The 115,343-nt window shown below is 71.9% G+C and carries 94 protein-coding genes (2 of these 94 only partly in view); 43 read left to right on the forward strand and 51 right to left on the reverse strand.

Translation table 11 applies throughout. The features are described 5' to 3' along the window. The 6 genes in view from gnd to tkt are tightly spaced (at most 19 nt apart) and all read right to left on the reverse strand, a layout consistent with a single transcriptional unit that may run on beyond the window. Window positions 1–92: the start of a phosphogluconate dehydrogenase (NAD(+)-dependent, decarboxylating) gene (gene gnd, locus ACIPSE_RS25385; protein WP_401667228.1), read on the reverse strand. It extends 787 nt beyond the left edge of the window; only the first 92 of its 879 coding nucleotides appear in the window; its start codon is at window positions 90–92; the stop codon falls past the left edge of the window. Window positions 93–103: 11 nt separating this feature from the next. Continuing rightward, window positions 104–1,750, reverse strand: coding sequence for a glucose-6-phosphate isomerase (gene pgi, locus ACIPSE_RS25390; protein ID WP_401666216.1), 1,647 nt, complete (start codon window positions 1,748–1,750; stop codon window positions 104–106). Then, window positions 1,743–2,684 carry a glucose-6-phosphate dehydrogenase assembly protein OpcA gene (gene opcA, locus ACIPSE_RS25395; RefSeq protein WP_401666219.1) on the reverse strand — a complete coding sequence of 314 codons (942 nt, stop codon included), beginning with the start codon at window positions 2,682–2,684 and terminating at the stop codon, window positions 1,743–1,745. Before opcA ends, pgi begins: the two co-directional genes overlap by 8 nt. Beyond that, window positions 2,681–4,240 carry a glucose-6-phosphate dehydrogenase gene (gene zwf, locus ACIPSE_RS25400; RefSeq protein WP_401666221.1) on the reverse strand — a complete coding sequence of 520 codons (1,560 nt, stop codon included), beginning with the start codon at window positions 4,238–4,240 and terminating at the stop codon, window positions 2,681–2,683. Before zwf ends, opcA begins: the two co-directional genes overlap by 4 nt. Next, window positions 4,237–5,382, reverse strand: coding sequence for a transaldolase (tal, locus tag ACIPSE_RS25405; protein ID WP_401666223.1), 1,146 nt, complete (start codon window positions 5,380–5,382; stop codon window positions 4,237–4,239). Before tal ends, zwf begins: the two co-directional genes overlap by 4 nt. A gap of 19 nt (window positions 5,383–5,401) precedes the next feature. Further along, window positions 5,402–7,477 carry a transketolase gene (gene tkt, locus ACIPSE_RS25410; protein ID WP_401666225.1) on the reverse strand — a complete coding sequence of 692 codons (2,076 nt, stop codon included), beginning with the start codon at window positions 7,475–7,477 and terminating at the stop codon, window positions 5,402–5,404. Between the two features lie 144 nt (window positions 7,478–7,621). Between tkt and ACIPSE_RS25415 the strand changes: the two genes are divergently transcribed. After that, window positions 7,622–8,527, forward strand: a complete 906-nt coding sequence (locus ACIPSE_RS25415) for a helix-turn-helix domain-containing protein (RefSeq protein ID WP_401666228.1) — start codon at window positions 7,622–7,624, stop codon at window positions 8,525–8,527. Between the two features lie 361 nt (window positions 8,528–8,888). Here ACIPSE_RS25415 and ACIPSE_RS25420 read toward each other — a convergent pair whose 3' ends face one another. The 5 genes from ACIPSE_RS25420 to ACIPSE_RS25440 all read right to left on the reverse strand — a co-directional run bounded on the left by ACIPSE_RS25420 (window position 8,889) and on the right by ACIPSE_RS25440 (window position 17,126). Then, the gene (locus ACIPSE_RS25420; protein WP_401666231.1) at window positions 8,889–10,274 is read right to left on the reverse strand and encodes a glycoside hydrolase family 16 protein; all 1,386 of its coding nucleotides are present in this window, start codon (window positions 10,272–10,274) and stop codon (window positions 8,889–8,891) included. A 301-nt stretch (window positions 10,275–10,575) separates the two neighbouring features. After that, complete coding sequence (locus tag ACIPSE_RS25425) at window positions 10,576–11,811, reverse strand: Ig-like domain-containing protein (protein WP_401666233.1); 1,236 nt, start codon at window positions 11,809–11,811, stop codon at window positions 10,576–10,578. Window positions 11,812–12,923: 1,112 nt separating this feature from the next. Then, entirely contained in the window at window positions 12,924–15,032 is a 2,109-nt protein-coding gene (locus ACIPSE_RS25430) for an MMPL family transporter (protein ID WP_401667231.1), read from the reverse strand. 172 nt (window positions 15,033–15,204) lie between these two features. After that, window positions 15,205–15,873, reverse strand: coding sequence for a response regulator (locus ACIPSE_RS25435; RefSeq protein ID WP_401666236.1), 669 nt, complete (start codon window positions 15,871–15,873; stop codon window positions 15,205–15,207). Then, window positions 15,870–17,126 (reverse strand): sensor histidine kinase, encoded by a 1,257-nt coding sequence (locus tag ACIPSE_RS25440; protein WP_401666239.1) that lies wholly within the window; start codon window positions 17,124–17,126, stop codon window positions 15,870–15,872. Before ACIPSE_RS25440 ends, ACIPSE_RS25435 begins: the two co-directional genes overlap by 4 nt. 276 nt (window positions 17,127–17,402) lie before the next feature. On the opposite strand from ACIPSE_RS25440, the gene ACIPSE_RS25445 reads away from it, so the two are divergent. Beyond that, window positions 17,403–19,214 carry a sulfatase-like hydrolase/transferase gene (locus tag ACIPSE_RS25445; RefSeq protein ID WP_401666242.1) on the forward strand — a complete coding sequence of 604 codons (1,812 nt, stop codon included), beginning with the start codon at window positions 17,403–17,405 and terminating at the stop codon, window positions 19,212–19,214. Here ACIPSE_RS25445 and ACIPSE_RS25450 read toward each other — a convergent pair. The 3 genes from ACIPSE_RS25450 to ACIPSE_RS25460 form a co-directional block, all read right to left on the reverse strand. Further along, window positions 19,207–19,959, reverse strand: coding sequence for an IclR family transcriptional regulator (locus tag ACIPSE_RS25450; protein WP_401666244.1), 753 nt, complete (start codon window positions 19,957–19,959; stop codon window positions 19,207–19,209). The two genes, ACIPSE_RS25445 and ACIPSE_RS25450, sit on opposite strands and share 8 nt — an antisense overlap. Then, complete coding sequence (locus ACIPSE_RS25455; RefSeq protein WP_401666246.1) at window positions 19,956–21,326, reverse strand: alpha/beta hydrolase family protein; 1,371 nt, start codon at window positions 21,324–21,326, stop codon at window positions 19,956–19,958. Before ACIPSE_RS25455 ends, ACIPSE_RS25450 begins: the two co-directional genes overlap by 4 nt. 88 nt (window positions 21,327–21,414) lie before the next feature. Further along, on the reverse strand, window positions 21,415–21,840 hold the full coding sequence (locus ACIPSE_RS25460; protein WP_401667233.1) for a MarR family winged helix-turn-helix transcriptional regulator: 426 nt from the start codon (window positions 21,838–21,840) through the stop codon (window positions 21,415–21,417). A 251-nt stretch (window positions 21,841–22,091) separates the two neighbouring features. Here ACIPSE_RS25460 and ACIPSE_RS25465 point away from each other — a divergent pair, with 251 nt between their 5' ends. The 6 genes from ACIPSE_RS25465 to fxsT all read left to right on the forward strand — a co-directional run bounded on the left by ACIPSE_RS25465 (window position 22,092) and on the right by fxsT (window position 31,363). Next, a complete protein-coding gene (locus ACIPSE_RS25465; protein WP_401666249.1) occupies window positions 22,092–23,009 on the forward strand; it encodes an SDR family NAD(P)-dependent oxidoreductase in 918 nt (305 codons plus the stop codon). Next, window positions 23,009–23,884: an amidohydrolase family protein gene (locus ACIPSE_RS25470; protein ID WP_401666252.1), complete on the forward strand. Its 876-nt coding sequence runs from the start codon at window positions 23,009–23,011 to the stop codon at window positions 23,882–23,884. Before ACIPSE_RS25465 ends, ACIPSE_RS25470 begins: the two co-directional genes overlap by 1 nt. Window positions 23,885–23,924: 40 nt before the next feature. Beyond that, window positions 23,925–25,451: a long-chain fatty acid--CoA ligase gene (locus tag ACIPSE_RS25475; protein WP_401666254.1), complete on the forward strand. Its 1,527-nt coding sequence runs from the start codon at window positions 23,925–23,927 to the stop codon at window positions 25,449–25,451. Continuing rightward, the gene (locus tag ACIPSE_RS25480; protein WP_401666257.1) at window positions 25,448–25,903 is read left to right on the forward strand and encodes a MaoC family dehydratase; all 456 of its coding nucleotides are present in this window, start codon (window positions 25,448–25,450) and stop codon (window positions 25,901–25,903) included. The genes ACIPSE_RS25475 and ACIPSE_RS25480 overlap by 4 nt, the downstream gene beginning before the upstream one ends. 233 nt (window positions 25,904–26,136) lie before the next feature. Next, the gene (locus tag ACIPSE_RS25485) at window positions 26,137–27,426 is read left to right on the forward strand and encodes a TIR-like protein FxsC (protein ID WP_401666260.1); all 1,290 of its coding nucleotides are present in this window, start codon (window positions 26,137–26,139) and stop codon (window positions 27,424–27,426) included. Beyond that, window positions 27,413–31,363, forward strand: coding sequence for an FxSxx-COOH system tetratricopeptide repeat protein (gene fxsT / locus ACIPSE_RS25490; RefSeq protein ID WP_401666263.1), 3,951 nt, complete (start codon window positions 27,413–27,415; stop codon window positions 31,361–31,363). The genes ACIPSE_RS25485 and fxsT overlap by 14 nt, the downstream gene beginning before the upstream one ends. Window positions 31,364–31,369: 6 nt before the next feature. Here fxsT and ACIPSE_RS25495 read toward each other — a convergent pair whose 3' ends face one another. From ACIPSE_RS25495 to ACIPSE_RS25530, 8 genes are all read right to left on the reverse strand, one after another. Further along, complete coding sequence (locus ACIPSE_RS25495; RefSeq protein ID WP_401666266.1) at window positions 31,370–32,206, reverse strand: PaaX family transcriptional regulator C-terminal domain-containing protein; 837 nt, start codon at window positions 32,204–32,206, stop codon at window positions 31,370–31,372. 42 nt (window positions 32,207–32,248) lie between these two features. Further along, entirely contained in the window at window positions 32,249–33,913 is a 1,665-nt protein-coding gene (locus tag ACIPSE_RS25500; RefSeq protein ID WP_401666269.1) for a histidinol-phosphatase, read from the reverse strand. Between the two features lie 11 nt (window positions 33,914–33,924). Then, complete coding sequence (locus tag ACIPSE_RS25505; RefSeq protein ID WP_401666271.1) at window positions 33,925–35,754, reverse strand: LamG-like jellyroll fold domain-containing protein; 1,830 nt, start codon at window positions 35,752–35,754, stop codon at window positions 33,925–33,927. A 71-nt stretch (window positions 35,755–35,825) separates the two neighbouring features. Further along, on the reverse strand, window positions 35,826–38,783 hold the full coding sequence (locus ACIPSE_RS25510; protein WP_401666274.1) for a glycoside hydrolase family 2 TIM barrel-domain containing protein: 2,958 nt from the start codon (window positions 38,781–38,783) through the stop codon (window positions 35,826–35,828). Continuing rightward, window positions 38,780–39,619, reverse strand: coding sequence for a carbohydrate ABC transporter permease (locus ACIPSE_RS25515; RefSeq protein ID WP_401666277.1), 840 nt, complete (start codon window positions 39,617–39,619; stop codon window positions 38,780–38,782). The genes ACIPSE_RS25510 and ACIPSE_RS25515 overlap by 4 nt, the downstream gene beginning before the upstream one ends. 12 nt (window positions 39,620–39,631) lie before the next feature. Further along, entirely contained in the window at window positions 39,632–40,582 is a 951-nt protein-coding gene (locus ACIPSE_RS25520) for a carbohydrate ABC transporter permease (protein WP_401666280.1), read from the reverse strand. Next, window positions 40,582–41,868: an extracellular solute-binding protein gene (locus tag ACIPSE_RS25525; protein WP_401666282.1), complete on the reverse strand. Its 1,287-nt coding sequence runs from the start codon at window positions 41,866–41,868 to the stop codon at window positions 40,582–40,584. The genes ACIPSE_RS25520 and ACIPSE_RS25525 overlap by 1 nt, the downstream gene beginning before the upstream one ends. 64 nt (window positions 41,869–41,932) lie before the next feature. Then, entirely contained in the window at window positions 41,933–42,952 is a 1,020-nt protein-coding gene (locus tag ACIPSE_RS25530; protein ID WP_401666285.1) for a carbohydrate kinase family protein, read from the reverse strand. A 150-nt stretch (window positions 42,953–43,102) separates the two neighbouring features. On the opposite strand from ACIPSE_RS25530, the gene ACIPSE_RS25535 reads away from it, so the two are divergent. The 5 genes from ACIPSE_RS25535 to ACIPSE_RS25555 all read left to right on the forward strand — a co-directional run bounded on the left by ACIPSE_RS25535 (window position 43,103) and on the right by ACIPSE_RS25555 (window position 50,753). Further along, on the forward strand, window positions 43,103–43,867 hold the full coding sequence (locus tag ACIPSE_RS25535; RefSeq protein ID WP_401666288.1) for a DeoR/GlpR family DNA-binding transcription regulator: 765 nt from the start codon (window positions 43,103–43,105) through the stop codon (window positions 43,865–43,867). After that, window positions 43,864–45,201, forward strand: coding sequence for a 6-phospho-beta-glucosidase (locus tag ACIPSE_RS25540; RefSeq protein ID WP_401666291.1), 1,338 nt, complete (start codon window positions 43,864–43,866; stop codon window positions 45,199–45,201). Before ACIPSE_RS25535 ends, ACIPSE_RS25540 begins: the two co-directional genes overlap by 4 nt. Before the next feature lie 62 nt (window positions 45,202–45,263). Beyond that, window positions 45,264–48,308 (forward strand): alpha-mannosidase, encoded by a 3,045-nt coding sequence (locus ACIPSE_RS25545; RefSeq protein WP_401666294.1) that lies wholly within the window; start codon window positions 45,264–45,266, stop codon window positions 48,306–48,308. Window positions 48,309–48,396: 88 nt separating this feature from the next. Continuing rightward, on the forward strand, window positions 48,397–49,647 hold the full coding sequence (locus tag ACIPSE_RS25550) for an alpha-L-fucosidase (protein ID WP_401666297.1): 1,251 nt from the start codon (window positions 48,397–48,399) through the stop codon (window positions 49,645–49,647). Window positions 49,648–49,886: 239 nt separating this feature from the next. Then, complete coding sequence (locus tag ACIPSE_RS25555) at window positions 49,887–50,753, forward strand: sulfotransferase family protein (protein ID WP_401666299.1); 867 nt, start codon at window positions 49,887–49,889, stop codon at window positions 50,751–50,753. Between the two features lie 15 nt (window positions 50,754–50,768). Here ACIPSE_RS25555 and ACIPSE_RS25560 read toward each other — a convergent pair whose 3' ends face one another. Next, a complete protein-coding gene (locus ACIPSE_RS25560; RefSeq protein ID WP_401666302.1) occupies window positions 50,769–52,445 on the reverse strand; it encodes a carbohydrate binding domain-containing protein in 1,677 nt (558 codons plus the stop codon). 187 nt (window positions 52,446–52,632) lie between these two features. Continuing rightward, window positions 52,633–53,757: an ATP-grasp domain-containing protein gene (locus ACIPSE_RS25565; RefSeq protein ID WP_401666304.1), complete on the reverse strand. Its 1,125-nt coding sequence runs from the start codon at window positions 53,755–53,757 to the stop codon at window positions 52,633–52,635. 249 nt (window positions 53,758–54,006) lie between these two features. Between ACIPSE_RS25565 and ACIPSE_RS25570 the strand changes: the two genes are divergently transcribed. Next, window positions 54,007–54,885: a metallophosphoesterase family protein gene (locus ACIPSE_RS25570; RefSeq protein ID WP_401666307.1), complete on the forward strand. Its 879-nt coding sequence runs from the start codon at window positions 54,007–54,009 to the stop codon at window positions 54,883–54,885. Beyond that, on the forward strand, window positions 54,863–55,537 hold the full coding sequence (locus ACIPSE_RS25575) for a 4'-phosphopantetheinyl transferase (protein WP_401666310.1): 675 nt from the start codon (window positions 54,863–54,865) through the stop codon (window positions 55,535–55,537). Before ACIPSE_RS25570 ends, ACIPSE_RS25575 begins: the two co-directional genes overlap by 23 nt. A 188-nt stretch (window positions 55,538–55,725) precedes the next feature. Here ACIPSE_RS25575 and ACIPSE_RS25580 read toward each other — a convergent pair whose 3' ends face one another. Further along, a complete protein-coding gene (locus ACIPSE_RS25580; RefSeq protein ID WP_401666313.1) occupies window positions 55,726–55,953 on the reverse strand; it encodes a hypothetical protein in 228 nt (75 codons plus the stop codon). Between the two features lie 218 nt (window positions 55,954–56,171). Between ACIPSE_RS25580 and ACIPSE_RS25585 the strand changes: the two genes are divergently transcribed. Then, window positions 56,172–57,194, forward strand: a complete 1,023-nt coding sequence (locus tag ACIPSE_RS25585; protein ID WP_401666316.1) for an alpha/beta fold hydrolase — start codon at window positions 56,172–56,174, stop codon at window positions 57,192–57,194. A 32-nt stretch (window positions 57,195–57,226) separates the two neighbouring features. Here the strand turns inward: ACIPSE_RS25585 and ACIPSE_RS25590 are convergent, their stop codons facing one another. Together ACIPSE_RS25590 and ACIPSE_RS25595 are read right to left on the reverse strand one after the other, a co-directional pair. Then, window positions 57,227–57,760 carry a toxin-antitoxin system, toxin component gene (locus tag ACIPSE_RS25590; RefSeq protein WP_401666319.1) on the reverse strand — a complete coding sequence of 178 codons (534 nt, stop codon included), beginning with the start codon at window positions 57,758–57,760 and terminating at the stop codon, window positions 57,227–57,229. 32 nt (window positions 57,761–57,792) lie between these two features. Further along, a complete protein-coding gene (locus tag ACIPSE_RS25595) occupies window positions 57,793–58,449 on the reverse strand; it encodes a helix-turn-helix domain-containing protein (protein ID WP_401666322.1) in 657 nt (218 codons plus the stop codon). Between the two features lie 237 nt (window positions 58,450–58,686). On the opposite strand from ACIPSE_RS25595, the gene ACIPSE_RS25600 reads away from it, so the two are divergent. Further along, window positions 58,687–59,346: a hypothetical protein gene (locus ACIPSE_RS25600; protein ID WP_401666324.1), complete on the forward strand. Its 660-nt coding sequence runs from the start codon at window positions 58,687–58,689 to the stop codon at window positions 59,344–59,346. A gap of 89 nt (window positions 59,347–59,435) precedes the next feature. Here the strand turns inward: ACIPSE_RS25600 and ACIPSE_RS25605 are convergent, their stop codons facing one another. Beyond that, window positions 59,436–60,188: a cache domain-containing protein gene (locus ACIPSE_RS25605; RefSeq protein ID WP_401666326.1), complete on the reverse strand. Its 753-nt coding sequence runs from the start codon at window positions 60,186–60,188 to the stop codon at window positions 59,436–59,438. A 43-nt stretch (window positions 60,189–60,231) separates the two neighbouring features. Beyond that, on the reverse strand, window positions 60,232–60,972 hold the full coding sequence (locus ACIPSE_RS25610) for a FadR/GntR family transcriptional regulator (RefSeq protein ID WP_401666329.1): 741 nt from the start codon (window positions 60,970–60,972) through the stop codon (window positions 60,232–60,234). Window positions 60,973–61,093: 121 nt separating this feature from the next. Here ACIPSE_RS25610 and ACIPSE_RS25615 point away from each other — a divergent pair, with 121 nt between their 5' ends. The 15 genes from ACIPSE_RS25615 to ACIPSE_RS25685 all read left to right on the forward strand — a co-directional run bounded on the left by ACIPSE_RS25615 (window position 61,094) and on the right by ACIPSE_RS25685 (window position 76,905). After that, window positions 61,094–62,125 (forward strand): ABC transporter ATP-binding protein, encoded by a 1,032-nt coding sequence (locus ACIPSE_RS25615; protein ID WP_401666332.1) that lies wholly within the window; start codon window positions 61,094–61,096, stop codon window positions 62,123–62,125. 51 nt (window positions 62,126–62,176) lie between these two features. Further along, on the forward strand, window positions 62,177–63,385 hold the full coding sequence (locus ACIPSE_RS25620) for an ABC transporter substrate-binding protein (RefSeq protein ID WP_401667236.1): 1,209 nt from the start codon (window positions 62,177–62,179) through the stop codon (window positions 63,383–63,385). Between the two features lie 3 nt (window positions 63,386–63,388). Further along, the gene (locus ACIPSE_RS25625) at window positions 63,389–64,252 is read left to right on the forward strand and encodes an ABC transporter permease (RefSeq protein WP_401666335.1); all 864 of its coding nucleotides are present in this window, start codon (window positions 63,389–63,391) and stop codon (window positions 64,250–64,252) included. Window positions 64,253–64,262: 10 nt separating this feature from the next. Continuing rightward, window positions 64,263–65,078: an ABC transporter permease gene (locus ACIPSE_RS25630; protein ID WP_401666338.1), complete on the forward strand. Its 816-nt coding sequence runs from the start codon at window positions 64,263–64,265 to the stop codon at window positions 65,076–65,078. 102 nt (window positions 65,079–65,180) lie between these two features. Continuing rightward, window positions 65,181–66,377, forward strand: coding sequence for an NAD(P)/FAD-dependent oxidoreductase (locus tag ACIPSE_RS25635; protein WP_401666340.1), 1,197 nt, complete (start codon window positions 65,181–65,183; stop codon window positions 66,375–66,377). Beyond that, complete coding sequence (locus ACIPSE_RS25640) at window positions 66,374–66,679, forward strand: (2Fe-2S)-binding protein (RefSeq protein WP_401666342.1); 306 nt, start codon at window positions 66,374–66,376, stop codon at window positions 66,677–66,679. Before ACIPSE_RS25635 ends, ACIPSE_RS25640 begins: the two co-directional genes overlap by 4 nt. Then, entirely contained in the window at window positions 66,672–68,063 is a 1,392-nt protein-coding gene (locus tag ACIPSE_RS25645; RefSeq protein ID WP_401666344.1) for an FAD-dependent oxidoreductase, read from the forward strand. Before ACIPSE_RS25640 ends, ACIPSE_RS25645 begins: the two co-directional genes overlap by 8 nt. Before the next feature lie 67 nt (window positions 68,064–68,130). Continuing rightward, window positions 68,131–69,021, forward strand: a complete 891-nt coding sequence (locus ACIPSE_RS25650) for a dihydrodipicolinate synthase family protein (protein WP_401666346.1) — start codon at window positions 68,131–68,133, stop codon at window positions 69,019–69,021. A gap of 48 nt (window positions 69,022–69,069) precedes the next feature. Further along, complete coding sequence (locus ACIPSE_RS25655) at window positions 69,070–70,071, forward strand: proline racemase family protein (RefSeq protein WP_401666349.1); 1,002 nt, start codon at window positions 69,070–69,072, stop codon at window positions 70,069–70,071. Window positions 70,072–70,111: 40 nt separating this feature from the next. Beyond that, complete coding sequence (locus tag ACIPSE_RS25660) at window positions 70,112–70,792, forward strand: GntR family transcriptional regulator (protein WP_401666352.1); 681 nt, start codon at window positions 70,112–70,114, stop codon at window positions 70,790–70,792. A gap of 136 nt (window positions 70,793–70,928) precedes the next feature. Beyond that, window positions 70,929–71,924: a LacI family DNA-binding transcriptional regulator gene (locus tag ACIPSE_RS25665; RefSeq protein ID WP_401666354.1), complete on the forward strand. Its 996-nt coding sequence runs from the start codon at window positions 70,929–70,931 to the stop codon at window positions 71,922–71,924. A 148-nt stretch (window positions 71,925–72,072) separates the two neighbouring features. Then, window positions 72,073–73,422 (forward strand): ABC transporter substrate-binding protein, encoded by a 1,350-nt coding sequence (locus ACIPSE_RS25670; RefSeq protein WP_401666356.1) that lies wholly within the window; start codon window positions 72,073–72,075, stop codon window positions 73,420–73,422. 6 nt (window positions 73,423–73,428) lie between these two features. Further along, window positions 73,429–74,382, forward strand: coding sequence for a carbohydrate ABC transporter permease (locus ACIPSE_RS25675; RefSeq protein ID WP_401666358.1), 954 nt, complete (start codon window positions 73,429–73,431; stop codon window positions 74,380–74,382). Then, the gene (locus tag ACIPSE_RS25680; RefSeq protein WP_401666360.1) at window positions 74,379–75,239 is read left to right on the forward strand and encodes a carbohydrate ABC transporter permease; all 861 of its coding nucleotides are present in this window, start codon (window positions 74,379–74,381) and stop codon (window positions 75,237–75,239) included. Before ACIPSE_RS25675 ends, ACIPSE_RS25680 begins: the two co-directional genes overlap by 4 nt. A gap of 73 nt (window positions 75,240–75,312) precedes the next feature. Further along, window positions 75,313–76,905: a glycoside hydrolase family 13 protein gene (locus ACIPSE_RS25685; RefSeq protein WP_401666362.1), complete on the forward strand. Its 1,593-nt coding sequence runs from the start codon at window positions 75,313–75,315 to the stop codon at window positions 76,903–76,905. Between the two features lie 65 nt (window positions 76,906–76,970). Here ACIPSE_RS25685 and ACIPSE_RS25690 read toward each other — a convergent pair whose 3' ends face one another. Genes ACIPSE_RS25690 through ACIPSE_RS25705 form a run of 4 tightly spaced genes read right to left on the reverse strand, consistent with a single transcriptional unit; the run spans window position 76,971 to window position 80,342 of the window. Beyond that, window positions 76,971–77,801, reverse strand: a complete 831-nt coding sequence (locus tag ACIPSE_RS25690) for an ABC transporter ATP-binding protein (RefSeq protein ID WP_401666365.1) — start codon at window positions 77,799–77,801, stop codon at window positions 76,971–76,973. Window positions 77,802–77,821: 20 nt separating this feature from the next. Then, entirely contained in the window at window positions 77,822–78,601 is a 780-nt protein-coding gene (locus ACIPSE_RS25695; RefSeq protein ID WP_401666367.1) for an ABC transporter permease, read from the reverse strand. Next, window positions 78,598–79,371, reverse strand: a complete 774-nt coding sequence (locus ACIPSE_RS25700; protein WP_401666369.1) for an ABC transporter permease — start codon at window positions 79,369–79,371, stop codon at window positions 78,598–78,600. Before ACIPSE_RS25700 ends, ACIPSE_RS25695 begins: the two co-directional genes overlap by 4 nt. After that, complete coding sequence (locus tag ACIPSE_RS25705; RefSeq protein ID WP_401666371.1) at window positions 79,368–80,342, reverse strand: ABC transporter substrate-binding protein; 975 nt, start codon at window positions 80,340–80,342, stop codon at window positions 79,368–79,370. Before ACIPSE_RS25705 ends, ACIPSE_RS25700 begins: the two co-directional genes overlap by 4 nt. A gap of 156 nt (window positions 80,343–80,498) precedes the next feature. On the opposite strand from ACIPSE_RS25705, the gene ACIPSE_RS25710 reads away from it, so the two are divergent. After that, the gene (locus ACIPSE_RS25710; protein WP_401666374.1) at window positions 80,499–81,317 is read left to right on the forward strand and encodes an IclR family transcriptional regulator C-terminal domain-containing protein; all 819 of its coding nucleotides are present in this window, start codon (window positions 80,499–80,501) and stop codon (window positions 81,315–81,317) included. Here the strand turns inward: ACIPSE_RS25710 and ACIPSE_RS25715 are convergent. From ACIPSE_RS25715 to ACIPSE_RS25730, 4 genes are all read right to left on the reverse strand, one after another. Further along, window positions 81,268–82,203 (reverse strand): PDR/VanB family oxidoreductase, encoded by a 936-nt coding sequence (locus tag ACIPSE_RS25715; RefSeq protein ID WP_401666376.1) that lies wholly within the window; start codon window positions 82,201–82,203, stop codon window positions 81,268–81,270. The two genes, ACIPSE_RS25710 and ACIPSE_RS25715, sit on opposite strands and share 50 nt — an antisense overlap. Further along, a complete protein-coding gene (locus tag ACIPSE_RS25720; RefSeq protein WP_401666379.1) occupies window positions 82,200–82,373 on the reverse strand; it encodes a hypothetical protein in 174 nt (57 codons plus the stop codon). The genes ACIPSE_RS25715 and ACIPSE_RS25720 overlap by 4 nt, the downstream gene beginning before the upstream one ends. Continuing rightward, on the reverse strand, window positions 82,370–83,443 hold the full coding sequence (locus ACIPSE_RS25725) for a Rieske 2Fe-2S domain-containing protein (RefSeq protein WP_401666382.1): 1,074 nt from the start codon (window positions 83,441–83,443) through the stop codon (window positions 82,370–82,372). Before ACIPSE_RS25725 ends, ACIPSE_RS25720 begins: the two co-directional genes overlap by 4 nt. Window positions 83,444–83,540: 97 nt before the next feature. Next, window positions 83,541–85,991, reverse strand: coding sequence for an FdhF/YdeP family oxidoreductase (locus ACIPSE_RS25730; protein ID WP_401666384.1), 2,451 nt, complete (start codon window positions 85,989–85,991; stop codon window positions 83,541–83,543). Window positions 85,992–86,133: 142 nt separating this feature from the next. On the opposite strand from ACIPSE_RS25730, the gene ACIPSE_RS25735 reads away from it, so the two are divergent. From ACIPSE_RS25735 to ACIPSE_RS25745, 3 genes are all read left to right on the forward strand, one after another. After that, window positions 86,134–87,048 (forward strand): LysR family transcriptional regulator, encoded by a 915-nt coding sequence (locus ACIPSE_RS25735; protein ID WP_401666386.1) that lies wholly within the window; start codon window positions 86,134–86,136, stop codon window positions 87,046–87,048. 139 nt (window positions 87,049–87,187) lie between these two features. Further along, window positions 87,188–87,697, forward strand: coding sequence for a flavin reductase family protein (locus tag ACIPSE_RS25740; RefSeq protein ID WP_401666389.1), 510 nt, complete (start codon window positions 87,188–87,190; stop codon window positions 87,695–87,697). 484 nt (window positions 87,698–88,181) lie between these two features. Then, window positions 88,182–90,233 (forward strand): phosphocholine-specific phospholipase C, encoded by a 2,052-nt coding sequence (locus ACIPSE_RS25745; protein ID WP_401666391.1) that lies wholly within the window; start codon window positions 88,182–88,184, stop codon window positions 90,231–90,233. A 38-nt stretch (window positions 90,234–90,271) separates the two neighbouring features. On the opposite strand, the gene ACIPSE_RS25750 is transcribed toward ACIPSE_RS25745, so the two are convergent. Both ACIPSE_RS25750 and ACIPSE_RS25755 read right to left on the reverse strand, forming a co-directional pair. Beyond that, window positions 90,272–91,282, reverse strand: coding sequence for a hypothetical protein (locus ACIPSE_RS25750; RefSeq protein WP_401666393.1), 1,011 nt, complete (start codon window positions 91,280–91,282; stop codon window positions 90,272–90,274). Beyond that, window positions 91,279–92,076 carry a phosphatase PAP2 family protein gene (locus ACIPSE_RS25755; RefSeq protein WP_401666395.1) on the reverse strand — a complete coding sequence of 266 codons (798 nt, stop codon included), beginning with the start codon at window positions 92,074–92,076 and terminating at the stop codon, window positions 91,279–91,281. The genes ACIPSE_RS25750 and ACIPSE_RS25755 overlap by 4 nt, the downstream gene beginning before the upstream one ends. Window positions 92,077–92,347: 271 nt before the next feature. Here ACIPSE_RS25755 and ACIPSE_RS25760 point away from each other — a divergent pair, with 271 nt between their 5' ends. Beyond that, window positions 92,348–92,962, forward strand: a complete 615-nt coding sequence (locus tag ACIPSE_RS25760; protein ID WP_401666397.1) for a TetR/AcrR family transcriptional regulator C-terminal ligand-binding domain-containing protein — start codon at window positions 92,348–92,350, stop codon at window positions 92,960–92,962. Between the two features lie 154 nt (window positions 92,963–93,116). Here the strand turns inward: ACIPSE_RS25760 and ACIPSE_RS25765 are convergent, their stop codons facing one another. Beyond that, entirely contained in the window at window positions 93,117–94,223 is a 1,107-nt protein-coding gene (locus ACIPSE_RS25765) for a DUF2510 domain-containing protein (RefSeq protein ID WP_401666400.1), read from the reverse strand. Between the two features lie 240 nt (window positions 94,224–94,463). Here ACIPSE_RS25765 and ACIPSE_RS25770 point away from each other — a divergent pair, with 240 nt between their 5' ends. Further along, window positions 94,464–97,148 carry an ATP-binding protein gene (locus ACIPSE_RS25770; protein WP_401666402.1) on the forward strand — a complete coding sequence of 895 codons (2,685 nt, stop codon included), beginning with the start codon at window positions 94,464–94,466 and terminating at the stop codon, window positions 97,146–97,148. 39 nt (window positions 97,149–97,187) lie between these two features. Here the strand turns inward: ACIPSE_RS25770 and pcaD are convergent, their stop codons facing one another. Genes pcaD through ACIPSE_RS25805 form a run of 7 tightly spaced genes read right to left on the reverse strand, consistent with a single transcriptional unit; the run spans window position 97,188 to window position 103,685 of the window. Then, entirely contained in the window at window positions 97,188–98,303 is a 1,116-nt protein-coding gene (gene pcaD / locus ACIPSE_RS25775) for a 3-oxoadipate enol-lactonase (protein WP_401666404.1), read from the reverse strand. Next, window positions 98,300–99,619, reverse strand: a complete 1,320-nt coding sequence (pcaB, locus tag ACIPSE_RS25780) for a 3-carboxy-cis,cis-muconate cycloisomerase (RefSeq protein WP_401666406.1) — start codon at window positions 99,617–99,619, stop codon at window positions 98,300–98,302. The genes pcaD and pcaB overlap by 4 nt, the downstream gene beginning before the upstream one ends. Then, entirely contained in the window at window positions 99,616–100,221 is a 606-nt protein-coding gene (gene pcaG / locus ACIPSE_RS25785) for a protocatechuate 3,4-dioxygenase subunit alpha (RefSeq protein WP_401666408.1), read from the reverse strand. Before pcaG ends, pcaB begins: the two co-directional genes overlap by 4 nt. A 6-nt stretch (window positions 100,222–100,227) precedes the next feature. Continuing rightward, window positions 100,228–101,001, reverse strand: coding sequence for a protocatechuate 3,4-dioxygenase subunit beta (pcaH, locus tag ACIPSE_RS25790; RefSeq protein ID WP_401666411.1), 774 nt, complete (start codon window positions 100,999–101,001; stop codon window positions 100,228–100,230). A 49-nt stretch (window positions 101,002–101,050) separates the two neighbouring features. Then, entirely contained in the window at window positions 101,051–102,262 is a 1,212-nt protein-coding gene (locus ACIPSE_RS25795; RefSeq protein ID WP_401666414.1) for a thiolase family protein, read from the reverse strand. Continuing rightward, window positions 102,259–102,903, reverse strand: a complete 645-nt coding sequence (locus tag ACIPSE_RS25800) for a CoA transferase subunit B (RefSeq protein ID WP_401666416.1) — start codon at window positions 102,901–102,903, stop codon at window positions 102,259–102,261. Before ACIPSE_RS25800 ends, ACIPSE_RS25795 begins: the two co-directional genes overlap by 4 nt. Continuing rightward, a complete protein-coding gene (locus ACIPSE_RS25805; protein ID WP_401666419.1) occupies window positions 102,903–103,685 on the reverse strand; it encodes a CoA transferase subunit A in 783 nt (260 codons plus the stop codon). The genes ACIPSE_RS25800 and ACIPSE_RS25805 overlap by 1 nt, the downstream gene beginning before the upstream one ends. Window positions 103,686–103,904: 219 nt before the next feature. Between ACIPSE_RS25805 and ACIPSE_RS25810 the strand changes: the two genes are divergently transcribed. Then, window positions 103,905–104,369: a MarR family winged helix-turn-helix transcriptional regulator gene (locus tag ACIPSE_RS25810; protein ID WP_401666422.1), complete on the forward strand. Its 465-nt coding sequence runs from the start codon at window positions 103,905–103,907 to the stop codon at window positions 104,367–104,369. On the opposite strand, the gene ACIPSE_RS25815 is transcribed toward ACIPSE_RS25810, so the two are convergent. Continuing rightward, window positions 104,370–105,377 carry a DUF3048 domain-containing protein gene (locus ACIPSE_RS25815; protein ID WP_401666425.1) on the reverse strand — a complete coding sequence of 336 codons (1,008 nt, stop codon included), beginning with the start codon at window positions 105,375–105,377 and terminating at the stop codon, window positions 104,370–104,372. A gap of 152 nt (window positions 105,378–105,529) precedes the next feature. Beyond that, entirely contained in the window at window positions 105,530–106,600 is a 1,071-nt protein-coding gene (locus tag ACIPSE_RS25820; RefSeq protein WP_401666427.1) for an ATP-dependent DNA ligase, read from the reverse strand. A 75-nt stretch (window positions 106,601–106,675) separates the two neighbouring features. On the opposite strand from ACIPSE_RS25820, the gene ligD reads away from it, so the two are divergent. Further along, the gene (ligD, locus tag ACIPSE_RS25825) at window positions 106,676–107,686 is read left to right on the forward strand and encodes a non-homologous end-joining DNA ligase (protein ID WP_401666430.1); all 1,011 of its coding nucleotides are present in this window, start codon (window positions 106,676–106,678) and stop codon (window positions 107,684–107,686) included. A 31-nt stretch (window positions 107,687–107,717) separates the two neighbouring features. On the opposite strand, the gene ACIPSE_RS25830 is transcribed toward ligD, so the two are convergent. Together ACIPSE_RS25830 and ACIPSE_RS25835 are read right to left on the reverse strand one after the other, a co-directional pair. Beyond that, window positions 107,718–109,871 (reverse strand): OmpL47-type beta-barrel domain-containing protein, encoded by a 2,154-nt coding sequence (locus tag ACIPSE_RS25830; RefSeq protein ID WP_401667238.1) that lies wholly within the window; start codon window positions 109,869–109,871, stop codon window positions 107,718–107,720. 68 nt (window positions 109,872–109,939) lie between these two features. Next, the gene (locus tag ACIPSE_RS25835; protein WP_401666433.1) at window positions 109,940–112,420 is read right to left on the reverse strand and encodes a ThuA domain-containing protein; all 2,481 of its coding nucleotides are present in this window, start codon (window positions 112,418–112,420) and stop codon (window positions 109,940–109,942) included. 272 nt (window positions 112,421–112,692) lie between these two features. Between ACIPSE_RS25835 and ACIPSE_RS25840 the strand changes: the two genes are divergently transcribed. From ACIPSE_RS25840 to ACIPSE_RS25850, 3 genes are all read left to right on the forward strand, one after another. Continuing rightward, the gene (locus ACIPSE_RS25840) at window positions 112,693–113,679 is read left to right on the forward strand and encodes a multicopper oxidase domain-containing protein (protein ID WP_401667241.1); all 987 of its coding nucleotides are present in this window, start codon (window positions 112,693–112,695) and stop codon (window positions 113,677–113,679) included. Window positions 113,680–113,728: 49 nt separating this feature from the next. Continuing rightward, window positions 113,729–114,073, forward strand: a complete 345-nt coding sequence (locus ACIPSE_RS25845) for a hypothetical protein (protein WP_401666435.1) — start codon at window positions 113,729–113,731, stop codon at window positions 114,071–114,073. A 448-nt stretch (window positions 114,074–114,521) separates the two neighbouring features. After that, window positions 114,522–115,343, forward strand: the 5' portion of a protein-coding gene (locus ACIPSE_RS25850) for a LacI family DNA-binding transcriptional regulator (protein WP_401666438.1). The gene runs 195 nt beyond the window's last position; 822 of the gene's 1,017 nt are visible here — the first part of the coding sequence; it begins with the start codon at window positions 114,522–114,524; its stop codon lies beyond the right edge, outside the window.

Here is a 115,343-nt window from a genome sequence, read left to right on the forward strand (position 1 = left end):
CGGTCGTACCCGACGACCGTGTGGCCCGCGCGGCGGATGCGCTCGCGCATGTTGCCGCCCATCTTGCCGAGGCCGATGAGCCCGAGCTGCATCGATGTCATGTTCAGCGCACTTCCTTCAGTTCACGGTAAGCGGCCACCAGGGCGGTGGTGGAGGGATCGAGACCGGGGACGTGCGCCCCTTCGGTCAGCGCGGGTTCGACCCGCTTGGCGAGGACCTTGCCCAGTTCGACGCCCCACTGGTCGAAGGAGTCGATGTTCCAGACCGCGCCCTGGACGAACACCTTGTGCTCGTACAGCGCGATGAGCTGGCCGAGGACCGAGGGGGTCAGTTCCTTCGCCAGGATCGTGGTGGTGGGGTGGTCGCCCTTGAACGTCTTGTGCGCGACCAGGTCCTCCGGGACGCCCTCGGCGCGGACCTCGTCCGGGGTCTTGCCGAAGGCGAGGGCCTGCGTCTGGGCGAAGAAGTTCGCCATCAACAGGTCGTGCTGCGCGGCCAGTTCCCCGCTCAGCTCGCCCACGGGACGGGCGAAGCCGATGAAGTCCGCCGGGATCAGCTTGGTGCCCTGGTGGATCAACTGGTAGTACGCGTGCTGCCCGTTGGTGCCCGGCGTGCCCCACACGACCGGCCCGGTCTGCCACTCCACCGGACGGCCGTCACGCTGCACCGACTTGCCGTTGGACTCCATGTCGAGCTGCTGGAGATACGCGGTGAACTTCGACAGGTAGTGGCTGTAGGGCAGCACCGCGTGCGACTGCGCGCCCAGGAAGTTGCCGTACCAGATGCCCAGCAGGCCCAGCAGGAGCGGGGCGTTGGACTCGGCGGGCGCGGTGCGGAAGTGCTCGTCGACCAGGTGGAAGCCGTCGAGCATCTCGCGGAACGCGTCCGGGCCGATGGCGATCATCAGGGAGAGGCCGATCGCCGAGTCGAAGGAGTAGCGGCCTCCCACCCAGTCCCAGAACTCGAACATGTTGTCCGGGTCGATGCCGAAGTCCGTGACCTTCTCGGCGTTGGTCGACAGGGCGACGAAGTGCTTCGCCACGGCCTTGTCGTCGCCGCCCAGACCGGCCAGCAGCCAGGAGCGCGCGGAGGTCGCGTTGGTGATCGTCTCGATCGTCGTGAACGTCTTCGACGCGACGATGAAGAGGGTCTCCTCCGGGTCCAGGTCACGGACGGCCTCGTGCAGGTCCGCGCCGTCGACGTTGGAGACGAAGCGGAGGGTCAGGGCGCGGTCCGTGTACGCCCGCAGCACCTCGTAGGCCATCGCCGGACCGAGGTCGGAGCCGCCGATGCCGATGTTGACGATGGTGCGGATGCGCTTGCCGGTGTGCCCGGTCCACTCGCCGGAGCGGACCCGGTCGGCGAAGGCGCCCATCTTGTCCAGGACGGCGTGCACGCGCGGGACGACGTTCTCGCCGTCGACCTCGACCACCGCGCCCGCCGGGGCGCGCAGCGCGGTGTGCAGGACCGCACGGTCCTCGGTGAGGTTGATCCTCTCACCGCGGAACATGGCGTCCCGCAGCCCGGACACGTCGGTGGCGGTGGCCAGTTCCTGGAGCAGGGCGAGCGTCTCGTCGTCGACGAGGTGCTTGGAGTAGTCGATGCGCAGGTCGCCCACGCGCACGACGTAGCGCTCCGCGCGCCCGGGGTCGGCGGCGAACAGGGACCGCAGGCCCGCCTGGAAGCCGGCGCGGTGGTCCTCCAGGGCCGTCCACTCGGGGCGGCGGGTCAGGGTCGGGGAGTCAGACATGGGAGGGGGTCTCCTTGGTGCTGCCGCCCTCGCCGCGCAGGGCGACGGCGTACATCTCGTCGGCGTCGAGGCGGCGAAGCTCCTCGGCGATGAGTTCGGAGGTGGTGCGGACCTTCAGCGCGAGGGTGCGGGAGGGCTGGCCCGGCAGGGTCAGCGTGGCCAGCGGGCCCTCGGGGCGGTCGATGACGATCTCGCCGTTCCCGGTGCCCAGGCGCACGGCCGTCACGACCGGTCCCGCGGTGACGACCCGGTCGATCTTCACGCGGAGCCGTGCCTCCAGCCAGCGCGCGAGCAGCTCGGCCGCCGGGTTGTCGGCCTCGGCCTCGACCGCGCCGGACACGATCGGCACCCGCGCCTGGTCCAGCGCCGCGGCGAGCATCGAGCGCCACGGGGTGAGCCGGGTCCAGGCCAGGTCGGTGTCGCCGGGCGCGTAGGAGCGGACCCGGGCGGCCAGCACGTCGAGGGGGTTCTCGACGGCGTACAGGTCGGTGATCCGGCGCTGGGCGAGGGCGCCCAGCGGGTCCTTCGCGGGGTTGTCGGGCGCGTCCACCGGCCACCACACCACCACGGGGGCGTCCGGCAGCAGCAGCGGCAGCACCACGGAGTCGGCGTGGTCGGACACCTCGCCGTAGGTGCGCAGGACGACCGTCTCACCGGTGCCCGCGTCGGCGCCCACCCGGACCTCGGCGTCCAGCTTGGAGGCCTGCCGGTCGCGCGGGGTGCGGGCGTGCCGCTTGATGACGACCAGGGTGCGCGAGGGGTGCTCGTGCGAGGCCTCCTCGGCCGCCTTGATCGCGTCGTAGGCGTTCTCCTCGTCCGTGACGATGACCATCGTCAGGACCATGCCCACCGCCGGGGTGCCGATGGCCCGGCGGCCCTGCACCAGCGCCTTGTTGATCTTGCTTGCAGTGGTGTCGGTCAGGTCGATCTTCATGGCCTGCGCCAGCTCCGTCCGTCTCGTGCGAGCATCTCGTCCGCTTCCTTGGGTCCCCAGCTGCCCGACGGGTACTGCGCCGGCTTGCCGTGCCGGGCCCAGTAGCCCTCGATCGGGTCGAGGATCTTCCAGGACTCTTCCACTTCCTGGTGACGGGGGAACAGATTGGCGTCGCCGAGGAGGACGTCCAGGATCAGCCGCTCGTACGCCTCGGGGGAGGACTCGGTGAAGGACTCGCCGTAGGCGAAGTCCATCGACACGTCCCGGATCTCCATCGAGGTGCCCGGCACCTTCGACCCGAACCGGACCGTCATGCCCTCGTCCGGCTGGACGCGGATGACGATCGCGTTCGAGCCCAGTTCCTCGGTGGCCGTGGAGTCGAACGGCGAGTGCGGCGCCCGCTGGAAGACGACCGCGATCTCGGTGACCCGGCGGCCCAGCCGCTTGCCGGTGCGCAGATAGAACGGGACGCCCGCCCAGCGCCGGTTGTCCACCTCCAGCTTGACCGCCGCGTAGGTGTCGGTCCCGGACGCGGCGTCGATGCCGTCCTCCTGGAGGTAGCCGGCCACCTTCTCGCCGCCCTGCCAGCCGGTCGCGTACTGCCCGCGGACGGTGTGCGCGCCGAGGTCCTCCGGCAGCCGCACCGACTTGAGCACCTTCAGCTTCTCGGTGAGCAGCGACTCGGCGTCGAAGGCGATCGGCTCCTCCATGGCGGTCAGCGCCATCAGCTGGAGGAGATGGTTCTGGATGACGTCACGGGCCGCGCCGATGCCGTCGTAGTAGCCCGCGCGACCGCCGATGCCGATGTCCTCGGCCATGGTGATCTGTACGTGGTCGACGTACGACCGGTTCCAGATCGGCTCGTACATCTGGTTGGCGAAGCGGAGCGCCAGGATGTTCTGGACGGTCTCCTTGCCGAGGTAGTGGTCGATCCGGAAGACCTGGTCCGGCTCGAACACGTCGTGCACGAGCGCGTTCAGCTCACGGGCGCTCGCCAGGTCGCTGCCGAACGGCTTCTCGATGACCGCGCGCCGCCAGGAACCCTCGGGCGCGTCGGCGAGACCGTGCTTCTTGAGCTGCCGGACGACCTTCGGGAAGAACTTCGGCGGCACCGAGAGGTAGAAGGCGTAGTTGCCGCTCGTCCCGCGGGAGGCGTCCAGCTCCTCGACGGCCTGGGCGAGCTGCTTGAACGCCTGGTCGTCGTCGAAGTCGCCCGGGATGAACCGCATGCCCTCGGCGAGCTGCTGCCAGACCTCCTCACGGAACTCGGTCCGCGCGTGCTCGCGCACCGAGTCGTGCACGACCTGCGCGAAGTCCTGGTCCTCCCAGTCCCGGCGGGCGAACCCGACGAGCGAGAAGCCCGGCGGCAGCATGCCGCGGTTGGCCAGGTCGTAGACGGCCGGCATCAGCTTCTTGCGGGACAGGTCACCGGTCACACCGAAGATGACGAGCCCGGACGGACCGGCGATACGGGGCAGCCGCCGGTCGCGCGGGTCGCGCAGCGGGTTCTCCCAGTCGGCATCGTCGACCGCGTCGATGGCAGGAATCCCGGTCATTCCGCGACGACCCCCTTGCTGTCCAGCGACTTCGTGACGGTGGCCAGCAGGTCGTTCCAGGCCACCTCGAACTTGGCGACGCCCTCGTCCTCCAGCTGCTGCACGACCTCGTCGTAGGAGATCCCGAGCGCCTGCACGGCGGCCAGGTCGGCGCGCGCCCCGGCGTAGTCGCCGGTCACGGTGTCGCCGGTGATCTCGCCGTGGTCGGCGGCGGCGTTCAGGGTGGCCTCCGGCATGGTGTTGACCGTGCCGGGCGCGACGAGCTCGTCGACGTACAGGGTGTCCTTGTAGGCCGGGTCCTTCACACCGGTCGAGGCCCACAGCGGGCGCTGCCTGTTGGCCCCCGCGGTCTCCAGCTTCTGCCAGCGGGCCGAGGCGAAGACGTCCTCGTACGCCTCGTAGGCGAGCCGCGCGTTGGCGAGCGCCGCCCTGCCCTTGAGGGCGAGGGCCTCGGCCGTGCCGAGGACGGTGAGCCGCTTGTCGATCTCGGCGTCGACGCGGGAGACGAAGAAGGAGGCCACGGAGTGGATGCCGGCGAGGTCGACACCGTGCGCGGCGGCCTTCTCCAGACCGGCGAGGTAGGCGTCCATGACCTCGCGGTAGCGCTCCAGCGAGAAGATCAGCGTGACGTTGACGCTGATGCCGAGGCCGATCACCTCGGTGATCGCCGGGAGGCCCGCCCGGGTCGCCGGGATCTTGATCATCACGTTGGGGCGGTCGACCAGCCAGGCGAGCTGCCTGGCCTCGGCGACCGTCGCCACGGTGTGGTGCGCCAGGCGCGGGTCGACCTCGATGGAGACCCGGCCGTCCAGACCGCCGGTCGCGTCGTGCACGGGACGCAGGATGTCGGCGGCGGCCCGCACATCGGCGGTCGTCATCATCCGTACGGCCTCGTCGACCGTCACCCCGCGCACGGCGAGGTCGCTGAGCTGCTCCTCGTACCCCTCACCGGAGCCGATGGCGGCCTGGAAGATGGACGGGTTCGTGGTGACGCCCACGACGTTCTTGTTCTCGACGAGCTCGGCGAGGTTGCCCGACTCGATCCGCCGCCGCGACAGGTCGTCCAGCCAGATGGAGACGCCCTCGTCGGACAGGCGCTTGAGTGCTCCCGCGGTCGCGGTTGCTTCGGTCACAGTGATCATCTTCTTTCTGGCGGTCGGATCAACCGCGCGCGGCGGCGAGGGATTCCCGCGCGGACGCGGCGACGTTCTCGGCGGTGAAGCCGAACTCGGCGAAAAGGGTCTTGGCGTCGGCGGAGGCGCCGAAGTGTTCGAGAGAGACGATGCGTCCTGCGTCACCTGTGAACCGGTACCACGTCAGACCGATCCCGGCCTCGATTGCGACGCGGGCTCGCACGGACGGCGGAAGGACGGCGTCGCGGTAGGCGCGCGGCTGCTGGTCGAACCACTCCACGGACGGCATCGACACCACCCGGGTGCCGATCCCCTCCGCCTCCAGCTGCTCCCGCGCGGCCACGGCGAGCTGCACCTCGGAACCGGTGGCGATCAGGACGACGTCCGGGGTCTCCTTCGAGGAGTCCGCCAGGACGTAACCGCCCTTGGCCGCGTCCGGGTTCGGCGCGTACGTCGGCACGCCCTGCCGGGTGAGCGCGAGGCCGTGCGGGGCCGGGTCGGTGGCGTGCCGGCGCAGGATCTCCGCCCACGCGATCGACGTCTCGTTGGCGTCGGCGGGCCGTACGACGTTCAGGCCCGGGATCGCGCGCAGCGAGGCGAGGTGCTCGACGGGCTGGTGGGTGGGGCCGTCCTCGCCGAGGCCGACGGAGTCGTGCGTCCAGACGTAGGTGACGGGCAGCTGCATCAGCGCCGACATCCGGACCGCGTTGCGCATGTAGTCGGAGAACACGAGGAACGTGCCGCCGTAGACGCGGGTGTTGCCGTGCAGGGCGATGCCGTTCATCTCGGCGGCCATCGAGAACTCGCGGATGCCGAAGTGGACCGTACGGCCGTACGGGTCGGCCTCGGGCAGCGGGTTGCCCTCCGGGAGGAAGGAGGACGTCTTGTCGATGGTGGTGTTGTTGGAGCCCGCGAGGTCGGCGGAGCCGCCCCACAGCTCGGGCAGGACACCGCCGAGCGCCTGGAGGACCTTGCCGGAGGCGGCGCGGGTGGCGACGGAGGTGCCCGGCTCGAACACCGGCAGGGCGTCCTCCCAGCCCTCGGGGAGCTGGCCCGCCACGATCCGGTCGAAGAGGGCGGCCCGCTCCTCGTGGTCGGCCCGCCAGGCGGCGACCTGCTTGTCCCAGGCCGCGTGCGCCTCGGCACCCCGGTCCAGCGCGGCGCGGCTGTGGGCGAGGACCTCGGGGGCGACCTCGAAGGTCCGCTCCGGGTCGAAGCCGAGAAGGCGCTTGGTGGCGGCGATCTCGTCCTCGCCGAGCGCGGAGCCGTGGGAGGCCTCGGTGTCGCGGGCGTTGGGGGCGGGCCAGGCGATCACGGTGCGCATCGCGATGATCGAGGGCCGCCCGGTCTCGTCCTGGGCGGCCCTGAGTGCCGCGTACAGGGCGGGGACGTCGATGTCGCCGTCGCCGGTGGGCTCGACGCGCTGGGTGTGCCAGCCGTAGGCCTCGTACCGCTTCAGGACGTCCTCGGAGAACGCGGTGGCGGTGTCGCCCTCGATGGAGATGTGGTTGTCGTCGTAGAGGAAGACCAGGTTGCCGAGCTTCTGGTGGCCGGCCAGCGAGGAGGCCTCGGCGGAGACGCCCTCCTCCAGGTCGCCGTCGGAGACGATCGCCCAGATCGTGTGGTCGAAGGGGGACTCGCCCGCGGGGGCCTCGGGGTCGAACAGGCCGCGCTCGTAGCGGGCGGCCATGGCCATGCCGACCGCGTTCGCGGCGCCCTGGCCGAGGGGCCCGGTGGTGGTCTCGACGCCCGCGGTGTGGCCGTACTCGGGGTGGCCGGGGGTCTTGGAGCCCTGGGTGCGGAACGCCTTGAGGTCGTCGAGCTCGACCTCGTACCCGGCGAGGAAGAGCTGCGTGTAGAGCGTCAGCGAGGTGTGGCCGGGAGAGAGGACGAAGCGGTCACGGCCGACCCACTCGGGGTCCGCGGGGTCGTGACGCATCACCTTCTGAAAGATCGTGTAGGCGGCCGGGGCCAGGGCCATGGCCGTGCCCGGGTGGCCGTTCCCGACCTTCTGCACGGCATCGGCCGCCAGCAGGCGGGCGGTGTCGACGGCACGCCGGTCGAGTTCGGTCCATTCGAAGCGGTCCGGTGTCTGCGTGCTCATCTTCAAGAAGTCCTCGATCGGCGCGGAAATCTGCTCTGACGTGTTCAAACTTAAAAGTCGGACTTTTATGAGGGAAGGTCGGGGTGTGTCAGCCTGTGGTGAAAGTGGGACACGGGCAGTGGGATCGAGCGGCACGAGAAGGACATGGCGGACAGAACCATCCAAGGGGCGACGAGTGACGGCGGCATGGACGGGATCAGAACGTTCCCCTTCCCCGTCGAGCTGAGCGTCGCCGGTGTCGGCATGCAGGTCGGGCCGATGGGTCCCGGCCGCACCTGGCACGTGGACGCCCCGCTGCACCGCGTCCACCGCATCGACTTCCATGTCGTCATGCTGTTCGACAAGGGCCCCGTCCGCCACATGATCGACTTCGCCGAGTGCGAGGCCTACGCGGGCGACGTGCTGTGGATCCGCCCCGGCCAGGTCCACCGCTTCTCGCAGCCCACCGGGTACCGCGGAACGGTCCTGACCATGCAGCCGGGTTTCCTGCCCCGCGCGACGGTCGAGGCGACCGGCCTCTACCGCTACGACCTGCCCCCGCTGCTCCACCCGGACGCGGCCCAGCTGGCCGGGCTCGGGGCGTCGCTCGCGCAGCTGCGCCGCGAGTACAAGGACACGGTGACGCTCCCCCCGAGCCTGCACACCGCCGTGCTCCGCCACTCCCTCACGGCGTTCCTGCTGCGCCTCGCGCATCTCGCGGTCAGTTCCCAGGAGGCGGCGCGGGAACAGTCCGACACCACGTTCACCCTCTTCCGGGACGCCGTGGAACGGGACTTCGCGACCAACCACAGTGTCAGCGCCTACGCCGACGCCCTCGGCTACTCCCGCCGCACCCTCGTGCGCGCGGTCCGCGCCGCCACCGGCGAGACGCCGAAGGGCTTCATCGACAAGCGGGTCGTCCTGGAGGCGAAACGATTGCTCGCCCATACGGAGCTGCCCATCGGACGGGTGGGCGCGGCGGTCGGCTTCCCGGACGCGGCGAACTTCTCGAAGTTCTTCCAGCTCCACACGGGGGTCACGCCGGTGGGGTTCCGGGCCGAGCTGGGCTGACCAGGGCCGGTCCGGCGGATCGGGCCGCCGGGTGTGGCGGCGCGTCGTGTCGCCGGTGCACGGGGGCCCGGTACGCGCGGCGGAGAGGCGGAGCAGGCGTGGCCGGTCGGCCGTTGCCGCGGCGGGCGACGGGACGGGGCGCCTCCCGGCCGAGGGCCCGGGGGTGTCGGCGAGTGACGACGACGCGGCCGGGGCCCCGTGCCGTCAAGCCGGTGGGGGAGCGCGTGCCGGCCCCTCGCGTCCCCGGCACGATCCGCCGGACCGGCCCCGGCCCGCGGCGGTCCCGCCGTGGACACGGGTGAGGGGCCCCGACGCGCGGAGCCCCTCACTGTCGTGCGCTGCCCGATGGCAGGCCGCTGTGTCAGTGGCCGAAGGTGAACCAGTTCACGTTCACGAAGTCCGCCGACTGGCCGCTCGTGAAGGTCAGATACACGTCATGGGTGCCGGTCACCGAGCTGATGTTCGCCGGTGTCGTCTGCCAGGTCTGCCAACCCCCGGTGCTGGAGAGGGAGAAGCTGCCGATCGGGGCGTTGGACCGGCTGTCCAGCCGGACTTCGACCAGGCCGCCCACCCCCGACGCGGCACCGCTCGCGATCCGGGCGCGGAACTGGGTCGCGGCCGTGGAGCCGAAGTTGACGTTCTGGTACAGCGCCCAGTCGCCGTTGGCGATGTAGCCGATGTTCTGGCCGCCGCCCGTGTCGGTCGTCGTCTCGGTGCTGATGCCGCTCTGGCTGTTGTAGGCCTCGGCCTGGATCGTGCCGTAGGCGTCGACGCCGCCCGTCGGCGGGGGCGTGGTACCGCTCCCACTCGCCGACAGCACCTGCACGTAGTCCACGACCATGGGCACGCCGGACCGGGTGTCGCCGTCGAGGCCGCCGCCGAACGCGTCCGGGAAGCCGCCGCCCATCGCCACGTTCAGGATGACGAAGTAGCCGTGGTTGGTGGCGTTGGTCCAGGTCGTCGCGTCCACCTGGTTCGCGTTGACGGAGTGGAACTGGGTGCCGTCGACGTACCAGCGGATGGTCTCGGGGGAGACGGACCGGTCCCACTCCATCGTGTAGGTGTGGAAGGCCGACTGGCAGGTCGAGCCGGGACAGGCCGTGTAATTGCCGATGCCCGACGTCTCGTTGCAGGGTCCGCCGGGGTTGGTGCCGCAGTGCATGGTGGCCCAGACCCGGTTCAGGCCCTGGACGTTCTCCATGATGTCCAGCTCGCCGACGCTCGGCCAGTTCTGGTAGTTGCCCCGGTACGGGCCGCCCAGCGCCCAGAACGCGGGCCAGTAGCCCTCGGCCGCCGTGCCGGTGACGTTGGGCATCTGGATACGGCTCTCGATGCGCAACTTGCCGCCGCTCGGGGGCTGGAAGTCGGTGCGGACCGTCTCGATCCGGCCCGACGTCCAGTTGCCCGCCGCGTCGCGGACCGGGGTGATCTTGAGATTGCCGCTGCCGTCGAGCGCCACGTTCGTCGTGCTCGACGTCATCGTCTCGACCTCGCCCGTCCCCCAGTTGGCGGGGCCGCCGGGGTACGAAGTGCCGGTCGCGTACTGCCAGTTGGAGGTGTTGACGCCGGTGCCGGCGGTGCCGTTGAAGTCGTCGAGGAAGACCTGGGTCCAGCCCGACGGCGGAGTGGGGGCGCTGGCGCTCGCGGGAAGCGTCGCGGCCGACGCGACCGCCGCGGCGAGACCGAGCGTGGAGAGTACGGCGATCAGGGCGCGTCGCCGTCTGGACGGTCCGGAGGGTGCACTCATGGGGTGTGCCTCTCGGGTACGGGGATGAGGTGCGCGGGTGGGTGAGCGGTGCCCCGGGAGGATGCTTGAGAGCGCTCTCAGGGTGGGGTCAATGTGCTCCCCGGCGCTGTCGGCGTCAAGAGTTGAAACACGTAAAGTCCTTGAGGGCGGGGCGAGTTCACCCGATGAAGGCATGTATGGGTGGGGCGAGGGGAGGGCGGTCCGTTCGTACGGCCGCTGCCGCGCCGTCGCACGCGTCGGCCCCGGGACCGAGGCCGGACCCGGGGCTTGCGGGCTCTGGCGCCCGCGCCGGCGCCGTGGGTCAGAGGGCGCTGCCCGACTTCCAGTCCTCCCAGGACAGGTTCCAGCCGTTGAGGCCGTTGGACGCGGTGACCGTCTCCTCGTCGGAGTTCTTCACGACGACGACGTCGCCGAGCATGGAGCTGTCGTAGAACTTGTAGCCCGGCACCGAGGAGTCGTCGGCGCCCTTCGCGTCGTGCAGGCCGATGCAGCCGTGGCTGGTGTTCTGGCTGCCGAACACGGACGTCGAGGCCCAGTAGTTGCCGTGGATGAACGTGCCGGAGGTGGTGAGCCGCTGGGCGTGCGGGACGTCCTTGATGTCGTACTCGTCGCCGAGACCGACGGTCGAGGACTCCATGCGGGTCTCCTTGAACCGCTCGCTGATCACCATGATCCCGGACCAGGTCGTGTGGTCGGAGTCACCGCCGGTCACCGGATAGGTGGCGTAGGTCGCGCCGTCCCGTTTGACCACCATCTCCTTCGCGGACAGGTCGACGGTGCTGATCTGCTCGCGGCCGATGTGGAAGGTGACGTCCTTCGACTGCACCCCGTACACCCCGTCCCCGCCCTCGACGTCCTTCAGCCGCAGCCCGAGCGTGATCGTCGTCCCGGCCGCCCAGTACGTCTCGGGGCGGAAGTCGAGCCGGGTGTCGCTGAACCAGTGGCCGACCACCTCGACGGCCGGGTCCGCCGTGACCGTGATCGCCTTCTCGACGGCGGCCCGGTCGCTCACGGCGTGCGTGAAGTCGATCGACACCGGCATGCCCACACCGGACGTCGAGCCCGCCTCGGGGGTGAAGTACCCCACGAAGGTCTCGCCGGGCGACTTGGTGGTGAAGGTCGCGGTCTCGGCGGCGGCGCCCTGCGGTGTGGTCGTCACCGTGTACTTGGTGCCCGAGTACGGGTTCGCCTCGGACGTCCACGTGGTCTTCGTGTCGTCGAACGCCCCGGTCAGCGTCGAACCGTCGTTGCCGGTGACCGTGACCGTCGACAGCGTGCCGTCCGTCACGGTGACGGTGACGGGGCTGGTGAACGCCGCCTTCTTCGTGCCGTCGGCGGGGGAGACGGTGACCACCGGCGCCTTCGACGGGGACGCCTTGACGGAGGCGGTCGTCCCCGCCTCCTCGGAGGCGTCGGCCGATCCGCTGCACCCGGTCAGCATCGCGGCGGGAACCACACCGAGCACGGTGAGAACCCCACGGCGCGACCACCTCTCCGTCTGCTGTTCGGACCGGTTCGATATATGCGAGACGCCCACGGCACGCCTTCCCCTGAGATATCCAGCTTTGCGCGTGCATCCTGCGCCACGGACATGGGCTGATCCTTTGAATCCCCGGGCCGCCGGCTGAGATTCCTGTGAGGAGACTCTGAGAGCCGGGTACGGAGGCCGTCGGGAGGGGGCCGGCCGCGGCCTGGGGCCCTCTCCGCTGTGGTCAGGTTCACGGCACCGGCACCGGCACCGGCACCGCACCGCTCGGTGGAGTGACGGCTCCGGTTGCGGCGCCGGTCCCCGGGCGGCTCAGACGGGTGTGGCGACTCGCCGTGCCCTGCTCAGGGGCGGGCCGGCCGCGGTGGCGTCGGCTCTTGTGCTGACCGGTCCTGCGCCGGTCCGGTCGCAGGCTGGCCGGTTCCGGCGTGGAGGGGTGCGGGGACGCGCCGTGCCTCGGTCCGGTCGGCGGCTGCCCGGTTCCGGCTCAGGTTCCGTATCGGGCCGTGACGTGCCCCGCTCAGCGGGTGTCCGCCTCTGGCCTCGGCTCCCGTGGGGACTGGGTCCGGCCTGGTGCGGTCGGTGAGGGATCGGCTCGGGCGCTGGGTGGGGCGGTGGCCTGGCCCGCCTGTTGCGGTCGGCGGCCGGCCGGTGTCGGCGGCTTTTTGCCTGTCCTGGTTCGTGCGGTGGCTGGCTCCGGCACCGGCTTCCGTGTGGGCTCGGTCGGCTCGGGTGCGGTGGGTGGCCGATCGGTCTCGGGTCTGTGTCGGGTTGTGACTCGGGCCCGGCCCGGCCCGGCCGAGAGCCGGCTGGCCGGGGCCGGTGTCGGCGTCCGCGATGGCGTGCCCTGGCCCGGTCCGGTACCGGTACCGGACCGGGGCCGCGTGGGCGGGTACGGCGAGCGCGGACGCGCCGAGGGCCGCCGCGGCGAGCGCGACGACGGCCCGGACCAGCGGCGCTCCCGCCCGGCGGACCGGCCCCGGCCCCGCGGCCGGGCTCACCGGCCCTCCCCCGGGAGGCGCCGCGCGGCCGTCGGGGCGCGGAGGCCGTCGCGCGCCTGGGGCGTCACCGCCGCCGCGCCCTCGGTGGCATCCGCTTCCGTGGGGCTCGGCCTGTTCTGGTTCGGTCAGCGGGCGATCGGGCCGTGGTGTGTCCCGTGCTGGTCAGCGGTCGGCCGGCTCACGTTCCGGGGCCGGGTGCCGGGGGGACTCGCTCAGGCCGATTCGGGTGTGGACGCGGCGCAGGGGTTTCGGGGACCACCAGGCGTGGTGGCCGAGCAGGGACATCGTCGCCGGTACGAGCAGCATGCGGACGATCGTCGCGTCGATCAGTACCGCGAGGGTGAGGCCGAGGCCGATCTGGAGGATCGGGGAGAAGCCGCCCGTCATGAACGCGCCGAACACGACGGCCAGCAGCAGCGCCGCGCAGGTCACGACGCGGCCCGAGCGGCGCAGCCCCGTCACCACGGCCTCCCGGTCGTCGTCGCCCTGCTCCCGGGCCTCCCGCATCCGGGCCAGGATGAACAGCTCGTAGTCCATGGCCAGGCCGAACGCGATCGCGACGATCAGCGGCGGCGCGGTCAGACTCAGCGCGCCCAGGCCCTCGGCGCCCAGCAGCCCGGCCAGATGGCCGTCCTGGAAGACCCACACCACCACGCCGAGCGCGGCCCCCAGGCTGAGCAGCGTCGTCGCGATCGTGCGGAGCGGGATGAGGACCGACCCGGTGAACGCGAACAGCAGGACGAGGATCCCGGCGAGCACGGTGAGCGCGGCCCACGGCGCCCGGTCGGCGAGCATCGCCCGGAAGTCGACCAGCCGGGCGGCCGGACCGGTGACCTCGACCGGCTCGGTGCCGCGCAGCTCCCGCACCCGCTCCACCAGCGCGGTCGCGCCGTCACCGTCCACACTGCCCGGCGGCGGCAGCTCCACCACCGTGACGCCGCCCGGCAGCTCCCGCGTCCCGGCGCCCGGTGACAGCGCCCGTACGCGCTCGATCGTCGCCGGGTCGGTGCCGGGCCGGGCCACGACCGTGACCGGGGAGACGCCGGTGCCCGCGGGGAAGTGGGCGCCGACCGTGTCGTACAGCTGCCGTGCCTCCGTGCTGCTCGGCAGTTGCCGGGCGTCGCCCAGGTTGATGCGCATCCCGGCGACCGGCAGGGCCAGTACGAGGAGCGCCGGGACGACGAGCGCGAGGACGGCGATCCGGTTGCGGCCCGCGAAGCGCGCGAGACGGGCGAACGCACGGCCCTGCTCGCCCTCGGGCCGTGTCTTCGCGGGCGGGATCCTGCCGCCGAACCGGGTGAGCAGCGCCGGCAGCAGCGTGACCGCGGCGAGCATGTCGACGACGACCACGGCGGCCACCGCCAGGCCCATGCTGCGCAGGAAGACGCTAGGGAAGACCAGCAGCCCGGTGAGGCTGACCGCCACGGTGAGCCCGGAGAACAGGACCGTGCGCCCGGCCGCCGCGACCGTGCGGTGCACCGCCTCGACGACGTCGTCACCGCGGCGGCGTTCCTCACGGAACCGGACCAGCATCAACAGGGCGTAGTCCACGGCGAGTCCGAGGCCCAGCATCGTCGTCACCTGGATCGCGTACACGGAGATGTCGGTGACGCCGCTGAACAGGAACAGCGTCAGGAACGCGCCCGCGATGCCGCTGACCGCGACGAGCAGCGGCAGCATGGCCGAGCGCAGCCCGCCGAACACCACGAGCAGCAGCGCCAGGACGACCGGCAGGGAGATCAACTCGGCGTTCCTGACGTCCTCCTGGGCCTTCTCGCCGATCTGGATGCCCAGCAGGGGCCCTCCGCTGACATGCACCTCGGGCGCGTCGATCCGCCGCATCCGCTCGACGGCGTCGTCCAGGGTCCGTTCCTCGGCCTCGTCGTCGAGACCGCCCTCCAGGGTGATGGGCACGATCAGCGCCCGCCCGTCCCGCGCGGTCAGTCCGGGGGTCGTGTACGGGTCGGGCACGGCGGCCACCCCGGCGATCTCCCGCAGGTCGGCGACGGCCCGCTCGACCTGGGCGCGCAGTGCGGGGTCGGCGACGGCGACGCCCCCGACGACGGCCGTGACGGACTCGCCGTCCGGGTCGGCGTCGTCCAGGTACCGGGCGGCGGCGTCCGACTCGGTGCCCGGCACCTCGGGCACGTTGTCCGACAGACGTCCGAAGACGCCCGTGCCGAGGCCGAGGCCGAGCAGCAGGAAGACCACCCAGAGGGCGATGACGGTGAGCGGACGGCGGGTGGCCGTCCGGGCGAGTGCGGCAAGCACGGTTCCTCCCCGGGAGTCGTCGTTCGACATGCCCTCAGGCTCCCGGGGGAGAAGGCGGTGCCGGATCGCCGGGGGGAGCGGTTTCCGGACCTCGGCCGTACGGGGGAGGGCGGTGGTCCCCTCACCCGGGAGAGGGAGGAACGGGCGCCACCGGTAAGGCGGTTGCCGCGCCCTAGGACGTACCCGGGGTCACCAGGCCCGTCTCGTAGGCGCAGATCACCGCCTGCACCCGGTCCCTGAGGCCCAACTTGCCCAGCACGTTGCTGACATGGGTCTTCACGGTGTGCTCGCTCACGAACAGCGTCGTCGCGATCTCGGCGTTGGACAGACCGCGGGCGAGCAGCCGCAGCGTCTCCACCTCGCGGGCGGTGAGCACGTCGAGCCGCTGCGGGGTGACGTCCGCGGCGGCCTCCTCGCGGCGGCGGCGCACGATGTCGGCGACCAGCCGCCGGGTGACCGCCGGCGCGATCAGGGAGTCGCCCGCCGCGACGACCCGCACGGCGTGGACGAGGTCGTCACGGCGCACGTCCTTCAGCAGGAACCCGCTGGCGCCCGCGTACAGCGCCTCGTACACGTACTCGTCCAGGTCGAAGGTGGTCAGCATGACGACCTTGCAGGCGGACTGCCCGCACACCCGGCGGGCCGCCTCCAGGCCGTCCATCACGGGCATGCGGATGTCGAGCAGGAGCACGTCCGGCGTGTGCCGCTCGACCGCCGCGACCGCCTGCGAACCGTCGCCCGCCTCGGCCACCACCTCGATGTCGGGCTGCGCCTCCAGGATCATGCTGAAGCCGCTGCGGACCAGTTCCTGGTCGTCGGCGACGACCACCCGGATGCTCACCCCAGCGCCGCCTCGCGATCGTCCACCGGAAGGCGTACGACGACCCGGAACCCGCCGTCGGGCCCGCGCCCGGAACGGGCGTCACCGCCACAGGCCGCCGCCCGCTCCCGGATGCCGATCAGACCGTGTCCGCCGCCGGGCGTCACGGGGCCGCGGCCGTCGTCCGTCACGGTGAGGGTCAACGTCTCCTCCGTCCAGTCGAGTTCGACGGTCGCGGAGGAAGCGTACGCGTGCTTGACCGTGTTGGTGAGGGCTTCCTGGACCACCCGGTAGGCGGCGACGTCGGTGTCCGCGGGCAGCGGCGCGGGCTCGCCCGATGCCGTCAACCTGACGCGCAGTCCGGTCGATTCGGCGACCTGGCGGACCAGCGCGGGCAGCGACCTGACGCCCGGCTGAGGTGAGGTCCCGTTGCGCTCCTCGTCCTTGAGGACGCCGAGGATGCGCCGCAGTTGCGTCATCGCGTCCCGGCCGGTCGCCGCGATCGCGTCGAACGCCGCCTCCGCGCGCGCCGGTTCGCTGCGCACGACGACCGGACCGGCCTCCGCCTGCACCACCATCAGGCTCACCGCGTGCGCCAGGATGTCGTGCATGTCCCGGGCGATCCGGGCGCGTTCCTGCGCCGTCGCCCGGGCCGTGTCCGCGGCCCGCTCCCGCTCCAGCCGCCGGGCCCGGTCCACCAGGGCGGCGGTGTAGGCGCGTTGGACGCGGGCGAGCATCCCGAAGCCGTACGCGCACACCACGGTCATCAACTGGAAGGCGTACTCGAAGGGGAGCGGCTCCTCCTTGTGCTGCATGGTCAGCGTGACCCCGACGATCCAGCCCGCCAGCATGAACCGGCGCTGCCAGCCGGGTCCTTGGGCGGCCATGGTGTACAGGACGATCAGACAGGCGTACACCACGTCCGGCGGCGGCTCGTGGTACACGGCCATCGCCGGGGTCGCGACGGACACCGCGCACGCTGTCACGAAAGGGAACCGGCGCCGCCACACCAGCGGCACCGCCGTGGCCGCCCCGAGCAGCCAGCCGATCGGGGTCAGTCCGTCGTCCCCCTCGTCGGGGAAGATCCACTGCAACGACACGGCGAACAGCACGAGCGCCGCCAGCGCCGCGTCGACGACGTACGGGTTCGCCGTGCGCAGCCGGCCCACGGCGGAAGAGATCCAGGACGGTGGTGACACGGACCGTGGGGACTTGGGCGACGAGGACTTGCGTGACAGGGAGATGGGTGACGGGGAGATGGGTGACAGGGGCATGGGCGGCTCCTCGGGGGCCGTTCCAGTATCGAAGGCCCTCACTGGGCCGGTCCTCACCGGTGAGAGGGATTTCCCGGCTCCGATCGTGATCGTTCCGAGGTCCCTGAGCGGGAACCGTACGAGCGGACTCTCCCTCTCACAGGGCGGATCGCGTGCCGCAACAGAGTGTTCACGCCGTGTGCATGGTCCCGGCCCGGCGGCCGGCTCCACCCTCGTCCGACGGACGATCGCCGCGGGTCCGGGACCCCGCCCCACCGCCCCGCAGGAGAGACATCCATGCCGAGCCGACGCCGCCTCCTCGCCGCGGCCACCGCCGTACCGGTCGCCTCCGTGGCCGCCACGGCGTGCGACGCCGACGACAGGGCGACGCCCGACGAGAGGGCGACGCTCGCCGGCGGGGCGACGTCCGCCGACGGCAGCGGGCGGGCCGCCGGGGTCCCCGCCGTGCGGGCCGCGCGGGACCGGCCGAACTTCGTGGTGATCCTCGCCGACGACCTCGGCCACGGCGAACTCGGCTCCTACGGCCAGCGGCTCGTCCGCACCCCGCGCCTGGACGCCCTCGCCGCCGAGGGCCTGCGCTTCACCGACGCCTACGCCACCGCGCCCGTCTGCGCGCCCTCCCGCTGCTCCCTGCTCACCGGACTGCACGCCGGTCACGCCCGGGTCCGCGAGAACCCCTGGGGCCCCGGCGGCCAAGGGGCGCTCACCGACCGGGACTTCACCTTCGCCGAGGCCCTCAGGGCACGTGGCTACCGCACCGCCCTCATCGGCAAGTGGGGGTTCGGCCCCGACCGGCCCGATCAGCCGAGCCATCCCAACTCCCGCGGTTTCGAGGAGTTCTACGGCTACATCGGCCACGGCGACGCGCACGACCACTACCCCGGCCACCTCTGGCACAACGGCTCCCGCGAGGAGATCCCCGCCAACCGCGACGGCGCCCGCGCGGTCCACGCCCTCGACCTCATGCGGGACCGGGCCCTCGCCTTCCTCGACGCGCACCACGCCGAGCCGTTCCTGCTCCACCTCACCCCCAACGTGCCGCACGCGCCCAGCCAGGTCCCTGACGAGGGTGTGTACGCCGACCGGCCCTGGCCCGGACCCGACCGGCGGCACGCCGCCCAGGTCACCGCCCTGGACACGCTCGTCGGCGACGTCGTCGACAGGCTCGGCGACCTCGGGGTGGCCGACCGCACCCTCGTCCTCGTCACCAGCGACAACGGCCCCCACGAGGAAGGCGGCACCGACCCCGACCTCTTCGACGCGAACGGCCCGCTGCGCGGCTACAAACGCAACCTCTACGAGGGCGGCCTCCGCGTCCCGCTCATCGCCTGGTCCCCGCGCCACGTCCCCGCCGGGACCACGGACCGCCCCACCCCGCTCACCGACCTGCTGCCCACCCTCGCCGACCTCGCGGGCGCGCCCGCCCCGGCGGACGTCGACGGCCTGTCCCTCGCCCCGCTCCTCGGCGGCTCCCGGCACGCCGCCCGCCACGACCACCTGTACTTCTACCGCAACCACGCGGGCGTCACCCCGCGTGCCGACGCCGTCGACCACGGCCGGGGCCGCCGCCTGGCGGAGGCGCTGCGGCACGGCGACCTGAAGGCGGTCCGCTTCGCACCCGGCCAGGACCGTGCCGCCCCCGACGACCAGTGGGACGTGGAACTGTACGACCTGGCCCGCGACCCCGGCGAACAGCACGACCTCGCCGCGCGCCGGCCCGCGCAGGCGGACGCCCTGGTGAAGCTGATGCGCGCGTCATGGACACCCGAGTCCCAGCCGCGCGCCGCCTTCGGCCTCACCCTCCAAGTCGCCGCCCAGGGAGCGGATCTCACGGTCACCGCCACCCTCGCCAACGGCTCCGGCAGACCCTGGACGGCCGCTCGGCTCACCCTGGCCGTCCCCGGTGGCTGGCGGACCCGCGCGCTGGATCCGGCCGGCGCGGAACGTCTCCCCGCGGGCGACCGGCTCACGGTCCGCTGGACGGTGACCCCGGCGCGGGCGTCGTCGGACATGACCGTCGCCTGCCGGGCCGGCCTGCGGCACGCGGACGAGGACGTCACCTACACGGCCCGCGCGTCCCTCAGGTGAGCCCCGGCTGCCACCCCAGCGCCCGTGATATCCCCCGCGCCGCTATCCGCACCGCGGGGGCCAGCACCGGTACCTGCGCGTCGAGGTGCGGCACCACCACCGACACGGCGGCCACCACCGGGCCGCCCGCGCCCCGGACCGGCGCGGCCACCGACAGGGCGTCGTCGGTGACCTGACGGCTGCTCACCGCCACTCCCGTGCGCCGCACTTCGGCGAGCTCCCGGCGCAGCCGCGCGGAATCGGTGAGCGTGTACGGCGTGAACGACGCCAACGGGCCCGCGCAGTAGTCCTCCTGGAACCCGGGGGCCTCGTGCGCGAGCAGCGCGAGCCCCACCCCGGTGGCGTGCAGCGGCCAGCGGGCGCCGACCCGGATGTGCACACCGACCGCCGAACGGCCCGACAGCCACTCGATGTAGACGACCTCCGTGCCGTCCCGCACCGCCAACTGCACGTTCTCGTGCGTCGCTTCGTACAGGTCCTCCAGGAACGGCAGGGCGATCTGGCGCAGCGCCAGCCCGCGCGGGGCGAGCGCCGCGATCTCCCACAGCCGCAGCCCCACGTGGTACACGCCCTCGGGGTCCCGCTCCAGGGCGCCCCACCCGGTGAGCGCGGCCACCAGCCGGTGCGCGGTCGTCAGGGTCAGCCCGGCCCGCCGGCTGATGTCCGTGAGGCTGAGCGCCGGATGCTCGTGGTCGAACGCGGCGAGCACGGACAGCAGCCGGTCGGGCGCGGAGCGGGGGGTCATGGCCGGGCGTCTCCCGGGTGCGCGAGGTCGTAGGGGCGCGGGTAGGGGGCGGGACGGTAGGTCACGTACCGCGCCGCACCCGTCGTATCGGCCTGCTCCGCGCGGGAGTCGAGGTCCGCGGCGGAGGCATGCCAGCGGCCCGTGTCCAGCCGGTCCTCCAGGGTGCCGAGCGCGCCGAGCATCTCACCCGTGGTGAACGCGCAGTGCCCCGGCCCGTCCACGTACCCCTGGGCGAGCAGCCGTCCCGATCCCGCGGCCGTCGCCGCCCGCCGGTAGGCGCTCTCGGCCGGTACGGGGATCAGGGCGTCGCCGGTCGTGTGGATGGTCAACTGGGGTTCGCTGAGGCGGCCGGAGAGGACGCTGGTGTGCCGCATCCAGTCCACCGCTTCGGCGTCGGCGGACAGCCTGGGTGCCCGGCGCAGGGTGTCGAGATCGGTGCGCAAGGAAAGCCCCGCCTCCTTGTAGAGCTCGCTGACCTCTTTGTACAGCGGCGAACGGGCCAGCATCACCGTGTAGTCGACACCGGTGTTCCACGACATGGAGCCGCCCGCCCGGCTCTCCGCCTCCTGCCGCCAGTCGAACGCGGGCAGCGCGATCAGCCCCTGAAGGGCCGTGTACTGGTTGACCTGCCGGGCCTTCCAGTCGGTGGGGCCGGGCTCGGTCTGCGCGGCGTCGTTGTACCCGGGGATGTCGTGCAGGGCCGCGGCCAGCGCGATCCGGGCCCGCCCTCGCTCCGACCCCTGGGCCTCGGCGACCGCCCCGCCCAGCGTCCGCGCGGCGCCCAGTGCCTCGGCCCGGTCCGTGAAACCGGTCAGCCGTACGTCGGTGCCCAGCAGCGTGCGCAGCGCGAACACCGGGTCCAGGGTGCTGTTCCAGTTGGCGATCCCGCCCTGCACCAGACCGCACATCGACAGCGAGCCCGTGAACCGGCCGGGGTGGCGCTCGGCCAGGGCCGTGGTGACGAGACCGCCGTACGAGGTGCCCCAGGCGAGGGTGCGCCGCGCCGCGCCGAACCGCTCCGTGAACAGGTCCAGCGTGGCGAGCTGGTCCGGCACCGCGTCCGTGATGGCCCAGCCGTTCGTCGCGTACGAGGAGCCGATCAGGGCGTACCCCTCGGCCAGGAGCGCGGCCGACGTCGCCGCACCGGGGGAGTTCTGGGCGACGAGCGGGGTGCCGGCCGGGCGGTAGCCGTGGCTGTAGAGCAGGACCGTGCCGTTCCAGTCGTCGGGCATGTCGATCAGATAGCCGGCGCCCGAGGGGAGGCGGCCTTCGAGGTGGGTGTCCGTGGCGGCGACGGCCGTGGCGGGCAGCGCCGTGGCCGTGCACGCGGACAGGGTGAGCAGGGCGATGACGGTGGGGGTTCTCAAGGCTCGGGTCCCTTCCGATGCGGGGGCGGTGCGGGGACCCGAGTGAAGTTAGGCATCTGCCGTGCGGCCGTCAATCACCTGCACAGCATCAGTTCAGGCCGTCCTCCGCGATCCGCAGCAGCAGGGTGTGCAGGGCGGTGCGCTCGGCCGCGTCCAGCGGGCCCAGCAGGTCGTTCGTCACCCGCAGCCCCGCCTCGTCGGTGTCGCGCAGGAACGCGCGGCCCGCCTCGGTGAGGACGACGATCCGGCTGCGGCGGTCGTCGGGGGAGGGGCGCCGTTCGGCGAAGCCCTGCTTCTCCAGGTCGTCGACCAGTCCGACGATCGCGCTCGGGTCGTAGCCGAGCCGTGCGCTCAGTTCGCGCTGGAGGGCGCCCTCGGAGCCCGCGAGGAACCGCAGCACCGCGTAGTGGCGCAGCCGCAGCCCCGACTCCTGGAGGAACGTGTTGAACAACTGCCCGGAGCGAAGGCCCAGTCGGTAGAGCAGGTAGCCGGTGTCGGCGTGCAGGGCGCGCATCCATGGTTCGTCGGCGTCGATCGGCTGCGGGCTCGGATTCGTGGCGTGCTGGCGTGTGATGGCGGGCTCCCCGGGTTCGGTCGGTCGTACGGATTCCAGCATGACGTACCCGTATGACGCGAACAACTATTGACGTCAACAATTATTGCTCTTAGCTTCGATCCCGACGAAGCCGCACCGGGCCGTACCTGGTGCGCTCGTGAACGGACCGCACGACCGTGCCAACCGCACCCCATGCGAAGGGACCCTCCGTGGCCACCATCGATCTGACCGGCAAGGTCGCCGTAGTCACCGGCAGCGGCCGGGGCCTGGGCCTCGCCTACGCGCACGCCCTCGCCGCCCACGGCGCCCGCGTCGTCGTCAACGACATCGACGCGGCGGTCGCCGGGGCGGCCGTGAAGTCCATCGAGGAGTCCGGCGGCACGGCCGTCGCCGAGGTCGTCCCGGTCGGCACGAGCGAGGCCGCCGACCGCCTGGTCGGCCGGGCGGTGGAGGAGTTCGGACGGCTGGACGTCCTCGTCACCAACGCGGGCATCCTGCGGGACAGGGTCCTGTGGAAGATGACCGACGACGACTTCGACGCCGTGATCACCACCCACCTCAAGGGCACCTTCACCTGCGCCCGCGCCGCCGCCGTCCGGATGCGGGAGCAGGGCGAGGGCGGCAGCCTGATCCTCGTCGGCTCCCCGGCCGGGCAGCGCGGCAACTTCGGGCAGACCAACTACGCCGCCGCCAAGGCCGGCATCGCCGCCATGGCCCGCACCTGGTCGATGGAGCTCGGCCGGGCCGGCATCACCGTCAACGCGATCGTGCCGGTCGCCGCGACCGCGATGACCGAGACGATCCCCGCGTTCGCCCTGTACATCGAGGCGCTGCGGGGCGGCGAGCCGGTCCCGGACGCCCTGCGCAAGGGCGAGGGCTTCGGCACCCCCGAGGACTGCGCCGCGCTCGTGCCCTTCCTCGCCTCCGAGGCCGCCCGCGGCATCACCGGGCAGGCCATCGGCATCGGCGGCGACAAGGTGGCACTGTGGTCGCACCCGCAGGAGATCAGGACGGCGTACGCGGACGGCGGCTGGACCCCCGACACGCTCGCCGATGCCTTTCCGGCATCGGTGGGCGCCGAGCTCCAGAGCGTCGGCATTCCGGCCCCGAAGCTCCCGGAGGCGTGATGGACCTCGCCTCGCTCGTCGCCATCGACGTGCACACCCACGCGGAGGTGTCGTCCCAGGGGCACTCCTCCCTCGACGACGACCTGCACGACGCCTCCTCCGCGTACTTCAAGGTCGAGGGCCAGCGGAAGCCGACGATTGAGGAGACCGCCGCCTACTACCGCGAGCGGAACATGGCCGCGGTCATCTTCACGGTGGACGCGGAATCGGCGACCGGCACCGCGCCCGTCCCCAACGAGGAGGTGGCGGAGACGGCGGCCGTCAACTCGGACGTCCTCATCCCCTTCGCCTCCATCGACCCCTTCCGCGGCAAGGCGGGCATCCGGCAGGCGCGGCGCCTGGTCGAGGAGTACGGGGTGAAGGGCTTCAAGTTCCACCCCAGCATCCAGGGTTTCTTCCCCGACGACCGCGCGGTGGCGTACGGCCTGTACGAGGTCATCGAGGAGACGGGCGCCATCGCCCTCTTCCACACGGGCCAGACGGGCATCGGCGCCGGAGTCCCCGGCGGAGGCGGCATCCGCCTCAAGTACTCCAACCCCCTGCACGTGGACGACGTGGCGGCCGACTTCCCCCACCTCAGGATCATCCTGGCGCACCCGTCCTTCCCCTGGCAGGACGAGGCGCTGGCGGTGGCCACGCACAAGCCGGGCGTCCACATCGATCTCTCCGGCTGGTCCCCGAAGTACTTCCCGCCGCAGCTCGTCCAGTACGCGAACACCCTGCTCAAGGACAAGGTCCTCTTCGGCTCCGACTTCCCCGTGCTCACCCCCGACCGCTGGCTCGCCGACTTCGCGAAGCTGCCGATCAAGGACGAGGTCAGGCCGAGGATCCTCAAGGGGAACGCCGCCCGCCTGCTCGGCCTGACCAAGCCGTAAGGGGCTGCACATGCTGCGCGACGAGGGAACGGGGCCGTAGATGCGCAACGAGGGACTGGGGTCATGGCCCGCACGCCGGGCCCGCAAGACCCCGCACCGCACCGCGCTGGTCCACGACGACCGGCCGACCGACTACCGCACGCTGCACACCCGCACCACACGCCTGGCCCACGCCCTGCGCGCCCGGGGCGTCCGGCGCGGCGACCGTGTCGCCTACCTCGGCCCCAACCACCCCTCCTACCTGGAGACGTTGTTCGCCGCCGGCACCCTCGGCGCGGTCTTCGTCCCGCTCAACACCCGCCTCGCCGGACCGGAGATCGCCTACCAGCTCTCCGACTCGGGCGCCAAGGCGCTGATCCACGGCCCCGCGCACACGGGACTCGTCGCCGGGCTGCCGGGCGGCACCGACGTACGGATCTACGTCGAGGCGGGCGGCGCCGAGTACGAACAGGCCCTGGCGGACGCCTCCGTGGAGCCGATCGACGAACCCGTCCTGCCCGGCGACACCTGCATCATCATGTACACCTCGGGGACCACCGGCCGTCCCAAGGGCGCGATGCTCACCCACGGCAACCTCACCTGGAACGCGCTCAACGTCCTCGTCGACACCGACCTGATCGCCGACGAACGAGCCCTGGTCTCCGCCCCGTTGTTCCACACGGCGGGCCTGAACATGCTGACGCTGCCCGTGCTGCTGAAGGGCGGCACCTGTGTCCTGGTGGCGTCCTTCGACCCGTCGGCCACCTTCGACCTGGTCGAACGCCACCGGATCACCTTCATGTTCGGCGTCCCGACGATGTTCGAGCAGATCGCCCGCCACCCGCGCTGGCCCGACGCCGACCTCTCCTCCCTCCGTATCCTCACCTGCGGCGGCTCCCCGGTCCCGACGGCGCTCATCTCCGCGTACCAGGAACGCGGGCTCACCTTCCTCCAGGGCTACGGCATGACGGAGGCGTCCCCCGGGACGCTCTTCCTCGACGCCGAGCACGCCGTGTCCAAGTCCGGCTCGGCGGGCGTCCCGCACTTCTTCAGCGACGTGCGGGTCGTACGGCCCGACATGACGGGCGTCGACGTCGACGAGACCGGCGAGGTGGCGGTCCGCGGCCCCCATGTCATGCCCGGCTACTGGGGGTTGCCCGAGGAGACGGCGGCGACCTTCGCCGACGGCTGGTTCCGCAGCGGGGACGCGGCACGCGTCGACGAGGACGGCTACGTCTTCATCGTCGACCGCATCAAGGACATGATCATCTCGGGTGGGGAGAACATCTACCCCGCCGAGATCGAGGACCTCCTGCTGTCCCACCCCGACATCGACGAGTGCGCCGTCATCGGCGTCCCCGACGACAAGTGGGGCGAGGTGCCGCGCGCGGTCGTCGTCCTCCGCGAGGGCGCGTCCCCCGACCCCGACGAGCTCCTGGCCACCCTCGCCGGCCGCCTCGCCAGGTACAAGATCCCCAAGTCACTGGTCATCGCGGACGAACTCCCGCGCACGGCCTCCGGAAAGCTCCTCAAGTCCCGCGTGCGCAAGCGCTACGGCACCAGCCGAGAGAACGAAGGAACCCCATGAGCATCACCGTCAACGGCCTCGACGAACTCAGGAAGCTGGCCGGCGGCGACCTCGGCACCAGCGAGTGGATCGAGGTCACCCAGGACCGCATCGACACCTTCGCCGACGCCACCGGCGACCACCAGTGGATCCACGTCGACCCCGCCCGGGCCGCCGAGGGCCCCTTCGGAGCCCCGATAGCCCACGGCTACCTCACCCTCTCCCTCTTCATCCCCCTCTTCACCGAACTCCTCGACGTCCAGGGCGTCACCACCAAGGTCAACTACGGCCTCAACAAGGTCCGCTTCCCCTCCCCGGTCACGGCCGGCTCCCGCATCCGCCTCACCGCGAAGCTGACGGCCGTCGAGGACGTGCCCGGCGGCGTCCAGATCACGGTCGACGGGGCGATCGAGATCGAGGGCGGCGCGAAGCCGGCGGCGGTGTTGCAGAGTCTGTCGCGGTTCTACGCGTAGCCGCGTTTTCCGGGGCGTCGGCGGGAGCACCGGCGTCGAGCCGGGCCGGAGAGCGGGGCCTGGGGTCCGGGGCCTCCGAGGCCGTGCCGAACGCATTCGAGACGGTGTCCGGGTGAGGGAAAAAGACTCTGGCACGTTTTTCCCGCCCCCCTCACAGACAGCCGCGAAGTTCCTACACTGAGTGTTCAACCCCGGGGGAGGGCACGGGGGTCGGGGGCAGGATCGGGGGGCGCGTGGAGCTGACGCAGCCGTCGGGGGAGGACGCCGGGGCGCCCTACTTCTTCCTGAGTTACGCCCACATGCCACCAGGGCGAGCCGACGAGCCCGACCCGGATCTGTGGGTGTACCGCCTCTTCCGTGACCTGTGCGACCACATCCACAACCTGACCGCCCATCCCGGTGCGCCCGGGTTCATGGACCGCACGATAGGGCCCGGTCAGATCTGGAACCACGAACTCGCCGACTCGCTCGGCGGCTGCCGGGTCTTCGTGCCGCTCTACTCCCCGCGCTACTTCATCAGCCCATGGTGCGGGAAGGAATGGGCGGCCTTCCTCGACCGGAGCGCAAGTCACCGGGACCCCGAGGCGCGGAGCACGCCCAGCGCGATCGTGCCTGCCCTGTGGGCGCCCGTACCCGACCGCGGACTTCCCCACTGCGTGCGGGAAGTGCAGTACACGCATCCCGAACTGGGTGAGCGTTACCGCACGTACGGGTTGTACGGACTGGCCAAACTCCAGTCGTTCCGTCGCGACTACCAGAAGGCGGTGCTGCACCTCGCCCGTCGCATCGTCGAGGTCGGCGAGAGCATCGTGGTGGAGCGTGGCGCTCCGGACTCCCTGAACGGCGCACGCGACGCCTTCGCCGAGGCAGCCGCCGCCCCCACCAGGCGCAGGCTGCGGATCAGCGTGGCGGCCGGCACGCTGGACCAGCTGCCCGACGGGCGCGACGCGCAGTACTACGGCCCCACGTCCATGCACTGGAATCCCTACCATCCGGTGGCGGAGGCGCCAGTGGCCCAAGTGGCCGCCGACATCGCCGCCGGGCTCGACTTCCGTGCCGACGTGGGCGAGTTCGACCACACGGCCCCTCCCGCCGACGCCCCGGAGGTCCTGCTCCTGGACCGCTGGCTGCTGCGGGACCCCGAACACCGCACCCGGCTGGCCGAGTTCGACGACAGCGACGCGCGTCCCGTCGGCCTCGTCGTCCCATGGAACGACGACGACCCGGACGGCGACGAGATCGAACACGAACTGGCCGCCGAACTGAACGCCACCCTCCCGCGCCGGACACGCCAAGGGCGCGAGGCCTGCCGGACCGCCGTGCGAGGCGTGCCCGACGAGCGATCCTTCCGGGAGGTGCTTCCGCGGGTCGTGCGCTGGGCGGAAGGGCACTACCTCAGAAGGGCCCGGCCCCCGCTGCCGCCCGGACGACCCACCCCGCGTTTCCGCCTCGGCGGCTCCGACGCCTGGTCCCCGGCACCGCACCCGGGGGACGAGAAGGAGAGCCCCGATGACTCTGAATGACGGACAGGGCGGTCCTCCGGGCCGCATCGTGACGTTCTACTCGTACAAAGGCGGCACCGGCCGCACCATGACCCTCGCCAATGTCGCCTGGATCCTCGCCGCCAACGGGCAGCGGGTGCTGGCCGTCGACTGGGACCTGGAGGCCCCCGGCCTGCACCGCTTCTTCCATCCCTTCCTCGACCCGGGCACCGTCCGCGCCACCACCGGCGTCATCGATCTGATCAGGGAGTACGCCTGGGCGGCCGCCGACGACCCCGAAGCCGGGGAGCGGCAGCCCGACTGGCACCGCGCGTACGCCCGCATACGAAGTCACGCCGTCTCCCTCGACTGGCTCTTCCCGAGCCCAGGAACACTCGATCTGGTCCTCGCCGGCCGTCAGGGCCGTGACTACGCGTCGAGCGTCACCTCCTTCGACTGGGACCACTTCTACGACGCGCTCGGCGGGGGCCTGTTCCTCGACGCGCTGCGTGCGGACATGCGGGAGCACTACGACTACGTCCTCATCGACAGCCGCACCGGTCTGTCCGACATCGCCGACATCTGCACCGCCCACCTGCCCGACGTACTCGTCGACTGCTTCACCCTCAGCGACCAGAGCATCGACGGCGCCGCCGCCGTAGCCCACGAGATCCACGAGCGCTTCCGTGGCCGGAGCATCCGCATCCTGCCCGTCCCCATGCGCATCGACGAGGGCGAGAAGGAGAAAGCGGACGCCGGACGGGCCCTCGCCCGGAAACGCTTCGACGGCCTTCCGGCGGACCTGGACGGGGAGGGCCTCACCGCCTACTGGGGAGCGGTGGAGATTCCGTACCGCCCCTACTACGCCTACGAGGAGACCCTGGCCGCCTTCGGTGACGAGCCCGGCAACCCCACGTCCCTGCTGTCGGCGTTCGAGCGCCTCACCGGTGTGATCACGGATCGGGCCGTCTCCCGAATGCCCCCGATGCCGTACGACGTGCGCGACGGTGTCAGGCGGAAGTTCGGCCGTTCCCGCATCGCCCTCACGTCCGAACTACGGCTCAGCTACGTCTCCGAGGACCGCATGTGGGCCGACTGGATCGTCGATCTGCTGGCCCGGGCGGGCTTCAGGGTGTCGGCGAAGTACGTCGGTGGGCCGGACGACGGCGCCGAGGAACCGGCCGGCCGTACGCTTTTCCTGCTCTCCCCGGCCTACCAGCGCTCGTCGCGCGCTCGCCACGTATGGGACACGGCCAACGCGGGGGAGAACGCCCACCGCGGTCAGGTCGTCGCGGTGCGCGTCGGCCCCCTGCCCCCGGCGACCGTGTTCGGCGAGCAGTCATGGCTCGATCTCGTCGGTACCGATGAGCGGAACGCCGCTGCCGCTCTGTTACGGGTGCTCGGCCGCCCCGTCCAGCCCGCGCAGGGGGTCGACGGTGCGGCCGTGACGGACACCCGCTTTCCCGGTACGGTGCCCCGACTCTCGAACCTCCCCTCCCGTAACAGCCACTTCACCGGCCGCAGCGCCCTGTTGGAGCGACTGCGCGACACCCTCGGCCGCGGTACCGACGCCGAGGGCGCTTCGACGATGTACGCCCTGTGCGGGCTGGGCGGGGTCGGCAAGACGCAGATCGCCCTGGAATACGCCCACCGGTTCGCCGCCGACCACGACGTGGTGTGGTGGATCTCCGCCGAGTCACCGGAGAGCGTGATCGACGCCCTCTCGAACCTGGCCCGCCGACTGGGGCTGAGAACGGGCGACGACGCCGCCCTGGGCGCCCGCGAAGCCCTCGACCATCTGTGGCAGACCCCTGGCCTCAGATGGCTCCTCGTGTTCGACAACGCGGACGAGCCGCAGGACGTCAGCCGCTACTTCCCCGGCGGCGCCGGACGGGTGCTCGTCACTTCCCGCAACCGGGCCTGGCAACAGCGCGCCGAGATCATGGAGATCGAACCCTTCCTGCGCGCGGAGAGCATCGAACGGCTCCTCCTCCGCGCCGCGGACCTCCGCCTGGAGGACGCCGAACGGGTCGCGGCGGCGGTCGGTGACCTGCCACTCGCCCTGGACCAGGCGGGTGCCTGGCTCGCCGAGACCGGCACCCCTGTCGATCTGTACCTCGCGGCGCTGGAGGAACAGGCCTTGCAGGTGATGTCGCTCGGACGGCCCGCCAATTATCCGGAGCCGGTCGGCGCCACCTGGAACGTCTCCATCGAGCGGCTCAAGGAGCGCTCCCCGGCCGCGGTACGCCTGCTCCAGCTCTGTGCCTTCTTCGCCGCCGAGCCCATCTCCATGACGTTGCTCTACAGCGACCGGATGGTCAGCTTTCTCGCCGCGGCGGAACCCGCGCTGCAGGAGAGGATGCTCGTGGGGCGGGTGATCAGGGAGATCGGCCGGTTCGCTCTCGCGCGGGTCGACGCGGTCACCCTGTCCATCCAGGTGCACCGCCTGGTGCAGGCGGTGATCCGCTCCGGGCTCACTCCGCACGAGCAGCGGGAGACACAACACATCGTCCACCGCATCCTGGTCTCCGTCCGGCCGTCCGGCGACGAGCCGGTCGACTATCCGGAGAACGGGCCCCTCTTCGAGGCGATCTGGCCTCATCTGAAGGCGTCGGGCGCCGCGGAGTGCGACGAACCGGAAACCCGCGCACTGCTCATGGACCGGGTCCGTCATCTGTGGCGGCGCGGTGATCTGAACGCCGCCTTGTCCCTCGCGGACGACCTGCGCGAGCGCTGGCAGATCCGGCTCGCCGGGAGCGAGGACCTGGATCTGCAAGTGCAGTTGCTGCGCCTGCAGTGCCACACCGGCAATGTGCTGCGCTCCCTCGGCAGGTACGACGAGGCGGCGGAACTGGGTTTCTCCACGCTGTCCGGGCAGCGGGCCCTGCTGACCCCGGGCCACCCGCACACCCTCATGACGGCCAGCGCCCTCGCGGCCGACCTCGGCAGCCTCGGCCGCTTCGACGAAGCACTGGAACTCGCCACCGAGGCCCACACCGGATTCGAGGACATCTTCGGTGCGAACCACCCGCGAACACTCAACGCCCGCAACAACCTGGCCCTGTGCCTGCGGCTCCTGGGCCGTTACGACGAGGCGCGCACCCTCGACGAGGAGGTCTACGCCCTGCGGCGCACCCATCTCGGCGGCGCGCACCCGCACACCCTGTTCACCCTGACCATCCTCGGACGGGACCTGCGCGACACGGGCCACTACGAGAAGTCGGTGGCGGAACTCAGCACAAGTCACGAGCTCTGCAAGGAGAACCTGGGCGAGGACCACCCGGAGACGCTGCGCACCGCCAAGAGCCTCGCGGTGTCCCTGCGCCGGGCCGGCAGGGTCGAGGAAGCCCTGGGCCTCACCGAGCGCACCCTGGAGCACTACCGTCTGCGCGAGACCCCCGTGACCACACCGGACGTCCTCGACTGCACCCTGAACCACGCCTGCGACCTCTACGCCGCCGGCGTCCGCGGGCGAGCCCTGCACCTGGCGCAGGACGTCGTGGGCCAGTACCGCGCCGCTCTTGGTGAACGCCACCCGGCGACCCTGGACGCCGTCAACAACCTCGGCGTCTTCCTCAGCGGTTCGGCGGAACACGCCCGTGCCCGGTTGCTGCTGGAACGCAATCTCGCCGCCCTGCGCACCGTCCTGGGGGAGCGGCACCCCCACACGCTGGCCTGCTCGGTCAACCTCGCCAACGTCCTCGCCGAACTCGGTGAATCGGCCCGGGCCGAGGAACTGGAGAAGGCGGCCGTCGCCGGTTTCTCGTCGGCGGTGGGTGCGTCGCATCCGGACACCGTCGCCGCTCGTGCCAACCTGGCCGTCACACAGCGCGCTCTTGGCCGCGCCCAGGAGTCGCACGCCCTGCGCGCCGGCGCGCTCGCCGACTTCGAGCGCGTTCTCGGTGCGGAACATCCCCACACGGTCACCGTGCGCGAAGGCGGACGCATCCACCTGGATCTGGAGCCGCCCGTCGTGTGACGGGCCCTATGCCGTGTCCGGCTCGGTGCGCGTGGGCACCACGTCGATGTGCTGGGCGGCGGTTTCCCGGGCGAGCGGCGTGAGCCGTTCGTGCACCCCGCGGAACGTCTTCTCCGCCTCCTCCGCCGGCCAGTCGTCCGGGAGGTGTTTCACGGGCAGGCGGGGGTCGGCGCGGATGACGCGGAGCCATTCGGCCTGGAGGAGGAGGCGCCGGCCCAGCGCGGTGCCGGCGTCCGGCGCCCGCGTCTCCCACGGATGCCAGCGGTTCGCGAACGCCTCGTACCGTTCGGCGAGTTCGCGCAGGGACCAGGTCTCCTCGATCATCGCCTCCAGGTCCATCCCGGTGTCGGCGTGGGCGCGGAAGATCTTCACGTGGGCCGCCAGGCCGAGTTCGGTGACCAGAGGGGACACGTCGACCTCGCCCGGGGCGATCCACAGGCCGCTGAACAAGGGGCCGAAGCCGGACCAGGTGAGTTTGGAACGCAGGTCGTGGCGCTGGCGCTGCCAGGACTCGGGGAGGGAGAAGCCGAGGAGGGTCCAGGTGCCGTCCCAGTGGCGGTTCACCGCTCCGGTCTGCCAGATGCGGCGCTCGCCGTCGCGCAGGACGGCCTCCGAGTGCCCGGTCAGTCCGAAGTACATGCGGCGGCCCTCGCGTTGGCGGCGCAGCAGACCCCGGTTCACCATCCGGGTGAGGGTCGAACGGGTCGCCTGTTCGCCGACGCCGACGCGCCCGAACACGTCGATGACACTGCCCGAGTACACGCACACGTCGCGCCCCAGCACCTGATCGCCCAGGAAGGTGAGCATCAGGGACTGGGGCCGCAACGGCTCTTCGGTGGTCACGCGGCCACCGTACCCGCTGGGTTCGGGCCGTGACCTGCTTCGTCAGGCGCCCGCCACGTCGACGAAGACGGGGTTCGAGTAGAACCAGGTGTCCGCCCACGGGTCACCGTCCCCCGGCGTGTGCGGGACCGGCCCGTTCGGGTCGATCGCCGCGCCGAGGTAGCCCGCGCCGTGGCGGTTGCCGTCGCTGCCGCGCAGGCGGACGTAGAAGGACTCGTCCCCGGCGGTCAGCGGGACGCGCAGGGTGTACGTGCCCTTCCGGCCGGAGACGTCCTGCGTCCGGACCACCCTGGTGTCGGGCGCCCGCCAGGTGTCCTGGTCGCTCACCGGGCCGCGCACGGCACCCCGGATGACGTCCACGTGCGCCAGCCCGGGCAGGATTCCCTGCGGGTTGGGCCGCGAGGCGGAGGTGACGGTGACGTACAGCGTGAGCTTCTCGCCCTTGCGGACGCGGAGCCGGCCGCCGAGCGTCACCCCGCGACCGGAGTCGCAGTCCCGCTTGAGGCGGACGTCGAGGCCGTCGAGCAGATGGCCGTGGTCGAGCCAGACGCGGCCCGCGCGCAGACCCGCCATGACCGCGCGGTAGCCGTAGCGGGTGACGCCGACGTGGGTGCGGCTGAACTCGCCGGGCCAGAAGTCGCTGCCGGCCTGCGGGGTGTCGGTGTTCACCGGGTCGGGCAGCTTGCCGGTGGTGTCGAAGCTCTGCCCGGCCGGCCAGTCGCCGTTCTTCCAGGTGTCGAAGACCGTGCGGTGGTTGTCGGAGTTGGTGGTGATCGTGAACAGCCTGCCCTCGGCGAGCATCGAGTCCCACAGACCGCCCACGGTCGCCGTCGCCCAGTCGAAACCGCCGTAGGTGAGGTAGGCGTCCGCCGGGTAGCCCGGCCAGGACTGCGCCGACGGCTTGTTCTCGTACTCGCCCCGGATGGACGTGGTGCCGCGCCAGCCGGGGATCGCCGCGCCCTGGGCGCCGGGCGCGCCCTCCATGCCGATCATGATCTCGGGGGCGGCGTCGCGCCAGGCGCGCATCTCGTGCGGGGAGTCGATGCCGAGCCGCAGGGGGTGGTTGGCGAGGACGAGGACGTCGTCGACGTAGCCCGAACGGCGCTGTTCCGCGAGCCACTTGACCGCCTTGACGGCGTGGGCCTCGTTACGGGCGGTGTCGGTCGCCCCGGCCGCGCCCTCCGTGTAGTTGAGGAGCTTGCCGTCGTAGGCCAGCTCGAACCGGGTGAGCAGGTCCGTCTCGTGGGGGCCGGGCGCGGCGAAGACGGTGCAGTGCTCGGCGGCCGGGATGTACCACTCCAGGCCCTGGAAGATCAGCTGGCGCGGGTTCGCGGAGCGGGCCTTGACGATCTCGGCGTGCTCCAGCCTCGCCCCGTGCTCGGCGTGCCCGAAGTTGGAGTGTTCGTTGAACACCATCCAGTCCAGGCCGTACTTGGCGGCGGCCCGCGCCTGCTGGGTGAACGTGTACTTGGCGTCGTGGCTGTACACGGAGTGCACGTGGTGGTCGCCCACGAGGTACGCGAGCCGCGGGTCGTCGCCGCCGTGGCGCTGCGGGGACGCGGCGGCGGGCACGGCCGACCCCAGGGCGAACGCGGCGCCGAACAGGCCCGCGCGGCGCAGGAGTCCGCGGCGCGAGACGCCCTGCGCGTCGAGGTCGCCGGGGGAGACCGACGGGTCGGCCCAGGCGGGAAGCTGCTGCTCGGACATGGTGGGGCCTCTCAGTGGTTCATGAAGGAGGTGACGGGCAGCGCCCGTTCGGCGATGCGGACGTCACCGAGGCGCCCGTGCAGGATCTGGTCGATCCGCCCGCCGTACGTGTATCCGCCGAGCAGCCACGGCAGGCCGACCGAGGCGATGCCGACGGAGGCCGCCTCGGGGTTGCGGACGACCGGGCAGCCCTCGACGTAGAGGGTGGTGTGCCGTCCGTCGTTGACGACGGCGAGGTGCCACCACGTCTCCAGGGGTGTCTCCTGGCCCCAGTTGGTGGTGATGCCCTCCTGGTTGAGGGGGCGCATCGCCCACTGGGGCTCGCGGTCGTTGGACAGGGAGAGTGTGGCGAGCGGCTCGTCGGGGTCGTCGGCGGTCTTGCCCGCCGCGCCGCCCGTGCCGGTGCGGCCGACGATGCCGGACCAGGCGTGCTGGGAGGGGTCCCAGTCGGCGGGCAGCCGGTAGAACGCCTCGATGGTGTAACCGGCCTTGAACGTCGCGGAGTTGAGCGGCGCTCCGTCGACCGTGCGCAGATAGGCGCCCTGGAGCGGGGACTTGTGGCCCTGGAACTCCAGGCTGCCGTGTCCGGGCTGGTCCGGGTGGTGGTCGGCCGACCAGCCGAGGGTGCCCCCGCCGACCGTGACGAGGGAGAGGTCGTTGCCCCGCCCGGACAGGTCGCGGACCGTGCCACCGCTCACCGCGCCGTCGAACCGCCAGTAGGCGACCGTGCCCGGCACCAGCATCCGCGACACCGGCCGTGCCGCACGGGCGGGCACCGGGGCGAAGCCGGAGAACCGTTCGGCGAAGTCGATCCCGACCGTGAACCGGTCGGCGTCACCGCTGAGTTCGATCTCCTGCCGTTCCAGCGCGTTGAGGCCCTTCGCGGCCCGGCCCAGGATCCACGGCGACACCGTCTCGACGTCGATGACACCGCGGTCCAGGTCGAAGCGGTAGAGGCGGATCATGGCCGCGCCGCCGAAGTAGCGGTTCTGATAGTTCGTCAGATGCAGATGGACGTCGTGTCCGGCCGCGTTCCGGCGGGTCGCGCGCCCGGCGGGCCAGTAGTGGCCGTTGAGGGTGAGGAAGATCTGGTCGTGGTCGGTGATGAGCCGGTCCCACAGTTGCTGCCCGTAGGACGACAACGCGTCGTCCGCGACGACCAGTTCGTGGGTGGTCAGGATCACCGGTGTCGTCGGATGGGCCGCCAGGACGTCCTTCGCCCAGGCGTACCCCTGGTCCGACAGCCGCCAGTCCAGCGCGAGGACCATCCACTCGCGGCCCGCCGCCCTGAAGAGGTGGAAGGTGTTGTAGCCGTCGGCGGACGCGCCCCCGAAGGTCTTCCTGCCCCGGAAGCGGTCCGGTCCGAACGCCTCCAGGTACGGCGTGGAGCCGCGCTGGTCGGTCGTCGACGACCTCACGTCGTGGTTCCCGGCCAGCACGCTGTAGCCGACGCCGCGCCGGTCCAGCAGCCCGAACGCCTCGCTGATCGCGGCCACTTCGGCCTCGGCGCCGTTCTGGGTGAGGTCGCCGAGGTGGGAGAGGAAGACGATGTTCTCGTCCCGGCCGTGCTCCAGCAGATAGCGCAGCGACGCCTCGAAGGGCGCCGCGTCGATGCCGGGCCCGTCGAACAGGTACTGGGTGTCGGGCATCACGGCGAGGGTGAAGCGGTGGCTGTCGGCGTCGGGCCGCCAACGCGCCTCCGCGGCCTCGGCGGTGGCGGCGGGCAGCGCGACGCCCGCCGTGGCCGCCGCGCCGAGCAGGGCGGTGGCACGCAGGAAGCCGCGCCGTCCGGCGCCGGCCTGCTCGGCCTCGCGGGGTTCCAGGTCATGCGAAGTACACACGGGTGCTCCGGTGAGAGGGGTGGGTGAGGCCACCTCCTCCCGGCGGAGGTGGCTGGGCGGAGATGGTGGCCTCAGAGGATGCGCAGGGTCCAGCTCCAGCGGTGGACGCCCGGTGCGACGAGATAGGAGGGGAAGGTGTCGGGGCCGCAGGAGGCTGTGCCGAGCCCCCGGTGGGCGGCGTCGACATGGACCACGCACCCGGCGCGCGGCACCAGTTGGTCATGGTGCGTCGCGGCGGTGAGGTCCTCGGCCCGGAAGCGGGTCACCGAGACCTGCCGGGGCTCGTCCAGGGTGACGGACAGCCCGGTGGCGTCCGGCGCCGAGAGCGTGAAGTGCCGTACGCCGTTGCGGCCACCGCTCTCCTGGGGGCGCAGGTAGGGGGTGAACAGGGCGTCCACGGGCACCGAGTGGTGGTCCACGGGCGCGCTGCGGCGGTCCGGGTAGGACTCCCAGGGGCCGGGGCCGTACCAGTCCATCAGGTCGAGGCCGGCCACCGTCTCGAACACCGTGCCCACCCGCGCCACATCGGCGAGCGCGTCCGGCAGCTCCGCGGTCTCCTCGACGCGCAGACCGCCCTCGACGGGCGTGAACACCTGGGTGTGCCGCACGACGCCGACCTCGGCGGCGTACTCCGACCGCACGGTGACCCGGCCGCCGTCGCGGTGCACGTCGACCGGCTTGCGGACGAGCGCGTCGAGCCCCCAGGCCCGCCAGCGTGGTGCGATGCCGCCCAGCTCGTCGTTGTCGGTGGGCGCCCGCCACAGGGAGAGCACGGGCGCGGCCGTCAGCAGCGGGTGCACGAGGAGCCCTTCGCCGTCGACCTCGACACGGGGGAGCCCCTCGCCGTCCGGCTCGACCGGCGTGCCCAGCCCTTCGTCCACCACCGGCACCGGTTCCGGTGCCCGCAACCGCACCTGCGGCACGCACAGTTCGGTGCCGCGCGGTGCCCACGGCTGGTCCTCGGCGAGCGTGACCCGCAGGGACAGCCAGGCCTCGCCGCCCTCGCGCGGCACGTCGAACGGCAGCGGGACCGCCGCCGTCTCGCCGGGACGCAGGTCGGGCAGGTCGGCCGGGGCCGTGACCGTGGTGCCGTCGGCCAGCGTCAGCCGCCATTCGCCGGCGAGCCAGTCCAGGCCGCGGAAGTGCTGGTGGTTGCCCAGCACGATGCCCTCGTGCCGGTAGGCCTCGATCCGCAGGGGCGCCGCGATCTCCCGGTGCTCGTACATCACCGGCTTGGGCGTGCCGTCGGGGAACACCACGCCGTCCGCGATGAACGCGCCGTCGTGGTGGGTCTCGCCGAAGTCGCCGCCGTACGCCCAGCGGTAGCCGGGTGCGGTGACACCGTTGTCGTACAGTCCGGCGCCCCCACGCCCGACCGGTCTTCCGTCGCTCACGTCCTGGAGGATTCCGTGGTCCCAGAACTCCCAGATGAACCCGCCCTGAAGACCCGGCGTGGACTCGATGGCGGCCCAGTGGTCGGCCAGCGTCCCGTTGCTGTTGCCCATGGCGTGCGAGTACTCGCACTGGATGAGCGGCTTGGTCTGCCGCCCGGACAGCGCGTGCTCGACGCAGTCCTCCAGCGGTGCGTACATCGGGCAGGCGATGTCGGAGGCGAGCGCGGGGTCCGCCCAGTCGAGCTTGGCGGCGCCCTCGTACTGGATCGGCCGGGTCGGGTCGTGGCGGCGTACCCAGCCCGCCGCGGCGTCGTGGTTGGCGCCGTAGTCGGACTCGTTGCCGAGGGACCAGACGACGACGGACGGGTGGTTCTTGTCGCGCAGCACCATGCGGGCGACGCGGTCCACGAACGCGGGCAGGTAGCGCGGGTCGTCGGCGATCTCGTGGGCGTGGTCGTGGGACTCGATGTCCGCCTCGTCGACGACGTAGAAGCCGAGGTCGTCGGCCAGGTCGTACAGCGCGGGGTCGTTCGGGTAGTGGGCGGTGCGGATCGCGTTGAAGCCGAAGCGCTTGAGCAGGACCAGGTCCGCGCGCATGTCGTCGTAGGTCACGGTCCGGCCGGTCAGGGGGTGGAAGTCGTGCCGGTTGACGCCCCGGATGAACACCCGCTCCCCGTTGACGAGGAGGTCCCGGCCGACGATCTCGACGTCCCGGAAGCCGATGCGGTGGTGCGAGGTGTCGGCCACGCTCCCGTCCGCGCGGTGCAGCCGGACGGTGAGGCCGTACAGCTCGGGTGTCTCGGCGTTCCAGGTGCGCACCTCGGGCACCTGGGCGCGCAGCCGGGCCTCGCCGAGGAAGTCGGAGACCCGCCAGTCCTCGACGTTGAGCCGGTCGAACTCCCGGTCCTGGGCGAGGGGGAGGCCGCCCTCCAGCTCCCCGCTGACGTACCAGCCGTCGGGCAGCGCGCCCCCGGCGTCCCGGACCCGGCAGTCGACGCGCAGGTCGCCGCTGAAGGAGGCCCGTACCGTCACGTCCGCGAGGTGCAGCGGATCGGTGGCGTACAGCAGCACCGAGCGGGTGATCCCGCCGTGCCACCACTGGTCCTGGTCCTCGATGTGCGAGGCGTCCGACCACTTGACGACCGTGAGCCGCACCGTCGCGGGTGTTCCGGGGCGCACCACGCCGCTGAGGTCGAACTCCGCGGCCAGATGGGAGTCCTTGGAGAGGCCGACGGGCCTCCCGTCCACGTGCACCAGCAGCACGCTCTCGGCGGCGCCGACCTGGAGGACGATCCGGCGTCCGGCCCAGTCGGCGGGGATGTCGACCTCCCGCTCGTAGACGCCGGTCGGGTTGGCGGCGGGCGTCAGCGGCGGGAACGCGGCGAACGGCATACGGACGTTCAGGTACTGCGGCAGGTCGTCCGTGCCCTGCATCGTCCAGACGCCGGGCACCCGCGCCCGCGTCCAGGGACCGCCGACCGGCGCGTCCGGAACGGGCAGCAACCGAAAACGCCAGTCGCCGTCCTGGGGGAGTGATCCGGAGCGCCGGTCGACGGCGTTCATGGGGAGCCGCCCCCAGGAGGTCACCTCGGGTGACTCCCAGGGGCGGAGGGCGATGAGCGGATCGTGGGTCATCCGCGGACGGCTCCCTTCGCGAGGTCGCCGATGATCTGCTTGGCGCCGACCGCGAACACGATCAGCAGCGGGACGAGGGCGAGCAGGGCGCCCGTCATCACGATGCCGTAGTCGGTGGTGCCGTGGGTGCCGTTGAGCTGGGACAGGGCGACCTGGAGTGTGACGTTGTCGGGGTTGGTGAGGGCGATCAGGGGCCAGGCGAAGTCGTTCCACTGACCCATGAAGGTGAAGATGCCGAGGAAGGCGAGACCGGGGCGGACCACCGGCAGCGCCACGTGCCAGTACTGGCGCAGGAAGTTCGCGCCGTCCAGCCGGGAGGCGTCGAGGAGTTCGTCGTGGATGGCGGTCTTCATGTACTGGCGCATCCAGAAGATGCCGAAGGCGTTGGCGGCGGCCGGCACGATCAGGGCGGTCATGGAGCCGATCCAGCCGATCTTCGCCATGACCACGAACTGCGGGATGACCGACAGCTGCGCGGGCACCATGAAGATCAGCATGAGCAGCCCGAACAGGGCGTTCTTGCCGGGGAAGGCGAACTTGGCGAAGACGAACGCCGCGAGCGAGTCGAAGAGCAGCACCAGGAACGTCACCGACACCGCGACCAGCAGCGAGTTCCCCATCGACCCGAAGAAGTCGACGGCGTCGAACAGGTTGCGGACGTTCTCCAGGAAGTGCGTGCCCGGCAGCAGCTTGGGCGGGTAGGAGAAGATCTCCGTCGAGCTGTGCGTCGACATGATCACGGCCCAGTAGAACGGGAAGGCCGAGACCAGTGTGCCGATCACCAGCGGGAGGTGCAGCGCGATCCCTCTGCGGCGGGACCCCTTGATGGAAGCCATGACGGTCCCTTCCTACTCGCCGCGGCGCTGCACGAGGCGCCAGTTGATGATCGAGAACAGGACGACGACGAGGAAGATGCCCCACGCGACGGCGGCGCCGTACCCGAAGTCGTTGTTGTCGAAGGTCTGCTGGAAGAAGTAGAGGACCATCGTCTGGCCCGAGTGGCCCGGACCGCCCGCGAAGGTCGAGTCGTTGGACGAGGTCTGGAGCAGGACCTGGGGTTCGGAGAAGCTCTGCAGGCCGGTGACCGTCGAGACGACGAGCACGAACAGCAGGGTGGGCCGCAGCAGCGGCAGCGTGATGCGGAAGAAGGTCTGGACGGGTCCGGCGCCGTCCATGCGCGCCGCCTCGTACAGCTCGCCGGGGACGGTCTGGAGGCCGGCGAGGAAGATGATGGCGTTGTAGCCGGTCCACTGCCAGGTCATCAGGGCCGCGATGGTCACCTTGATGCCCCAGGGCGTGTTCAGCCAGGCGATCTGGTCGATGCCGACGGCCTGGAGGACGGCGTTCACCATGCCGGCGTTGGTGGAGAAGATCGAGCCGAAGACGATGGCGATCGCGACGACCGAGGTGACGTTCGGCAGGAAGTAGGCGACGCGGTACAGGCCCTTGAAGCGGACCGCGGAGTTGAGCATCACGGCCGTGACCATCGCCAGGAAGATCATGGGGATGGTGGCCAGGGCCCAGATGACGATGGTGTTGCCGATGGAGTTCCAGAAGTCGCTGTCGCTCAGCAGGTACTGGTACTGCGAGAGTCCGGCCCATTCCATCGGGCCGAGGCCGTCCCAGCGGTGGAAGGACAGGTAGAGGGAGAAGCCGACCGGGAAGAGCCCGAAGCCGAGGAAGATCAGATAGAAGGGGGAGATCGCGGCGTAGAGGTGCCAGTACTTGCGCAGGCCCTTCTTCGGCGCGGTCGGGGCGGGCCTGACGACCGCGGGCGGCGTCTGCTCGATGACGGCCATCAGTAGCTCACCCCCAGGTGCTTCGCGATGCGACGGCACTTGCTCATGGCGTCACTCCAGGCCTTCTTCGGGTCCTTGCCGAGGACGCCGACGTTCTTGATCTCGTCCTTGAGGGGCTGCCCGAGCGCGATGTCGAACGGGCTGTTGTAGGCGACCTCGATCCGCTGTGCGGCGGGACCGAAGACGTCGGTGGTGATCTGGCCGCCGAAGAATTCGTCCGGCTCCCGCATCTGCTTCAGGTCGTAGGAGGCGGGTGTGGAGGGGAAGAGGCCCGCGTCGACGTATCCCTGGGCCTGGTTGGCGGCGTCCAGGATCCAGGCGATGATCGCGAAGGCCCGCTCGGGCTCCCGGCACGCCTTGGTGACCGACAGGAACGAGCCGCCGTTGTTGGCGGGCCGCACCGGCATCTGCGCCACCCGCCAGCGGCCCTTGGTCCTCGGCACGCCGTTCTTGATGTCGAAGGAGGCCCAGGAGGCGTTGAGCTGGCTCGGCAGCTTGCCGTCCTGGATCGCCGACAACTGGTCGGGGGTACCGCTGACGAGGTCCGAGACGATTCCGCGCTTCTTGGCCTCCACGGCCAGCGCCCAGGCCCGGCGCACGTGGTCCTGGTCGCCGATGAAGTGACGGTCCTTGTCGACGTACCGCTGCGCGCCCTGCTGCACGATGTTCTCGAAGACGGAGTTGACGTCCGTGAGCAGCTTGGCGTCCTGCACGCGCTTGCCGAGCCGCTCGCCCGCGTCGAAGAACTTCTCCCAGGTGTCCAGTTCGCTCGTCACGTCGTCGGGCTCGTAGGGCAGTCCCGCGCGGCGGAAGACGTCGTACTGGTAGTAGTGCGCGACCGGCCCGCAGTCGATGGGGAAGCCGACCATCGTGCCGTCGTCGGCGATGCCCTGGTCCCACTTCCAGGACAGGTACCGGTCCTTGTACTTCTCCGCGCCCAGGGTCCTGAGGTCGATGAACTGGTCCGCGTTGGGCAGGTAGGCGGCCATGTCCTCGCCCTTGAGGCCCGCGATGTCGGGGATGTGGGCCTGGCCGGTGATGGTGGTGATCAGCTTGGAGCGGTACTGTCCGCCGATCTGGATGGCCTGGAGGTCCACCGAACTGTCGTACCGGGCCTTGGCGTTCTTCACGACGGTATCGCTCAGGCCGCCGCTCCAGTACCACAGGACCATGTCGCGGCCGGTCGAGCCGGTCGGTACGGCGCAGCCGGACGTCAGGCCGCCGAGCGCCGTGGCGGCCGTACCGGCCAGGCCCGCGCGGAGCAGGCCTCTTCGTGAGAGCCGCACAGCTCCCACCGCCTTTCGGATCTTTGCTGGGACTTCGCGGGAAGGTGCGTGGGGGGAGGGGGAGTCACGGGTGCCGGGCGGGTGGGGTCACCGGCGTGCGGGGGAGCGGCGGTCCGGGGTCGGCGGGGAGCCGGTCCGCGAGGAAGCCGTAGGCGCGTCTGAGGCCCGGGTCGGTCAGCGAGCGCCACCAGTGGTCGACGCCGTACCAGCCGGGGGCGGCGAGCGCCCCGCCGGGCCGCTGGACGGAGAGCCCGGCCGCGAGGACCGCGAACCGGAGCCGTTCCTCCAGCGGCCAGCCGCCGAGGGAGGCCGTGACGAAGCTCGCGCCGAACACGTCTCCGGCGCCCGTCGCGTCCAGGACATCGATGTCGAGGGCCGGGACGTCGGCGTGCTCGCCGGTCGTCTGGTCCACGGCGACCGCCCCGTCCCCGCCGCGGGTCACGACGGCCACCGGCACCAGGTCGGCGAGCGCGCCGAGCGCGGCGGCGGCCGAGTCGGTGCGGGTGTAGGCCATCGCCTCGGTCTCGTTGGGGAGGAAGGCGTGGCACAGGGCGAGCTGGTCGAGGAGTCCGGGCGACCACTGCTGGGTGGGGTCCCAGCCGACGTCGGCGTAGACGTGGGTGCCGTTCGCGGCGGCCTTGGCGATCCACTCGCGCGGCTCGGCCTCGATGTGCACGAGGGCGGTGCGCGCGGCGGGCGGGTCGCCCATGAGCGTGTCCTGCGAGTACGGCGGTTCGGAGCCGTGGGTGACCAGCGCGCGGTCGTCGCCCTGGGCGAGGGAGACGGTGACCGGGGTGGGCCAGCCGGGCGCGGTGCGCGAGAGGGAGACGTCGAGGCCCTCCTGGCCGGCCAGGACGTCCCGGCAGTACTGGCCGTAGAGGTCGTCGCCGAAGACGGTCGCCAGGGAGGTCCTGAGGCCGAACCGGGACGCGGCCACCGCGAGGTTCGCGATGCCGCCGGGGCCGCAGCCCATGCCGTCCGTCCAGATCTCCTCGCCCGGCGTCGGCGGCTTGCCCAGACCCGTGAGCACGAGGTCGTAGAAGAGCAGTCCGGTCAGCAGTACGTCGGGCCTGTCGTCGTCCACGCGCCCCGCCTCTCGTCGGTCCCGGCAAGCGAGCTCGTCAAAACTCGTCAATTTCGATGACCGGAATCGTGCGCCGCTTCGCACGATTGGTCAATACCCGAGCAGAACTGAGCATGGATTTGATTGAGAATGACGAGTAGTGTTCACGTCGTGCTGGCAGAACGACGACATCAACTCATCCTGCGGGCCCTGCGCTCGGGCGGCCCCGCGGCTGTGACCGACCTCTCCGAGCAACTCGGTGTGAGCCCCGCCACCATCCGGCGCGACCTCGTCAAGCTGGAGGAGGACGGGCTGCTCACCCGCGTGCACGGCGGCGCCGTCGCCGACGAGGGCGATCAGCCCTTCGCCGAGGTCGCCGAGATGCGCGTGGCCGAGAAGGACGCCATAGCCGCCCGCGCGGCGGCCATGGTGAGCGACGGCCAGTCCGTCCTCCTCGACATCGGCACCACCGCCTACCGGCTGGCCCGCCAGCTGCACGGCCGCCGCCTCACGGTGATCACCAGCAACCTGGTGGTCTACGAGGAGCTCGCCGACGACGAGGGCATCGAGCTGGTCCTGCTCGGCGGCATGGTCCGCCGCGAGTACCGCTCCCTGGTCGGCTTCCTCACCGAGGACAACCTGCGCCAGCTCCACGCGGACTGGCTCTTCCTCGGCACCAGCGGGGTGCGCCCGGGCGGCCAGGTGATGGACACGACGGTCGTCGAGGTGCCGGTCAAGCGCGCCATGATCAAGGCGAGCGACAAGGTGGTGCTGCTCGCCGACTCGGCGAAGTTCCCGGGTACGGGGATGGCGAAGGTCTGTGGTCCCGAGGACCTGGACGCGGTGGTGACGAACGGACCGGTGGACGCCGCGACGAGAGCCTCCCTGGAGGAGGCCGGCGTCGCGGTGGTGCCGGCGGGAAAGGCTGAGGCGTGAAGCTGACGATTCTGGGCGGCGGCGGGTTCCGGGTGCCGCTCGTGTACGGGGCGCTGCTGGGCGACCGCGGTGAGGGACGGGTGACCGAGGTCGTCCTGCACGATCTCGACGGCGGCCGGCTGGACGCGGTGACCCGGGTCCTGGCCGAACAGGCGGCGGACGTCCCCGGCGCCCCCGCCGTGACCGCCACGACCGACCTTGACGAGGCCCTGACCGGCGCCGACTTCATCTTCTCGGCGATCCGCGTGGGCGGTCTCGAAGGCCGGGCGAACGACGAGCGGGTGGCGCTGGCGGAGGGTGTCCTCGGCCAGGAGACCGTCGGCGCGGGCGGGATCGCCTACGGCCTGCGGACCGTCCCCGTCGCCGTCGACATCGCCCGGCGGGTGGCCCGGCTCGCGCCCGACGCCTGGGTCATCAACTTCACCAACCCGGCGGGCCTGGTCACCGAGGCCATGTCCCGCCACCTGGGCAACCGCGTCATCGGCATCTGCGACTCCCCGGTCGGCCTCGGCCGCCGCATCGCGCGCGTGCTCGGCGCGAACCCGCGCGAGGCGTGGATCGACTACGTCGGCCTCAACCACCTCGGCTGGGTCCGCGGGCTGCGCGTCGCGGGCCGGGACGAACTGCCGAGGCTGCTCGCCGACGCCGACCTGCTCGGCTCCTTCGAGGAGGGCAAGCTCTTCGGCGTCGACTGGCTCCGGTCGCTCGGCGCGATCCCCAACGAGTACCTGCACTACTACTACTTCAACCGCGAGGCCGTCCGCGCCTACCAGCAGGCCGAGCGCACCCGCGGCGCCTTCCTCCACGACCAGCAGGCCCGCTTCTACGAGGAGATGCGACGCCCGGACGCGGCGGCGCTCACCGCCTGGGACCGCACCCGCGCCGAGCGCGAGGCGACCTACATGTCCGAGAACCGGGAGACCGCGGGCGCCGGCGAGCGCGACGCGGACGACCTGTCCGGCGGCTACGAGAAGGTCGCCCTCGCCCTGATGCGGGCCATCGCCCGGGACGAGCGCACCACGCTGATCCTCAACGTGCGCAACGAGAACACGCTCGCGGCCCTGGACCACGACGCCGTGATCGAGGTGCCCTGCCTCGTCGACGCCAACGGCGCGCACCCCGTCGCGGTCGCCCCGCTGCCCGACCACGCCACCGGGCTCGTCTGCTCCGTGAAGGCGGTCGAGCGCGAGGTCCTCGCCGCCGCCGAGTCCGGCTCCCGCACGACGGCGGTGAAGGCCTTCGCGCTGCACCCGCTCGTCGACTCCGTGAACGTGGCCCGACGCCTGGTCGAGGGCTATTCCGAGGTCCATCCGGGACTGGCGTACCTTAAGTGAGCGCAGGACGGTAAGCGCTTACCACTCCTTCTTCCCGACCGCTCCCTCCCTGGAGACCCCTGATGCACGACGAACGCCGCCGGATCGAGGAGCGCGTAGAGCGCCTCCACAACCAGCGCATCAAGCCCGCGATCTACGCGGCCACCGTCCCCTTCGAGGTCGAGGCCTGGCAGGCGCCCGGGGAGCCGGTCCCCTTCGAGGAGGCCGCCGCCGCGCCCTACGCGCCCTTCGCCATGGACACCCCGTGGGGCCCGCCCTGGGGCACCACCTGGTTCCGGATGCGCGGCACCGTGCCCGCCGGGTTCGCCGGACGGCGCGTCGAGGCGGTCATCGACCTCGGCTTCACCGGCGACTGGCCCGGCAACCAGGCCGAGGCCCTGGTCCACCTGCCCGACGGGCGCCCCCTGAAGGCCGTCAACCCGCTCAACCAGTACGTGCCGATCGCCCACCCCGCCACCGGAGGCGAGGAGATCGACTACCTGGTCGAGGCGGCCTCCAACCCCGACATCCTCGCAGGCGACTTCTCCCGCCCGACCCAGCTCGGCGACGTGCTCACGGCGGGCGACAGCCCCCTGTACACCTTCCGCCGCGCCGACATCGCCGTCCTCGACGAGGAGGTCTGGCACCTCGACCTCGACCTCCAGGTGCTGCGCGAGCTCATGGTCCACCTCGGCGAGCACGAGCCCCGCCGCCACGAGATCATGCACGCCCTGGACCGGGCCATGGACGCCCTCGACCTCGACGACGTCTCCGGCAGCGCCGCCGCCGTCCGCGAGGTCCTCGCCCCCGTCCTCGCCAGGCCCGCGCACGCCAGCGCCCACACGATCTCCGGCGTCGGCCACGCCCACATCGACTCCGCCTGGCTGTGGCCCATCCGCGAGACCAAGCGCAAGACGTCCCGCACCTTCTCCAACGTCACCTCGCTGGCCGACGAATACGACGACTTCGTCTTCGCCTGCTCCCAGGCCCAGCAGTACGAGTGGGTCCGCGACAACTACCCGCACGTCTGGGCCCGCATCCAGGACTCCGTGAAGAAGGGCCAGTGGGTCCCGGTCGGCGGCATGTGGGTCGAGTCCGACGGCAACCTGCCCGGCGGCGAGGCCATCGCCCGCCAGCTCATCCACGGCAAGCGGTTCTTCATCGAGCACTTCGGCATCGAGACCAAGGGCGTGTGGCTGCCGGACTCCTTCGGCTACAACGCCTCCTACCCGCAGCTCGCCAAGCTCGCCGGCAACGACTGGTTCCTCACCCAGAAGATCTCCTGGAACCAGACCAACACCTTCCCCCACCACACCTTCTGGTGGGAGGGCATCGACGGCACCCGCATCTTCACCCACTTCCCGCCCGTCGACACCTACAACGCCCGCTTCAGCGGCGAGGAGATGGCCCGCGCGGTCCGCAACTACGCCGAGAAGGGCGCCGGGCAGCGCTCGCTCGCCCCCTTCGGCTGGGGCGACGGCGGCGGCGGCCCCACCCGCGAGATCATGGAGCGCGCCCGGCGCCTCGCCGACCTGGAGGGCTCGCCCAAGGTCGTCGTCGAGCACCCCGACGAGTTCTTCGCCAAGGCCCGCGCCGAGTACCCGGACGCCCCCGTCTGGCAGGGCGAGCTCTACCTGGAGCTGCACCGCGCCACCTACACCTCCCAGGCCCGCACCAAGCAGGGCAACCGGCGCAGCGAGCACAAGCTGCGCGAGGCCGAGCTGTGGGCGACCACCGCCGCGCTGCACGCGCCCGGCTACGCCTACCCCTACGAGCACCTCGACCGGCTCTGGAAGACGGTCCTGCTCCACCAGTTCCACGACATCCTGCCGGGCTCCTCGATCGCCTGGGTGCACCGCGAGGCCGAGGCCGAGTACGCGCGCGTCGCCGAGGAACTGGAGACCCTGACGGCCGAGGCGGTCGCCGCCCTGGGCGCGGGCGACGCCCGGGTCTTCAACACCAGCCCCTACGCCCGCACCGAGGTTGTCCGCACCGCGCAGGGCGCCCCCGCCCTCGTGGAGGTGCCGGCCGGCGGCAGCGCGCCCCTCACCCCCGTCGAGCCCCGGCTCCCCGTCACCGTCGACGGCCGCGTCCTCGACAACGGCCTCGTCCGCGTCGAGGTCGCCGAGGACGGCACCCTGGCCTCCGTGTACGACCTGCGCGCGGGCCGCGAGGTCCTCGCCGAGCCGGGCAACCTGCTGCGCCTGCACACGGACCTCCCGAACTACTGGGACGCCTGGGACATCGACAAGCACTACCGCAACCGCTACACGGACCTGCTGGACACCGACGCGGTCACCGTCGTCGAACAGGACCCGCTGTCCGGCGCGATCCGCGTCGAGCGCTCCTTCGGCAAGGGCTCGAAGATCACCCAGACGATCAGCGTCCGCGCGGGCAGCCCCCGCATCGACATCGAGACCGACATCGACTGGCACGAGGCCGAGAAGATCCTCAAGGCGGGCTTCCCCGTCGACATCCGCGCCCCGCACTCCAGCGCCGAGATCCAGTTCGGCCACATCCAGCGGCCCACGCACACCAACACCAGCTGGGAGGCGGCCCGCTTCGAGGTCTCCGGCCACCGCTGGATCCACCTCGCCGAACCCGGCTACGGCGTCGCGATCCTCAACGACTCCACCTACGGCCACGACGTCACCCGCACGGTCCGCGAGGACGGCGGTACGACGACCCGCGTCAGCCTCAGCCTGGTCCGCGCCCCGCGGATCCCGGACCCCGAGGCCGACCAGGGCAGGCACCGCTTCACCTACTCCCTGCTGCCCGGCGCGAGCATCGAGGACGCGGTCGCCGAGGGGTACTCCCTCAACCTGCCGCTGCGCGTGGCCGACGCGGCGGGCGCGCCCGAGCCGGTGGTCTCGGTCGACGGCGACGGCGTCACGGTCGAGGCGGTCAAGCTGGCCGACGACGGCTCCGGCGACGTCGTGGTCCGCCTCTACGAGTCCCGGGGCGGCCGGGCCACCGGCGTGCTGCGCACGGGCTTCCCGCTCGCCGGCGCCGAGGTCACCGACCTGCTGGAACGACCGCTCGGCGAGGGCGAGGCGGCCGTCGACGGCGCGGTCCCGGTGACCCTGCGCCCCTTCCAGATCCTCACGCTCCGCCTCCGCCGCGCCTGACGGCGCCCGTGACACGGCGGGCAGGGGCGGATCGACCCGCCCCTGCCCGCCGTACCCCGAAGTCGTTCTCGCGTACAGGAGTCCAGCCGTGCCCATGCAACCGTGGTTCACCGACGCCAAGCTGGGGATCTTCGTCCACTGGGGCATCTACGCCGTCGACGGCGTCCCGGAGTCCTGGTCGTTCTACGACGGCGTCGTGCCGCACGAGCGGTACATGTCCCAGCTCGACCGGTTCACCGCAGCCAGGTACGACCCCCGCGCGTGGGCCGACCTGTTCGCCCGCGCGGGAGCCCGCTACGCGGTCCTGACGAGCCGTCACCACGACGGGGTGGCCCTGTGGGACACCGCCCACGGGGACCTCGGCCTCGGCCGCGACTACCTGTCGGGCTACGCGGACGCCCTGCGCGAGAAGGGCCTCAAGGTCGGCCTGTACTACTCGCACTCCGACTGGAACCACCCCGACTACGCCACCACCCGCAAGCCGGGCCGCTCGCCGGAGCAGGAGGACAACCCCTGGTCGGAGTGCCCGGCGCAGGACGAGGACCTGGTGGCCTGGGACCGGTTCCTCGCCTACCGCGACGGCCAGATAAGGGAGTTGATGTCCCGCTACCGGCCTGACCTGATGTGGTTCGACGGCGAGTGGGAGCGCAGCGAGGAGCAGTGGCGCATCCCCGGACTCGCCGCGCTCATCCGCTCGTACGTCCCCGACGTCGTCCTCAACGCCCGCATGCTCAGCGAGGGCGACTACGCCACCCCCGAGCAGGGCGCGCCCATCGAACCCCCGGACGGTCCTTGGGAGTTGTGCCTCACCATCAACGACTCCTGGGGCTACCAGCACCACGACCACAACCACAAGTCGCTCACCCAGCTCATCCGCTACTTCACCGAGACCATCGGAGGGGGCGGCAACCTCCTGCTCGACGTCGGCCCGACGGAGGACGGCACCGTCCCGAAGCCGCAGGCCGAACGCCTCGAAGGGCTGGGGGAGTGGATCCGCAAGCACGCCGAGGCCGTGTACGGCACCGTGCGCGGACTGCCCGCCGGACACCACTACGGACCCAGCACCCTCTCCGCCGACCGCCGCACCCTCTACCTCACCCTGTACGACATCCCGCGCGCCGAGATCGGCGTGCGGGGCCTGGCCACCCCGGTCCGCAGGGTCACCGTCCTCGGCAGCGGCACCGAACTCGGCCACCGGGTGGTCGGCGGACTGCACGAGGCCGTCGGCGTGCTGTGGATCGACCCGCCCGCGCTCACCGACCTCGACCCGCACGCCACCGTGCTCGCGCTGGAACTGGACGGGGAGCTGGAGCTGTACCGCGGACCGGGGCGTTCCTGAACCGGTTCCGGGGCGTTCCTGAACCGGTTGCGAGGCGAATCCGACGCGAACCCGAGGCGGTCCACAGCAGTTCCCAGGAACAATTAAGAAACCGGTAAATCGGCAGGTCAGGGCCGGAATCGGGGCGTCCGCGGCGACAGCGGTTCGCCTCCCGGACACCTTGGGTTCGCCTTGGCCCCCTGGGATGCGGAGGGCACGCTGCAACACTGCCGCAACAAAGGGACAGAAGGGTGGCACCGGTGGGTGACCCGCGCATTTCCGCGATCGGCAAGGGCCTGAGGCGCCGGGGCAGGCTGATGAAGGAGGCGGTCAGCCCGCCGCGCCGGACCCTGGACGCGGTCCCCTCGCCCCGGCCGGTCACCGAGCGGTACGTCGCCCCGCGCGCCCCGCGCCTGGTCGAGTCCCCCGTCTTCGTCCTGTCGTCGGTGCGGTCGGGCTCGACCCTGCTGCGGGTCGTCCTCAACAGCCACAGCAGGATCCGCGCCCCGCACGAGATGCATCTGCGCACCGTCCATGTGAACCTGACCCGCGGCTTCACCCCGGACGCCATGAAGGCGCTGGAGCTGGACAGGTCCGAGCTGGAACACCTGCTGTGGGACCGGGTCCTTGACCTCGAACTGAGCCGCAGCGGCAAGGACGTCATCGTCGACAAGACCCCGCCCAACACCCTCATCTGGCCCCGGCTGCAACGATGTTGGCCCAGCGCGCGCTACATCCTGCTGCTGCGCCACCCGGGTGCCGTCATCGCCTCGCTCACCGACCGCCGCAAGGACCCCGACCACGAGGCCATCCTCGCCGAGGTCACCCAGTACGCCGAGAAGCTCGAAGAGGCCCGGCGGAACCTCGACGTCCACGTCGTGACGTACGAGGAGCTGACCGCCGACCCGGAGAAGGCCACCCGGGGCATCTGCGGCTACCTCGGGGTGCCGTGGGAGAGCGCCATGCTGGACTACGGGAGGAAGGACCACGGCACCTTCCGCCCTCAGCTCGGCGACTGGTCCAGCACCATCAAGTCGGGCCGCATCCAGCCCGCCCGCCGGGCCGAGGAGGGGGCCGAACTGCCCCCACGCCTGGCCGAGTTGGCGCAGGCGTGGGGGTACAGCTGATCCGCGGGGGCCGGGTCAGCCGGTGAAGCCGGCCGTGATCGAGGTGAACTGCCAGTTGTTCTGGGCGATCCCGGAGCAGTTGCTGACCACCCCGCCGCCGGCGCACGGCCGGTCCCGGTTGACCGACCAGAAGGCGAGCCGCGCGATGTGATGGCTGTTCGCCCAGTCGCGGATCGAGGTCCAGGTCGCGACCGAGGTCAGCTCCTGCTGGTCGGACAGACCGTTCATGCCCGAGATGCCGAGGTGGGCGTAGGCCGTGGCGTCGTCCCAGCCGAAGGTGGACTTCAGCTTGGTCTTCAGGCCCTCGGCCGCGTTCACGGTGTTGCCGTACATGTCGGCGCCGCCGCCGAAGTCGAACGGCATGATCGTGAACACGTCGATGCCGGCGTCGAGGGCCTTGGCCTGCTCGATGAGCCGGTTGCCCCAGTAGGTCGGGCCGGTCGTCGAGGTGCCGAAGGTCAGGATGGTCCGCAGGCCCGGGTTGTTCGCCTTGACGATCTTCAGCGCGTTGAGCACGCGGTCCTGCACCGTCGCGTTCTCGAACTCGTCGGTGTTCTCGATGTCGACGTCGATCGCCTTGAGCCCGTAGGCGTTGATCACCTGCTGGTAGGCGCCCGCGAGAGCTGCGGCGGACGAGCAGTTCGGGCCGAGCTTGTTGCCGCTCCAGCCGCCGATCGACGGCACGATGTCACCGCCCGCCGAGCGGATGGAGTTGATGACGCTCTGGTCGTTGCCGCCGGTCAGCGGGCGCGACCCGTCCCAGGCGGGGGTGCAGCCGCCGGAGGAGAGGATGAACGCCATCGTGTACCACTTGACGCCGGTCGCGCTCATCACCGACGTCGCGCTCGGCGGATCGCCCCAGCCCAGGTAGAGATAGGGTGCCGCCTGCTTGAAGCCGGTGCCGCCGCTGCCCGCGTTCGTCGTCACGGACACGGCGTTGGAGGCCGCAGACAGGTTCCCGGCCGCGTCCCGCGCCCGCACGGTGAAGGTGTACGCCGTGCTCGGGGAGAGCCCGCCGACCGTGCCGGACGTCCCGGAGACGGTCAGCACCTGGTTGGAGCCGCTGTAGACGGTGTAGCCGGTGACCCCCACGTTGTCCGTGGACGCGCCCCAGGACAGGGACACGGTGGAGGAGGTCTTGCCGGTGGACGTCAGGCCGGCGGGCGTGCTGGGCGCCTGGGTGTCGCTGCTGCCGCCGGGCCCGTCGAGGCTGATGTCGTCGGCGTAGTAGGTGCCCTGGGCGTACCAGCCGTGGACGTACACGGTCGCGCTGGTCTGAGAGGCTCCGGTCGTGAAGGAGACGCTCAACTGGCTGTACGCCGAGGGTGAGGTGGTCCAGGTCGAGGACCCGCCGTCGACGCCGAGGTAGACATAGCTGCCGCGCACCCAACCGCTCAGGGTGTACGCGGTGTTGGGCTGGACGGCGACGGTCTGGGAGCACTTGGCGATGTCGCTCGCGCTCACCGCTCCCGCCAGCGCCCGGGAGCCGCCGTGCACCGGGGAGGAGGCGACCGAGCCCAGGTTCCCCGTGCAGGACCAGGGGGACAGGGCGCCCGACTCGAAGCCGGGGTTGGTCAGGACGTTGGCCGCTTGGGCCGTGCCGGGCAGCGCGACCGCTGCGGCGAGTGCGAGCCCGGCGGTGGCGAGCAGGGCGAGAAGGCGACGTCCGGGACGTCTGAGTGGGTTGCGCACGCGAGCTCCCTGGAAATATGGGGGTGTTCGGGAGTGCAGGAAGAGTGCAGGCGAGTACGGAGACCTGCACGGGGGTGCGCAACCAAGTTGGTATGGACCAATCGGGGTGTCAAGACGTCCCGCCATGATTGGTCCATACCGGTGTGTTCGAGCGGGTGCCCGGGACGGTGCCGGACACCCTCGGTGGCTACAGCGGCAGCACCTGCGCGGCCTCGACCGCCGTCGGCACCGGGGCCGGAGCGGCCGGGAGCAGCGGCTCCGCCTCGTCGACCCGCTGCTGCGGCAGCGTCACCGGGCGCAGCGGACGCGGCCCCGACACCACCGTGTAGTCCTGCCCGAGGAACGGCGGGACGATCTCGCCCGGGTCCTCCCCGAGCGCCAACTGCACAGCCGCCCAAGGGGCGTTGACCCCGCACAGGGAGAGCTGGTGCAGGCCGCCCGCCGGGCGGGTGTTGACGTCCATGAGCACGGGACGGTCACCGAACATCCGGAACTGGATGTTGGAGAGGTAGTGCAGCCCGAAGCCCTCGGCGATCAGCCGCGCCGGCTCCAGCCACTGCTCGTGCAGCGTGAACCCGCGCCGGCGGCCGTTCTTGACCCGCCCGATGGCCATCCGCACCCGGTTGTCCGGGCCGGTCAGGCAGTCCACCGACACCTCTGGCTGCTCCAGGCGCGGCATCACCAGCCAGTCCACCGGTTCGTCGGACTCCTTGAGCGCGGTCACGACCAGGTCGAGCGGCACGTACGGGGTCGGGAACCCGGTGAGCTGCATCATCGAGAAGGGGGTCCGGGTGATCACCCGGAAGCCCACGCCGCCCGCGCCGGACGCCGGCTTGAAGCACGCCTTGTACCCGCCGGCCTCCAACTCCTCGACCGCCGAGACCAGTTCGTCCGCCGTCCGGACCCGGAACCACGGCGGCACCGGCACCCCGATGGCCTGCACGGCCTCGTAGGCGATCACCTTGTCCTCGAAGACGGCCACGCCCTCCGGCGGCGGCGCCAGCAGCGCCGTACCGGCCGCCTCGAAGTCGGCGCGGTGCGCGACGATCGCCGACTGGTGCAGCCGCGGCACGAACACGTCGATCCCGCGGCGACGGCACAGGTCGAGCGCGAACTCCACGTAGGCGGCCGGGGACAGGCCCTCCGGCTCCAGGTCGGCGGTGTCGGCGGCGGCCAGCACGGGTGAGTCCGGGTCGCCGTGCGTCGCGTGGATGTCCACGGCGCGGTCGCTCGGATTTCGGCGGAGCTGGTCCATGAAGAACACGTTCTCCGCGTACGTGCGGTTGAGCCAGACGCGTACGCGAGAGATCATGCAGGCCGCCTTTCGCGGTTTTCGGGCAGGGCAAAGTGCGCCCGTGCCCGGGCAGGGTGGTTGGAGGGACACCAAACCGCCCTTGAGAAAGGGAAGTTCACGGCGGTGGTGTTGGGGCGATCATACGGCCTGCCGAGCCCCGTTCGTGCAACGCCCGTGTTACGGATTCCCCGATCTTCCCCTCCTGCCACGGCGGGCGCCGGCGACTATGCTGGTGAGGTCGCGTTCGCGTGCCCCGAGGAGGCTCAGGTGACGGCTCGGGCCGAGGACGCGGGACGTCTGCTCGCCATCAGCGACCTGCACGTCGGCCACCGCGAGAACCGCGCGATCGTCGAGGCGCTGCGCCCGGAGACGGACGAGGACTGGCTGCTGGTCGCCGGGGACGTCGCCGAGACCGTCGCCGACATCCGGTGGGCCCTCACCACCCTCACGGGCCGCTTCCGCAAGGTCCTGTGGGCCCCCGGCAACCACGAGCTGTGGACCCACCCGCGCGACGAGGTCACCCTGCGCGGCGTCGCCCGCTACGAGCATCTCGTCGCCCTGTGCCGCGAGCTCGGCGTGACCACCCCCGAGGACCCCTACCCCCTCTGGAACGGGCCCGGCGGACCGGTCGCCGTCGCCCCGCTGTTCCTGCTCTACGACTACTCGTTCCTGCCCGCGGGCTGCGCCACCAAGGACGAGGGACTGGCGTACGCGCACGGGACCGGCATCGTCTGCAACGACGAGCACCTGCTGCACCCCGACCCCTACCCGAGCCGCGAGGCCTGGTGCCGGGCGCGCGTCGAGGTCACCGAGCGGCGGCTCGCCGAACTGCCCGGCGACCTGCCCACGGTCCTCATGGGCCACTGGCCGCTGCACCGCCACCCCACCGACGTGCTCTGGTACCCCGAGTTCGCCATGTGGTGCGGCACCGCGGCGACCGCGGACTGGCACCGGCGCTTCCGCGTCGACACCATGGTCTACGGTCATCTGCACATCCCGCGGACCACCTGGCACGACGGCGTCCGCTTCGAGGAGGTGTCGGTCGGATACCCCCGCGAGTGGCGCGAACGCCCCACCCCGCCGGGCCGGCCGCGCCGCATACTGCCCAGGGAGGCCGGAGCAGGTGATCGAGGAGCTGCTGCCTGACCCGGTGGTGGTCGTGGAGTCGTTCGGTGACGGCGAGCCCGCGCCCCTCTTCCCCGAGGAGGAGGCGGTCGTGGCGCGCGCCGCGGCCAAGCGGCGCCGCGAGTTCGCCGCGGTGCGGCTCTGTGCCCGCCGGGCCATGGAGAAGCTGGACGTCCCGCCGCAGCCCGTCCTGCCCGGACCCAGCGGCGCCCCGCAGTGGCCGTCCGGTCTCGCCGGCAGCATGACCCACTGCGACGGCTACTGCGCCGCCGCCCTCTTCCGCGCCCCCGACCTGGCCTCCCTCGGTATCGACGCCGAGCCCCACGCGCCCCTGCCCGAGGGCGTCCTCGCCGCCACCTCCCTGCCCGGCGAGGCCACGCGGCTGACCCGGCTCGCCGCCGAGCGGCCCGAGGTCCACTGGGACCGGCTCCTGTTCAGCGCCAAGGAGTCCGTCTACAAGGCGTGGTTCCCGCTCACCTGCCGGTGGCTCGACTTCAGCGAGGCCGACATCGACATCACTCCCGACCCCGACGACCCGCTCCGCGGCAGCCTCCGTGCCGGTCTCCTCGTCCCCGGCCCCTGGGTGGACGGCCACCGCCTCACCACCTTCGAGGGCCGCTGGACGGTCCGCCGGGACCTGGTCACCACGGCGATCGTCGTACCCCACGACTGACCGCGCCGGGCGCGGCGCCGCCCGGCGGACCCCGCACGGGGAGGCCCCGCGGAGGCTGCCTGGACGCGGCTGCCGTCGGGCGGGCGGGGCGGGTGCCGACGGCGGCCCGTCGTTGTGCGCCCGGGGTTCCGCGTGGCCGGTGTGTGGCCCCGCCCGGTCGGTGGGAGTCGGCCCTGCGGCCGTCGGTCTCAGCCCTGGGGGCACCAGGTGTGGAGGAGGCGGAAGAACTCCTCCTCGTTGCCGGTCAGGCCCGCGTCCGCCAGGGCCTGTTCCGCCTCGGCCAGGACGGAGGGCGGGACCAGGGCCGGCCGTGCGCCGTCCGGCGCGCCGTCGAAGGCCGCGCGGACGGTGTGCAGCAGCCGCAGATAGGCCTGGACGGCGGTGCGCTCGCGGTCGGTCATCACTGCGGTGGGCATCGGTCGGCTCTCCCCGGGTCGGCTGATCGGTCCGCCCCGCACGGGGGCGTGACTCCAGCTTGCCGCCCACCACTGACAATGAGGCCCGGCCACACTCCGGTTCGCCCGCTTAGCGGAGGCGAAACCTCGACGAAACCGGCGGGGGGAATGCGTCTCTACGCTGGTGTGCAGGGCTTTCGGCCGCCGCCCCTGCGGCCGGGGAAACGGGAGGCACGCACGTGGTCGACGTCCCGCAGTGGCACCCGGCGCGCACCCCACGGCTGCGCCCCGTCGGCGACGGCGATCTGGAGCTCCAGTACCGGGTCGTGCACGGCTACCGCCGGGCGTTCCGGATGGCAGGCGAAGGCCCGGCCCTGGTCCTCATCCACGGCATCGGCGACTCGTCCGCCACCTGGGCCGAGCTGATCTCCGACCTCGCCCGCACCCACACCGTCGTCGCCCCCGACCTGCTCGGCCACGGCGCCTCCGACAAGCCGCGCGCCGACTACTCGGTGGCCGCCTACGCCAACGGCGTCCGGGACCTGCTGAGCACCCTGGGCATCGAGTCCGCCAGCCTGGTCGGGCACTCGCTGGGCGGCGGCGTGGCCATGCAGTTCGCCTACCAGTTCCCCGAGCGCACCGAACGGCTCATTCTGGTCAGCGCGGGCGGGGTGGGCCGGGAGGTCAATCCGGTGCTGCGGCTCGCCTCGCTGCCCGGCGCCCATCTGATGCTCTCCGCGCTGCGGTTGCCGGGCGCCCGGCTCCAAGTCGGCCTCGCCGTGGGACTGATGAAGCTGCTCGACACCGACCTGGGGCAGGACGCGCCCGAACTCCTCAACCTGGTCGACGCCCTGCCGGACGAGACCTCGCGCAACGCCTTCATCCGCACGCTGCGCGCGGTCGTGGACTGGCGGGGACAGGTCGTGACCATGCTCGACCGCTGCTATCTGACCGAGGGCATGCCGACGATGCTGCTGTGGGGCGACCGCGACAGCGTGGTGCCGGTACGGCACGGGTTCGGGGCGCACGAGGCGATGCCGGGCAGCCGGCTGGAGATCTTCGAGGGCGCGGGCCACTTCCCCTTCCACGCCGATCCGGCCCGGTTCGTCTCCCTGGTCCAGGAGTTCACCGCGACCACCCCCGCGGCGAACTGGAGCCGGGAGCACTGGCGCGGTCTGCTGCGCGAGGGCCGCCCCGACCTCCTCGGCACCCGGGTCACCGAACGCGACCTACGGGAGGCGAGCGAGCGCAGTGCGACGTGAGTGGGCGGTGTGCCGTTCTTCGGGCCGTGGGGTCAGTTCTGTGGGCCGAGGTAGCCGAGGGATGTCTCGATGCGGCCCGCCAGCCGGTCCTGCCGGACGGGTCCCCGGCCGGGCGAACCGTCCAGCCAGCCGCGGCACTTGCTCGCGAGGAGCAGCCCGAAGCGTTCGGCCTCCTTCTCGTCGGCCTGTTCGAAGCGGCTGCGCGCCGCGACCCTCAGGACGGTCGCCTGGAGGTCGGCGCCGTCGCTGAGCATGCGGGCCGCGACGGCGGCACCGGCCACGTGGTGACCGCAGTGCCCCGCCTTCATGTGCCACAGCTCATGTCCCAGGATCACCAACTGGTGGTCGGGCGCCGTGCGTTCCTCGATCACGACCAGGTCCTGGTCCGCCATGTCCAGCCACAGACCGCTCGCGGTGTCGGGCGGGAACGCGGCCATGCGGAAGTGGACCGGTCGCCCCCGGCGGCGGCTCATCGCCCCGCACAGGGCGGCGTAGAGCTCCGCGGGCCGTGCCGCCGGTGCCGGGATGCCCACCTCCGCCACCAGGTCGCCGCACAGACGGCGCATTTCCCTGCCGATGCCCACAGTCAACCCCCGGCTCACGACTCTGGCCGCTTGACGCTCTCCAGGAGCATGTCGAGCCACTCGGCGACCTTGTCCCGGTGCTGATCGGTGGGCAGCTGGGCCGCCCGCCAGGCGATACCGCGCACCCCGTGGTCCTGGAGGAGCCGCTCCAGCGGGTCGTCGGCCGTCCGTTCCGCCTCCTTCTCGCGGTCGGCGAGCTTCTGGAGGAGTTCCTGCTCGGTGCGCTGAAGGGCCCCGGCCAGCGCCTCGGGGTCCTCGGCGGTGAGGAAACCGGCGGGGACGCGGAAGAAGCGCTGGATGGCGTCGCAGTGCTCCATGGTGGGACGCCGGTCGCCGTTGATCAGGGCGCCGGCCTGCTGCCGGGACATGGCGGCGCCGTCGGCGATCTCCTGCTGGGTGTACTTGCGGCCGTTCGGCTTCAGCCGGGTACGGCGCAGCAGGTCCAGGCGCTGGAGGAAGCGCTCCTGGACATCGGGTTCGCCCGCCGGGCGCCCGCTCAGCAGCGCCTTGACGACGGGCTCGGGCACACCGGAGGCGACGGACAGCCGCCCGGGGTGGAACGCCTCGGCGTGCGGCACGTCCAGCCGGTCGGCGAGACTGCTCACCCGGGCGACGACGGATGGCAGCGCAGCCGTCATCGGGGCGCCGGGACCCGCGAAGCCATCCGACACCGACAGATCTCCTACGTCTCTCACAGGCTTCTCACAAGCGGCTCAACACGAGCGGTTGCCGTGAACTCCCGGGAGAGTAGCCCTTGTTCGAATCCACATCCAGGTCTCGCCACAACTGTGGCCAATTTCAGCCGTCAACGAGCATGAAATGCCACGATAGTTGACACGACTCGCATCGGACCAGCAGGATCAAGGCGCCACGCGCGTGGCCGCATAGGCAAGAGGGGTGACCTCCCGATGGCACAACAGGCAGGAGGGCAGCGGCCGCAGCCGCGGCCCGTCCCGGAGAGCCTTGAGGCGCGGGCGTATCTCCAGGACTACACCACCCTCCTGGAAGCGGTCCCCTTCCCCTCCGTGGTCCTCGACCACCGCTGGGACGTCGTGCTGTCGAACAACGCATTCGAGACACTCTTCGGCGGCGTCGGCCCGCATCCCACCGCGATGCCCCACGACAACTTCCTCCGGTTCGTCCTGTTCCATCCGGACGCCGGCACGGTGCTCGGGGAGCACGAGTCGAGCTGGTGCCTGCCGATGCTGGCCCACTTCGCTGCCGCGGTGGAGACCCACGGCCACGACCACGGCCTCCAGTCGATCCGCCGCGAGATCGCCCAGGACCCGATCATGGACGCCGCCTACCGGCACGGACTGCCGCACTGGATCCGCGCCGTCGGCGAACGCGCCTACGCGCACGACGGCGCCGTACGGCCGCTGCTCCACCCCGACCCGCAGTGGGGCCCGACCGACTGCCGGGTCGTCGACGAGACCCCCGGCACCCTGCGCGACCTCGGCTACACCCGGCTGACCCTGGTCCTGCGCGACACCCGCCGCGCCGCGGCGCACCCGCGCGGGGCGCGCCGCTCCGCCGCACACCTGAGGGTGGTCCCCGCGGCCGAGTGAGCCCGGGCCCCGCCCCGCGGGCGCGGCACCCCCGCCCCGGTCACTCCCGCCCCGGTCACCCCCGGGCGTCGGTCACCCCCGGGCGTCGGTCACCCCCGGGCGTCGGTCACCAGCACCAGCGGCACCCCGTCGCACGGCACCAGCCGCACCCCGTCGCCGTACTGCGCGCGGCCCGTGGCCAGGGCCCGCGCGAAGTCGGGTCCCTTGCCCAGCGAGCCGACCAGGTGCCCGGGGTCGGTGGACGCGGCGACCCGGCCGCGCGCGTTGACCAGCCGCGCCGGGCCGGGCAGCCGGCGCAGCAGGGGCATCACGGCCGCCTCGAAGTGGCGCAGGTACACATCGGCCGCGGCGACCCCGGCGAACCGGCCCTCGACGAGCACCGGCGCGGACAGCGTCAGGCTGTACTCGTCGGAGCAGAGATAGTCGACGTAGGGCCCCGCGACCGCCCGCTCCCCGGTGTCGCGGGGGAGCGCGAACCAGTCCCAGTGCGTGTAGTCGGCGTACGCCGAGTGCGCGGGGTCGAGGTCGAGGAGCAGCGGCCGTACGGCGCCGTCCGGACCGGACTGCCACCACTCCAGCCACGCCGGGACGTCCCGGAGCAGGCCCGGCGCGGCGACGAAGCCGACCCCGGAGACCAACTCCTCCCGGGCCAGGCGCAGATGGAGACCGGGGCGGAGTGCGGCGAGGTCCACGGTGGCGGGGCGGCGGCCCTCGGCGGCCACCCGGCGCAGCAGCGCGGCCGTGTCGGCGCCGGTCGCGGCCACGGCGTCGAACACGGCCTCCAGGGCGGAGCGGACCCGGGCGGCGACCGACTGTTCGGGTGCTGCCGTCGCGAGGCTCATGGCTGACCTCCAGCGGACGGGGAAGCGGCCCGGCGGCAGAGCCCTAGAGCGTCAGACGCAGGGCGATCAGCCGCGCCGTCGCGTCCTGGACGCACCGTTCGGCCTGTTCCCTGGCCAATTCGTGCGCCCCATCCTGCACGGCGGAGATTACGGAGCGGTGACGCTCCGACACCTCTTCACGATATTCGTCGTCCCCGAGCACAAGACACAGCAGCGCCCCGATCTCCGTCTGGAGCGCGACCTGTTCGCGGGTGAGCCGCGCCGACTGGGCCGCCGCCGCGAGCTCGACGTGGAAGCGCCCGTACATCCGGCTGCGCGCCGCCGCGTCCTCGGCCAGCGCCAACTCCTCCGCTGTGCGGCGTAGTTGCGCGAGGTCGCCGGGTTCGGTGCGGTCGGTGGCCAGGCGGGCCGCCGTACCGGACAGGGCCGCCCAGTGGTCGCCCAGGTCGCGCAGCTCCTCGGTGCTCCAGCCGCGCAGCCGGACCCGGAGGCGTTCCTCGCCGGGGAGTTCGGGCAGCGAGACGAAGGAGCCGCCGCCGCGGCCTCGCCGGGTGGTGACAAGGCCCTGCTGGCGCAGCGCCATCAGGGCCTCCCGCAGGGTCACCGTGGAGACCCCGAGCTGGCCCGCCAGTTCGCTCTCGCCGGGGAGCTGCTCCCCGTCGGCGAGGAGTCCGAGTTCGATGGCGTCGCCGATCCGGCGCACGACCGCGTCGACCCGCGCCCGGCTGTCGACCGGGGCGAAGACGGCCGCACGGGCGCCGCCGTTCGACTGCTGCTGCTTCACGGCCACCACCTTGCTCGTTGACTGAAGCTTTACCCTAAGGGGGTCTTGAGCTTTGAACTATGACTTCATATGTTTCCGTTCAATCGGTCAACGCTTGAGAACGCCAGAAAGGTTCCCGCCCATGGAGGGAGTCGCGATCCGGCTGAGGGATCTGCGCAAGACGTTCGGTGGGACACCCGCCGTGGCCGGGGTCGACCTGGAGATCCGGGACGGCGAGTTCTTCTCGATGCTCGGCCCCTCGGGCTCCGGCAAGACCACCGTGCTGCGCATGATCGCCGGGTTCGAGACCCCGAGCGGCGGCGGGATCGACCTCGCGGGCCAGGACGTCACCGGCCTCGCCCCCTTCGAACGGGACGTCCACACGGTCTTCCAGGACTACGCCCTGTTCCCGCACATGACCGTCGAACAGAACGTCGCCTACGGCCTCAAGGTCCGCCGGGTGCCCAAGGCCGAGCGCCTGGTGAGGGCCCGCAAGGCACTCGCCGAGGTCCGCCTGGAGGGCTACGGCAGACGCCGCCCCGCCCAGCTCTCCGGCGGCCAGCGCCAGCGCGTCGCCCTCGCCCGCGCCCTCGTCGGCCGCCCCCGCGTCCTGCTCCTCGACGAACCCCTCGGTGCTCTCGACCTCAAGCTGCGCGAGCAGATGCAGGTCGAACTCAAGGCCCTGCAACGCGAGGTCGGCATCACCTTCGTGTTCGTCACCCACGACCAGGAGGAGGCCCTGACGATGAGCGACCGCATCGCCGTCTTCCACCAGGGCCGCATCGAACAGGTCGGCACCCCGGCCGAGATCTACGAACGTCCCGCGACCGGCTTCGTCGCCTCCTTCGTCGGCACCTCCAACCTCCTGAGCGCGGACGCCGCCGCCCGGATCGTCGGCACGTCCGGCACCTTCAGCATCCGGCCGGAGAAGATCCGCGTCCTCAAGGAGTCCGCCGGCGCCGACGAGCCGGAGCACGCCACCGCCGTCGGCACCGTCGCCGAGGTCGTCTACCTCGGCGATTCCACGCGCTTCCTCGTCGACCTCGACGGCGGCGGCCGGCTCACCGCCCTCCAGCAGAACCTGGAGACCTCCTCCGAGGACGTCGCCGCCTACCGCGGCACCCGCGTACGGCTGCGCTGGCACCGCCGGCACGCCGTCCAGGTCCCCGACTGACCCCTGGAGTCCCGGGCCCGACCCGCTCCTGTTCCTTCCTCCCCTTCACCCCTGGAGAACGTCGTGCGCGTCCCCCTGAAGGCGGCTGCCGCCGCCGCAGTGCTGCTCCTCGCCGCCACCGCCTGCGGTTCCTCCGACTCGGGCGGCACCGCCTCCGCCGGCGGCCTCAACCCCCCTGACCTCAAAGCCCCGACGAAGCTCGGCAAGACCGAGGGCCAGGTCAACCTCATCGCCTGGGCCGGGTACGTCGAGGACGGCTCCAACGACCCGGACACCGACTGGGTCAGCGACTTCGAGAAGCAGACCGGCTGTCAGGTCAACGCCAAGACCGCCGCCAGCTCCGACGAGATGGTCAAGCTGATGAAGACCGGCGAGTACGACGCCGTCTCCGCCTCCGGCGACGCCTCGCTGCGGCTGATCGCGTCCGGCGACGCGGCCCCCGTCAACACCGACCTCGTCCCCAACTACAAAGACGTCTTCAGCGGGTTGAAGGACGGCTCCTGGAACTCCGTCGACGGCCAGATGTACGGCATCCCGCACGGACGCGGCGCCAACCTCCTCATGTACGACACCGAGAAGGTCAGCCCCGCCCCGACCTCCTGGTCCGCCGTCTTCGACGACGCGTCCACGTACAAGGGCCATGTCACGGCGTACGACTCGCCCATCTACATAGCCGACGCCGCCCTCTACCTGAAGGCGACCAAGCCCGATCTCGGCATCAAGGACCCCTACGCGCTCGACCAGAAGCAGTTCGACGCGGCCGTGGACCTGCTCAAGCAGCAGAACGCCAGCATCGGCGAGTACTGGAGCGACTACCTCAAGGAGATCTCCGCCTTCAAGAGCGGTGACTCCGTGATCGGCACGACCTGGCAGGTCATCGCCAACCTCACCGCCGACGAGGGCGCCAAGGTCAAGGCCTTCGTCCCGAAGGAGGGTTCGACGGGCTGGTCCGACACCTGGATGGTCTCCGCCCGGGCCGAGCACCCCAACTGCGCCTACAAATGGCTCGACTGGATCATCTCGCCCGAGGTCAACGCCCAGGTCGCCGAGTACTTCGGCGAGGCGCCCGCCAACTCCAAGGCCTGCGCCCTGACCAGCGACAAGAACTTCTGCGCGACGTACCACGCCGAGGACGAGAGCTACTGGAAGGACATCGCCTTCTGGAACACGCCCATCGAGCAGTGCCTGGACGGCCGCACCGACGTCACGTGCGTGCCGTACGCCAAGTGGGTCCAGGCCTGGACCGAGATCAAGGGCTGAGGAATGACCCTGCTCACCCGGACCGCGGGGGCGCTGCACCGTCGCCCCCGCCTCCGTCTGTCCCTCCTGCTCACCGCGCCGCTGCTGTGGCTCGCGGTGCTCTATCTCGGCTCGCTGGGCGTCCTGTTCGTCTCCTCGTTCTGGACGACGGACTCCTTCACCTCCGAGGTGGTGAAGGTCTGGTCGACGGACAACTTCCGCACCCTGCTCACCACCGACGTGTACCGGCAGGTGATCCTGCGGAGCATCGGCGTCGCGCTCGCCGTCACCGCCCTGTGCGCGGTGATCGCCTTCCCGCTCGCCTTCTACACCGCCCGCGTGGCCAGGCCGAGCCGCCGCCCGCTGCTCGTCGTCGCCATCCTCACGCCCCTGTGGGCGAGTTACCTGGTCAAGGTGTACGCCTGGCGGCTCATCCTCTCCGAGGGCGGGCTCGCCGACTGGATGCTCGAGCCGTTCGGGCTGGGCGGTCCGGGCTACGGGCTGCCGGCGACGGTGCTGACCCTGACCTACCTCTGGCTGCCGTACATGGTCCTGCCGATCCACACCGCGCTGGAACGGCTGCCCGCCAACCTCCTCGACGCGTCCGCCGACCTGGGCGCGCGCGCCGGGCGGACCTTCCGGTCGGTGGTGCTGCCGATGGTGCTGCCGTCGGTGGCCGCCGGATCGGTGTTCACCTTCTCGCTCAGCCTCGGCGACTACATCACCGTGCAGATCGTCGGCGGCAAGACCCAGCTCATCGGCAACCTCGTCTACTCCAACATCGAGCTCAACCTGCCGATGGCGGCGGCCCTGGGCACGGTCCCGGTCGTGGTGATCGTGCTGTACCTGCTGGCGATGCGCCGTACGGGCGCCCTGAGCAGCCTGTAGAGGACCTCTCGTGCAACTGTCCCGACCCGCCCGCGTCGCCCTGCGCGTCGCCGCCGCCCTCGGGTTCGCGGTGATCTACGTGCCGTTGCTGCTGGTCCTGGTCAACTCGCTCAACCCCGACCGCAGCGCGAGCTGGCCGCCCCCCGGGCTCACCACGCACTGGTGGTCCGTCGCCTGGCACAACTCCGGTGCCCGGGACGCCCTGTGGGTCTCGGTCAAGGCCGGACTCGGCGCCACCGCGATCGCGCTGGTGCTCGGCACCCTGATCGCCTTCGCCGTCGCCCGGTACCGGTTCTTCGGCCGGGACGCGATCTCCTTCGTGGTCGTCCTGCCCATCGCGCTGCCCGGCATCGTCACGGGCATCGCCCTCAACTCGGCGTTCGGCGTGGTCCTTGAGCCCCTCGGCGTGGGACTGGGCCTGTTCACCGTCGTCGTCGGCCACGCCACGTTCTGCATCGTCGTCGTCTTCAACAACGTCGTGGCCCGCCTCAGGCGCACCTCCGGCTCCTACGAGGAGGCGGCGATGGACCTGGGCGCCCACACCTTCCGGGCCTTCGCCGACGTCACCTTCCCGCTCGTCAGGTCGGCGCTGTTCGCGGGCGGACTGCTCGCCTTCGCCCTGTCCTTCGACGAGATCGTCGTGACGACGTTCACCTCGGGGCCCGGAGTGCAGACCCTGCCCCTGTGGATCTACGACAACATGACACGGCCCCGGCAGGCGCCCGTGGTCAACGTGGTGGCGGCCCTGCTGGTGCTGCTGTCGGTGCTGCCGATCTATGTCGCCCAGCGCCTGTCGTCGGACACCGCCGGGGCCGGCCGGGTCTGACCCCGGGCCGGAGGAGATCGGGTCCGTACCGGCGGAGAAGGAAGGAGGGGAGGAGCCGTGCGCGGCATTCCCAGAAACAGTGGTATGTGACATAGTACTGACGTGGCCAAGCCGCTGACCTGCGATGTCGTGGTAGTGGGCGCCGGAATGACCGGCGCCGCCTGCGCCTTGTACGCGGCCCGGGCCGGTCTCGACGTCATCGTCGTCGACCGGGGCCCCGTGGCGGGCGGTACGACCGGGGCGGGCGAGGGCAACATCCTCGTCTCCGACAAGGAACCCGGACCGGAACTCGGCCTCGCGCTGCTCTCCGGCCGCCTGTGGACCGAACTCGCCGACGAGCTGGGCCGGTTCATCGAGTACGAGGCCAAGGGCGGCGTGGTCGTGGCCGGTTCCCCGGGCGCGCTGACCGCACTGGAACGTCTCGCCGCCGGGCAACGGGCCGCCGGGGTCGACGCCCGGCCGGTCGCGGGCGACGAACTGTACGCGCTCGAACCCCACTTGGCGCCCGGCCTCCCCGGCGGCGTGCACTACCCCCAGGACGCCCAGGTGATGCCCGCCCTCGCCGCCGCCCACCTCCTCCGGGCCTCGGGCGCACGCCTGTCGACCGGCGCGACCGTCCTCGACGTCCCCCGCGGAGCCGACGGCGCCGTACGGGGCGTCCGTACCGACCGGGGCGAGATCCACGCACCGGCGGTGATCAACGCCGCCGGGACCTGGGGAGGCGAGATCGCCGCACGCGCGGGTGCCCCGCTGCCCGTGCTCCCGCGCCGCGGCTTCGTCCTGGTCACCGAACCGCTGCCGCGCATGATCCGCCACAAGGTGTACGCCGCCGACTACGTGGCCGACGTGGCCAGCGACTCCGCCGCGCTCCAGACCTCGCCCGTAGTGGAGGGCACCGCCGCCGGACCCGTCCTGATCGGCGCGAGCCGCGAACGGGTCGGCTTCGACCGCGCCTTCTCCCTCCCGGTCGTACGGGCCCTGGCCGCGGGCGCCACCCGGCTGTTCCCGTTCCTCGCGGACGTCCACGCCCAGCGCGCCTACCTCGGCTTCCGTCCCTACCTGCCCGACCATCTGCCCGCGATCGGCCCCGACCCCCGGGCGCCCGGCCTGTACCAGGCCTGCGGTCACGAGGGCGCGGGCATCGGACTCGCCCCCGCCACCGGGTGGTTGATCGCGCAGGCGCTGACCGGGGCGACCCCGGACCTGGACCCGACCCCGTTCCGCCCCGACCGTTTCGGCCCCGACCGCTTCGAGCCGGGCCGCTTCGAGCCGGGCCGCTTCGAGGAGGAGACCGCATGAGCGCATTCCCGTTCGACCTCGCCGACGCCCGTCCGGGACGGCCCTTCACGGTGTCGTTCGACGGCCGCGCCATCGAGGCGGTGCCCGGCCAGACCGTCGCCGCCGCGCTCTGGGCGGCCGGCGTCACCTCCTGGCGCACCACCCGCGGCGAGGGCCGCCCGCGCGGTGTGTTCTGCGGCATCGGCGTCTGCCACGACTGTCTCGTCACCGTCAACGACCGCCCCAACCAACGGGCCTGCCTGGTGCCGCTCCACCCCGGCGACACCGTCCGCACCCAGGACGGGACCGGCCACGATGACTGACCGCCCCCACCTCGCGGTGATCGGCGCGGGCCCCGCCGGAATCGCCGCGACCCTGGCGGCGACCGCCCACGGCCTCCGCGTCACCCTGATCGACGGCGCCCCTCAACCCGGCGGCCAGTACCACCGGCAGCCGGCACCGGAGCTGCGCGCCCGCCGCCCGCAGGTCCCGCACCACCGGTGGCGCACCTGGGAACGCCTCAGGGGCGGACTCGCGGAGGTCGAACAGCAAGGCTGGGCAAGGTTGCTGATGGACTATCACGTCTGGTGCGTCGAGCGCGGGCCGGACGGCTTCACCGTGCACGCCCTGCTCGGGCCGGAGCAGACGGAACCGGTCGCGGTGGACGCCGACGGCGTGCTCCTGGCCACCGGCGGCTACGAGACCGTGCTGCCGTTCCCCGGCTGGACCCTCCCGGGTGTCGTCACCGCGGGCGGCGCGCAGGCCATGCTGAAGGGGCAGCTCGCCGTCTCCGGACGCCGGGCCGTGGTCGCCGGCACCGGACCGCTGCTGCTGCCCGTCGCGACCGGGCTCGCCGCCGCCGGAGTGGAGGTGGCGGCCCTCGTCGAGTCCGCCGACCCGAAGGGCTTCCTGCGCCGGGCCCCGGCGCTCGCCCGGGGCCCGGCCAAGGCCGTCGAAGCCGCCGGGTACGCGGCCCGGTTGGCGCGGCACCGCGTCCGGACCCTCGTCCACCACACCGTGGTCGCCGCGCACGGCACGGATCGGCTGGAGGCCGTCACCGTCGCCGCGCTGGACGGCGACGGACGCGTCCGGCCCGGCACCGAGCGCCGTATCGCCTGCGACACCCTCGCCGTCGGCCACGGGATGCTCGCGCACACCGACCTCGCCGGGACGCTCGGCTGCCGCCTCGACGGGCTCGCCGTCGCCGTCGACGAGGAGCAGCGCACCGACGTCCCCGGCGTCTGGGCGGCGGGGGAGACCACCGGGATCGGCGGCGCCGCCCTCTCCCTCGCCGAAGGGCACATCGCGGGCCGGTCGGCGGCGGCCCGGCTGCGCGGCACCGCACCCGACCCCCGCGACCGGACCCGGCCCGCCCGCGTCCGGGCCCGGCTGCGGGCGTACTTCGCGACCCTGGAGGCCGTGTACGCGCCGCCCGCGCACTGGACCGACCTGGTCACCGACGACACGGTCGTCTGCCGCTGCGAGGAGGTCACCGGGGGAGCGGTCCGGGAAGCGGTCCGTGACCTCGGCGCCGGTGACGCGCGGACCGTGAAACTGCTGACGCGGGCCGGCATGGGCTGGTGCCAGGGCCGTATGTGCGGACCCGCGGTCGCCGGACTCGCCGGCTGCGCACTCACCCCCACCCGGAGGCCGTTCGCCCGCCCGGTCCCGCTCGGCGTCCTCGCGCGACAGCACGAGGAGCCCTGACGGCGGGCGGGACCCGGCTCGGCCACCACCACAAGGAAGCGCGACCCCGTACGGAAAGAGGACTCTCATGACCGAACACCGTCCCTGGCGCGGCGTCCTCGTCGCCACCGCCCTCCCCCTCGACGCCGAACTACGCGTCGACCACGGCAAGTACGCCGAGCACTGCGCCTGGCTCGTCGAGAACGGCTGCGACGGCGTCGTACCGAACGGCTCCCTCGGCGAGTACCAGGTGCTCACGCCCGAGGAGCGCGCCAAGGTCGTCGAGACGGCCGTGGCCGCCGTCGGGGGCGAGCGGGTCATGCCGGGCGTCGCCGCCTACGGCTCGGCCGAGGCGCGCCGCTGGGCCGAGCAGGCCCGGGACGCGGGCTGCCGGGCCGTGATGCTGCTGCCGCCCAACTCCTACCGCGCCGACGAGCGTTCGGTCCTCGCCCACTACGCCGAGGTCGCCGGGGCCGGGCTGCCGGTCGTGGCGTACAACAACCCCATCGACACCAAGGTCGACCTGGTGCCGGAGTTGCTGGCGCGACTGCACTCCGAAGGGCTGATCCACGCGGTGAAGGAGTTCTCCGGCGATGTGCGCCGCGCCTACCGCATCGCCGAACTCGCGTCGGAGCTCGACCTGTTGATCGGCGCGGACGACGTCCTGCTGGAGCTGGCGATCGCGGGCGCGAAGGGCTGGGTGGCCGGTTACCCCAACGCCCTGCCCAGGGCGAGCGTCGAACTGTACCGGGCGGCCGTCGCCGGGGACCTGGGCACGGCCAGGAAGCTGTACGAGCAACTGCACCCGCTGCTGCGCTGGGACTCCCGGGTCGAGTTCGTGCAGGCCATCAAGTTGTCCATGGACATCGTCGGACGCCACGGAGGCGCCTGCCGCCCGCCGCGCGTGCCGCTGCTGCCCGAGCAGGAGACCGCCGTCCGGGCCGCCACCGAGCGGGCCGTCGCCGCCGGACTCGCCTGACACACCGCGACGCCGCCCGTCGCGGCCGGAACCAGCCTCAGGAGCGTCATGCGCAGCAAACTCGTCCTGCACGCCGTCGACTCGCACACCGAGGGCATGCCGACCCGGGTGATCACCGGCGGGATCGGCACCGTCCCCGGCGCGACCATGAACGAGCGGCGGCTGTACTTCCGCGAACACCGCGACGACATCAAGCAGTTGCTGATGAACGAGCCGCGAGGGCACGCCGCGATGAGCGGTGCGATCCTCCAGCCGCCCACCCGTCCGGACTGCGACTGGGGGGTGCTCTACATCGAGGTCTCCGGCTATCTCCCGATGTGCGGGCACGGCACCATCGGGGTGGCGACCGTCCTCGTGGAGACCGGGATGGTCGAGGTCGTGGAACCGGTGACGACGATCCGCCTCGACACCCCGGCGGGACCGGTCGTCGCCGAGGTGGCGGTCGAGGACGGCAGGGCGAGGGCGGTCACGCTGCGGAACGTGCCGTCGTTCGCCGTCGCCCTGGACCGCAAGGCGGTGCTGCCCGACGGGCGGACGGTGACGTACGACCTGGCGTACGGCGGGAACTTCTACGCCATCCTGCCGCTGGAGGAGTTCGGGCTGCCCTTCGACCGGGCCCGCAAGGACGACATCCTGGCCGCCGGGCTGTCCCTGATGGAGGCGATCGACGCGGAGGGGGGACCCGTCCACCCCGAGGACCCGACCATCCGCGGCTGCCACCACGTCCAGCTGACCGCCCCCGGTTCCACCGCCCGGCACTCACGGCACGCGATGGCCATCCACCCCGGCTGGTTCGACCGCTCGCCCTGCGGCACCGGGACCAGCGCCCGCATGGCCCAGCTGCACGCGCGCGGTGAACTCCCGCCGCACACCGAGTTCGTCAACGAGTCCTTCATCGGGACCCGGTTCACCGGGCGCGTCCTCGGCACCACGGAGGTCGCGGGGCGGCCCGCCGTGCTGCCGAGCTTCACCGGCCGCGCCTGGATCACCGGGACCGCGCAGTATCTGCTGGACCCCGAGGACCCGTTCCCGGCGGGATTCGTGCTGTAGCGGCCCGATAGGGTCGGCCGACCCAAGGAGGAGGACCAGCATGACCCCGCAGCGGCCACCCGTCCTGCCCGCGCTCGGCGCCCGCGCGCCCAGCTACCGCGAGCGGGTCGTGGACGTGCTGCGGGCCGCGCTGATCGCCGGTGAACTGCTGCCCGGCGAGGTGTACTCGGCGCCCGCCCTCGCCCCGCGCTTCGGTGTCTCCGCGACCCCGGTGCGCGAGGCCATGCTCGAACTCGTCAAGGAGGGCATGGTCGAGATCGTCCCGAACAAGGGGTTCCGGGTCACCGAGGTCTCCGAACGGCAGCTCGACGAGTACACCCACGTCCGCTCCCTGATCGAGATCCCGACGACCGTCGGCCTCACCGCCACCGCGGACCCGGACGACCTGGAGCGACTGCGCCCGGTCGCCCGGGAGATCGTCACCTCGGCCGCGCGCGGTGACCTCATCGCCTACGTCGAGGCCGACCTGCGCTTCCACCTCGGCCTGCTGTCCCTCGCGGGCAACGGCCATCTCGTGGAGGTCGTCCGCGACCTGCGCCGCCGCTCCCGGCTGTACGGTCTGACGGCGCTCGCGCGGGCGGGGCGCCTGGACGCCTCGGCCGAGGAGCACCTCGAACTCCTCGACGCGCTGCTCGCCCGGGACGAGGAGGCGGTGCGCGAGGTGACCACCCGCCACCTCGGCCACGTCCGCGGGATCTGGGCCGCGCGCCGGACCCACTGAGGATCCACTGTGTACCCCACTGAGGATCCACTGTGTACCCCACTGAGGACGCGCTGAGGCTCTGAGGACCCTGGGGCACCAGGAAGACTTCACCATTACGCAAACGGCTTGCATTTCTTGCGCTATTCTTGCGCGCATGACGCGACGACTTGCCGAGGTGGCGAAGAAGGTCGGGGTCAGCGAGGCCACGGTCAGCCGGGTGCTCAACGGCAAACCGGGAGTCTCCGAGGCCACCCGGCAGGCGGTGCTGTCCGCCCTCGACGTGCTCGGTTACGAGCGGCCCACCCAGTTGCGCGGGGAACGCGCGCGCCTGGTGGGGCTGGTCCTGCCCGAGCTGCAGAACCCGATCTTCCCGGCGTTCGCCGAGGTGATCGGCGGGGCCCTCGCGCAGCTGGGGCTGACGCCGGTGCTGTGCACCCAGACCAAGGGCGGGGTCTCCGAGGCCGACTACGTGGACCTGCTGCTGCAACAGCAGGTGTCCGGTGTGGTCTTCGCCGGCGGCCTGTACGCGCAGGCGGACGCGCCGCACGACCACTACCGGCGGCTCGCCGACCGCAACATCCCGGTGGTGCTGGTCAACGCCTCCATCGGGCATCTCGGCTTCCCGGGCGTCTCGTGCGACGACGCGGTGGCCGTGGAGCAGGCGTGGCGGCATCTCGCCTCCCTCGGCCACGAACGGATCGGCCTGGTGCTGGGCCCGGCCGACCACATGCCCTCGGCGCGCAAGCTGGCCGCCGCGCGGGAGCTGGGCGAGCTGCCCGACGAGCGGGTGGCGCGGGCCATGTTCTCCATCGAGGGCGGCCACGCGGCGGCGGCCCGGCTCATCGACCGGGGCGTCACCGGGTTCATCTGCGCCAGCGACCCCCTCGCGCTCGGCGTCATCCGCGCCGCCCGCCGCAAGGGGCTCGACGTCCCCGGCCAGGTGTCCGTCGTCGGATACGACGACTCCGCGCTCATGAACTGCACCGAGCCCCCGCTGACCACCGTGCGCCAGCCCATCGAGGCCATGGGCAGGGCCGCCGTGGAACTGCTGAACGCGCAGGTCGGCGGCAGTGCCGTGGCCGCCGAGGAACTCCTCTTCGAACCCGAACTGGTGGTGAGGGGTTCCACCGCGCAAGCGCCACGCGACTGAGATCCGTCCTGCTGTCAAATAATTACAGATTCTGCGCGACATCTTGCGGACCGATGTCGGCGGTGCTTGAGTGTGCGGCGCCAGCACGGCGGGAAACGCACCTCTCCACCGCCGTGCCCTCCTTGCTCCTGCCACGAGGGGTCCACCGATGAGAAGCACCGGGTTCCGCCGCACGTTCGTCGCGCTCAGCGTCTGTTCGCTCGCCCTGGCCGTCACCTCCTGCGGGTCGGGCGACGAGGACTCGGCGAGCGGCAAGACCCGCATCACGGTCAACTGCATGCCGCCCAAGAGCGCCAAGGTCGACCGCTCCTTCTTCGAGGCGGACACCGCCGCCTTCGAGAAGGCCAACCCGGACATCGACGTCGTCACGCACGACGCCTTCCCCTGCCAGGACCCCAAGACGTTCGACGCCAAGCTCGCCGGCGGGCAGATGGAGGACGTCTTCTACACGTACTTCACCGACGCCAAGCACGTCGTCGACATCAACCAGGCCGCCGATCTCACCCCGTACCTCAAGGAGTTGAAGAGCTACGACACGATCCAGCAGCAACTGCGGGACGTGTACACGGTTGACGGCAAGGTCTACGGCATCCCGCGCACCGGCTACTCCATGGGGCTCATCTACAACCGGGCCCTGTTCGAGAAGGCAGGGCTCGACCCCGACCAGCCCCCGACGACCTGGGAGGAGGTCCGCGCCGCCGCCAAGAAGATCGCCGCCCTCGGCGACGGAACCGTCGGCTACGCCGACTACAGCGCCCAGAACCAGGGGGGCTGGCACTTCACCGCCGAGCTGTACTCCCAGGGCGGCGACGTCGTCAGCGCCGACGGCAAGAAGGCCACCGTCGACACCCCGCAGGGCCACGCCGTCCTCCAGAACCTGCACGACATGCGGTGGAGCGACGACTCCATGGGCAGCAAGCAGCTCCTGGTCATCAACGACGTCCAGCAGATGATGGGTTCCGGCAAGCTCGGCATGTACCTCTCCGCCCCGGACAACATCCCGATCCTCGTCAAGGAGAAGGGCGGCGACTACAAGGACCTCGCGCTCGCCCCGATGCCCGGCGGCCAGGGCACCCTCATCGGCGGCGACGGCTACATGTTCAACAAGAAGGCGAGCCCCGAGCAGATCCGCGCAGGACTGAAGTGGCTGGACGCCATGTTCCTCACCCCCGGTGACGGCTTCCTCGGCGACTACGCCCGCGCCAAGAAGAACGACGCGCCCGTCGGCCTGCCCGAGCCCCGGCTGTTCACCGGCGCCGCCGACGCCAAGGACCAGCAGGTCAAGAACGCCAACGCCAACGTGCCGGTGGAGAACTACCAGGCGTTCCTCGACGGCAACCAGGGCCTCGACATGAAGATCGAGCCGCCCAACGCCCAGCAGATCTACTCCGTCCTCGACGGTGCGGTCTCCGCCGTCCTCACCAAGAAGGACGCCGACATCGACCAGCTCCTCAAGGACGCCTCCGGCAAGATCGACGGCATCCTGGCCCGAGGCTGACCGCCGATGCCCAGGACCGCCGCCCGGCAGCCCGTCGAGGCGATCCCGCTCCGACGGGTCCAGGCGCCGCCTCCGGCAGGGGACCGGAGGCGGCGCCGCCTCACCGACCAGCTGCGCGCCCACGCCTTCCTGATCGGCGGCGTCGTCTGCTTCGCCCTGTTCTCCTGGTACCCGGCGATCCGGGCCGTCGTGATCGCCTTCCAGAAGTACACGCCCGGCTCGTCCCCCGAGTGGGTCGGCACCGACAACTTCACCCGCGTCTGGCACGACCCGGAGTTCGCCGCCGCCTGGCGCAACACCTTCACCTTCACCGTCCTCGCCCTCCTCCTCGGCTTCGCGGTGCCCTTCGTGATGGCCCTCGTCCTCAACGAACTCCGCCACGCCAAGGCGTTCTTCCGGGTCGTCGTCTACCTGCCCGTGATGATCCCGCCCGTGGTCAGCGCCCTGCTGTGGAAGTGGTTCTACGACCCGGGCGCGGGCCTCGCCAACGAGGTGCTGCGCTTCGCCCACCTGCCCACCTCGAACTGGTCCAACGGCGCCGACACCGCGCTCGTCTCGCTGGTCATCGTGGCCACCTGGGCCAACATGGGCGGCACCGTCCTGATCTACCTGGCCGCGCTCCAGTCCATCCCCGGCGAGCTGTACGAGGCGGCCGAACTCGACGGCGCGAGCCTCCTCCAGCGCATCCGGCACGTGACGGTCCCGCAGACCCGGTTCGTCATCCTGATGCTGATGCTCCTTCAGATCATCGCCACGATGCAGGTGTTCACCGAACCGTTCGTCATCACCGGCGGCGGCCCCGAGAACGCCACGGTCACCGTCCTCTACCTGATCTACAAGTACGCCTTCCTCTACAACGACTTCGGCGGCGCCTGCGCGCTGAGCGTCATGCTCCTGGTGCTGCTGGGCGTGTTCGCCGCCGGCTATCTGCGGCTGACCCGCTCGGAGGCGGACCTGTGAGCACCCGCACCCTCGTCTCCCCGGCGACCCTGGCCCGCCCGCGCGGCAGAGCCGTGTACTGGACCGTGTTCGGCGCGGTCCTGCTCCTGTTCGTGCTGGCCTTCCTCTTCCCCGTCTACTGGATGGTGACGGGCGCGATGAAGTCCCCGGACGAGGTCACCGAGACCCCGCCCACCCTGGTCCCCCGGGACTGGCGGCTCAGCGGGTACACCGACGCCTGGGACCTGATGCAGCTCCCCACCCACCTGTGGAACACCGTCGTCCAGGCCGTCGGCGCCTGGGTGTTCCAGCTCGTGCTGTGCACGGCCGCCGCCTACGCCCTGTCCAAGCTGAAGCCCGCGTTCGGCAAGGTGATCCTCGGCGGCATCCTGGCCACCCTGATGGTCCCGGCACAGGCGCTCGTCGTACCGAAGTACCTCACCGTCGCCGACCTGGGCCTGCTCAACGACCCGCTCGCGATCTGGCTCCCGGCCGTCGCCAACGCCTTCAACCTCTATCTCCTCAAACGGTTCTTCGACCAGATCCCGCGCGACGTCCTGGAGGCCGCCGAGATCGACGGCGCGGGCAAACTGCGCGTCCTGTGGTCCATCGTGCTGCCGATGTCCCGGCCGGTCCTCGGTGTGGTGTCGATCTTCGCGCTGGTCGCGGTGTGGCAGGACTTCCTGTGGCCGCTGATGGTCTTCTCCGACACCGACGAGCAGCCCATCAGCGTGGCGCTCGTCCAGCTCTCCCAGAACATCCAGCTCACCGTGCTCATCGCCGCGATGGTGATCGCCAGCATCCCGATGGTCGCCCTGTTCCTGGTCTTCCAACGGCACATCATCGCCGGCATCAGCGCGGGCAGCACCAAGGGCTGAGCCGCCCCGCCCCCCGCTCCCGTACGGCCGTCGGCTCAGCGACGCCACCCCTCACGACAGAAAGGCACGCACCGTGGGACAGCCCTCCCCTGCCCTCAGCGAGAAGGACTGGTGGCGCTCCGCCGTCATCTACCAGGTGTACGTGCGCAGCTTCGCCGACGGCGACGGAGACGGCACCGGCGACCTCGCGGGGGTCCGCGCCCGCCTGCCGTACCTCGCCGAACTCGGCGTGGACGCGCTCTGGTTCACCCCCTGGTACGTCTCCCCGCTGAAGGACGGCGGCTACGACGTCGCCGACTACCGGGCCATCGATCCGGCCTTCGGCACCCTCGCCGAGGCGGAGAAGCTCATCGCCGAGGCCCGGGAACTCGGCATCCGCACCATCGTCGACATCGTCCCCAATCATGTCTCCGACCAGCACGCCTGGTTCCGGGCCGCGCTGCGGGGCGGCCCGGAGCGCGACCTGTTCCACTTCCGGCCCGGACGCGGCGAGCACGGCGAACTCCCGCCCAACGACTGGCGGTCGGAGTTCGGCGGCCCCGCATGGACCCGCCTCGGCGACGGCGACTGGTATCTGCACCTGTTCGCCCCCGAGCAGCCCGACCTCAACTGGGCCCACCCGGCGGTGCGCCAGGAGCACGAGGACATCCTGCGCTTCTGGTTCGAGCGCGGCGTGGCCGGCGTCCGCATCGACTCCGCCGCCCTGCTCACCAAGGACCCGGAGCTCCCCGACTTCCGTGAGGGCCACGACCCCAACCCCTACGTCGACCGGGACGAACTCCACGCCGTCTACCGCTCCTGGCGGGCCATCGCCGACGCTTACGACGGTGTCTTCGTCGGGGAGGTCTGGCTCCCCGACACCGAACGCTTCGCCCGCTACCTGCGCCCCGACGAGCTGCACACCGCGTTCAACTTCACCTTCATGACCTGCCCCTGGGACGCGGCCCGGCTGCGCGCCGCCATCGACGGGACCCTCGCCGAGCACGCCCCCGTCGGGGCGCCCGCCACCTGGGTGCTGTGCAACCACGACGTGACGCGGACCGTCACCCGCTACGGCCGCGCCGACACCGGCTTCGACTTCGCCGCCAAGGTCTTCGGCACCCCGACCGATCTCGCCCTCGGCACGCGCCGGGCCCGCGCGGCGGCCCTGCTGTCGCTGGCCCTGCCGGGCTCGGTCTACCTCTACCAGGGCGAGGAACTGGGCCTGCCCGAGGCCGACATCCCCGTGGACCGGATCGAGGACCCGATGCACTTCCGGTCCGGCGGCACCGACCCGGGCCGCGACGGCTGCCGGGTGCCGCTGCCCTGGGACTCCACGCTCCCGAACGTCGGGTTCGGCACGCCGCCGGCCCGGCCCTGGCTTCCGCAGCCCGCGGACTGGCCGTCGTACGCGGTCGACCGGCAGCGGGACGACCCGGACTCCGCGCTCACCCTCTACCGGCGGGCGATCCGCGTCCGCCCCGCACTCGGCGACGGTCCGCTGACCTGGCTGCCCGCCCCCGACGGGGTCCTCGCCTTCACCCGGGGCGCGGACGTCCGGTGCCTGGTGAACCTCGCCGACACCCCCGTGGACCTCCCCGCCCACACCGAACTGCTCCTCGCCAGCGGGCCCCTGGACACCGGCGGCCAGCTGCCGAAGGACACCGCGGTCTGGCTCCGCGTCTGAACCCGGGCCCGGGCCCGTGTCCCCGTCCGGGCCCGGGCCCGAACTCCGCCCTTCCGCTGCGCCGTTCAGACAGAGGGAGGCGTGTCCGACTTCGTGAGCGCGTCCCGGGGGGCCGGGTTCGGCGCCGGCCTCCCGCGCTTCGCCGACTGGATCTGCTCGTACACATGGGTGCGCAGCTCGGCGAAGCGCGGGGCCACCCGGGTGTGCAACTGGTCGCGCTCGTCCGGGAGATCGACCTTCAGCTGTTCCTGCACGACGGTGGGGGAGGCCGACAGCACGATGACCCGCTGGCCGAGATAGACCGCCTCGTCGATGTCGTGGGTGACGAACAGGATCGTGATCCCGCGCTCCCGCCACAACCCCCGCACGAGGTCCTCCAGATCGGCGCGGGTCTGCGCGTCCACCGCCGCGAACGGCTCGTCCATCAGCAGCACCTGCGGCTCGTACGCCAGCGCCCGGGCGATCGCGACGCGCTGCTGCATCCCCCCGGAGAGCTGCCAGGGGTAGGCCCCGGCGGCGTCCGCGAGACCGACCGACGCGAGCGAGTCGGCGACCAGTTCCCGGCGCCGCGCCTTGCTCAACCCCTTCTGCTTCAGAGGCAGTTCGACGTTCTCCCCGACCCGCATCCAGGGGAACAGGCTGCGCCCGTACTCCTGGAACACGAACGCCATGCCCGGCGGCGGGCCGGTGACCTTCTCCCCGGCCAGCCGCACTTCCCCGCCGGACGGTTCCAGCAGCCCGCCCATGCACTTCAGCAGGGTCGTCTTGCCGCAGCCCGACGGGCCCACGAGACAGACGAGTTCGCCCGCCTCGACGGTGAAGGTGAGGTCGCGGACCGCCTCCACCCGGCGCCCTGACCCCTCGTAGACCTTCTTCAGGCCGCGTACGTCGAGCATGGACCGCCCTTTCGTGAGCGTCACGGGGACCGCCGGGTCTGGGCCCGCAGCCCGTGGTACCAGCCGAGGACCCGCCGCTCGACCAGTTGGAAGACGACGGAGAGGACGAAGCCGAGCAGACCGAGGACGAGGATCCCGGTCCACATGTCGGGGATCGCGAAACTGCGCTGGAACTGCACGACGGTGAAGCCGATGCCGTTGCTCGCGGCGAACATCTCGCTGATCACCATGAGGATGATGCCGATGGACAGGGCCTGTCGCAGTCCCGCGAAGATCTGCGGGCTCGCCGAGCGCAGCACCACGTCCTTGAGCCGCGCAGGCCCCGAGATGCCGTACGAGCGGGCCGTCTCCGCCATCACCGGGTCGACGGCGCGTACGCCCTCGACCGTGTTGAGGAGGACCGGCCACACGCAGCCGCTCACGATCACCACGATCTTCATGGTGTCGCCGATGCCCGCGAACAGCATGATGACCGGCACCAGCACCGGCGGCGGCACCGCCCGCAGGAACTCCAGCACCGGCTCGCACACCGCGCGCACCCGGCGGTAGGAGCCGATGACCGTGCCGACACCGACGCCCACGGCGGCGGCGACCGCGTAACCGGCCGTCAGACGCCACAGGCTGGGCAGGACGTCGTCCTTCAGGCGCTGTCCCGTCCAGACGTCGGGGAAGGTCTCCAGGATCGTCCGCAGCGGCGGCCAGAACACGTTGGTGCTGCCGTCCGAGGCCAGCCACCAGACCACGACCAGGACGACGGGCAGCGCGACCGTGAAGAGCAGCCGCAGCAGGACGCCCCTCACACCGCCACCTCCCCGCGCACCGACTGGTGCCAGGCCAGGGCGCGGCGCTCCACCGCGCGCGCACCCACGTTGATGAGCAGGCCCAGCAGGCCGGTGACCACGACCAGAGCGTACATCTCGGGCACCGCCTGGGAGGTCTGCGCGACGGCGATCTGCTGCCCCAACCCCGGTGCGCCGATGACGAGTTCGGCCGTCACCGCGAGGATCAGCGCCACGGCCGCCGCGAGCCGCACCCCGGTCATGACGTACGGCAGCGCGGTCGGCCACAGCACGTGCCGCACCCGCGCCCACGGGCCGAGGCCGTAGGAGCGTGCCGTCTCCTCGGCGACCGGGTCCACGTCCCGGACGCCGTACAGGACCTGGATCAGGACCTGCCAGAAGGAGGCGTAGACGACGAGGAGGAGCACCGAGCGCAGCTCCGTGCCGTACAGCAGGACCGCGAGCGGGATCAGCGCCACGGACGGGATGGGCCGCAGGAACTCGATGGTCGAGGCGGTCGCCGCCCGCAGGTACGGCACCACCGAGATCACCACCCCGGCGACGACGCCCGCGCAGGACGCGATGGCGAGGCCGATCGCCCAGCCGGTGAGGGTGTCGCCGAGCGCGGTCCAGAAGGTGCCGTCGGAGAGCTCGTCGGCGAGGGCGCCGCCGATGCGGCTGGCGGGCGGCAGGTACTCCTCCTTGACGAGGCCGAGCCGCGGCACCGCCTCGCCGAGGGCGAGGAAGCCCGCGAGCCCGGCCCCTCCGAGGACGACGTTCAGTCCCTTCACGGCAGCAGCTTGTCCAGGTCGGGAGCCGTCTTGAACAGGCCGTCCGACTCGCCGAGCTTCTCCAGCGCCTCCAGGGAGGCCCGGTCCGGCTCCGCGGGCCACGCCGGGAGCTGCACCTTCGCCAGCGTCTCGGCGGGGATCTTGGTGTACGTGGTGACGATCTGCCGCGCCTCGTCCGGGTGGGCGTCCGCGTAGGCCAGCGACTCCGCCATGGCCTCCTGGAACTTCTTCACGACGGCGGCGTTCTGCTGCTCGTAGGAGGTGGAGGTGAAGTACATGGCCACGGTGAGGTTCGGGGCGACGTCGACCAGCGGTGAGGCGATCTCCTTGCCGCCCTGGGCCTTGATCGTCGCGAGCGCCGGTTCGACGACCATCGCGGCGTCGATCTGCCCGCTGTCCAGCGCGGCCGGCATCTGGTCGAAGGCCAGCTCGACGAAGTTCACCTTGTCCGGGTCGCCGCCCGCCTTGCGCACGGACTCGCGCACGGCGGTCTCGTTGATGTTCTTGAGGGTGTTGATGGCGACCTTCTTGCCCTCCAGCTGATCGGCGGACTTGATGGTGCTGTCGCCCTTCACGGTCAGCCCGCCGAAGTCCTTGCCCTGGACGCCGGTCGAGGCGATTCCGTTGGAAACGACCTTCACCGGCACGTTGTTGGACTGCGCGACCATCAGCGAGGTCGAGTTGGAGAAGCCGAACTGGAACTGGCCGCTCGCCACACCGGGCACGATCGCCGCGCCGCCCTGGGCGAGGGTCGTCTCGACCTCGAGGCCGTGCTTCTTGAAGATGCCCTTGTCCTGGCCCAGATACAGGGGGGCGACATCCACGATCGGGATGACCCCGACCTTGACCTTGGTGACACCACCGGACGAACTCGCCTTGTCCGACGCCGAGTCCGAGCTCCCTGAGGAGCCACAGGCCGACGCGGTGACCAGGCATGCTCCAGCCGCCAGAGCGGTGAGCAGACGACGCATGGCTCCTCCTGCACAGACTTCGTTGTTCCGTCAGGGCGTGCGCATGGCGCACATTGGTGCACAGCGCGAAAGGTAGAGTCTCCGGTCCATCGGGTCAATGCCTTCGGCTGACAATATTGTTGACACTTTATGGGACGTGTCCCTCTGGAGGCGCCGATGCCTGCGGCAGACCGAGCCCCCCACTTCGTCCGCTCCCTGGAGCGCGGCCTGGCCGTCATCCGCGCCTTCGACGCGGACCACCCCGAACTGACCCTCAGCGAGGTCGCCCGTGCCTGCGGCCTGACCCGTGCCGCGGCCCGCCGCTTCCTGCTGACCCTCGCCGACCTCGGCTACGTCCACGCCGACGGCCGCGCCTTCCGGCTCACGCCGCGCGTCCTGGAACTCGGCTACTCCTACCTCGCCGGTTTCTCCCTGGCGCAGATCGCCGAACCCCATCTGGAGCAACTGGTCGAGCGCACACGGGAGTCGTCGTCCCTGTGCGTCCTCGACGGCGACGACATCGTGTACGTCGCCCGGGTGCCCGCCCGCCGCATCATGACCGCGGCGATCACCGTCGGCACCCGGTTCCCCGCCCACGCCACCTCGGTCGGCCGGGTGATCCTCGCCCATCTGCCGGGCGAGGAACGGGACGCGCTCCTCGCCCGCACCCGCTGGCGCCCCTTCACCGAACGGACCATCACCTCGCCCGACGCGCTGCGCACCGAACTCGACCGGGTGCGCCGCCAGGGATACGCCGTCGTGGACCAGGAGTTGGAGGAAGGGCTGCGCTCGGTCGCCGCCCCGGTGCGCGACCGGGGCGGCGAGGTCGTCGCGGCCGTGAACATTCCCGTCCACGCCAGCCGCAACACCCTGGCCTCGGTCCGCCGCGATCTGCTGCCGCCCCTCCAGGAGACGGTCGCCGGCATCGAGGCGGACCTCGGGATGGCTACAGGCCGAGGACGAGCCGCCGCCCGCGACACCGGGACACACAGATGAGCATGGTCTCCCCGGCCTCGCGCTCCTCGTCGGAGAGCACCGAGTCCCGGTGGTCCGGCTCGCCCTCCAGGACGTCGGTCTCGCACGTCCCGCACGTCCCCTCGGTGCAGGAGTACAGCACGTCGACCCCCGCGGCCTGCACCGCGTCGAGCACGGACACCCCCTTCGGCACCGTCAACGTCAGCCCGCTCGCCGCGAGTTCGACCTCGAACTCGGTGTCCTCGCCCTCCTCCCGCACCTCGGGCGTGAACCGCTCCAGGTGCAGCACCCCGGCCGGGCAGCGCGCCTGGACCGCGTCCAGCAGGGGCCCCGGACCGCAGCAGTAGACGAGGGTGCCCTCGGGGACGGAGTCCAGCACCGGCGCCAGGTCCAGGAGCCCCGTCTCGTCCTGCGGGGCGACGGTGACCCGATCACCGTACCGCGCCAACTCCCCGGTGAACGCCATGGATTCGCGAGTGCGACCGCCGTAGAGCAGCGACCACTCGGCGCCCGCCGCCTCGGCCGCCGCGAGCATCGGCAGGATCGGGGTGATGCCGATGCCGCCCGCGACGAACCGGTAGCGCGGCGCGGGGCGCAGCGCGAAGTGGTTGCGCGGACCGCGCACCCGGACCTTGTCGCCGGGCCCCACCCGGTCGTGCACATGGGCGGACCCGCCCCGCCCGGCCGGCTCGCGCAGCACGGCCACCCGCCACCCGGACCGGTCGGCGGGGTCACCGCACAGGGAGTACTGCCGTTCCAGGCCCGGCGCGAGCACCAGGTCGACATGGGCGCCCGGCTCCCACGGCGGCAGCGGCTCCCCGAGCGGATGGCACAGGGTGAGGGCGAGCACCCCGTCGGCCGCGTTCTCCACTGCGGCGACGACGAGCTCGGTCTCGTACACGGTCATCTCTCACTCCCAGGCGGCTGGTGTCCCTCGGGATGGGCGAGCATCCATTCCCACATCGCGACCGGGTCCCGCGCGGTGTGCTCGGCCCCGCAGTGACAGGTGCCGTGCAGCACGTCCGTGCCCGGCAGCCAGTCGACGCGGTAGATCTCGCCGGTGGGACCGTTGCTCACAGGACCCTCTCCACCGGCTTGTCGCCCTCCTCGACGAGGCGGGCGAGGATCCGGCGGGCGGCGAGACCGCCGGTGTCGATGTTGATGCTCAGCTCCTGGTACCCGGCCCGCTCCGAACCGAGGCTGCGCTGAAGGAGGTTGAGCGCGTCGACGTCCTGCATGACCACCGTGTGGTTGTTGGCCCGCAGGAACTCGGTGACCTCCGCGTCGCCGGTCGCCCAGTCCCGCGAGACGGCCCAGAAGTCGTACACCCTGCCGTCCGAGGACGGGGTGATGGCGTAGGTGACCTCCGTGTGGAAGCCGCCCGGGTCGCTGCCGTCCGCCTCGGGCACCACGCCGACCGGCGCGACCCGGCTGTGCAGCAGATACAGACAGGGCGCGAAGTACTCGATGTCCTGCCAGCGGGTGATCCGCCCCTCGATCCCCGTCGACTTCGCGTAGAACGGCGGGCACGCGGCGTCGTCCATGCGCCGGCTCACCCGGACGATCCCCGCGCCCTCGTCGACCTCCGTCGTGATCGGCGTCTCGGCCACCTCGGGGGTGCCGATGTACCCGCCGTGCAGATACGTCTCGTGGGACAGGTCGAGCAGGTTGTCGACGAGGAGGCCGTGGTCCGCGTCGATCGGCTCCATGCCGCGCACGGTCACCCAGCCCGGGGAGTCCAGATGCCGGGCGCGCGGGATCGTGTCCGCGTCGGCGAGCGCCGGGTCGCCGATCCACACCCACACCAGCGAGTCCAGCTCCGCGACCGGGTACGAGGCCACCCGGGCGGTGCGCGGGACCCGTTTCTGCCCCGGCACGTACACACAGGTGCCGCTCGTGTCGTACGTGAACCCGTGGTACCCGCACACCAGACGGTCGCCGTCCAGTCGGCCCGGCTTCGCGTGCAGCGGGTAACGCCGGTGCACACACCGGTCGTTGAGCGCCACGGCCCGCCCGTCCTCCTCGGTGCGGTAGAGCACGAGCGGCTCCCCGAGCACGGTCCGCCCGAGCAGCTCCTCCCGCCCGACCTCGTGACTGTAGGCGGCGACGTACCACTGGTTCCTGGCGAAGGCGGTCGTGTGCGGCATGGTGTATCCGTCCCTGTCGGCGGGGCTCCGTCGCCCCGCGTGCCGTGGTGGGACCCAGGGTCGTGACGGCCGGGACCGCCGCGCAAGGATGCTTCTGTCAGGCGGAAGGACTCACCTCGAGCCGCTGCTCGGCCCCGCGGAGCGCCCGCGCGGGTTCCAGCCGGACGATCACGCTCTTCGACGTCGGTGTGTTGCTGATGTCGGCCACGCTGTCCAGCGGCACCAGGACGTTGGTCTCCGGGTAGTACGCGGCGGCCGAACCCGGCGGGGTGGAGTAGCCGACGACCCGGAAGGCGTCCGCGCGGCGCTCCGAACCGTCGGTCCAGACGCTCACCAGGTCGACGAGATCGCCGTCCGCGAGGCCCTGCCGGTCGAGGTCGGCCGGGTTGACGAGGACGACCCGGCGACCGCCCTTGATGCCCCGGTAGCGGTCGTCCAGGGCGTAGGGGACGGTGTTCCACTGGTCGTGCGAGCGCAGCGTCTGAAGGACCAGATGGCCCTCCGGCGCCCGGAGCATCGTGAAGTCGTTGACGCTGAACACGGCCTTCCCGGTGGCCGTGTTGAAGACGCGGGAGTTGACCGGGTTGGGCAGCCGGAACCCACCGGGCCGCCGTACCCGCTCGTTGAAGTCCCCGAATCCCTCGACGACTCGGGATATCCGGTCGCGGACCAGGTCGTAGTCCGCCTCGAACTCCGCCCAGGGGATGGCCGGTCCGTCCCCCAGCACGCGGTGCGCGAGACGGGTGATGATCGACACCTCGCTGAGCAGGTGCTCGGACGCGGGGCGCAGCCGGCCACGGGTGGAGTGGACCTCGCTCATCGAGTCCTCCACCGTCATGAACTGCTCGCCGCCCGCCTGGACGTCCCGGTCGCTGCGGCCGAGCGTCGGCAGGATCAGCGCCGTGCGCCCGCACACCGCGTGCGAGCGGTTCAGCTTGGTCGAGATGTGCGCGGTCAGACGGCAGTTGCGCAGCGCTTGTTCGGTGACGTCGCTGTCCGGGGTGGCGCGCACGAAGTTGCCCGCGACGCCGACGAACACCTTGGCCCGGCCGTCACGCATGGCCCGGATGGAGTCCACCGAGTCCAGACCGTGGGCGGTGGGCGGGGTGAACGCGAACTCCCGGCCCAGCCGGTCCATGAACGGCTGCGGCATCCGCTCCCAGATGCCCATCGTGCGGTCGCCCTGCACGTTGCTGTGACCGCGCACCGGGCACACCCCGGCCCCTGGGCGCCCTATGTTGCCGCGCAGCAGAAGGAAGTTGACGACCTCCCGGATGGTGGGCACCCCGTGCTTGTGCTGGGTCAGGCCCATCGCCCAGCACACGATGACACCGCGGCTCGCGAGGACCCGCTCGTGCACCCGCTCGATCTCGTCGCGGGTCAGACCGGTGGCGTCGAGCACGGCGTCCCAGGACGTTTCGCGGATGCGCTCGGCGAACGCCTCGTAGCCGCTCGTGTGGGCGTCGATGAACTCCCGGTCCAGGACCGTGCCCGGCTCCTTGTCCTCCGCCTCCAGCAGCAGCAGGTTGAGCGCCTGGAACAGGGCGAGGTCCCCGCCGGGCCGCATCTGCAGGAACTGGTCGGCGATGTCGGTGCCGCGGCCGATGACACCGCGCGCCTTCTGCGGGTGTTTGAAGCGCAGCAGCCCCGCCTCGGGCAGCGGGTTCACGGCGACGACATGACCGCCCCGGCGCTTGGTCTCCTCCAGCGCGGACAGCATCCGCGGGTGGTTGGTGCCGGGGTTCTGGCCCACGACGAAGACCAGGTCGGAGTCGTACAGATCATCGAGGCCGACGCTTCCCTTGCCGATCCCGAGGGTCTCGCCGAGGGCCGAACCGCTCGACTCGTGGCACATGTTGGAGCAGTCGGGGAGATTGTTGGTGCCGAAGGCGCGGGCGAACAGCTGGAGCAGGAAGGCCGGTTCGTTGGCCAGACGGCCCGAGGTGTAGAACAGCGCCTCGTCCGGGCTGTCCAGGGCGCGCAGTTCACCGGCGAGGAGGTCCAACGCCTCGTCCCAGCCGATGGGTTCGTAGTGCGTGGCGCCCTCGCGCAGCACCATCGGCTCGGTCAGCCGGCCCTGCTGGTTGAGCCAGTGGTCGGTGCGACGGCTCAGCTCCTCCACCGAGTGCTCACGGAAGAACTCGGCGGTCACCCGGCGGGTCGTCGCCTCGTCGCTGATGTGCTTGGCGCCGTTCTCGCAGTACTCGTTCATGTGCCGCTGCCCCGGCGCGGGCTCCGGCCAGGCGCAGCCCGGGCAGTCGAAGCCCTTCGGCTGGTTGATGCCGAGCAGGGTCAGGGCGGTGCGCCTGGGGGAGGTCTGCCCGAGGGCGTACTTCAGGGCGTGCGCGACGGCCGGGGCACCGGTCGCCCAGGTCTTGGGCGGCGACACCGTGAGCCCGGGCTCGTCGGCGCCGTCGAAGTCCGGCCCGTCGAAGTGCGGCCCGTCGAAGTCCGGCCTGTCGAGGTCCCGCCCGCCGGGGCCGTCCCGCCCGTCCCGCCCGTCCCGCCCGTCGAAGTCCGGCCCGTCGAAGTCCCGCACGTCGCGCATCGGGTGTCCCGCCCTCTCAGCTCATGTCCCCTCCCACTGTTCGCCGCCGCGTCGCCGCAGGTCAAAGCGGTAGTTCCGATCATCTGAAAGGCCACGCCGATCAACGCGGCCACGGACGCGGCGCACGAGGGATCATTGACCCGTGCTGCTGCGCCAACTCGAGTACCTCGTCGCCCTGGCCCGCGCCCGCCACTTCGCGAAGGCGGCGCAGGCCTGCTACGTCTCCCAGCCGACCCTCTCCGAGGGCATCCGCAAGCTGGAGGACGAACTCGGCATCCCCCTGGTCCAGCGGGGCCGCAGGTTCGACGGACTGACGCCGGAGGGCGAGCGGGTCGTCCTGTGGGCGCAGCGCATGCTCGCCGACCGGGACGCGATGCAGGGCGAGATCGAGGCACTGCGGGCCGGGCTGACCGGACGGCTCAGGATCGGCACCGTCCCCACCGCCTCCACCGCGGTCGCCCTGCTCACCCAGCCGTTCTGCGCGGCGAACCCGCTCGCCACCGTCCAGGTCTTCGCCGACCTCCAGGCCGAGGACATCGTGGGGCGCCTCAGGACGTACGAACTCGACGCGGCCGTCACCTACCAGAGCACCGTGGGGGACCACGCCTTCAAGTTCGTCCCCCTCTACCAGGAGCGCTACGTCCTGCTGACGCGTCGCCCCGATCCCGACACGGGTCCGGCCGAGGTGTCCTGGGCGCAGGCCGCCCGGCATCCCCTCTGTCTGCTGCACCCCGAGATGCAGGGCCGCCAGGTCCTCGACACGGTGTTCGACGCCGTGGGCGTCACGGTGACCCCGCGCGTCGAGACCGACTCGATTGCCTCCCTGTTCGCGCAGGTCAGAGCCGGTCAGTGGGCGAGCGTCGTGCCCCACACCTGGCTGCATGTGTTCGGCGTGCCCGCCGGGATGCGCGCGGTCCCGCTCGTCGACCCGGTCCGCACCGAGCGCATCGGCCTGGTCCTCCCGGCGCGCGAGCCGGTCTCCGTGATCGGCCAGGCCCTGATGGACGTGGCCGCGACCGCGGGCCTCGCGCGGACGCTGGAGCGGCTGCCCGACTGAGCCCGGGGCGCCGCGACGGACCGCACCGTCGGGGCCGCCGCCGTCCGTCTCCACCGGGACTCCGGCGCGACCGGCCGCGGCCCGCCTACGGTGGGAGGGACCGGTGGGCGGCGTCGGCAGCACGGGGGAGGAGGAGACCGTGACGAGTCTCCACGACGGTGTGCGCACCACCACCGCCTCCGCGGTCGAGATGCGCGGCGTCTTCGGCTGCTACCCCACCGGCGTCGCGGCGCTGTGCGCGGTGGGTGACGACGGGGTGCCGGACGGCATGGCGATCAGCACCTTCGCACCGGTGTCCCTCGACCCCCCGATGGTGTCCGTCTGCGTCCAGGGCACCTCGGCCACCTGGCCCCGCCTGCGCCGCCTGGGACGGCTCGGCCTCAGCGTCCTCGCGGAGGGGCAGGACGCCGTGGCGCGGTCGCTCGCGGCGCGGGGCGTGGACCGGTTCGCGGGCGTCGACTGGACCCTCACCGGCGAGGGTGCCGTGCTGGTCGACGGCGCCGTGGCCTGGCTGGACTGCGAGGTCGAGCGCGAGATGCTGGCCGGCGACCACCTGATCGTGCTCCTGCGCATCCACTCCCTGTCCGGCGACCCGCACCGCCCACCGCTCGTCTTCCACGGCGGCCTCTTCAGGGGGCTGCGCCGCTGAACGCCCGACGCGCCAGGGGGACGTGAACACCCCGTTCACCGGGCCGGTTCGCGCGCGTCCGGGATGTGGCCGCGCACGGTGTCCCGGGCGATCCGGCAGGGGCAGTACCCCTGTGAGGTACACGCCGGGCAGCGGCAGCGGCAGCGGCAGCGGCAGCGCGCCAGGGCGGAAGTGGTTCCCCGCGGACTCGCAGATCCCCCCGGGCGAGTCCCCGATGCGCCGGGTCGGGATCGGCGTACGGCGCCTCGGAGGCGCCCGGCGCGCGGGCGATGCCGCACACGTACAGGCCGGTGGCGCGTCGCCTCGAAGCGGTCCTCGCCGACGCCGTGGCCCCCCGAACAGCCCGGCGCACCCCGCGTACTCGCGACTTTCACACGGGCGCCACCGGACCCTTCCCTGACGTTTGTTGCCCTTGGAACACTCGCTGCGCGCGCATCACGTCATGTTCCGGCCATCCGCACCCCAGGATGAGAGGCAGAAACGCATGTCCGAGGTCAATCGGCGCAGGTTCCTCCAACTCGCGGGCGCCACCGCGGGGTTCACCGCTCTGAACGCCAGCATCGAGCGGGCCGCCGCGCTTCCGGCGAACCACCGGACGGGATCGATCGAGGACGTCGAGCACATCGTCGTGCTGATGCAGGAGAACCGTTCGTTCGACCACTACTTCGGAAAGCTGCGCGGTGTGCGCGGCTTCGGCGACCCGCGCCCGGTGACCCAGGACGACGGCTCGACGATCTGGCACCAGTCGGACGGCACCAAGGACCTGCTGCCCTTCCACCCCACGGCCGACGACCTCGGCATGCAGTTCCTGGAGGGTCTGCCGCACGGCTGGACCGACGGCCACCACGCCTACAACGGCGGCAAGTACGACCAGTGGGTGCCCGCCAAGGGCACCACGACGATGGCGTACCTGACCCGCGAGGACATCCCGTTCCACTACGCCCTCGCCGACGCGTTCACCGTCTGCGACGCCTACCACTGCTCGTTCATCGGTTCGACGGACCCGAACCGCTACTACATGTGGTCCGGGTACACCGGCAACGACGGCACCGGCGGCGGCCCGGTCCTCGGCAACGACGAGAAGGGCTACGGCTGGACGACCTACCCCGAGCGCCTGGAGAAGGCAGGGATCTCCTGGAAGATCTACCAGGACATCGGCGACGGCCTCGACGCGAACGGCTCCTGGGGCTGGATCGCCGACGCCTACCGGGGCAACTACGGCGACAACTCCCTGCTGTACTTCAACAGTTACCGGGGCGCCCAGCCCGGCGACCCGCTGTACGACAAGGCCCGCACCGGCACCGACGTGAAGAACGGCGACGGCTACTTCGACCGGCTCCGGGCCGACGTCAAGGCGGGCACGCTGCCGCAGATCTCCTGGATCGCCGCCCCGGAGGCGTTCTCCGAGCACTCCAACTGGCCGTCCAACTACGGAGCCTGGTACATCGCGCAGGTCCTCGACGCCCTCACCTCCAACCCCGCGGTGTGGGCGAGGACGGCTCTGTTCATCACCTTCGACGAGAACGACGGCTTCTTCGACCACGTCGTCCCGCCGCAGGCCCCCGCCGACGCCTCGCGCGGCCGGTCCACCGCCGACGTCTCCCTCGACGTCTACCGGGGCGACAGCAGCCGCCCCGCCGGCCCCTACGGGCTCGGCCCGCGCGTGCCGATGCTCGTCGTCTCCCCGTGGAGCAAGGGCGGGTACGTCGACTCCGAGACCCTGGACCACACCTCGATCCTGCGGTTCATGGAGCGCCGCTTCGGCGTCGCGGAGACCAACATCTCCCCCTGGCGCCGGGCCGTCTGCGGCGATCTGACCTCGGCGTTCGACTTCTCCCGCAAGGACAGCCGCCCGGCCGCCCTGCCGGACACGGACGAGTACGCCCCGCAGGACCGCGAGCGGCACCCCGACTACAGGCCCACCCCGCCCGCGGACCCGGCCATGCCACGCCAGGAGCGCGGCGCGCGCCCGACCCGCCCGCTCAAGTACGCCCCGTACGTGGACGGCTCGGTCGACGCGAAGGCCGGGAAGTTCACGCTGGCCTTCGCCTCCGGCGCCAAGGCGGGCGCGGCCTTCCACGTCACGTCCGGCAACCGCGCCGACGGGCCGTGGTTCTACACCACCGAGGCCGGCAAGAGCCTCGCCGACACCTGGAACTCGGCCTACTCCGGAGGCTCGTACGACCTGACCGTGCACGGCCCGAACGGTTTCGTGCGCTCCTTCAAGGGCGCGAACGGCGCCGCGGGACCCGAGGTCACCGCCCGCCACCGCGGCGAGGACGTCGAGCTGACGTTCACCAACCGGGGCACCGCCACGGCCCGGCTGCGGCTCACCAGCGGCTACGGCGGCAGGGCCCGCACCGTCTCCGTCCGCCCCGGCGCCACCGTCCGGGAGGTCGTCGACCTCAGGGCGAGCCGCCGCTGGTACGACCTGACGGTGACGTCCGCGTCCGACACCGCGTTCCTGCGCCGCTTCGCCGGCCACGTCGAGAACGGCCGTCCGGGCGTGAGCGACCCGGCGATCGTCACCGACTGACCGGATCGTCACCGGCCGGCGGGATCGTCACCGGCCGGCTACAGCGGCGTCAGGTGCTCCGGTTGCTGCGGCGGCCGGGGCACCAGCGCCGCCGGGGTGCCGCCCCCCGGGGCGGTCAAGGGCTCCAGGGCGAGCACGGCGGCCACGGGGTGCTCGTCGAGGCCGGTCGCGAAGGCGGGCGGGAGCGCCGCGTCGCGCTCGTCGTCGTACGGCGGTTCCACCGGGGCGGGGGCCGGCGTGGCCCGGCTCAGCTGCACCACGCCCCAGGCCGCGAGGCCCGCCCCGGCGAAGGCGAGCAGGACGCCCGCGGCGCCGCCCTGGAGGCGTTCGCCGAGCAGGGTGAGGCCGATGACCGCGGCGGCCAGCGGGTTGGCCAGGGTCACCACGGCGAGCGGGGCGCCCAGGCCGCCCCGGTAGGCGATCTGGGACAGCATCAGGCCGCCCGCCGCGAACGCGGCGACGAGCACGGCGACCCCGATCACCTGCACGCTCAGCAGCGAGGCGGAGCGGTCGGTGGCCGCCACCGTCACCGTCTGGGTGAGGGCGGAGGCGACCCCGGAGGCGAAGCCGGAGCCGGTCGCGTGCCGCAGGCCGGGGCGGGCGCCGCGGCGGGCCAGCAGACCGATCAGCGCGGCCGTCGCACCGGCGACCGTCAGCGCCTCGGAGGTGCTCAGGACGTTCTGCGGCGCGGGTCCGGACGCCGCGACGAGGATCGCGGCGAGACCGGCCAGGGTGTACGCGGTGCCCCGCCACTCGGCCGTGCTGACCCGCCGTCCGGCGACCCGCGCGCCCAGCGGCACCGCGGCGACCAGCGTCAGCGCGCCCAGCGGCTGGACGACGGTCAGCGGACCGTACTTGAGGGCCACCACGTGCAGCAGCGCGGCACCGGCGTTGAGCCCCACCGACCACCACCAGGCACCCGAGAGCAGCATCCGGGCCATCCCGGCGCCGGGGGAGCGGGAGGCGAGGCGCTCCTGGGCGACGGCCGCGGCGGCGTAGGCGACGGCGGAGCACAGGGACAGCACGACGGCGAGGACGGTGGCGCTCATCGGCCCGCTCCGACCAGGACGTTCTCCTCGGTGGGGGCGAGCTGCCCGCCTGCCCGGCCGGCGGTCGTCGCCGTGCGGTGCGGCGGGTGGATCAGCGCGAGCGCGATGCCGAGCATGACCGTGACGACGATCGCGTCGAGCCAGTAGTGGTTCGCCGTCCCGACGATCACCGTCAGGGTGAGCAGCGGGTGCAGCAGCCACAGCCAGCGCAGACGGGAGCGGGTCGCCACGATCAGGCCGACGGCGACCATCAGCGCCCAGCCGAAGTGCAGGGAGGGCATCGCCGCGAACTGGTTGGAGAGGTGGTCCGTCTGCGGCGGCCCGTACACGCTCGGTCCGTAGACCCGCGCGGTGTCGATCAGGCCCGTCGCGGCCAGCATCCGCGGCGGGGCGAGCGGGAACACGAGGTGCACCACCAGCGCGGCGGCGGTGACGGCGGCCAGCACCCGGCGGGCCCACACGTAGTGCGCGGGGCGGCGCAGGTACAGCCAGACCAGGAAGGCCGCGGTGGCCGGGAAGTGGACCGTCGCGTAGTAGGTGTTCGCGACGTGGACCAGGGTGTCGCCGTGCAGCAGCAGGTCCTGCACCGAGCCCTCGCCGGGCAGATGGACGGCCCGTTCCAGATGCCACACGCTGCCGGCGTCGGCGAAGGCCTCGGCGGTGTGACCGGTCGCCAGTTGACGGCCGAACTTGTAGACGAGGAAGAGCCCTGCGACGAGCAGGAGCTCCCGGACGAGCGGCGGTCGCGCTGACGCGTCGGCCTCCGCTGCTGCAGGCTCGGTGCGGGCATTCATCCCCCGGCCCCTTCGCTGACGGTGGTGCGTGCGGTGCTGGTGACTCCCCGGGCGGGCGGAACTCATCCCGTCCGAGCGGTCACATTCATCGGTACGCTAGCGTACCGATACGACAGTGTACCGATACGGTCGGGTACCGGTACACTCGCGTATCGATAGACTGGCGCCACACGGGAACGCAGCCCCTCAAAACCTTGGCCGCGGCCGCTTGAGCCCCGCTCGAACCGGGACCCGCTCGAACCGAGCCGCTCTAGAACGAGGAGAAGAGCCGATGACGTCGCAGGCAGCGGAGGGACCGGAGACGGTCGCCGCCTCGCGCCGCTCCAAGATCACGCCCGCGCGTGAGCAGGAGTTCTTCGACGCCGTCCTCGAACAGATCAGGGAATGCGGCTACGAGGCCGTGACCATGGAAGGGGTGGCCGCCACCACCCGGTGCAGCAAGTCCACGCTCTACCGGCAGTGGAAGACCAAACCCCAGTTCGTGGTCGCCGCGCTGCGCTCGCGCCGCCGGTCGAAGTTCGAGGGCATCGACACCGGCTCGCTCGCCGAGGATCTGCGCGAGTGCGCCCGCACCGCGGGCCGCTGGTCGGCCAACGACACCCGGCTCCTGCAGAACCTGGGGTACGCCGTCACCCAGGACGCGGAACTCGCCCAGGCGCTGCGGGAAGCGCTCGTCCACCCCGAGATCCAGGCGCTCAGGGACATCCTGCGGCGCGGTGTGGAACGGGGCGAGATCGCCGCCGACCACCCGGCGCTGGAGTACATCCCCGCCCAGATCTTCGGCGTGATCCGGGCCCGCCCGGTCGTGGACGGCCACTACGCCGACGAGGACTACCTCGTGTGCTTCGTGGAGGCCGCCGTCCTGCCCGCACTGGGCCTGACCTGAGACTCGGGCCGCCGTCCACGGGATGACTGGACGGTGGCCCGGCCGCGCCGCACCGTGGGGACGGGGGCGGCGCACACCCCCCGGCCGGGTGGGGTTCCTCTTGAGCGGAGAGGCGCCCCACCCGGCCGACAGGCGTCCGGGCGCGGACCGTGCCTCAGACGTCCGTGCCGCTGCCGCCGCCCGAGTACGCCTTGATGCCCTTGGTGACCTCGTCGATCAGGGACACCTTCTGGTCGGTGTCGAGCCCGAAGCGCACCACGACCATCTGCGAGGAGTTCACCGGCGACGGGAACGCCAGCGACTCGACATAGCCGTCGGCGCCCTTGCTGGTCACCGCCTTCCAGCGGACCAGATAGCCCTTCTGCCCGGCGACGGTCACCGCCTTGGAGGCCAGCACGTCGTGCGAGGTGATCGCCCCGTACGTGGTGCCGCCGTAGGATTCCTCGGCGTTCTTCTCGATGTCCGCCTTCGCGATCTCCTCGGCCGTCGTGGCGTCGTACCCGAGCGCGACCGCCGGCACCGAGTAGGCGCCGCCCTTGGTGCAGTCCTTGGAGGTGTCGCCGGGGCAGTCGTAGGAGTCGTTCGACGTGACCGACGCCCCGACCTGGATCTGCTGGCCGTACCAGCCGTCCGGGATCGGGATGCTGATCCCGGAGACCGCGTCGTTCACCGAGCCGCTCTCGATCCTCGGCGCCTCCGACGTCTGCGGCGACGGCGAGGCCCCGTCGGAGCCACCGCTGCCGCCCGGTCCGCCCTGCCCGCCGGTGGAGCCGTCGGGCCCGCCCGACGGGGCGCCCGACGGCCCGCCCTGGCCACCGGGACCGCCCGGCCCCTGCTGGGAGCTCGCGCTCCCGCCGCCCGAACCGTCGTTCCCGGCCAGCGCCCACACGCCCACGCCGATACCGGCGAGCACCGCGACCGCCACGCCGACCGCCACACCCGTGCGTATCCCGCTCCGCGCGGGAGCGGGCGGCTGACCGGGATAGGCCGGGTAGGCGGGGAAGGCGGGCGCGGTCGGGTGCGCCGAATAGTCCGGGTACGCCGGGTACGGAGCCGCCTGCTGCTGCCCCTCCGGCTCCGGGGCCGGGGACGGAGCCGGAGCCTCGTCCGGGGCCTGCGCCGGCGGACCCCCCACGGCGGCCGACCCCGCGGGGCGCGTCCGGTCCGTCCATGCCTTGCCGTCCCACCAGCGCTCGGTGGCGGGACCGTCATTTGTCTGTCCGGGATCGGGGTACCACCCGGGAGGAGTCACCTGCGTCATGACACCACCGTATGAGGCGTCGGTGAAAGGCGGATGAGAGGGGCCGGACGGAACACCGGTCAGTACGGCAGGAGTCGTACAGCACGCTCCCAGCCCGGGGACCCGGCCCGGCGGCCGTCCGGCACGCTGTCACCCGTCGAGGCGGCAGCTGCCCCGACCGTCCTCCGCAGGGGCGGCCCGGGGGCTAGGCTCGTCGTTCGTACGTCGTTCGGGCCACACGGGGAGATGGGGAGGCAGGCGATGACGGAGGTACGGCCCCCGCAGGCCGCCTCGGCGGCCCTGTGGGAGCGCGACGAGGAGGTCCGCGGCATCGAGCGGGCCATAGAGGCCCTGTGCGCCGACCGTACGTCCTCGGGCAGTGTCCTGGTGTTCCGGGGCGAGGCGGGACTCGGCAAGACCGCGCTGCTCGGCGAGGTCCGCCGGATAGCCGAGGAGCACCGCTGCACCGTCTGGTCCGCCCGCGGCGGCGAGACCCTCAGGTCCGTCCCCTTCAACGTGGTACGGCAGTTGCTCCAGCCCGCGCTCGTCTCCCTGATGCCGGAGGAGGCCCGCGAGTACCTCGGCGACTGGTACGACATCGCCGGCCCCGCCCTCGGCATGACCGAACCCGGCGAGGGCCGCCCCGACCCGCAGAACGTCTGCGACGGCCTCGTCGCCGCGGTGCGCCGCCTCGCCCGCCGCGACTACCCGCTCGTCCTCGTCGTCGACGACGCCCACTGGGCCGACCAGGAGACCCTGCGCTGGCTCGCCGCGTTCGCCGAGCGGCTCGACGACCTGTCCGTGCTGGTCGTGGTCGCCCGCCGCCCCGGCGAGGTGGCCGGCGAGAGCGCCCGCCATCTCGACGCCGTCGCCGCCGCGGCCGGAGCCCCCGTCACCACCCTCAGCGCCCTGACCCCGGCCGCCACCGAGGGCCTCACCCGTGCCACCCTCGGCGCGCACGCCGACGCCCCCTTCTGCCGCCAGGTCTGGGCCGTCACCGGCGGCAACCCCTACGAGACCGTCGAACTCCTCGCCAAGGTCCAGGACAGCGAGATCGAACCGGTCGAGTCGCAGGCCGACGAACTGCGCGCGCTGAACCGCTCCGCCCGCGGCGGCGGCCTCGTCACCCGGCTCAAGGCCCTCGGCGTGGAGGCCACCCAGTTCGCCTGGGCCGCCGCCATCCTCGGCACCGGCATCAGCGTCGAACTCGTCGCCACCCTGGCCCGGCTGAGCCCCGACAACGCCGCCCGCTGCGCCGAACTCCTGCGCACCGCCCGCATCCTGACCGAACCCGACCCCGCGGCCGGCCCGATCGACGACGGCGACCTGGAGTTCGTCCACCCGCTCATCGCCACCGCCGTCTACAACTCCATCCCCAGCAGCTACCGCACCGCCATGCACGGCATCGCCGCCCAGGTCGTCACCGACTCCGGGCTCGGCGCCGCCATGGCCTCCCGGCACCTCCTCCAGGTCCACCCGGACGACGACGCGGAACTCGTCGAGCAACTGCGCGAGGCCGCCCGCGAACACCTCGCCGTCGGCGCCCCGGAGGCGGCCGTGCGCTGCCTGGAACGGGCGCTGAAGGAACCGCCCCGCCAGGAGAGGCACGCGCGCGTGCTCTACGAACTGGGCTGCGCGACGCTGCTGACCGCGCCCGCCACCACCATCGACCACCTCCAGTCCGCGCTCGCCATGCCCGGCCTGGACAGCGACGAACGCGTCGAGGCCGTCTTCCGCCTGTCCCAGGCGCTCCTGCACAACGACCAACTGGAGGACGCCGTCCGCACCGTCGAGGCGGAGGCCGCCCGGCGCGAACCCGGACCGGCCCAACTCCGCCTCCATGCCGTCCAGTACATGTGGGAGGGCATCCACGCGGGCGAGGCCAGCTCGCCCGGCCGCTCGGAGCGGCTCGCCGAACTCGCCGCGACCTGCACCGGCCGCGACAACTCCGAGCGCGCCCTGCTCATCCTGCGCGGCTTCGACGCCATGACCCACGGCGAGAACGCCGAACTCGTCGTGGAGTTGAGCGACCGCGCCCTCGTCAACGGCAGACTGGCCCCCGGGCTCGGCTGGACCGACACCGAGTGGGGCGTCGAGATCCTGATGATGCTCGCCAGCTCCTACACCTACACGGACCGTCTCGACCGCGCCGAGAGCCTCTTCCAGGAAGCGCTGCGCACCTACGTGTCCGCGGGCTGGAGCGGCGGCCATCTCGCCCTGGCGCACGCCTTCCTGGGCTTCGCGCTGCGCCGCCGCGGCCTGCTCAGGGAGGCCGAGGAGACCCTCCGCGAGTCCCTGCGCATCGCCGAACGCGTCGGCCGCGGACTGCCCCTGTACTGGTCGGCCAGCTGCAACCTCGTCGACACGCTGCTCGCCCGCGGCCATGTCTCCGAGGCCTGGGAGGTCGCCGAACAGTACGGCTTCGCACCGCCCTACCCCTCCACGATCGTGCTGCCCGACCCGCGTTCCGTGCGCGGACGGCTCCTCCTCGCCGTCGGCCGCACCAAGGAGGCCGTCCACGAACTGGAGGGCGCCGAGAAGGCCGCCGCCGCCCGCGGTCACTTCAACCCGGTGATGGTGCCCTGGGAGCTGGACCTGGCCCGCGCCCTCGTCGTCGAGGACCCCGCCCGCGCCGCCCGGCTCGCCGCCGACGCACGCAAGGCCGCCGAGCGCTTCGGCACGGACACCGCCATCGGCGAGGCCCTGCGCTGCGCCGCCGCCCTGGAGACCGGGGAGCGCGCCGTCCGCCTGCTGTCCCAGGCGGTCACCTACCTTGAGGCCTCGCCCTGCCAGTACGAACACGCGGCGGCCCGCGTCGAGTACGGCATCGCCGCCCGGTCCATCGCCGAGATAAACCGCGGCATGCAACTGGCCCGCTCCTGCGCGGCCGACGGCCTGGTGGCCCAGGCCAAACGCGTCCTGGAGACGGGACGGGGACTGCGGTAGCCGACCGCGGCCCCGCGCGCGGAGGTCACCGGCCGGGACTCACTCGTCCTCCGCCAGCACCCGCTGTGCCGCCGCGAAGGCCGAGTTGGCGGCCGGGACCCCGCAGTAGACGGCGGTCTGGAGCAGGACCGCGCCGATCTCCTCGGGGGTGAGCCCGTTGCGGCGGGCGGCGCGGACGTGCATCGCCAGTTCGTCGTAGTGGCCGTGGGCGACCAGCGCCGTCAGGGTGATCATGCTGCGCTCGCGCCGGCTGAGCGTGGGGTCGGTCCAGATCTCGCCCCAGGCGTAGCGGGAGATGAAGTCCTGGAAGCGGGCGGTGAAGGGCGTCTGCCGGGCCTGCGCCCGGTCCACGTGGGTGTCGCCCAGGACCTCGCGCCGCACCGCCATGCCGCGCCGGGCGCCGCCGTCGAAATGCCCGCGCAGAGCGGTCAGCACGGCCTCCGGGCGTTCGGCGGGCGCCAGGTGCGAGGCGCCGGGGATCTCGACGAGCCCGGCTCCCGGCACCGCGTCCGCGATCTCCCGCAGCTGCGCGGGCGGGGTCGCCGGGTCCTCCCGGCCCGCCACCAGGAGCGTCGGCGAGGTGATCCCGGCCAGCCGGTCGCGCAGGTCGAACGCGGCGAGCGCGTCGCAGCAGGCCGCGTACGCCTCCGGGTCGGCCTCCCGGTGGTCCTGGACGAGCCGGGGCACGCTGAAGCCGGGCGTGAACCAGCGTGCGTCCGCGCTCTCCAGCAGCCAGCCGAGCCCCTCGGCCCGGACGCGCGCGGCCCGCTCCTGCCACGGCTTCGCGCCGTTGAAGTGGGCGGAGGAGCAGATCACGGCCAGCGACGCCACACGCTCGGGGTGGTGCACGGCCAGGTGCAGACCGACCGCGCCGCCCAGCGACACCCCCGCGTACGCGAACCGCTCGATGCCGAGCGAGTCGGCGAGCGCCAGCACCAGAGCGGCGAGGTCACCGACCGTCGCGCCCGGCCCGATCAGCTCCGCCGCGCTGCCGCCGTGGCCGGGCAGGTCCCAGCGCACCACCCGGTGGGTGACGGACAGTTCGGGCGCGACCTGGTCCCACAGGGCCGAGGACGTCCCGAGCGAGGGTCCGAGCAGAAGGGGCGCCGCCGAAGCGGGGCCCTCGGCACGGTGGTTGAGGAGTTTGCCGTTCAACGTCGCTCCAGAGCACGGTCGGTGAGGGGTCCGGCGGAGCCGGTGTAGTGCGAGGGGTCCACGTCCACGTCCTTCAACTCCGGCTCATCGGCCAGGAGTTCGACGAGCGTGCGGCCCTCGGTGTAGGTGCGCCGGGCGAGGTCCGTCAGCAGCTCCTTGGCGCGGGCCCGGCCCAGCACCGGCGCCAGCTCCGCGGACAGCCGCTCGGAGACGATCAGCCCGTGGGTGAGGTCCAGGTGCGCGCGCATCGCGTCCGCGTCCACCCTGAGCCCTTCCGCCAGTTCGGCGGCGTCCCGGGCGGCCCCGCCGGTCAGCCTCAGCAGGTCCCGCAGCGGCTCCCACTCGGCGTGCCAGGCACCGGCGGGCCGTTCGTCCTCGGCGGCCATGGACCCGTACAGGGTGGCCGCGAGCTGGGGCGCCCGCCGGGCGGCGGCGGCGATCAGCGTGGACCGCACGGGGTTCGCCTTGTGCGGCATCGCCGACGACCCGCCGCCGCTGCCCTCCGCGACCTCGGCGATCTCGGTACGGGCCAGCAGCAGCACATCCGCGGCGATCTTGCCGAGCGCCCCGGCCGTGAAGGCGAGCGCACCGGCCAGGTCGGCGACCGGGGTGCGCAGGGTGTGCCAGGGCAGCAGCGGCGCCCGCAGCCCGAGCTCCCCGGCGTAGGCCGCCGTGAGCGCGGAGGTGTCCCGTGCGCCGTACAGCGCGAAGGCCGCCAAGGTGCCTGCCGCGCCGCCCAGTTGGGCGGGCAGCGAGTCCCGCACCACCAGCAGGCGGTCGCGCGCGTCGAGCACCAGCGACCGCCACCCGGCCGCCTTCAGCCCGAACGTCGTCGGCACGGCGTGCTGGGTCAGTGTCCGGCCCGGCATCGCCGAGTCCCGGTGCTCGGCGGCCAGCCGGGCCAGCGCCGCCTCGGTGCGCGCGAGGTCGGCGAGGACCAGGCCGAGGGTGCGGTGCGCGACCAGCATCGTCGCGGTGTCCATGATGTCCTGGCTGGTGGCGCCCCTGTGGACGTACGGGCCGTACCCGGGGCCCACCGCGGCCGTCAGGTCGGCCACCAGCGGAATCACCGGGTTGCCGCCGGACCGGGCGCGCAGGGCGAGGCCGGCGACGTCGAAACCGTCGGCCCCGGCGGCCTCGGTGACGGCCGCGGCCGCCTCCTGGGGCGCCAGCCCCAGGGCCGCCTGGGCGCGGGTCAGCGCCGCCTCCGCGTCGAGCAGCGCCCGCAGATACGCGGTGTCGCCCGTCGCGGCGGCGGCGGGGGAACCGGCCCACCCGGGGGAGAGCAGACCGGCGTCGCCATCAGCAGAACTCACTGGAACTCCAGGAAGACCGTCTCGCCTTCGCCCTGAAGGCGGATGTCGAAACGGTAGGTGCCCTTGCCGTCGTCGGTGGCGATCAGCGTGCCCCGGCGCGTCTCGTCCACCCGCGCCAGCAGCGGGTCGGCGGCCAGCGCCGCGTCGTCGCCCGGCAGGTAGATCCGCGTGTACAGGTGCAGCAGCAGCCCGCGCGCGAACACGCACACGCTGATGTACGGCGCGCTGCGCCCGCGCGCGCCGGGCCGCAGGGTCCGCGCGTACCAGTGGCCGTTGGCGTCGGTCTGGACGCGCCCCCAGCCGGTGAACTCCACGCCGTTGCGGCCGAGGAAGCCGCCGCTCGCTGGGTCGCGCCGCATCGAGCCGTCGGCCTGCGGCAGGTCACCGTCGGGGTCGGCGCCCCACAGCTCCACCAGGGCGTCCGGCAGCGGGTTGCCCTCGCCGTCGTAGACGTATCCCTGGACGGTGATCGTGTCGGGATGGCCGACGGGGGCGATGTCACCGCCGCCGGGGAAGGGCAGGGCGTGGCCGTAGAACGGGCCGACCGTGTGCGACGGCGTCGGGAGCACGGTCTCGGGACGGGAGGTGTCGATCTTCGTCATGGCTGGTCAGCGTCCTTCTTCCATCCAGGTGGCCTGCGGCCCGTCCAGGACGATGTCCCAGTGGTAGCCCATCGAGAACTCCGGCACCGACAGACCGTGGTCGTACGTCGCCACCAGCCGCTGCCGGGCCGCGTCGTCCGTCACGGACTGGATGATCGGGTCGTAGGGGAAGAGCGGGTCGCTCGGGAAGTACATCTGCGTCACCAGGCGCTGGGTGAACGCGGTGCCGAAGACGGAGAAATGGATGTGCGCGGGCCGCCAGGCGTTGACGTGCTGGCGCCAGGGGTAGGGGCCCGGCTGGACCGTCGTGAACGCGTACTGTCCCTCGGAGTTCGTGATCGTCCGGCCCACGCCCGTGAAGTTCGGGTCGAGCGGCGCGTCGTGCTGCTCGCGCTGATGGGCGTACCGGCCCGCCGAGTTGGCCTGCCAGATCTCCACGAGCTGGCCGCGTATCGGGCGCCCTTCGCGGTCCAGGAGGCGTCCGGAGACCGTGATGCGCTCGCCGATCGGCTCACCGTCGTGCTGCCGGGTGAGGTCGTTGTCGATCTCGGTGATGTCGCGCTCGCCGAAGGCGGGGGAGTGCAGCTCCACCAGCTCCGGGTCCTTCGTCACGTCGATCGTGATCGGCGGCTGTTTCGGGTGGCGCAGCACCGAGGAGCGGTACGGCGTGTAGTCGCGGCGCGGCTGATGCTCGACGGGGGCGCCGTCGGCGACCCGCTTCTCGTACTCGGCGTGCCGGGCGGCGATCTCTTGGTCGATGTCGTGCTGGGTGAGCGTCATGGGGTTCCCCGGGGTTCCTGGTGTGCGAGGGGGTGACTGTGCGGGGGGCCTAGCGTTCGAGGACGAGGGCGAGGCCCTGGCCGACGCCGATGCAGAGGGTGGCGACGCCGGTTCCGCCGCCCCGGCGGGCGAGCTGGTGGGCGACGGTGCCGGCGAGGCGGGCGCCGGAGGCGCCGAGCGGGTGGCCCAGGGCGATGGCCCCGCCCTGGGGGTTGAGGATCGCGGGGTCGAACTCGGGCCATTCGGCGACGCAGCCGAGTACCTGGGCGGCGAACGCCTCGTTGAGTTCGAGGACGGACAGGTCGTCGAAGGTCCGGCCCGCCTTGGCCAGGGCGCGATTGACGGCCTCGACGGGCGCCAGGCCGAAGTAGTCGGGGTCCAGGGCGTGCACGCCGGTCGCGGAGATCCGGGCGAGCGGTTCCCGGCCGACGGCCTTCAGTCCCTCCTCGTCGACCAGCAGCAGCGCCGCGGCGCCGTCGTTGAGGGGCGAGGCGTTGCCCGCGGTGACGGTGCCGCCGTCCTTGCGGAAGGACGGCCTGAGCTTGGCCATCGCCGCGAGGGAGGCGTCGGGGCGCACGCTTTCGTCGGCGTCGACCAGGACCGGGTCGCCCTTGCGCTGCGGGACCGGCACGGGCGCCAGCTCGGCGTCGAACAGGCCCTGTTCCCGCGCCGTGGCCGCCTTGTGATGGGAGGCGAGGGCGAACTCGTCCTGCTGCTCGCGGGTGATCTTGTGCTTGTCGGCGATGAGTTCGGCCGACTCGCCCAGCGCGATGGTCCACCGCGGGTCCATCGCCGGGTTGACCATGCGCCAGCCCAGGGTGGTGGAGTACAGCTCGGTGTGGGTGGCGGGGAACGGCTTGTCGTTCTTGGGCAGCACGTACGGGGCCCGGGTCATCGACTCCACGCCGCCCGCCACCGCGATGTGGGCGTCACCGGCGGCGATGGCGCGGGCCGCCTGGATCACGGCCTCCAGACCGGAGGCGCACAGCCGGTTCACGGTCACGCCGGGCACCGAGGTGGGCAGTCCGGCCAGCAGCGCGGCCATGCGGCCCACGTTGCGGTTCTCCTCGCCGGCGCCGTTGGCGTTGCCGACGTACACGTCCTCGATCCGCGCCGGGTCGAGCGCCGGTGTGCGGGCGAGGAGTTCACGGATCGCGTGGGCGGCCAGGTCGTCCGGCCGCACGCTCGCGAGGGCGCCGTTGTAGCGGCCGATCGGTGTACGGACCGCGTCGACGACGTAGACGGTGCTGGTGCTGTTCACAGGAGGTCCTCCGCGACGGTCAGCTTGGCGTCGGTCTTCGCGACGACGTCGTCGACGGCGATGCCCGGGGCGACCTCCGTCAGCACCAGTCCGTCGGCGGTCACGTCGATCACACCCAGGTCGGTGATGATCCGGTCCACGCATCCCTTGCCGGTCAGCGGCAGCGCGCACCGCTCCAGGATCTTCGCGGAACCGTCCTTGGCGGTGTGCGTCATCACGACGATCACCGTGCGGGCGCCGTGGACCAGGTCCATCGCCCCGCCGATCCCGGTGATCATCTTCCCCGGGACGGCCCAGTTCGCGAGGTCGCCGGTGGCGGAGACCTGCATCGCGCCCAGCACCGCGACGTCGATGTGCCCGCCCCGGATCATCGAGAAGGACAGCGCCGAGTCGAAGAAGGAGGCGCCCGGCAGGACGGTGACGGTCTCCTTGCCCGCGTTGATGAGGTCCGGGTCGACGGCGTCCTCGGTGGGGTAGGGGCCGGTGCCCAGGATGCCGTTCTCCGACTCCAGGATCACCTCCACGCCCGCGGGCAGGTGGTTCGGGATCAGCGTGGGCAGGCCGATGCCGAGATTGACGTACTGGCCGTCCCTGAGCTCCCGTGCCGCGCGCGCCGCCATCTGCTCACGTGTCCAGGCCATCAGCCGCTCACCGTTCCCTGTGCCGTGGACGCGGAGACCGTCCGCTGCTCGATCTTCTTGTCGGCGGCCTGCTCCGGGGTCAGGGCCACCACCCGCTGCACGAAGATCCCCGGCAGATGCACCGCGTCCGGCTCGATCTCACCCGGCTCGACGAGCTCCTCGACCTCGGCGACCGTCACCCGGCCGGCCATCGCCGCGAGGGGGTTGAAGTTGCGGGTGGACTTGTTGAAGACGAGGTTGCCGTGCCGGTCCCCCTTCGCCGCCCGCACCAGCGCGAAGTCCGTGCGGATGCCGCGCTCCAGCACGTACTCGGTGCCGTCGAAGTCCCGCACCTCCTTGGGCGGCGAGGCCAGCGAGACACCGCCGGAGCCGTCGTAGCGCCAGGGCAGGCCGCCCTCGGCGACCTGTGTGCCCACCCCCGCGGGGGTGTAGAACGCGGGGATCCCGGCGCCGCCCGCCCGCAGCCGCTCCGCGAGCGTGCCCTGCGGGATCATCTCGACCTCCAGCTCGCCGGAGAGGTACTGCCGGGCGAACTCCTTGTTGGCGCCGATGTAGGACCCGGTCACCCGGGAGATCCGCCCGGCCGCCAGCAGCACGGCCAGCCCGGACTCCATGGCGCCGCAGTTGTTGGAGACGACACCCAGGCCGCCGACGCCCCGCTCGTACAGGGCCTGGATCAGCACGTTCGGCACACCGCTCAGCCCGAACCCGCCCACGGCGAGCGTCGCGCCGTCCGGCACATCGGCCACCGCCTCCGCGGCCGTGGCGACCACCTTGTCCATGCGTGAAGCTCCATCTCGTCCGAGCGGGATTGATCCGGGCGCGCATTAATCAGAGCACTGAGTATTTCAGTGAAGTTTCCTTCACGCTGCCACCGTCGGCGTCCGCCGTCAAGGGGTGCGAGTCGTTCCAGGTCAGCGGGGAAGACCGAGCTGGAGACAGTGGCGGGGGTGCCGGGTATTGTTCAGTGCACGGACGAATCGACATCCTCGGGAGCGCACATGGCCGCGGTGGACCTCACCACCCATCCCGGGCACCTGGCCCGGCGGCTCCAGCAGGCGCATCACCTGCTGTGGAACACCATGGTCTCGGAGGAGATCACCTCACCGCAGTTCGCGGTCCTCAACGCGCTCGTCGCCGAACCGGGCCTCGACCAGCGCACCGTGGGGGAGCGGGTGGGCCTCGACCGGTCCACGATCGCCGAGGTGATCAGCAGGCTGGGGCGGCGGGGCCTGCTGGACAAGGTGCGCGACCCGCAGGACGGCCGCCGGTTCCTGCTGCGCCTGACCGACGACGGCACGCGCACGCACCGCAAGCTGACCGTCCGCACCGCCCGGATGAACCAGGTCTTCCTCGCCCCGCTCTCCGCCGACGAGCAGGACGTCTTCTTCGAGCTGATCCAGCGGGTCGCGGACGCGGCGGAGGGGCTCCGCCATCCCGCGGAACCCCTCCTCAACCGGCGCTGATCAGGACGCCTTCGCGAAGACGACCCACACCTGGCCCTTCGCGAAGTTCACCGGCGCCCCGTCGGCCGTCGTGAACGTCGTCCCGTCCGCGGCCTTGTCCCGCCGCCACTGGACGTCGTACGCCTTCCCGCCGCGCAGCACCTTCGCCGTGCCCGAGCCGACGGTCTCGGTGTACGGCGTGTTGTTGCCGAGGAAGTCGTGGAACGCGGACTTGCGGACCTTCACGTACTGCACGACCACCGTCGCCGGGGCCAGGCGCTTGCCCGCGCTCGTCACGGTCGCGGTGCCGTCCATCGAGACCAGGTAGCGGGAACGGCTCGACGACCAGTCGAAGGTGAAGGACGCCGCCGGGTAGCGCACGGTCTCCGCGGTGTCCTTCGTCCCGCCGGAGGGCGCGTCGCCGTAGGTGAAACCGTTCGTCAGGGCGCTCGCGCCGGGCGGGGACGCCATCAGCCGGTCCGGGCGGAGGTAGAGGTTGTGCGGGGCGGGCTTGTCGGTGCCGCGGAAGTAGGCGCCGGACGTGGTGCCCGGGACCTGCGGGTCGAGCGGCGCCTTGTCGATCAGCGGCATCAGCTTGCCCTGCGCGCCGGAGAAGGCGAGCGTGGGCCGGTCGAACTGGCGCAGCAGCTCCAGATCGGACTCGCGGGCGCTGCGCACCGGCCCGATCACCTTGGGGAGCTTCGTCGCGTACACCGCCATCAGCCGGCTCAGCCCGCCCTCGACCTGCTCGGCGTAGATCACGTCCGCCGAGTCGGTGCCGGTCTGCGGGCGGGCCGCGCGGACGTTGTCGATCTTCACGGCGAGGACCGGCGCGGCGGCCAGCACCTCCTGCGAGGGCCGCTCCTCGGGCGACTGGCTGCGCGACGGCGCGCGGCCGTCGTCCCTCGGCGTCGGCCGGTCCGTGCCGCCGGAACCGCCCGTGCACGCCGTCGTCAGCGTGAGCGTCAGCGCGGCGGCCACCAGTGCCGCCGTCGTAGCCGCGCGCGAGGCGCGCGCCCTTCGTTCCATGCCCACCGTTGCCACCCAAGGTCTCGTCTCAACGATTTTGCGTTAATACGTTCATGGGTGGCCATACCCGATCGGTCGTGATCGTCGATTCGATTAGCTCTGATGGATCTCGCGCCTACGCCGAGCGGCGCAGACGGCGGCGCCGGTCGGGGTCAGACGCCCGGCCCGAGGATCTCCTCCAGGTCGTAGCGGACCGGCTCCTCCAGCTGCCCGTAGGTGCAGCTCTCCGGCTCCCGGTCCGGTCGCCAGCGCCGGAACCGGGCCGTGTGCCGGAACCGGGCGCCGTTCTCCATGTGGTCGTACGCCACTTCGGCCACCCGCTCCGGCCGCAGCGGCACCCAGGACAGGTCCTTCTTGCCCGACCAGCGGCTCGGCGCCCCCGGCAGCCGCGCCGACGCGTGCGCCGACTCCTCGGACCAGGCCGCCCAGGGGTGCCCGGTGACGTCGTCCATGCGCAGCGGCTCCAGCTCCTCGATCAGCTCCGCGCGCCGCTTCATCGCGAAGGCCGCCGAGACCCCGACGTGCTGGAGGGCGCCCCGGTCGTCGTACAGGCCGAGCAGGAGCGAACCGACGACCGGGCCGCTCTTGTGGAGGCGGTAGCCCGCGACGACGACGTCCGCCGTCCGCTCGTGCTTGATCTTGAACATGGCGCGCTCGTCCTGGAGATAGCGCAGGGTCAAGGGCTTGGCGATGACCCCGTCGAGGCCCGCGCCCTCGTACTGCTCGAACCAGCTCCGCGCGACCTCGATGTCGGTCGTCGCCGGGGCCAGGTGGACGGGCGGGGTGACATCGGTGAGCGCGGCGCCCAGCAGGGCCCGCCGGTCGGTCAGGGGCACGTCGAGGAGCGACTCGCCCGCCAGGGCCAGGACATCGAAGGCGACGAAGGACGCCGGGGTGCGCCCGGCCAGCGTCCGCACCCGGGAGTCCGCCGGGTGGATGCGCTCGGTGAGGGCGTCGAAGTCGAGCCGGCCGTCCAGCGCGATGACGATCTCCCCGTCCAGCACGCACCGCTCGGGCACACGCTCCTTCAGGGCCGCGACCAGCTCCGGGAAATACCTGGTCAGGGACTTGCCGGTGCGGCTGCCCAGCTCGATCTCGTCCCCGTCGCGGAACACGATCGCGCGGAAGCCGTCCCACTTCGCCTCGTACTGCATGTCCGGGGGGATCTTCGCCACGGACTTGGCGAGCATCGGTTTCACAGGCGGCATGACCGGCAGATCCATGCCTCCGATTTTGCGCTTATTTGTCATGCCTCGCCCGGTATGCGAGGTCCGGACGCTGCGCCTAACGTGGCTCGCATGGGCGATGCGGTGGAGCTGGAGGTGGGCGGACGGACCGTACGGCTGTCCAGCCCCGACAAGGTCTTCTTCCCGGAACGCGGATTCACCAAGCTCGACCTCGCCCGCTACTACCAGGCCGTCGCCCCCGGCATCCTGCGCGCCCTGCGCGACCGGCCCACCACCCTGGAGCGCTACCCGGACGGGGTCACCGGCGAGTCCTTCTTCCAGAAGCGCGCGCCGAAGAACATGCCCGACTGGATCCCCCGCGCCCACATCACCTTCCCCAGCGGGCGCAGCGCCGACGAGATGTGCCCGACCGAACAGGCCGCCGTCCTGTGGGCCGCCCAGTTCGGCACACTCACCTTCCACCCCTGGCCGGTCCGCCGCGACGACGTCGACCGCCCCGACGAACTGCGCGTCGACCTCGACCCGCAGCCCGGCACCGACTACGACGACGCCGTCCGTGCCGCCTTCGAACTCCGGGACGTCCTGGCGGAGTTCGGCGGTCTGCGCGGCTGGCCCAAGACGTCCGGCGGGCGCGGTCTGCATGTGTTCGTGCCGATCGAGCCGCTGTGGACCTTCACCCAGGTGCGGCGCGCGGCGATCGCGGTGGGCAGGGAGCTGGAACGCCGGATGCCGGACCGGGTGACCACCAAGTGGTGGAAGGAGGAACGCGGCGAGCGGATCTTCGTCGACTACAACCAGACCGCCCGGGACCGCACCATCGCCTCCGCCTACTCCGTACGGCCGCGCCCGCACGCCCCGGTCTCCGCGCCGCTGCGCTGGGAGGAGGTCGGCGAGGCGCACCCGCAGGACTTCGACCTCGCGACCATGCCCGCGCGCTTCGCCGAACTCGGCGACGTGCACGCGGACATGGACGAGCACGCGTTCTCCCTGGAGGCGCTGCTGGAGCTGGCCCGCCGGGACGAGCACGATCACGGGCTCGGTGATCTGCCGTACCCGCCCGAGTATCCGAAGATGCCGGGGGAACCCAAGCGGGTGCAGCCGAGCCGGGCCAGGAAGCCCTGAAAGGCGGCTCCTCGGCCCGGCCCGTCGCTGCCTACAGCCCCTTGATCCGGATGTCCCGGTACGAGACCACGTCCGTCGTGCCGTGCACCTGGAGTCCGATGTACCCGGAGGCGAACCGGCGGCCGTCCGTGCCGGGGTCGTCCGAGCGCGGCGGGGAGAAGTCCTGCCCGCCGGTGTTGTCGAACTCGTTGAGGAGCACGCCGTTGCGGTAGACCGAGTAGTGCTGGTCCACCACCCGGATCTCGTAGTCGTTCCACGTCCCCTTCTGGGTCACGCCCGCGCCGGCCAGGCCCACGCGGTCGAACCCGTAGATCGAACCCGTCTTGTAGAGGTCGCCGTCGGGCCGGTCCAGGACCTGCACCTCGTGCCCGTACTTGATGGCGACCCACTCCGGCCGCGACTCCTCCGGGTGGTCGTGGACCCACGGGAACCGCACGAACACACCGGAGTTGGCGTTCCCGGTGCCCGGCGCGTCGTCACGCCACTGAAGGCGCAGCGAGAAGTCGCCGTACTTGCGCTCGGGGAACCAGAGCATGCCCAGCCCGTCGCGCACGGTGCCCGAGGTGATCGAGCCGTCGGCGTTCAGGGCGAACGAACCTCCGCCCACCTGCTGCCACTTGGCGAACGAGTCGGCGCTCCCGTCGAGGATCGTGCGATAGCCCTCGGTCTGGCCGGGCGTGCCGATCCCGGACGCACGGGCCGCCTCGTCGATCGCGCCGTACTCACGGTCGTCGACCACGCCTTGTGTGTACAGCGTGTCGAGGACGGACTTCACGTGCTTGAGGAACAGCGCGTGGGACGTCCACTCCCGCTCGTCCTCGATCAACTCGTTGATCCGGCACCGGCTGTCGGTGAGCCGGTTGGGGACCCCCGAGTCGACCGTGCCGACGATCACCGTCAACCGCTCGTCGAACTCCGGGCAGTTCGGCGCCGGCACCTGGCTGGAGACCACCGTGAAGGTGACCGTGCGCGCGGCGGCCGTGTTGCCCGCCTTGTCGGTCGCGCGGTAGGCCAGCGTGTGGGTGCCCGCGCGGTCGACGACCACCGGCGCGGTGTACGCGAGGTAGGGGCCGCTGTCGATCGAGTACTCGATCCGGTCGACACCCGACCCGCCCTCGTCCGCCGCGCTCACCGTCACCCGCGCGTCACCGACGTAGGCACCGCTGGAGTTGCGCGTGCCCTCGACGGTCACCCCGGTCACCGGGGGAGTGGTGTCCGGGGCGGGGGTCGCGACGACGGTGAACGTGACGCTCTTGTCCGCCGCCACGTTGCCCGCCTTGTCGGTGGCCCGGTAGCGCACGGTGTGCGAGCCGAGCTGGTGCACCATCACCGGCCCGCTGTACGCGGTCCAGGCGCCGCCGTTCACCGCGTACTCGATGGTGTTGACCCCCGACCCGGTGTCGGAGGCCGTGACCGTCACCGTCGCCATGTCGAGGTAGGCGCCGTCCGCGTTCCGCTCCCCGCTCACCGTCGCCGAGGTCTCCGGCGCGGTGGTGTCGTCCGTGGGCGGCGCGACGACCGTGAAGGTGACGCTCTTCTCGGCGGAGACGTTGCCCGCCTTGTCGAGCGCCCGGTAGCGGATCTCGTGGTCGCCGACCTGGTCGACGACGACCGGGGCGGTGTACGGCAGCCACTCCTCGGAGTCGCCGACCGCGTACTGCACCGCGTCGATTCCCGACCCGCCGCTCTCGTCGGTGGCGCTGAGCGCGACGGACGCCGAACCGACGTACTGGCCCTGGGCGTTCCGGGTACCGGTCACCTGGGCGGACGCCGTGGGCGGGGTGGTGTCCTCGCCGGTGCCCTCGGTGACCACCAGGATGCCCTGCATCTGACCGTGGCCCGGGATCGTGCAGTGGTAGAAGTAGCGGCCCGGGGTGAGGGTCACCTCGGCGGTGTGCCGCCCGCCCATGTCGTCGTTCGGGTTGGCGAGAATGTTGAGTGAGACGTCGCTGTTGAACTCGGGGTCGCTCGTCACGAACGTCAACGTGTGCGGCATCCCCATGGTGTTGCCGGTCGCCTCGCTGTTCTCGAAGACGATCGTCGCCTGTCCCGCCACGGCCGTCGTCGGCGCCGACACGTACTTCGTGATGTCGTCGCCGGCCGTCCAGGTCAGCGTCTGGGCCGCCGCCGCGGGCTCCGCGGGCTGCTGCGCCGAGACGGGCGCCGCCTGGAGCCCGAGCATCATCAGCACGGCGGCCAGCAGCGCCGTGAGAGCTCTTCGCCGCCAGGTGAGTTGCCGGGTGATCCGCCGTTTCACCGCACCGCCCCTCTCGCGAGCCGGTCGGCGGCCGGGGTCGGCCCGCCGCCGGTGTAAGTGACCCGCCACAGCGCCGACTTGGCGTCCGAGGTGAAGAACCCCCGGCCGTAGTCGAGGACGTACAGCGAGCCGTCCGGGCCGAACTTCCAGTCCATGAGGTTCTTGATGCCGTCGTTGCCGACCGGGATGATCTTCTTGAGCGACTCGGAGTGCACCGGCAGTCCGCCGTCGCCGTGCGTCCTCGGATCGGTGATGACCGCGTTGCGCGGCTGGTCACCGTCGTAGAAGTCGCCGACGAACCACTTGCCGTCCCAGTACGAGGGCCACTTCACCGCGCTCGTGCTCGCGGCGTCGTACCGGTACACGGGACCGTTCATCGCGGCCTGTCCGCCGCCCTTGAGCCACGGCAGCAGATAGGTGGACTGCGACTGCTGGTAGGAAGGGACGCCGTTCGCGTCGCGCGGGAAGTCCGGTGCGCCGCCCTGGGGCGAGTACCAGATGTTGTTCCCGGTGACCGGCGGCAGGTTGACCAGCCCGTCGTTGTTCGGGGACTCGTTCTTCGGGTGGGCGCAGTCGTACCAGCCCAGCGGTTTCGTCGGGTCGGGCAGGTTGCGGTCCCGGTAGGGCTGCTTGTTGCCCATGCAGTACGGCCAGCCCCGGTTGCTCGCCTTGGTGATGACGGCGAACGAGTCGTACTTCGCCGGACCCCAGGTCGTCGACGGCGCCGAGGCGTCGGGGCCGACCCAGCCCGCGTAGAGGATGTCGGTCGTCCGGTCGACGAAGATCCGGGCCGGGTTCCTGACGCCCATCACATAGATCTCGCCGCGGGTCTTGCCGCCGCCCTCGTCGGTCTCCTGCCCGGTGAACAGGTTGCCCGTCGGCAGGGTGTACGTGCCGTCCGGCTCCGGATGGATCCGCAGGATCTTGCCGTTGAGGTTGTTGGTGTTGCCCGCGGTGCGGCGCGCGTCGGCGAAGGACACGCCCTTGTAGTTCGGCACCGGGTTGTTGCCCGAGTAACCGTCGCTGAACTGGCTGGAGTTGTTGTCACCGGTCGCGATGTACAGGTTGCCCTTCGAGTCCCAGGACATCCCGCCGCCCGCGTGGCAGCAACTGTGCACCTGGACGGGCCACTTGAGCAGCACCTTCTCGCTGCCCAGGTCCAGCTTGTTCGTCGCGAGGTCGAGGGTGAAGCGGGAGACCCGCCGCTCGGCGATCCGCGTCTCGCGGTTCAGCCGGGAGTGCGGTGTGTAGTGCAGGTACACCCACCCGTTCTCCTCGAACCGCGGGTCGAGCTCGATGCCGAGCAGCCCCTCCTCGACCTTCACCAGCTCGTCGCCGCCGCCCTTGTTGCCGAACACGGTCAACGCGCCGGCCAGGGTGACCTTCTTGGTCGCCGGGTCGTAGACGTGGATCTCGCCCCTGCCCTTGCCGATGTCGGGGTCGTTCCAGTCGGTGACCACCGGCTGGGAGGAGTCGGCGCCGCCCCGGCCGATGTACAGCACCCGTCCGTCGGGCGCGGTGACCAGCCCGTGCGGTTCGCCGATCTGGTCGTTCTGCCCCGGCTGGTTGGGCTGGGTCAGGCGCTCCGCCTTGTAGTTGCCGGTGATGGTCGCCTTGCAGTCGGCCCGCACCAGCCGGGTCGTCCACAGCAGGGCGCCGCGCAGATGCGCGCGGAAGTCGGTCTCGTCGTACGACGACGCCGTGCCGCCCATCCCGGTGTAGAAGGACCGGCCGCCGTCGTAGTCACGGCACCAACTGACGGGGTGGTCCCAGCCGTTGGCCGTCGCGCCGGGCTGGTAGGTGCTCTCCCGGACGCGGGCGACGGTGTGGACCGCGCCGGAGGGGTTCTTCGTCCAGTTGAACCACTGGTCGGGCCGCTTCCACTGCACCGGCAGGTCCTTCGTCGCCGGATGCTGCCGGTCGCCGACCTCGACGGTCGCCCGCTGCACGGCCGTCGGGCTCGACGCCGCCGGACGGGCGCCGATGAGCCCGGTGAACCAGTCGGAGTACGGCTCCGCGCGGGCCGCGTCATGGATGCCGACGAACCCGCCGCCCGCCTCCATGTAGGCCTCCAGGCCCGCCTCCTGCTCCGGGTCGAGGACGTCCCCGCCGCCGGTCAGGAAGGCGACGGCGTTGTAACTCCCGAGCGCCGCCTCGTCGGTGAAGACCCGGGCGTCGTCGGTGGCCTCCGTCTCGAACCGCTGCCCGGCCGGGCCGGAGAGCCCGATCCCCTCGATGGCCTCGATGGCCGCGTTCACGACCGGCGACTCCTCGCCGGACGCGGCGGAACCGTAGAAGAGCAGCACCCGTACACTCGCGCCGCCGGGCGGCGACTTGATGGACATCGTTGTCAGTGGTGGTTCGGGGGCCGGTCGGGCGTGTGCGGCGGGGCCGGACAGCAGCCCGGCGACCACGGCTCCGACGGCGATCCCCGTCGCGCAGACGCGTCTTCTCGCGCTCAACCCTCGTAAGTGCATGGGCACCTCCTCGGTCACAGCAACAGCGCGTTGGAAGCTAGACCTCTTTGCTCAACTCGCCAATAGCTATGACCGAGTTGGCGCCAACTTTGTCCTGGGTGTGGATAAACGGCGGAAGGGCCGCTACCGTCTCACAGGTTCATCACAGGTACGTCCGAGTCGCACCCCTCGCGATTCGGATCCCGTGCGACGCAGATCCCGTGCGATTCAGATCCCTCGCGAGTCATGTCCCTTACCAGGGTGGGGAGTTCCGCATGCCCGGCATGAACAGACTGGACCGACGCGGCTTCAACCGCCGGATGCTGCTCGGCGGTGCGGCCGTCGTGGGCGCCGGGGCCACCGCGACATCGTTGTCCCTTGCTCCGGAGACCGCGAACGCCGCCGCGTCCGCCGCGGCGGCGCCACCGGGCGGCCAGGTCCGCCACCTCAAGCTGTACGCGGAGAAACTCGCCGACGGGCAGCTGGGCTACGGCTTCGAGAAGGGCAAGGCCACCGTCCCCGGCCCGCTCATCGAGCTCACCGAGGGCGACACCCTCCACATCGAGTTCGAGAACACCCTGGACGTCAGGGCGAGCCTGCACGTCCACGGCCTGGACTACGAGACCTCCAGCGACGGCACCGCGCTGAACCACAGCGACGTCGAGCCGGGCGGCACCCGCACCTACACCTGGCGCACCCATGTCCCGGGCCGCCGCGCCGACGGCACCTGGCGCTCCGGCAGCGCGGGCTACTGGCACTACCACGACCACGTGGTGGGCACCGAGCACGGCACCGGCGGCATCCGCAAGGGCCTCTACGGGCCGGTGATCGTGCGCCGCAAGGGCGACATCCTGCCCGACCGGACGTACACGATCGTCTTCAACGACATGCTCATCAACAACCGGCCGGCGCACTCCGGGCCCGACTTCGAGGCGACCGTCGGGGACCGCGTCGAGTTCGTGATGATCACGCACGGCGAGTACTACCACACCTTCCACCTGCACGGTCATCGCTGGGCCGACAACCGCACCGGCATGCTCACCGGCCCCGACGACCCCAGTCAGGTCATCGACAACAAGATCGTGGGCCCCGCCGACTCCTTCGGCTTCCAGGTCATCGCGGGGGAGGGCGTCGGGGCGGGCGCGTGGATGTACCACTGCCATGTCCAGAGCCACTCCGACATGGGCATGGTCGGCCTGTTCCTGGTGAAGCGCGCCGACGGCACGATCCCCGGCTACGAGCCCCACGAGCACGCACAGGAGCACGCCCACGCACACTGACGGATCATGGGCGGGCGACCTGCCGCTCACCCGTACCGACCTCGAAGCCGTGCTGGACCCGGCCGTCTGCGTCGACGCCCTGCGGGACGGGTTCCGCGACGCGGACGGCGCGGCGGTGGCCGGGCGACGCGTCCTGACCGCCCTGCCGTTCCCCGGAACGGCGACCGCCCTGATCCCCGGCCCGCTGCCCGGCGTCGAGACGTACACCGTGAAGGTCGACGCCAAGTTCCCGGGCGTGCGGCCCGCGTTGCGCGGGGTGGTCTGTCCGCACAGTGGCCGGGACGGCGAGTTGCCGGCCCTCCTCGACTCCGCGACCGTCACAGCCTGGTGGACGGGGCTCGCCGTCGCGCTGGGCACCCCGAACTCGCCTCCCCGGGCGGCACGCCCGGCGTGATCGGGGCGGGCGCGCAGACCGAACCGCTGGTGCGCGGGCTCGCCGCCCTGCGGGGCGCCCCCGGCGACCTGGTCGTCCACGACACGGACGCCGGACGCGCCACCGGGTTCGCCGAGCGCCACGGCCGGCGGGTCCTGCCGTCGCCACGCGAGGTCGCCGACGCGGCCGGCACCGTCCTTCCGGCCACCTGGTCCCGCGCACCCGGGGCGGACCGGCGCCGGGCGGCGGACCGTGTACGCGCCGGTGGGGCTGCCGTGGCAGGGCCTGGTGCCGGCGTGGACGGCGTACGGGCGGGCCCGGCGGGACGGGATCGGACGGGACGTGGACCTGCCGGCGTGAGGCGGGCTGCGCCGGGAGGGCTCCACCCCCCCGAGAGAGCGCTCTCATCCCGTGCCCGGTCACGGGTCCCCCGGGGATATCCTGGGCCGCAACCACGAGGGGGGCCTTAGTGACCGAGACAGCGCCACGTCCCACACTGGAGGCCGTGGCCGCGCGCGCCGGGGTCTCACGGGCCACCGTGTCCCGGGTGGTGAACGGCGGGGACGGAGTGCGCGAGACGCTCGTCGAGCGGGTCAGGCGAGCCGTCGAGGAGCTCGGATACGTGCCCAACCAGGCGGCCCGCAGCCTGGTGACCCGGCGCCACGACGCGATCGCCGTCGTCGTCGCGGAACCCGAGACACGCGTCTTCGCCGACCCCTTCTTCGCGCTCCAGCTGCGCGGCATCAGCAAGGAGCTGACCGCCCACGACAACCAGCTCGTGCTGCTGCTCACCGAGGGCCGTGACGACCACGCCCGGGTCGGCCGCTATCTCGCCGGCGGCCATGTCGACGGGGCGCTGGTGTTCTCGCTGCACCTGGACGACCCGCTGCCCGGACTCATCCAACGGGCCGGTGTCCCGACCGTGTTCGGCGGCCGGCCGGGCTGGAACGGCGCCGCCGCAGGCGACGAGACCGTGTACGTCGACAGCGACAACCGGGGCGGCGCCCGGGACGCCGTACGGCATCTCGTGGGCCTCGGGCGCCGCCATGTCGTCCATATCGCGGGCCCCCTGGACCAGACGTCGGCCGTGGACCGGCTGGAGGGCTTCCGGGACGTGTGCGGGGACGTCGACGCGCGGTACGTCGCCGAAGGGGACTTCACCCCGGGCGGCGGGGAGCGGGCGATGCGCACGCTCCTCGACCGGTGCCCGGAGCTGGACGCCGTGTTCGCCGCGAACGACCTGATGGCCTCCGGGGCCCTGCGGGTGCTGCGCGAGCGCGGGCTGAGGGTG

It is taken from the genome of Streptomyces sp. NPDC090106 (assembly GCF_044747265.1).
In the GTDB taxonomy this organism is placed as follows: Bacteria; Actinomycetota; Actinomycetes; order Streptomycetales; family Streptomycetaceae; genus Streptomyces.

Bases quoted from the DNA above. Each gene is read 5' to 3' on its own strand.
- tal (WP_401666223.1), bottom strand. From the start codon at position 5,382: ATGATCACTGTGACCGAAGCAACCGCGACCGCGGGAGCACTCAAGCGC.
- ACIPSE_RS25605 (WP_401666326.1), bottom strand. From the start codon at position 60,188: ATGAGCCTCGCGACGGCAGCACCCGAACAGTCGGTCGCCGCCCGGGTC.
- ACIPSE_RS25710 (WP_401666374.1), top strand. From the start codon at position 80,499: ATGCCTGCGGCAGACCGAGCCCCCCACTTCGTCCGCTCCCTGGAGCGC.
- ACIPSE_RS25800 (WP_401666416.1), bottom strand. From the start codon at position 102,903: ATGGCCTGGACACGTGAGCAGATGGCGGCGCGCGCGGCACGGGAGCTC.
- ACIPSE_RS25805 (WP_401666419.1), bottom strand. From the start codon at position 103,685: ATGGACAAGGTGGTCGCCACGGCCGCGGAGGCGGTGGCCGATGTGCCG.
- ACIPSE_RS25475 (WP_401666254.1), top strand. From the start codon at position 23,925: ATGCGCAACGAGGGACTGGGGTCATGGCCCGCACGCCGGGCCCGCAAG.
- ACIPSE_RS25660 (WP_401666352.1), top strand. From the start codon at position 70,112: ATGACCCCGCAGCGGCCACCCGTCCTGCCCGCGCTCGGCGCCCGCGCG.
- ACIPSE_RS25470 (WP_401666252.1), top strand. From the start codon at position 23,009: ATGGACCTCGCCTCGCTCGTCGCCATCGACGTGCACACCCACGCGGAG.
- ACIPSE_RS25715 (WP_401666376.1), bottom strand. From the start codon at position 82,203: ATGACCGTGTACGAGACCGAGCTCGTCGTCGCCGCAGTGGAGAACGCG.
- ACIPSE_RS25615 (WP_401666332.1), top strand. From the start codon at position 61,094: ATGGAGGGAGTCGCGATCCGGCTGAGGGATCTGCGCAAGACGTTCGGT.
- ACIPSE_RS25510 (WP_401666274.1), bottom strand. From the start codon at position 38,783: ATGACCCACGATCCGCTCATCGCCCTCCGCCCCTGGGAGTCACCCGAG.
- ACIPSE_RS25755 (WP_401666395.1), bottom strand. From the start codon at position 92,076: ATGAATGCCCGCACCGAGCCTGCAGCAGCGGAGGCCGACGCGTCAGCG.
- ACIPSE_RS25665 (WP_401666354.1), top strand. From the start codon at position 70,929: ATGACGCGACGACTTGCCGAGGTGGCGAAGAAGGTCGGGGTCAGCGAG.
- pcaG (WP_401666408.1), bottom strand. From the start codon at position 100,221: ATGACGAAGATCGACACCTCCCGTCCCGAGACCGTGCTCCCGACGCCG.
- ACIPSE_RS25420 (WP_401666231.1), bottom strand. From the start codon at position 10,274: ATGAGTGCACCCTCCGGACCGTCCAGACGGCGACGCGCCCTGATCGCC.
- ACIPSE_RS25655 (WP_401666349.1), top strand. From the start codon at position 69,070: ATGCGCAGCAAACTCGTCCTGCACGCCGTCGACTCGCACACCGAGGGC.
- ACIPSE_RS25480 (WP_401666257.1), top strand. From the start codon at position 25,448: ATGAGCATCACCGTCAACGGCCTCGACGAACTCAGGAAGCTGGCCGGC.
- ACIPSE_RS25705 (WP_401666371.1), bottom strand. From the start codon at position 80,342: ATGCGTCGTCTGCTCACCGCTCTGGCGGCTGGAGCATGCCTGGTCACC.
- ligD (WP_401666430.1), top strand. From the start codon at position 106,676: ATGGGCGATGCGGTGGAGCTGGAGGTGGGCGGACGGACCGTACGGCTG.
- fxsT (WP_401666263.1), top strand. From the start codon at position 27,413: ATGACTCTGAATGACGGACAGGGCGGTCCTCCGGGCCGCATCGTGACG.
- ACIPSE_RS25830 (WP_401667238.1), bottom strand. From the start codon at position 109,871: ATGATGCTCGGGCTCCAGGCGGCGCCCGTCTCGGCGCAGCAGCCCGCG.
- ACIPSE_RS25600 (WP_401666324.1), top strand. From the start codon at position 58,687: ATGGCACAACAGGCAGGAGGGCAGCGGCCGCAGCCGCGGCCCGTCCCG.
- ACIPSE_RS25765 (WP_401666400.1), bottom strand. From the start codon at position 94,223: ATGACGCAGGTGACTCCTCCCGGGTGGTACCCCGATCCCGGACAGACA.
- ACIPSE_RS25415 (WP_401666228.1), top strand. From the start codon at position 7,622: ATGGCGGACAGAACCATCCAAGGGGCGACGAGTGACGGCGGCATGGAC.
- ACIPSE_RS25645 (WP_401666344.1), top strand. From the start codon at position 66,672: ATGACTGACCGCCCCCACCTCGCGGTGATCGGCGCGGGCCCCGCCGGA.
- ACIPSE_RS25450 (WP_401666244.1), bottom strand. From the start codon at position 19,959: ATGACCCCCCGCTCCGCGCCCGACCGGCTGCTGTCCGTGCTCGCCGCG.
- ACIPSE_RS25670 (WP_401666356.1), top strand. From the start codon at position 72,073: ATGAGAAGCACCGGGTTCCGCCGCACGTTCGTCGCGCTCAGCGTCTGT.
- ACIPSE_RS25750 (WP_401666393.1), bottom strand. From the start codon at position 91,282: ATGAGCGCCACCGTCCTCGCCGTCGTGCTGTCCCTGTGCTCCGCCGTC.
- ACIPSE_RS25500 (WP_401666269.1), bottom strand. From the start codon at position 33,913: ATGTCCGAGCAGCAGCTTCCCGCCTGGGCCGACCCGTCGGTCTCCCCC.
- ACIPSE_RS25565 (WP_401666304.1), bottom strand. From the start codon at position 53,757: ATGATCTCTCGCGTACGCGTCTGGCTCAACCGCACGTACGCGGAGAAC.
- ACIPSE_RS25650 (WP_401666346.1), top strand. From the start codon at position 68,131: ATGACCGAACACCGTCCCTGGCGCGGCGTCCTCGTCGCCACCGCCCTC.
- ACIPSE_RS25590 (WP_401666319.1), bottom strand. From the start codon at position 57,760: ATGCGCCGTCTGTGCGGCGACCTGGTGGCGGAGGTGGGCATCCCGGCA.
- ACIPSE_RS25730 (WP_401666384.1), bottom strand. From the start codon at position 85,991: ATGCGCGACGTGCGGGACTTCGACGGGCCGGACTTCGACGGGCGGGAC.
- tkt (WP_401666225.1), bottom strand. From the start codon at position 7,477: ATGAGCACGCAGACACCGGACCGCTTCGAATGGACCGAACTCGACCGG.
- ACIPSE_RS25745 (WP_401666391.1), top strand. From the start codon at position 88,182: ATGTCCGAGGTCAATCGGCGCAGGTTCCTCCAACTCGCGGGCGCCACC.
- pcaH (WP_401666411.1), bottom strand. From the start codon at position 101,001: ATGACGCTCACCCAGCACGACATCGACCAAGAGATCGCCGCCCGGCAC.
- ACIPSE_RS25520 (WP_401666280.1), bottom strand. From the start codon at position 40,582: ATGGCCGTCATCGAGCAGACGCCGCCCGCGGTCGTCAGGCCCGCCCCG.
- ACIPSE_RS25770 (WP_401666402.1), top strand. From the start codon at position 94,464: ATGACGGAGGTACGGCCCCCGCAGGCCGCCTCGGCGGCCCTGTGGGAG.
- ACIPSE_RS25625 (WP_401666335.1), top strand. From the start codon at position 63,389: ATGACCCTGCTCACCCGGACCGCGGGGGCGCTGCACCGTCGCCCCCGC.
- ACIPSE_RS25580 (WP_401666313.1), bottom strand. From the start codon at position 55,953: ATGCCCACCGCAGTGATGACCGACCGCGAGCGCACCGCCGTCCAGGCC.
- ACIPSE_RS25545 (WP_401666294.1), top strand. From the start codon at position 45,264: ATGCACGACGAACGCCGCCGGATCGAGGAGCGCGTAGAGCGCCTCCAC.
- zwf (WP_401666221.1), bottom strand. From the start codon at position 4,240: ATGACCGGGATTCCTGCCATCGACGCGGTCGACGATGCCGACTGGGAG.
- ACIPSE_RS25515 (WP_401666277.1), bottom strand. From the start codon at position 39,619: ATGGCTTCCATCAAGGGGTCCCGCCGCAGAGGGATCGCGCTGCACCTC.
- ACIPSE_RS25815 (WP_401666425.1), bottom strand. From the start codon at position 105,377: ATGGAACGAAGGGCGCGCGCCTCGCGCGCGGCTACGACGGCGGCACTG.
- ACIPSE_RS25820 (WP_401666427.1), bottom strand. From the start codon at position 106,600: ATGGATCTGCCGGTCATGCCGCCTGTGAAACCGATGCTCGCCAAGTCC.
- ACIPSE_RS25440 (WP_401666239.1), bottom strand. From the start codon at position 17,126: ATGCCCCTGTCACCCATCTCCCCGTCACCCATCTCCCTGTCACGCAAG.
- ACIPSE_RS25460 (WP_401667233.1), bottom strand. From the start codon at position 21,840: ATGCGCGCCCTGCACGCCGACACCGGCTACCTGCTCTACCGACTGGGC.
- ACIPSE_RS25725 (WP_401666382.1), bottom strand. From the start codon at position 83,443: ATGCCGCACACGACCGCCTTCGCCAGGAACCAGTGGTACGTCGCCGCC.
- ACIPSE_RS25835 (WP_401666433.1), bottom strand. From the start codon at position 112,420: ATGCACTTACGAGGGTTGAGCGCGAGAAGACGCGTCTGCGCGACGGGG.
- ACIPSE_RS25810 (WP_401666422.1), top strand. From the start codon at position 103,905: ATGGCCGCGGTGGACCTCACCACCCATCCCGGGCACCTGGCCCGGCGG.
- ACIPSE_RS25690 (WP_401666365.1), bottom strand. From the start codon at position 77,801: ATGCTCGACGTACGCGGCCTGAAGAAGGTCTACGAGGGGTCAGGGCGC.
- ACIPSE_RS25640 (WP_401666342.1), top strand. From the start codon at position 66,374: ATGAGCGCATTCCCGTTCGACCTCGCCGACGCCCGTCCGGGACGGCCC.
- ACIPSE_RS25760 (WP_401666397.1), top strand. From the start codon at position 92,348: ATGACGTCGCAGGCAGCGGAGGGACCGGAGACGGTCGCCGCCTCGCGC.
- opcA (WP_401666219.1), bottom strand. From the start codon at position 2,684: ATGAAGATCGACCTGACCGACACCACTGCAAGCAAGATCAACAAGGCG.
- pgi (WP_401666216.1), bottom strand. From the start codon at position 1,750: ATGTCTGACTCCCCGACCCTGACCCGCCGCCCCGAGTGGACGGCCCTG.
- ACIPSE_RS25675 (WP_401666358.1), top strand. From the start codon at position 73,429: ATGCCCAGGACCGCCGCCCGGCAGCCCGTCGAGGCGATCCCGCTCCGA.
- ACIPSE_RS25445 (WP_401666242.1), top strand. From the start codon at position 17,403: ATGCCGAGCCGACGCCGCCTCCTCGCCGCGGCCACCGCCGTACCGGTC.